Genomic DNA, 83,827 nt, shown 5'->3' with positions numbered 1-83,827 from the left:
AACTCATTTGGATTTAAAGCATCTTTAAAGTTGCTATGAAATACCCAAAAAACGCTGTCGCGTTAGCAAATTTTTTATGCTAATGCGACAGCTCCATATTTATTTATAAATTGATTTTTTCAGTAGTGTTAATAGAAGAAAACCATCCATAGCTATTAAGTGTAAATTGTACTCTATTAATTAAAATAAGTAGCCTTCTTCTTTTAAAAGTTCAGCAGTAAGCACAGAGCCACCTGCTGCTCCACGCAAAGTGTTATGGGAAAGGCATACGAACTTATAGTCAAATAAACTATCTTCTCTCAAACGGCCAACAGTTATTCCCATACCTTTTTCAATATCTCTATCAAGTTTAGTTTGAGGTCTATCAGCTTCTTCAAAATAAGTTATAAATTGTTTTGGCGCATTTGGTAAATTTAAAAGCTGAGGTTTGCTGCTATATTCCTTCCACAATTTTAATATATCATCTTTTAAAGGTTTATTTTCAAAGGATACAAAAACAGCAGCTAAGTGTCCATCAGATACAGGAACACGTATACATTGTGAAGTGATTATAGGTTCAACTGCATTAACAATTTTACCATTTTCAATATGTCCCCAAACCTTTAAAGGTTCATTTTCACTTTTTTCTTCTTCTCCAGAAATAAAAGGTATAATATTATCATTTATTTCTGGCCAATCTGAAAATATTTTACCGCTTCCTGATATGGCTTGATAAGTACAAACCAATATTTTCTTAGGTTTAAACTCCATAAGGGCATTTATAGCAGGAACATAACTTTGAATTGAACAATTTGGTTTAGCTACAATAAATCCTCTTTTAGTTCCCAATCTCTTACGTTGGCTTTCTATTAATTTTAAGTGTTCATGATTGATTTCAGGAATGACTACAGGAACATCAGGGGTCCATCTATGAGCAGAGTTATTTGAAACAACAGGTACTTCTGCTTTAGCATAAAGTTCTTCAATTTTTCTTATCTCATCTTTAGGCATATTAACTGCGCAGAATACAAAGTCTACTTTAGAACTTATTTCTTCAATTTCATATATATCTTTAATTACTATATTCTTCACATTCTCTGGTATAGGAAGATTTAGTTTCCATCTATCTTTTACAGCTTCATAATAAGTTTTACCAGCGGAATTCTTACTAGCTCCAATAACTACAACTTCAAAATAGGGATGATTTTCTAATAAAGTAACAAGTCTTTGTCCAACAAAGCCTGTACCTCCAAGTATACCAACTTTAAGTTTTTTATTCATATTTAATACCTCCAAGTAATAATTTTCGTTCTATAAAAATATGTTATATTAATATTATACGTATGTTTTTTACAATGTTTATTGCTTAAAATGCTTTAAATATTGTAAAAAGTGCTGTGATGTAGAATGAAAATATAGTAACATATAATTAAATATTAATAAAGAGGTATTATAATGGAAAAAGCAATAAATAGATATAGAAATAAAAAAGGATATTTAAAGAGAGATTTTGAAATTTTTCACATAAAAGATAAAAAGGATTTAAAGTTTCAGTTTCATTACCATGATTTTAATAAAATAATAATTTTTATTTCAGGTAAAGTAACTTATTTAATAGAAGGAAAGGCTTATAAGCTAAAGCCTTGGGATATTCTTCTTGTAAATAGTAACGAAATTCATAAAGCTATAATAGAGCAAAATGAAGTATATGAGCGTATAATAATATGGGTGAATTCAGATTTTATTATAAAACATAACCAATCTAATTGTGATTTATTTACCTGTTTTAATTTGGCTTCAAAACAGAAAATTAATTTATTAAGATTAAATCCTTATTCATTAAAAAATGTTAAATCTATATTGTATAATCTTGAATTAGCTAGGAAAGATGAAGAATTTGGAAGTCATATACTTAGTAATTCATTGTTTTTACAATTTATTGTATATTTAAATAGATTATTTTTAGATAGAAGTAATATAGAAGAATTAAGTGACATACAGTATGATAAAAGTATAGGAGAAATTTTAAATTATATAAATGAAAATCTTTCAGAGGATTTATCAATAGAAAAACTTGCTTCTATTTTCTATACCAGTAAATATTATTTAATGCATAAATTTAAAATGCAGACGGGATATACAGTTCATAATTATATAGTACAAAAGAGACTTATAATGGCTAACTCTTTGGTAAAAAAAGGTAGTAATATTACAGAAGCAGCCATAGAAAGTGGGTTTAAAGATTATTCCACTTTTCTTAGAGCATTTAAAAAAACTTTTGGAATGTCGCCAAAAAAATATTTTAAAACATAATGTAAAATATGGAAATGAAAAAATATGAAATTGTAATAAATTTGTTGTATTTTTGTAAACAAATTTAGGTAAATTTGTAGTACAATTAATTTGAAAAAGAAAATAATAAGGAACAGGTGATTTTACTATGAAAGATATGACAAATTATAAGTTTGATTCAAATTTAGAAAAGAGAAGAAAAAGAAGAAAAAAAAGAAGGTTTAAAAGAATGTTGTTATTTACTTCTGTAGTATTATTAGTTTGTTTTGTAGGAGTAAAAAATGTAATTAATAAAAAGAAAGCCTTATGGAGCAATAATATTAGTACAACATATAAAGAGCAAAAGGGAAGTAGTAACAATAACATAAAGGAAAAAGAAAATATAGTTGCTACAAATAATAATACTTCTAATGAAACTAAAAGTAATGATGCAAATGCAAAAGATAATAATGATGTAAATGCAAATAAAGATAGTAACATAAATAATAAAGATGTAAATAATAGTAGTTCTAATAAGGGAATAGTTATGACTGTTGATCAAATCTGGAGCAAGAGAGATAATAAAAAAATAGCATTTTTGACTTTTGATGATGGTCCAAGCTCTCATACTCCTAAAATATTAGATATTTTAGATAAATATAAGATAAAAGCTACATTCTTTGTTTTAGGAACCTCTGCAAAAAATTATCCTGAATATTTAAAAAGAGAAGTTGAATTAGGACATTCTATAGGAAATCACACATATAGTCATAAAATAAGTTATTTTGGAAATTATACACCTAATGCTTTTGTAGAAGATGTTAAAAGATGTGACAATAGTATAAAAGAAGTATTAGGACAAGATTTTAAAACTAATTTGGTTAGATTCCCAGGAGGATCTTTTAATCACAAAAGTTATGAAACTGCTTTGTTAAATTCTGGATTTAAACATATTGATTGGAACGTAGAAAATGGAGATGCTAAAAGATTAAATGTACCAAAAGAAGAATTAATAAATAACGTTAAATCTCAAATAGGACAACACAAACATGTGGTAATTTTAATGCATGATTCTTCAACAAAGGAAACTACTGTACAAGCATTACCAGATATTATAGAATTCTTAAAATCCCAAGGGTTTGAATTTGGAATAATAAGTCAAAACAATTAAAAATAATTAATAAATCAAGATATTTAGTATTATGATGAAAAGTGCTGTATTTAAAAACATAGCACTTTTTTTAATATATTAAATGTGGTAAAATTAACTTTGAAATATTTTAAATAGAAGTAAGTAATAGTGATAATAAAAAATAGGAAGAAGGTATAGGGTAATGTTAGAATTTCAAAATGTATCACTAAAAGTAGAAGAAAATGGTGAAGAAATTACTATATTAGATGATATAAATTTAGAATTAGGTGAGAATAAAATATATGTTATAACTGGTCCAAATGGAGGTGGAAAGACCACTTTATCAAGACTTTTAATGGGTATTAGAAAGCCCACTTCAGGAAAGATTATGTTTGATAATAAAGATATGACTAATATGGATATAACAGAAAGAGCTAAATTAGGCATAGGGTATGCTTTTCAACAGCCACCAAGATTTAAAGGATTAAAGGTCAGAGAACTTTTAGAATTAGCAGCGAAAACTGATAATAATGTGGATGTAGATTTATGTAAACTGTTATTGGATGTAGGGCTATGTCCTCAGGATTATATGGATAGAGAAATAAATAATAGTCTTTCAGGAGGAGAGCTAAAAAGAATAGAGATAGCTACTATATTGGCCAGAAAACTAAAATTAGCAGTTTTCGATGAGCCAGAAGCAGGAATTGATTTATGGAGTTTTCAAAAGTTAGTTGAAACTTTTAAAAAATTACATGAGGAAAATAAATTAACTCTAGTTATTATTTCACATCAAGAAAGAATAATTGAACTTGCTGATGAAGTAATAGTTATAGCGGATGGTAAAATAAAAGAAAAAACAACTAAAGAAAATATTTTATCTCAAGTAGTTTTAGATTCAGTCTGTAGTTGCAATGCAGTGTGTGATAGGAGGAGATAATAATGCTAGGACATGTAGAAGAAAAGATATTAAATATGATAGATAATGTAAAAGATATATTTTCAGGAGCACATAATGTGAGAAAAGATGGCGAAAAAATTGATAGAAGTATTTCTCCTAATATAAATATAATAAATAAAACTGATAAAAGTGGAATAGATGTTATAGTTAAGCCAAATACTAAAGGAGAAAGTGTACATATCCCTGTAATTCTTACACAGGAAGGCATTCATGATTTGGTATATAATACTTTTGACATAGGAGAAGGTGCAGAAGTAGATGTAATAGCAGGTTGTGGAATACATAATCCAGGACATTCTAAGACTCAACATGATGGGGTACATGAATTTTTTGTAAGAAAAGGTGCTAAATTAAAATATATTGAAAAGCACTATGCTGAAGGTGAAGGTCAAGGTAAAAAGGTATTTAACTCTAAAACCATTCTTCATGTAGAAGAAGGTGGAAAAGTGGAAATGGAACTTATTCAAATAAGAGGAGTAGACAGCACAAAAAGAGAAACAGAGATATATCTAGAAAAAGAAGCAAATTTAGTTATAACTGAAAGAATGCTTACGGATTACGATCAAGAAGCTGAATCTAGTGTAAATATAGAGATGAATGGTAAAGATGCAACAGCTCAGGTTATATCTCGTTCTGTAGCTAAGGAAAATTCAAAACAAGTGTTTTATTTTAATGTAAAAGGTAAGAATAAATGTAGAGGCCATGTACAATGTGATTCTATAATAATGGGAAATGCCAAAGTTAATTCAATTCCAGCAATTTCTGCTGAGCATAATGAAGCAGAATTAATACATGAAGCTGCTATTGGGAAAATTGCGAATGATCAATTAATGAAACTTATGTCTTTAGGACTTACTGAAAAAGAAGCAGAAGATACTATTTTAAAAGGTTTTTTAAAGTAATATAAGAAAAATTAAGCTATATAAGCTTTATTAGGAAGGAATAGAAAATGAGAAATAAGCAATCTATAATTAATATGCTATTTATACTTATAACTTTTATAACTATATTTGCAAGAAGTTTTCCAGTGAATTCTACCGAAAGAATGATATTAACAATTATTAGCATAATATTAGCTATTCCTCATATTACAATCATAGTTAAAGATAAAATGTATAATAATAAACTGAATTTATTCACTGCTATATTAGCAGTGTTTCAGATTATGAATGTACTTTATTATAGTTATATATTAAAAAAATAAAAAATTCTTCTTAAAAAAGAAGAATAAAAAAAAGCTGTGTTCCATGTAAAAATTTAAGAAGGCGGTTTCAAAAATTTTTATTTTTAATTTAAAGGCGGTTCTAAAAAGTTACAAAAGGGTTTGTCTTTAGGAAATTAAATTGAACACAGCTTTTTAAACAATTTTATTAAGTTTTAGTAAATATATTAAAATTAAAGAGAGCATGAAACTCTATGTTTTAATTTTTAAAAAAGAACTGTGCTCCATATAAATTATCTCTAGGAATTAAAAAACTATTTTTTTAGGAGTTTAGGAGTTTTTAATAGTAAGTTTTATGTATAAAACTATAAAATGAAAAAGAGCACAGTTTAAAAATTATAATAAAAAAGCAACCTAACCTCTTGGAAGGTATGGTTGCTATTATTTTACAAAACAAGTACACTATAAAAGAAATAATTCTTTTAATACACATTTCATAACACAACTTTCCCACCCGAAAGCTTCGCTATTTTCAAAATTTAGGCAGGTCTCCTGACTTATGATTCCTCCGTACTCTTTCCTTCCCCTTTTCAGAGTGGAATATTAAGAGCTTGTCATCAATTACAGTAGCGGGGGCTGTTGTGGAATTTAACCACATTCCCTTTTCACCTATACTACAAAAATTATAGGCACCTAAATTTAAAATATTTAATTTTTAATACATGCAAATTATAGCATTGAATGTTTAGAATGTCAATAAAATAATTTATTTAATATTTTTTATTTTTAAATATTAAAATATGTTGAAATATTTTAAAAAAAAGTGTAGTATAGTAAATGATCCATAAATATAAAAAATTTCTATTTATGTAATGGATAATGTAAAATTAAATAATATATGTAATGGAGTTTTCTGTAAAGTTTTGTAGAAATTAAAAGGGAATGAGGTTTGAATCCTCAACGGTCCGGCCACTGTAATTGGTGAGCTACTTCCAGTATGCCATTGAGAATATTCTTGAGAAGGCGGAAGTAAAGCTATGATCCATAAGTCAGGATATCTGCTTCATTAATTATAATTGATACAACTTCCAAGGAAAGTTAAGTATCTATGGGATTTAGAAAATTTTATTTTGAATATAAATTTTTCTATTTTTATATATGATAAAAACCTTAGTTTTCATTGGAAGCTAAGGTTTTTTATTACTTTAATGATGAGGTGTTATAAATGTTTAAGAAAAAATCATGGCTAATTATAGCTTTAATTTTAGTGTTTTTATTTGTAGGTTGTGAGAAAAAAAATAGTACAAGAGTAGTAACTAACAAAAATGTGACAAATACTGTAGAAGAGAAAAAAGATAGTAAAGATAAAAAGGAAAAAAAAGATATAAGCATATATAAAGGATATAAAGGACCTGTACAAGGAGAAATAAAATATCAAGAAGGAAGACCAGCAAAACAAAATTCACAAAATCTAAAAGCTAGTGGTGATATAGGAAGTCCTTATCATGTGGATTTAATTGTAACCAAAGATTTTGGACATAACAAAATGTTTTCCCAAAATGTAGGTTTAGTAAAAGATGAAGTTGGTATGGAAGTTCTTTTTAGAAATTTGGACATACAGACTGCTTATGGTGGAGGTTTTGTAAACGCTATAAATGGACTTGAATCCAAGTATACATTTTTTAGTGGAGCAGATAGAAAAAAAGAAGATTGGTTTTATTGGGTTAATGGAATATTAGCACCTGTTGGGGTTGCTGAATATAGACCATCAGATGGAGATGCAATATGGTGGGATTACCATGAATGGAATACAACAATGTTTATACCAGCAGTAATAGGTTCTTATCCTGAACCATTCCAACATGGATTTTGGGGGAAAAATCCTGGAACAGTAGTAATGTATACAGATGAATTTAAAGATGATGCTGAAAAGCTAAAGAAGAGCCTGAAAGAAAAAGGAGTAAAATCAATAGATGTAGTAAAGTATGATAGCACTAAGATAGACAAGCCTGATAAATATCATATATTACTTGGAAAGTGGGATGATTTACTAAAAAATAGTAAAAGACTTAAAGAGATGAACTGGAGAAATAAACTTGAAGGAACATATGTAGAATTTAAAAATGGAAAACTAAATGCATTAGATAATACAGGTAAGGTAATTAAAAGCTATGATAAAGCAGGAGCGATTTATGCAACTTCTTCTGGAATGGGTAGTACAGTACCGGTTTGGCTTGTAACAGGAACAGATTTAGAGAATGTAAGAAACGCATTAAATGTATTATTAGAAAAACCAGAAAAGATAAAAAATTATTTTGGGGCAGTTGTATCAAATGAGGACATTGTTAATGTACCATTTATACAGTAAAGTATTGAATGATTTTTATCCTAAAATAAATTATTTTTAAGGGAAAGAGTTATGCAGGGATGTGAACAGATGAAAATTAAATTAAAGAAGATAATTTTATGTTTTTTAATTACAGTTATAAATATATTGATTATAGGTGAAAGGATTTATGCACAAGATATAAATTTAAATGCTAAAACTTATTTTAATGGGAAAGTAAAAGTAGGATGTATAAATCCTATAGAAATAACGGTGGAGTCTTTAGGAAAAGATTTAAATGGTAAATTGTGTTTATATATTGAAGATGAAAAATATGAACATAATATAAATATTTCATCAAACAATATAAAATCCTATACATTTTCAGTTCCAATAAAGAAAACAATAAAAAGTATAAAAATTTCTATAATGGAAATGGACAAAATTTTAGCAGAAAAACAAATTCCTATTCAAATTTGTGATAATAAAACTTTATTTTTAGGAATTTTAAGTGACAATGTAAACAACTATAACTTACTAAAAAATATAAATATAAATCCAATAGATATTAAAAATGTAGAGATTATAGATTTGAAAAATAAAAATTTAAGTTTAGAATACATGCAAAATTTAAATTTAATAGTTATAGATGATTTTAACTCTCAAGGATTGACTAATGAGCAACAAGAGAATTTAGATAAGTGGTTAAATGTTGGGGGAATTGTATTTATTGGAAAATATAAATATGGATACAAAAATTTATCTGGAGTATTTGAAAAAATAAATGAGACAATTGCTGTAGGGAAAGGAGCTATTGTACCTATAGGGTTTGATTTAACAGATAAAAAAAATATTTTACAGTTTAATAAAGTTATAATGAAAAATATGAATAAAGATTTTTTATATAAATTAACCCAAAATATAAATTTTAAAGATGAAGGAATAAAAAGTGAAAAACTAAAGAATTCAGCTAATAATATGTTGAAGATAAACATTAACATAATTTACTTTTTAATATCAGTACTTTTTATTTATATAATTATTTTTCTTATATTAATTTTTTCAAAAAGAAGCAAAGCTTATTTATGGGGAGCGACTATTTTAGGTTTTTCTTTAATAGTATTTGTGGTTTATTTTATTGCAGATATAGGAAAGGAAAAAATAACATCAGCATCTTTAAATAGATATTCAGGACATATATGTACTACTAATTCTTTATTGAATGTATATCCATATAAAAAAGATCTAAGTATAAGTTTAAAAGATTCTTTAGTTATGTGCCAACAAGGAACAGGAAAGTATAGTTTAAATCCTATTGAGAAAAAGATAACTTATAATCCAACTCTAGAAACTAATTATTTATACAATATTTCTATGAATAATATGGAAAAGAAAATAGAAAATAAATTGGTTTTAGATAAGAATCAAATAAAAGGAGATATTGTAAATCAGTTACCATATAAGTTAAAGGATTGTTTTTTAATAGTTGGAGATACTGTTGTTAAAATAGGAGATTTGGATAGTAAAGAAAAGATTAAATTAGAATATACTTTAGATCACAATTTAAAGGATAATGGGGACTATGAATACTTAAATAATATAGAGAAAATGATTTCAGATAAATATGGGAAAGAGTTTTTAAAGTATTATTTTAATTTAAATGATATTGATGAATTAAATTGTAAACTGATAGGTTTTAGTAAGACTAAGCTAAATGCAGATGTTAATGGTAAGATGAGAAAGTTAAATGATATGGACATGGAAGTGTTACCAGTGAATATTGAATTTAGTAAAAATGAAATAAACATTTCTCATGGAATAGTACAACCTATAGTAGAAAAACAATTTGGTGATAAAGAGGGCAACATAAGGGAATATACTTTTAAAAAGGATGAGTATATTAAAATGTATTATTTAATTCCTAAAAACATAAATGCCAAAAAGATTAATTTAAGTAATACCTTTGGAGAAGGAAAGTTTTCTATACAAATTTTCAATTATAGTTTAAATAAATGGGAAAATCTAAATAGTTTGGTAATAAGTAACTTACAACATATAAATGAAAATAAATTATTATGTTTAAGGATAAAGGGCGAAGGAAGACTTATAATTCCCGAATTATCATTACAAGGAACTTTAAACTAAGGCGGTGTTTATGTGAAAACAGAGTATAAAAACATTTATATAGATGATGGTATTATAATATTTAGCTATATTATAACCATAATGTTAGTTCTTTTATCTTATTTGTTTATTGTGGTCTTTAAATGCGAACAATTTAATTTTGATGTTTATAGAAAAGTATATATGTATTTTATTATATTTCAATTTGTAATGTTTTCTTTAACTTTAATTCACTTTACAAATGAAGAAAGTTCTAATATGAAAAGTTTAATAAAGGATTTTATAAAGATTTTAATATTAGCTCTTAGCATAATACCTTTTATACTAATTATATTTATATCTGGTAATGTGAAAACTTTAAATTTATGGATACCTATTGTTTTGGAGATTATATACGGATTTTCCATAATAAGCTTTAAGAGAGTATTAAGCTTAAATAAATGGTTAAAAGAATATTCAAAATTTATAATTCATTTTATGATGTTTTTTATAAATATTTTAAGTTTAGTTTTCTTATATATATACTACAGATATTCACAAATAGTTATAACTACTGTATATGATAAGGATATTCCAAAGATATTTTTTCTTAACCCTATATTAACTGTGGCAGGATATATAAATAAGGAAATAACAGATTATACTCAAATGGGAATAAAACCTGTAATATGGGCCTTTGTATTTTGGAGTATATGTAGCTTAATTAACATTTTAACATTATATAAATTTTATAGAAGAAAATCTAAGGTACACAATAGTTCTGTCCAAACTGAAGTTTAGCATGAAATAATATAACTGAATCCAAAAGGTTATATATAAATAAAGGGATTAAGGAGGACGGAGTGGTGCAGTGGAAAACAGTTGAATATGTTTTGAAAAAGTTAAGAAAAAAATTATGGATTAACATATTACTTAAAAATTTGATAAATGGAATATTTATAACTAGTATTTTAGGACTATTTATGGTTTTGTTAAGTCATATTAAGTCCATAGTTTATGTTAAAGAAAAAATATTTTATATAAGTATAATCTTACTCATGTTTATGATAATTAAATCAATATTACAAAAGCCATCCATAGAAAAAGTTGCTAAAGTAGGCGACAAATTAGGATTTAAAGAAAGACTTATAACCTATGTAGAGCTTAAGGAAGACAATGACTTGGATGGCGTCTTCCAAATTTTTAAGGAAGATTTAGAAGATGAATTACAAAACATTGATTTGATAAAGAAATATAAAATAAATTTATGTTATAAAAAAATACTATATACACTTATGATTGTAATTATAAGCTGTGGATCTTATTTTATCCCTTCCCTTTCTAGAGAAAAGGCTTTGGAAATGGAGGATGTAAATAGAAATATAAAAAAAGAAATAGTTGAAATAGACAAAGCAAAGAAAGATATTATAAAAGACTCAAAGGATGAGAATGAGAAAAAAGAAATCTCACAAGTATTTGAAAAATTAAAAAAAGCACTTAAAAATACATATGATTATGATAAAGCGATGTCACAGATATTAAAAGCAGAAGAAAAGTTAAATAATATAAATAGCATGAAAAGTGGGAAAAATTTAAAAGCTATGGCTAGTATTTTTAAAGGAACTTCTCTTGAAAACAGTGAGCTTACTACAGCATTGCAAAGTGAAAATATAGATGAAAAGCTTTTTAATAATAATATTAAAATTTCTCAAAGTGATAAGGAAAAAATGTTAAAAAGTTTAAATAAAAATAAAGACTTGCTTAATGACAACAACATTAAGGAAAGTTTACAAAATGAACTAATGAAAAAAGATACTACTACAAAGGATTTAGTTAAATCTTTAAAAAAAGAAGATAAAAATTTTCAGCTAAATTCAAAACTAGAAAATACAAAGGATAAGTTGCTATCTAAAAATGAACAAAAAGGATTTGAAAATAAAGAAGGAAACAGAAAATCAGAGGACTTTTCATTAGGAGTAAAAGAAAATAATTACAAATATGGAGAAAATTCAAATATAAAAAATACTGAAAATACAATTGGAGGCAATGGAAATAGCAAAAGAGAAGATAATAACTCTATAGGTTCTAGCAAAGTGTCTGATAATAAAGAAATAAGAGAAAAGGCTAACAAGGGCACTATTGGAAAACATGATGAAGCTACTGCCTCAAAAAAAAGTAGTATCGTCTCTAATGTAAATTCTAAAATTAATGATAGTGGAAAGATATTTGACAAAAATGTTGAAGATATCATAGGAGAAAAGGGTAGTATACAATCTATGGAAAATAGATGGTTGGATTATAAAAAAGAAGGAATGGAGTATATATTTAAATATAGCATTCCACTAGACAAAGAAGATATAGTAATACAATATTTTAAGGCATTAAGAAAGTAGGAGGAATTAACTATGGAGGAGCTTTATATAAAAAAATTTAGTGAAAATTATGAAGATATAGAGAAAGAAATAAGAAAAGGAATTATAGGACAAGATAATGTTATAAGAAATGTTCTTATAGGAATAATTGCAGGAGGTAATGTTCTATTAGAAGGAATGCCAGGTCTTGGAAAGACTCAATTAGTAAAAACCATAGGTAAGGTTTTAGATTTGGATTTTTCTAGAATACAATTTACTCCAGATTTGATGCCATCAGATATTATAGGTACTGAAATAGTAACTAAAAAAGATAGCAATATAGATTTTGTATTCAAAAAAGGTCCTATATTTAGTTCTATAGTACTTGCGGATGAAATAAACAGAGCAACTCCTAAAACTCAAAGTGCTCTACTTGAAGCTATGGAGGAAAAAAGAGTAACTGTAGGAAATACTACTTATGTTTTACCAGAACCTTTCTTTGTACTTGCTACACAAAATCCATTAGAAACAGAAGGGACCTATCCACTTCCAGAAGCTCAACTAGATAGATTTATGTTAAAGGTAAATATAAAATTACCACAGTTTGATGATATATCTTCTATAGTAGATCTAACTACAGGAGATTGTAAGTTAGATAACAGGATAAACAAAATTCTACAAAGTACTGAAATAATGAAGATGAGAGAGACATCTAGATTAGTATTGATAGGGGAAACCGTAAAAAAACTAGCAATAAACATAGTAACAAGTACATATAGTGAAAAAAGTGATGTGAAAATTGTAAAAGATTATGTAAAATGTGGGGCAAGTTTAAGAGGAATTCAAGCAATTATACTTGCAGCTAAGGTTAGAGCTTTAATTGAAGGAAGATATAATGTAGCTTTAGAAGATATAAAAGAGATGGCATATCCTTGTTTAAGACATAGAATTATTTTAAATTTTAATGCTTTTTCAGATAGAGTAAGCGCAGATGACATAATTAAAGAAATATTGAGCAAGGTGAATTAAATGGATAGGTTTTTAGCAGAACTTGAACAAGCTTCTATTACTGTAAGAAGAAGAATATCAGGAAGTTTAACTGGAAATTATAAAAGTTATAATCTTGGAAGTTCTTATGATTTCTATGGTGTAAGGCCATATTATCAGGGAGATAATATAAAAAATATTGATTGGAAGGCATTTAGTAGAACAGAAAGAATATATACAAAGTTATTTACAGAGCAAAAACAAATTAATGTTACTGTATTAATAGATAATAGTAAATCTATGGACTTTGGACAACCTCTTAAATGGAATATGGCTAAGATGTGTGCATTAGGCATTAGCTATATAACATTAAAGGAGTTAAATAAATTAAATATATATTCTTTTAATGATTCAATTGAATTAAATTTAAACAATTTAAATAGTAAAAAGTTATTTTATGGAGTATTAAATAAGCTAGAGAAAATAACTCCTTCGGGGAAAACAAATTTCAAAGAAAGTATATCTTCAATTAATAGTCAAACAGGAATAATTTTCATAATAACGGATTTGTTAAGCACTAATATTAAAGAATTTCTACAAAAAAGTATAGGAAAATATGAAAAAGTAGTTCTAATACATATGATGTGCCAAGAAGAACTTAATCCTAAGTATAATGGGAAAATAAAATTTATTGATAGTGAAACAGGTGAAAGTAAGATAGCAAATATAGGAAATAAGGAAATAGAATTGTATAAGGAAAAAGTTAAAGAATTTACTTTACAGTGTAAAGAAGAATGTGAAAAAAGAAATATAAAATACATATTTGCTCCTAAATATACTTCTCCTGTGCAAATTATATTAAAAGCAATAGAGGTGGAGTAATATGTTTTTCTTAAATCCTCTTAGGTTGATTGGATTATTGGCATTGACTATTATAGTTTTGATTCATTTAAAAAATCGTAAATTAAAAGAAATTGAAGTTTCTAGTATAAAATTATGGGATAAGGTATTTGAAGAAATTAAAAACGTTAGTAAAAAAAGAATAAATAAATATTTGTTACTATGGTTACATCTTTTAATAGGAGCATTTATTATTTTAGCTTTTTCTAATCCTAATTTAATATTAAAAAATAAAAATAATTTATATATATTAGCTGTTGATTGCTCTATGTCTATGAATGCTATTGAAAATGGGAAAACACATATGGATATTCTTAAAGATGAAGTTAAAAAGTTTACAGATAGCTTACCTAGAAATTATAAGTATAACCTAGTTCTTATGAAAAATTATACAGAAGTTGTAAAAGAGAATGTAAATAGAGATGAAGTAATGAATGAATTATCAAAAGTAAAGACTGTAAAAAAGCCTTTAGATGTAGAAAAGGGAAGTAAAATTATAAATACTTTTGAGAAAAATGTTGTAGTATTTACGGATAAAGAAGTATTTAAGAAAAATAAAGTAATAAAAATAGGAAATAACTTAAATGATTCTGGCATAGTATATGGAAATTATGATGCTAAGTCAAATAAATGTTACTGTATAGTAAAAAATTATGGTAATGAGAAAACTAAAATAAATTTAACACTAAAAGATAATAAAGGAAGTATGTTAAGAGTTGATGATTGTATTTTAAATGGAGGAGAAGAAAAAAAAGTATCCTTTTATAATATGGAAAAAAATATAAAAACATTAAATTTTTACATAAATAATAAAGATATGATTTATGAAAATAATTATTATTCACTTCATATTGATGAGGACAATAAAAAAAAGGTAGTAATCCTTGGAGAAAACTATTTTATAGAGAAGGCTATAAGTATTTTACCCTATGTTGAATCGACAAAAAAAGAAAGTTTAGATTTTCATAAAGATAAATATGATGTTTACATAATATGCAAAAAAGATATAAAAGATGTTCCAGAAAAACACAATGTATGGTGGGTGGAGCCACCTGAAGATATATTAGATACAAAAGTAACTAAGGGAGAAATAAACATTAAAAATAGTAGATTAACTGGAGGAATAGAGGAAATTAAAAGTTATGGGGAAGCATATGAAATACTAAATAAAAATGGATTATTAAAAGAAATAATGAAAATAAATAATAAGATAGTTATGTGTAGTGATAAAAGTAATAAATTATATTCTACTATAGACTGGAATAAATGTGATATGGTTTTAACACCTGCATTTCCTGTATTAGTAGATAATATCTTAAAAAACTTTTTATATACAAATAAGAAAAACTATGAATATAAAGACTATGTGATAAACAATCATGAGGATTCAAATATAGTAAAGACATTTTCAAATAAATTCATAAATATAGATTTGAAAAATGTTTTTGTAATAATAATACTCATTATGTTGTTAGTAGAATGGCAGGTGTTTAAAAATGAGTATTAATATGAAATTAGATATAAAAATCATAATTATCTTTTTATTAATAACTTTTTATTTTATATATGAAGCTTATAGAATAAAGAATTATTGGAATAAGAAAAAGCTAATATTTTGGATTACAGTAAGAACTATGATAATAGTATTGCTATTTTTATCTATAAGTAACTTCAATGTAAGCATAAAGAATATAGATACATCAACAATATTTTTGATAGATGAATCATTAAGTACAGAGAAATATAAAAAGGATATAGAAAACTATTTAAATTGCCAAATTGGTAAAAAAAGTAAAAAGGATAAAATAGCTGTAATAGGATTTGGAAAGGAACCAGTTATAGAAGTTCCTTTGACTTATGAAAAAAACCATATAGAGTTAGGTTCTAAAATAAATAAGAACTTTACTAATTTAGAAAAAGCTATGGATTTTGCAATTTCCTATTTTCCTAAAAATAATAATAGAAGGCTAGTAATTATTACAGATAAGAGAGAAAACTGTGGTGATATATACAATATTAAAGAGAAAATTAAGAAAGAAAATATAAATTTAGTATTAAAGGAAGTTAAAAATGAAGTAGAGAATGATGTGCAAATAACCGACATTATGATTCCTGAAAATATTTATGAAAATGGAAATATACCTGTAAAAATAAAAATAGATAGTACTAGTGAAGATAGGGGAGATATATATTTATATCTTAATGATAAAAAAATATTGACTAAAAAAGTTAATGTAAAAAAAGGAAGTAATGAATTTCATTTTACTATTCCAATAAAAAATGAAAGTGAAATTATATTAAAAGGTGAAATGAATTTTTTAAAGGATATAAATAAGTTTAATAATATTTCCACTGTCTATAGAGATATAAGAAAAGATCCTAAGATACTTGTAATAAGTGAAAATACTAAAGATGCAGAAAATATAAATAAACTTATGGATAATTTAAATATAAAAAGAACCAATTATATTTCAAAAGAAGTGCCTAATGACATAAATTTTTTATGTGATTTTAGTGAAATAATATTAATAAACTCAGATTACAAAAGTTTGCCCCAAAAATTTGATGAAACTTTAGAAAAATCAGTGGATAAATTTGGAACAGGGTTACTAGTAATAGGAGGAGAAAACTCCTTTGCTCTAGGGGGATATGAAAAAACTACATTAGAAAAAATACTTCCTGTAAATTGTAAAATGAAAAATAATAGGAAGCAAGCTAATACAGGATTAGTTCTTTTATTAGATTGTTCTGGAAGTATGAATGATGAAAGTGGTGGAATTAAAAAAATTGAATTGGCAAAACAGGCTGCTATAGAAGCAATAAATGCTTTAGAACAGGAAGATTATGTGGGAGTATTGGCCTTTTCAGATACTTTGGAATGGGTAGTACCTTTTCAAAAAGTTAATGATAAGAAAAAAATAGTAGAAGATGTAGGAAAATTAAAATCAAAAGGTGGGACACTTATTATTCCAGGCTTAATAGAAAGTATGAAAACTCTAGAAAGTGCTTCTACAAAGGTTAAACATATGATTTTCTTAACAGATGGACAAGCGGAAAAAAGTGGTTTTGATAAATATATAAATGAAATGAAAAAAAATAAGATTACAGCTTCTACGGTGGCTGTTGGAAATGATTGTGATAAAGAAGTATTAGCTCATATTGCAGATTCTTCTGGAGGAAGAAAATATGTTTCAAAGGATTTTTTAAGTGTGCCTCAGATTTTATCTAAGGAAACTTATATTTCACAAAAAAAATACATAAATAATGAAAGTTTTACACCAAAGCAATTGGATGATGTATTTAATAAAAAACGTATTGCCTTACCAAAGCTTAATGGATATATGGGTACAGGAATAAAACAGGGGGCTAATTTAACTTTACAAAGTGAAAAGGGAGATCCTATATTTGCTCACTGGAGTTACGGACTTGGAAAGGTAGCAGTTTGGACATCAGATATGAATGGAAAATGGAGTGGTAATTGGATAGCTTGGGATGGGGTTACTAAATACTGGGCTTCTCCAATAAATTATTTATTAAATGATAAAGAAGGAAAAGAAATAAATTTACAGCTTAAAAGAAATGGTGGAAATGTAGAACTATTAGTAAGTACCAATAAAAATATTAAAAATGAACAAGTGGAAGTTTTAGTAGCATGTCCTGGAAATACAGAAGGGAAATTAAATATAGATAGTATATCTGAAGGACAGTTTAGCGGGACATTTGAGCTAAATGAAATTGGTAAATATAGTTTTTTAGTTATTTTGAGGGATGGAGACAAAGTTATAGACAAATCTGTAAAAAGTGTATATTTAGATTATTCTCCTGAGCATAACATTACAAATGAAAAATATAATTCATTAGATGAAATTATGATGGAGTTTGAAGGTAAGTATTTAAATTCTAATGCAAATGTATTTAAGCAAAACATAGATAATAAAAATATATCTTATATAAGTCTAGATTTTATATTATTACCTATAGTATTCTTATTATTTTTAATAGACATATTACTGAGAATTAATTAAAGGGAGGGGAAGTACCATTGAGTTTTAAAAAGAGTAGTAAAATTTTAATACCAATACTTATAGTGATTATTGCTATTGGAAGTTTTGGTTATATAAACAGTGATATTTATAGAAAAAAGACTCTTAAGAAAAAAGTTTACGATGCATCACAAAAAACCATACAGTATTATTATGATACCTATAAGCCACAAGAATTTGCAGGTATACTCGATTGGCCAGCTTTAGGACTTTATGGCTTTGGAGAAGATGTAAGTGGCGAGGTTTGGACTGTAAATGGTAAAAATGCTGTTTATTGGAGAGAACAACAAGTAAAAAATGGAGACGGTCTTTCAAAAACTAAAAATACAGATTACCAAAGAACTATAATAGGAATAACAGCAGCGAAAAAAGATCCACGCAATTTTGGTGGTGTCAATTTAGTTAAAGCTGTAAAAGAAACTATGCTTGAAAATGGTCACTTTGCAGATTCTGTAGAGGATAAAAAAACAAAGAAACCTGTGGGAAATGATCTTATAAACTCTCAATGCTTTGGAGCTATAGCATTGCATTGTGCGGGAGAGCCAATTCCAAATAGAGATAAAGCTATAAGATGGCTTGAAAAAAACCAACATCATGATGGAGGTTTTACTTGGGATGTAAAGGATTTTACAGAAAAAGAAGATTATTTAAAAACAACATCTGATGTAGATATGACTGCAGCAGTACTTATGGCTTTTAGTACATTAGGAGCAGACAAAGATTATCCACCAGTAAAAAGGGCATTAAATTTTTTAAGAAAACATCAGCTAGATAATGGAGGGTTTGAATCTTGGGGGACACAGAATCCTGAAAGTGATGTTTGGGCAATACAGGCAATGCTTATGTATGGAGAAAATCCTATGAGTAAACAGTGGGAAAAGAAAAAGGGATGTAATCCTGTAACTTTCTTATTAAAGCATCAATTGCCTAATGGAGCATTTACCCATGTATTAGATGAAAAGGATATGCTCCCTGTATATAATAACAGTTTAACAACTTATGAAGGTTTATATGGTATGGCAGATATATATAATGAAGAAACAACTTATGATAGGCTTTTTAAAGCTAATAGACCAAAGGCAGAAAAAATATTATATAGCGATTTCAAAGAAGGGGATTACGGATACAAAGAAGCTATAGAAGTAGTATATGACTACATTATGGATACTTATAAAGATGGAACATTTAAACCTAATAAAAAAATTACAAAAGGTGAACTTGCAAGATATTTAGTTAATGCTTTAAATCTTCAAACAGATTTTTATGAAAAATATAGTGGAGATGAACTGAAGTTTGTAGAAAAAAATAAGAAATCAGACGTACTAGAAATAGATAATGATAATAATTATATAGAACTTTGCATGGAAAAAGGAATATTTAAAGATATTTCTGTTTTAGATAAAAAAGGTGATAGTAATAAAGAAATTACTGGACAAGAGTTTATATCAGCATTAATCAATGGAAGTAAACTTAAGAATAAAAGTTTAAAAGGTGAAAAGCTTACTTTTGATGGGTTCAATGACAATAATACTGTTAGTAGAGCAGAATGTGCTGTAAGTTTTAGTAAATTTAAAAACTTAGTTAAATAGATTTATGGAAAATATGAATAAGATTTAATTTGTTATGGAAATATATTTGAATTTTGTTGAAAAACATTTAAAAATGGTATATAATACTAATAGATTATACTAAGAAATATTTTACACTTATGAAATATAAATGATAAAATTGAATAATGATACATAAATTTTAGTATAAAGTTTGTCATTAAGACAATAGGGAATGAGGTGTAAATCCTCAACGGTCCGGCCACTGTAATTGGTGAGCTTATTCCAAAATGCCATTGAGAATATTCTTGAGAAGGCGGAAGAAAGTGATGAACCAAAAGTCAGGATACCTGCTTTATATGTTGATACAACTTCCAAGGAAAGTTAAGTGTCTATTTAGCATGTAAGTGTTTTTTGATATGCGTTAGTTATTAAAAACACCTTGTTTTCGTTGGAAACAAGGTGTTTTTTTGTGAAAATGTCAAAAAAGTTTAAAACAACATTGGATAATATAGTAAGACTTATAAATGGTGACGCATAATAAGTCTTCTATATATCCATGTTGTTTATATAAATATATACGTATCAATTATATCAAATTTTCACTATTTGATAAAGAAGGGAGGGCAATATTAATAAAAATTATTATTTTATATTTTTAAGGGGGAAAATTAACATGTTAAAAAAGTCTAAATTCAAAAAGATAGTTTCTACTTCAATTATGGCATTAATGGTAGCAGGTACTATAGACAGCGGAATACTTGGAATAAGACAAATGTATGTACATGCTGCAACTATTGAATCTACACAATCATATCAAAGTTTAAGAATGCCTGTATCAACAAGCGTTATAGATGAAACTATAGAAAGAACTTGTAAGGCAGTTTTAAATACTCATTTTTCTATGGATTGGACTGCTATAGGTCTTGATAAAGCTGGACATAGAGAGATGATTCCATCAAATTATTTAGATAAGGTTACAAAATATTTGGAAGACAATAACCATAAAGTATTATCACCTACAGAGTATGAAAGAAGCGCATTAGGCATATTAGCAGCTGGAGGAGATCCTACTAATATAGGGAAAAGTCACATAAACATTATTAAAAAGATATATAATGCAGATCTTGAGGGACAGGGTATTAATGCCTTAGTATTTGGACTTATTGCATTAGATGCAAAAGACTATAAAATACCTGATACTGCAACATGGAACAGACAAAAAATAATAAATGAAATACTAAATAAACAACTTACTGATGGCGGTTGGGCTTTCTTTGGAAGTAATAGTGATCCAGATATGACAGGAATGACAATGACAGCATTATCTAGATATAATAATAACCAAAATCCAAAGGTAAAGAATGCAATAAATGATGCAGTAGAGTGCTTATCAAATTTACAATTAAAAGAAGGAAAAGATGCTGGTGGATTTCGATCATGGGGTACAGTAAATTCAGAAAGTTGTGCTCAAGTTATAATGGGACTTTGCACTAATGGAATAAATCCAGCAAAAGATGCTAGATTTGTAAAAAGTGGTAGAAGTGTAGTAGATGCATTGTTAGATTTTGAAGTGGGTAATACTGGAAAGTTCAAACATTCAGTAGATGGTAGTGCTAATGGAATGGCAACTGAACAGGCGTTATATGCATTAGATGAATATAAACTTTTCTTAAATACGCAAGATGAAAAAGATGAAAATGGAGTATTTAAAACTAAAAGACCAACAATATACTATTGGGGAAAATAGTTTTAAATTAAGCTAAAAAATAATAAACATACAAAAATCAAATAAATTATTTAAAATGGGAAAGCTTAACTAATGGTTTTCCCATTTTAAATGAAAATATAAAATGGATAATTTTGTATTTAATAATTAATAGGAGGTAAAATATGAGTAGGAAGAAGAGAGTTAAACGCTTTCTAAGTATATTTCTTACATTTTTAATGGTATCTTCTACTGTACATACTGGTATATTTGGTATGAGACAAGTATATGCAGAAAAATTAAATGAAAACAATACCATATCTAAAAATGGAACAATGTCTAAGGAAAATATAGTTTCTATAGATAAAGATAAAAAAGAAACTGTAAGTGAAAACATTATTAAAGATGATAACAAAAAAGTTGAGAATAAAGAAATAAAAAAGAATCCAGTAAGAGATACAGTTAATAATGAAATTTTAGAAGATAAATTAAAAAATATAATAAATGAATTAGAAAAAAGTAACAGTATAAAAATAGTAAATGATTTCACTAAAGTAAAAGTTGGAGATAGCGTTGATGTTAAAGTACAGGATCAAAATGATCATGCAGTACCTGTAGAAAATTTAACTTTTACAATAAGTAATAAAGAATTAGGAAGAATGGATAAAAAGATTCCTAATAAATTTATAGCATTAGGATCAGGTACTATTGTAATAAAAGCAGCATTAAAAGACAAACCTAATATAAGTAATGAGGCTGAATTTAAAATTCAAGAAAATTTGACTAATGTTCCCGTCACAAAAGTAAATGAAGTAGAAGATAAACCAGCAGAAGAAAAGGTTAAAGTAAAACTAAGAGTAGAAGGCTCAGAATATACAATATTACCAGAAACAGAGATAGAAGTAAAAAAAGGAGCAACAAATAAAGAAGCCTTAGAAGCAGCAGGATTAGTAGTAGAAGAATCAAGTGGAATGATTGGCAGCATAGAAGGAGTAAAAGGTGACTTTTTTTGGTCAATCAATCCATATGGAACAAATGTAACAGAAGGAAGTAGTATAGTATTTAATGGAAATGGAGCAATGGGAACAACCATTGTAGAAGGACCATCAACAGCAAATGCAGAAGAAGTCTTTGAAGTAACATATAAAGAAAGTGATGGCACAGCAATAAAAGATGGAGAAATAAAATACTATAAAGCAAGTGAATATGACTATAAGAGTATTAATAAAGGAAAAATAAAACCAGTAGCAACAGGAGTAAAGACAGATGAAAATGGAAAAGCAAGTATTAAGTTAAAAGCAGGAAAATATTTTATAACAGCAGAAGGAGAAGAAAAATCCAGGGCAAAGGCATTTGAAATAGAAGTAAAGGCAACCTCAGAAGCGAATCTAATTAAAGCAAAATTAAGAGTAGAAGGAAAAGAATATACAATATTACCGGAAACAGAAGTATCAGTAAAAAAAGGAGCAACAAATAAAGAAGCCTTAGAAGCAGCAGGATTAGTAGTAGAAGAATCAAGTGGAATGATTGGCAGCATAGAAGGAGTAAAAGGTGACTTTTTTTGGTCAATCAATCCATATGGAACAAATGTAACAGAAGGAAGTAGTATAGTATTTAATGGAAATGGAGCAATGGGAACAACCATTGTAGAAGGGCCATCAACAGCAAATGCAGAAGAAGTCTTTGAAGTAACATATAAAGAAAGTGATGGCACAGCAATAAAAGATGGAGAAATAAAATACTATAAAGCAAGTGAATATGACTATAAGAGTATTAATAAAGGAAAAATAAAACCAGTAGCAACAGGAGTAAAGACAGATGAAAATGGAAAAGCAAGTATTAAGTTAGAAGCAGGAAAATATTTTATAACAGCAGAAGGAGAAGAAAAATCCAGGGCAAAGGCATTTGAAATAGAAGTAAAAGGAACAACTCAAAAGTTGAAAGCTACTTTGAAAGAAAAAATCATATATGGATATCCATTTCAAATTACTGTAGTAGATGAATTAGGTAAGGCAATAGAGAATGTTAATGTTTCATGTCATATGAATAAAGATTGTTTAATAAATGATCCTAATAAATATATTACAGGAAAAACTGATAAGAATGGTAAAGTAACAATAAATGACATAGTATATGATAATACAAGTAGTAAAGTATATTTTATACTTGAAAAAGAAGGACTTAAAAGTGATATTCAAGAATGTGAAATTATAAAGGGAAAATATAAAATTATAATAAATCCACAAAGAGAATTAATTAATGAAGGAGATAAAATTAAATTTAATGTTAGTGTAAAAGATAATGAAAATAAGGATATAAACAATTTAAAAATTAATTGGGAAAGTGAAGATAATACAATTGCTACTGTAGATCAGGAAGGTAATGTTAAAGGCATTAAAGTTGGAAAAACATTTATAAAAGTTACATTGGCAGATGATCCTAAATATTATGCAAAACAAAGTATTGAAGTTACAAATAATATAATAAAAACACATTTAAGAGTAGAAATAGAAGAAGGAACAGATTTTTGTGATGATATAGAAATTTCAGAAACAGAAACAAGATTAGAGAATATATTAAAAGGGAAAAAAGGTAAAAAAAGTTATAAAATATACGAACCAAAATTTAATGATGAAGGAAAGTTAATTCAACTTAGCCAATGGCTAGGACTAAAAGGAGAACCATATTTTTCAGTAAAAATTAATGGAAAAGTTATAGATAATCCTAAAGCTGCAATGATTAAAATAGGGGATAGCATTATATGCTCTTATAATGGAGCTACTAAACAATTAAAATTAGAAGCACCAAAAGAAGTTATATCTGATGAAAGACTTCAGGTCATTGTAAAAGATGAGGATGGAAAAGTAATAGAAGGAGCTAATGTTTTTATAAAGTATTTCCAAGGTTGGCTTGGTGCAATACAGGGAAATACAGATGCTAATGGTATAGCAAGTTTTAAATTGAATCTTAAAGGTGATTATAGTATTTTTGTTGAAAAAGATGGATATATTAGATCAGTAGCAGAGCCTATTAAAGTGGTATTACCTAAAATAGAAATAAATCACCCTAAAGAAGTAAATAATAATGAAGATTTTAATATTACATTAACTGCTAATGGAAAACCAGCACCAGAAGTAAAAATATATTGGGAATTTTATTATGAGGATAAGGTAGGTTATTTAGATAATAATAAATTAATGGGAAAAACAGATGAATATGGAAAAACCACAGGAAAAATAGATGCACCAAAAGGACAATATACTTTAATAGCTAATTTTCATGAAAATTCAGTAAAATTAGGAGAAATAATTGTTTTAGATAAACATAAATATCAATCTTCTATAATAGCTACTATGGACGAAGAATGTAAGGCTTCTGCTGTAGTTAATTTGGAAGATAAAATCTATTTATTTGGTGGAAAATCTATTAAAATTTTTGATACAAAAACTAATAAAATAAACCATTTAGGAGATTTATCAGAAGATTTTAAAGGGGAAGCTGCAAAAGTAAAAAATAAAATTTATTTATTTGGTAATGAAAAAGTTTATGAATATGATGTGAAAAATAATAAAGTGAAACAAATAGCTAATCTTCCAGAAGGCTATAAAATAGTAGGAAGAGGGACGGCTGTTATTAACAACAAAGTATATATCTATGAGAGAAAACAAAAATTAGGTGCCATTGTGGAATTTGATGTAGATACCAAAACAGCAGATGTTGTATATAACATTGATATCAATAGATGGGTTGAGTATCGTGACGAAGGGCAACTAGATGAAGCTCAAATTATAGAAGTAAATGAAAAAGTTTATATTATAGGAGGTTATGATTCTTTAAATAAGATATATGAGTTTAATCCTATAAATAAACAAATGAGTGAAGTTGAAGGTTTTGATCATACATTCCAGAGTAATTCCCCTGTAAATATAAATGGGAAGATATATATAATAGACTATTATCACATATTAGAAATTGATCTTAGAAATAAGACAATTAATTCTATAGGATATGCACCAAAAAAAATTTTAAATGATAGTTCTATTTTGATAAATGATACTGTATATACTTTTGAAAAAAATTGGAAAAATGAAACAGAAGGAGATATTATAAAAATAACAGGATTTTCTCTAAAAGACACACAAAAACCTGAAATCACAATAAGTGGAATAAAGGACAATATAGTAGTGTCTACAAAGGAAGTAGCATTTACTGTAAGTGTAACAGATAATGTAGATAAAGGTATTATTCCAGAAGTAAGATGTAATGATAAAGTAGTATCTGAAAAAGATGGAAAATACAATATAGTTTTACAAGAAGGAAAAAATACTATTGAAATTACTGCAAAGGATAAGGCTGGAAATGTAGAAAGGAAAGAATATACATTAATATATAGCTCTAATATTGTAGTAAATAAAATAGTTATTGAAGGAAGTAAAGAAAGATTACACCCAAAAGATAAAATTACTTTAAAAGGAAAAGCTGTAGATGAACAAAATAATGTAATACCAGGGAGAGAGTTTATATTCAGTAGTAGTGATGAAAAGATAGCAAAAGTTGATTCAAAAACAGGAGAAGTAACAGCTATAGGGAATGGAACAGTTATTTTAACTGTTGCATTAAAAGATGATGGAAAGATAAAAGAAAGTGTAAAAGTTACTGTTACAGATAAATATGAAGTATATATGCGTATAGAAGCATATGATCACACAGTTTTACCAAGAACAAAATTAGAGGTAGGGTTGTTTGATTTAAATAAACATTTAGGAAAAGCATCAGGAAGTAGTGCAGGAGAGTCTAGTGGTTGGGGTACAGATAAGTTTGATAAACCAAGCAATGCTCACGCTATTGTACAAGCATTACTTAATGCTGGCTTTAGACAAAAGAAATCTGGAGATAAAGATGGTCCTAAACTATTTGATTTCCAGGATTATGGATGGAGTTTATATATTGCCATGATTGATGGAGATAGAGAATTTAAGCATGGTGGTCCATCAGGTTGGTTGTATAGAGTAAATGATACACTTCCAAATGTAGGATGTGCAGATACTTCATTAAATGATGGAGATGAAATTGTTTGGATGTATTCACCTTATGGATTTGATAATATTTATACTAAAATTTTTGCAGATGAAACAGATGTTTCAGTAGATGAGGAAGTACAAATAAAACTATCAGGATATACAGGTGGATATGAAAAAGTGTATGAAACGGTAGGCAAAGCAACTATACTTGTAAATGATAAGCCTTATAAGATTAATGGACAAGAAGTAGTAACAGGAGCAAAAGGAAATGCAACTCTTACTTTTGATAAGCCAGGAGATTATACTATTTCTGCTATTAGATTGGATGGAAGAGGGCTTATTGATATTATAAGACCAAATCCTATTGTAATTCATGTAAGAGATAAAAAGGATGATAAAAAACCTGAAATATCTGTGAAAGGAATTATAAATGGGGAAACAGTTAATAAATCAGAAATTACATTTATAGTAAAAGCAGAAGATCCTCAAGATGGAAAGCTAATTCCTATTGTTAAATGTAATGATGAAATTTTAGAAGGAAAAGATGATAATTATAAAGCAGTATTAAAAGAAGGAAAAAATATTATAAAAATTATAGTAGAGGATAAAGATAAAAATATAGTAGAAAAAACTATTCAAATTATTTGTGATACTGAAGATAAGACTTTACCAGAAATTAAGGCAGATGGTATTACAAGTGGAACAACAGATAAACAAGAATTAGTATTTTCAGTAGAAGCAAATGATAAAAAAGATGGAAAACTAACTCCAGTTGTAAAAGTAAATGGTAAAGAAATTTTACCACAAGAAGGAAAGTACAAAGTTTTATTAAAAGATGGATTAAATGTAGTTACTATAGAAGCAGTAAACAAATTAGGAAATAAAGCTAGCGATACTTATAACGTAACGTATAAAGCAAATACAACTGATCCAGAGGTTCCGGAGGTTCCAGAAACAGATAAAGAAGCGCCAAAGATAGAAGTTACAGGAATAACAAATGGACAAGAAGTATCAAATGAAGAAGCAAGTTTTAAAGTAACAGTTACAGACAATGTAGATAGCGATATAAAAGCAGTAGTTAAATTAAATGGAGAAGTTATAACAGGAACAAATGGAGATTATAAAGTTAAATTAAAAGGTGGAGAAAATACAATAACAGTAGAAGCTAAAGACTTAGCAGGAAACAAATCAGATATAACTTATAAAATAACTTATAAAAAAGGTGAGTTAACTTTGGAGGATAAAGTTAATGAAGCCATAGAAAAAGTTCATAATTATATAATTAAAAATAGCACATACAGTAGCGATTGGAAAACAGTAGCATTTAATAAATCAGGATTAAAGTTACCTGAAAATTATAATAGTAACTATTTAAATAATGTGGCAAAGTTATTACAAGAATCTAAAGGACATTTTGATAAAGTAACTGATTATGAAAGAATTACTTTAGGAGTAGTAGCAGCTGGTGGAGATCCAAGAAACATTGGAGGATACAATCTTTTAGATAAAATATATAATTTTAATGATCCTGAAAACCCAGAGAGAGAATTAAATTTCCAAGGATTAAATGGAGTTATATATGGTTTAATAGCCCTTGATAGTAAGAGATATAAAATACCAGCTAAAGCTAAGTATACAAGAGAATATATGCTAGATTATATATTAGATCATAGAAACAGCGATGGTGGATGGGATTTAAATATGAATGGAAAAAATAGTGATGTTGATATAACTTCCATGACTCTTATATCACTTGCACCATACCATGATTATGTAAGTAAAAGAGGTAAAAGCGTAAGAGATGCGGTAAATGAAGCATCAAACTGGTTATCAAAGGTTCAAAGAAGGGATGGAGGATTTAATTCTTGGTTCACAGAAAACAACAGTGAAAGTTGTTCTCAAACCATTATAGGACTTTCTGTACATGGGGTAGATCCAACATCAGCTAAATTTACAAAGGATAGAAACCTAGTAGAAAATCTATTAAAATTCCAACAGCCAAGTGGAGAATTTTATCATTTAATGGATGGTAGTGACGGAATTAATGGAATGTCTACAGAGCAGGCATATCAAGCATTATTAGCATATAGAGATTTCGTAAGATCAGGAAGAATTTACAATAAAGGGAAGAACTCTATATACTATTTTGGAGAAAGTGATAACGAAAATCCAGGTGATGATACTAATCCAGATGAGGGAAAAGATACAGAAGCACCAAAAATAGTAACAGATTTAACAGATGGTAAAGAAGTAGCAACTAAAGAATTAAGCTTTAAAGTAGAGGTTACAGACAATGTAGATAATGATATAGTACCAATAGTTAAATTAAACGGAGAATTTATAACAGGAATAGATGGTGAATATAAAGTTGAATTAAAGGATGGAGAAAATATTATAGAAATAGAGGCAGTAGATGAGGCAGGAAATAAAGTAAATGAATCTTATAAAATAATTAAAACAGAAGAGAAAGAAGATACAGAAGTACCAAAAATAGAAGTAATAGGATTAACAGATGATGTAAAAGTAACAAGCCCAGAATTAAGCTTCAAAGTAAAAGTTACAGACAATGTAGATGAAGATATAGTAGTAGTAGTTAAATTTAATGGAGAAATTATAACAGGAAATAATGGAGACTATAAAGTTAAATTAAAAGATGGAGACAACACAATAGAAATAGAGGCAGTAGATAAAGCAGGAAATAAAAGTAGTGATTCATATGGAATTAGATATAAAGTTATAGAAATGAAGCCAGCAGAAGAAATAAAGTTACAAAAAGGTGTTCCAAGTAATATAAAAGTTAATGTAGAAAATATTTCTGAAGAAGTCAAGGAAGTAACTTTAACATTAGTATTATATGATAAAGCTACAAATGAAATGAAGGGTCTTAGAAATATAAAAAAGGAAATAAAATCAGGTGAAAATGATAAGTTTGATGAAATTGTGAACATACCTCAAGAAGGAGATTATTTTGTTAAAATTATACTTTGTGATGATTTATCTCCAGAGAAAATGAATATTTTAGCTGATCCAGTATTGGTAGAAGTAAAATAAAGTTTAGGTAAATTATAAAAAGTAATGAAGTATCGAAAGCTTTGAGCTTTTGGTACTTCACATATCTTGAGGTAAGGAGGAAGAATATGAAAAAGTTTTGGAAAATATTTATGACAACAATACTCATAATAATGAGTATGGCTTGCACTGCTTTTGCAAAAGTAGATTTAAAAATTAAAACTGAGGGATCAGAAGTAATTATAAATGGAACTTCTGATCATAAGCTCCAAAATGTTATGATACAAACCTGGAATGGTGATAAAAAATATTATGTAGACGCAGATAAAACTGATAAAGATGGTAACTTTCAATTTAAATTTAAAACCGTTAAAGATATGGAATTTAACGGAAAAATCAATGTAGGTGGAGAGTTAAAGGACTTTAATTTTTCTACAAAACCTGAAACAGAAATAGAAAGTATAAAATTAAATAAATCTAATCTTGAATTAAAAGAAGGAGAAAGTGAAAAGTTAACAGTCAGTATAACACCAGAAAATGCTATAAATAAGAATTTGGTTTGGAAATCTTCAGATGAAAAAGTAGCAACAGTAGATGCAAATGGTGAAGTTAAAGCTATAAAGGAAGGAAAGGCAGAAATAGAAGTTGCAACGGAGGATGGAACTAAGAAAGATAAGTGTATAGTAGTTGTATTAAAAGGAAATGGAGGAAGCTCTGGTGGAGAAACATCTTCAGGAGATTCTGTAAGTGTTTATATAAGGGTAGAGGGATATAGAGAAACCTTTGTTCCTAGAACAAAAATAAATGTTAAATTGTTTAATCTTAATCCATATTTAGGACCAGCAACAGGCACATCAGCAGAACCTTCTACAGGATGGGATGTAAACAAGTTTAAGAGCCCATCCAATGCACATGCTATAGTACAAGTATTAAAAGATAAACATATAGATTTTGATTTACAAGACTATGGTTGGAGTGTATATATGTCTATGATAGGGGGAGATAGAGAATTTAATCAAGGTCCTATGTCTGGTTGGATGTATAGTGTAAATGGTAAACTCCCACCAGTAGGGTGTAATGCAAAACCACTTAGAGATGGAGATGAAATAGTTTGGTATTATGGAGCTTATGGATTTGATAACATATTTACTACTTTAAAAGCAGATAAAACATCAGTAAAAGCAGGAGAAGAAGTTTCACTTACTTTGTCAGGATTTAGAACAGTAGGAGCTGGTGGCTCAGGGAAAGTTGATGAATATGGACAAATAAAAGAAAATGTAAGTAACGCTACCATACTTATAGATGGAGAAGAATATAAAGTAGACGGAAAAGTTTTAAAAACAGATGAAAATGGAAAAGCAACAATAAAATTTGATAGTGATGGTTCTTATAAGTTGTCAGCTATAAGATATAAAACAACACAAGGTAAAAAGATAGATATAGTAAGACCTGAACCAGTTATAATAAAAGTTGGCAATGGAGGAGGAGCTTCAGGAGGAGCATCATCTGCTCAAATTAAGAAACAAGAAGAAAAAGCTTTAAGTGAATTACAAAAGAAACTTGATAATATAGCTATAACAGAGAATGAATTAAATATACAAAAGTTAGAAGGTAAACAAATAATTACTGTAAGCGAAAATATAGTAGCTTCAAAAGTTAGAGAAGCAGATAGAATTATTGCAGCAATAAAAGAAAAATATACAGAAGCAAAATTAAGTGATGATGTGAAATTTGTTCCAATAAAAATAAATAATGAAGATAATATAAATACTATTTTTAGATTAAGTGGATCAACTATAAATTACTTAAAAGATAAAGAATTTGGATTTAAAATTTTATTTAAAGACTCAGAAATAAAATTACCATGTAATAAAATTAAAAATGTAAATTTATATGAAAATGTAGAAGTTAGAAAGAATGTTATAAAAGAAGCTATTGCAAGTAAAGTAGTTAACAATATATCAACTGAAAATAAAGTGTCTTCATCTGTATATAATATAGAGTTATATAAGATTAGTGAAGATGGTAAAAAAGAAGAAAAATTAGACTTAAAAGGAGCAATGATTGGAGTTAAGTTTAATAGTGCAGAGTTTAAAAATATAAGCAAAAAAAGTTTAAAAATAAATTATTATGATAGCAAGGCGAAAAAATTTATAATACTTAAATCAAAATATGTTTCTGACACTAATATGGTTGTGGGTGAAATAAAATAATTTTTAATTCAAGATGTATATGATAGATATAAAAATTTATCATATACATCTAAATATTTAACATTTTATGGAGGAATGGCTATAAATGAAAAATAAAAAGAATGTAATAATAGCATGTATTGCTATATTAGCCATATTTGTTGGGGGATTATTTGTTAAAAATTATAAAACAAATAACAAAAGTATATCTAGTAATACAAGAGTAGTAAAAAGTAATAGTGACTTAGATAAAGATATAACTAATGCTGAGAAAAATAAAAAAGAGAAAATTACAAAAAAAGAAGAAAAGAAAACAGAAGAAGTTAAAAAAAAGGAACAAGAGAAGAATAATGAAGAATCTAAAAAACAGAGTAGAGCTACTTCAAATACATCTAATAAACCATCAGTTAGTAATGCTAATTCAGGAAATAAAGAAATAGGCAATAAAGTAGCAGTTAATATAAGAATAGAAGGATATGATAGAACTTTTGTACCAAGAACTCAGATAACTACAGGAAATTTTGATTTAAATCCTTATTTAGGACCTGCTAGTGGTTCTTCTGCAACATCATCTAAAGGATGGGGAGTTGATAAATTTAAAGAGGCTACTAATGCTCATGCAGTAATTAAGGCATTAGAAAGTCATGGGTTTAAAAAAGGAACTGGGTATGATTTTCAAGATTATGGTTGGGGGCTTTATATAGCCATGATAGGAGGAAATAGAGAATTTGATTATAGAAGTACTTCAGGATGGATGTATAGAGTAAATAATGTGCTTCCTAATATAGGGTGTCAAGGAAGACCCATAAAAAATGAAGATGAAATTTTATGGTATTTTGGAGCTTATGGTTTTGATACATTAGTTACAGAAATGAAAGCAAATGCTACCAATGTAAAAATAGGACAACCTGTAACCATAACTTTAAATGGAATCAAAAATGATATAAATACGTGGAAAGAATTTAGAGAACCTGCAAAAGGAGCTACTATATATGCCAACGGAAGTCCATTAGTTATAGATGGTAAGAAAGTTATTACAAATGACGGCGGAAAAGTTACTGTGAAATTCAATAAACCAGGAACTTATAAATTATCAGCAGAAAGAATTAATAATAAAAATTTAAAAGATTTAGTAAGACCACAACCTGTTACTATAACTGTAAAGTAGCTAAAATATAAGAAATAAAAGGGTGATATTATGAAAAAGAAGATAAAATCTATTTTGTCCTGTATTATGACGTTTTTGTTCATATTTACATCTATAAACATAATGCCTATGAAAGTAAGTGCATCAAATACAGATTTATTAAATAAAGTAAATACATCTATGAGTAAAGTTCATAATTTTATAATTAAAAATGGAACTTGGAGCAGTGATTGGAAAACAGTAGCATTTAATAAGTCTGGGCTTAAATTACCAACAAATTATAACAGCGATTATTTAAAAAATACTGAAAAAGTATTAAAAGATGCTAAAGCATATTTTTATAAAGTAACTGATTATGAAAGAATTACTTTAGGAGTAGTAGCGGCTGGAGGAGATCCAAGAAATATAGCAGGATATAATCTTTTAGATAAAATATATAATTTTTATGATCCTAAAAATCCAAATAGAAAAATTGATTTTCAGGGATTAAATGGAGTTATATATGGACTTATAGCTTTAGACACCAAAAACTATCAGATACCAGCAGGAGCTAAATTTACAAGAGAATATATGCTAGATTATGTATTAGAAAATAGAAACAGTGATGGTGGATGGGATTTAAATATGAATGGAAACCATAGTGATGTAGATATTACATCCATGACTTTAATAGCGTTAGCACCATATCATAATTATGTTAGTAAAAGTGGTAAAAAAGTTGTAGATGCAGTAAGAGAAGCTGTTCAGTGGCTTTCAAAGGTTCAAAGAAAAGATGGGGGATTTAATTCTTGGTTTACAGAAAATAATAGTGAAAGTTGTGCTCAAACTATTATAGGACTTTGTGCTAATGGAATAGATCCTACTAGTGCTCAATTTACAAAAGATAGAAATTTAGTAGAAAATTTATTAAGATTTCAACAATCAAATGGAGAGTTCTATCATTTAATGGATGGTAGCGAAGGTGTTAATGGAATGTCCACTGAGCAGGCATATCAGGCTTTAGTAGCTTATAAATGTTTTGCAAGTGGAAAGGGATCAATCTATTGGTTTGATGGGAAAAAACTTCCTAATACATTTAAAAATACGGATATGAGTAATTCAAATGTGAATACAGAAGTTAAAGAACAGTCTAAAACTGATAATTTAGATATTGATAAAGATGTTTTTGTAGCTACAGGAGATGGTAAAACTCAAAGAGTAGCAGGTAATGATAGATTTGATACTTCTATAAATGTAGCTAAAAAATTAAGTTCTAGAAAAGAAGAAGAAAAGTTTAAAAATATTATAATATCTTCAGGATTTGGATTTGCAGATTCTCTTTGTGGAAGTGTTTTAGCTAAACAATTAGATGCACCTATACTTCTTGTTGGAAAAGATATAAATAGTAGTGAAAAAGTATTAAATTATATAAAAAGCAATTTAAATAAAGATGGGAATGTATATGTACTTGGAGGAGAAGGTTCAGTAAGTAACATTATTGAAAACACTATTAAAAATTCAGGATATAAAGTAAAGAGATTAGCTGGAAAAGATAGATTCCAGACTTGTAATGAAGTATTCAAGCAAGTAAATGCAAAAGAGAAAACTCCATTTGTTATAGTAAATGGTCTTAATTTTGCAGATGCATTAAGTGTTAGTGCCCCAGCTAGTATAAATGGGTATCCTGTATTATTAAGTGGAAAAACTTCTTTGCCTGATTATGTTAAAAATGCAATAAATGATGTTAAACCATCAGAAGTATTTATAATTGGTGGAGAGGGAGCTATAAGCAAAAATATAGAAGGAGAATTAAATAAGATTAATTCTCAAACTAAAATAACTAGAATAGCTGGTAAGGATAGATATGATACATCTTTAAAAGTAAATCAATATTTTAAGAATAATGAATCAGTACTTTTAGCATCAGGTCAAAATTATCCAGATGCATTATCAGGAAGTGCTCTAGCATCACAAATAAATGGATCATTATTACTTGTAAATGATTCAAGTTTAAGTAAACAAATTAACTTTATAGATAAAGATAAAACAGATGAAGTTATAATACTTGGAGGTAATGCATCAGTTAGTAAGAGGGTACAGGAGACAATAGAAAAATTATTCAAATAAGTTAAAGTATGTGGGGGGCTGTCGCACTAAGAAAAAATCCTACAATATATTGTGTTAACTTTAAGCTTGTAAAACAGTATATTGTATGTAAATTCCTTAATGCCACAGCCCCGCTTTTTAATATATATTATAAGGATGGAGGAATGCCTAAAGATGAAAAATAAAAAGAATATAATGATAGCGTGCATTGTTATATTAGTAATATCTGTTGGAGGACTATTTATAAAAAACTATAAAACTAATAATAGTTCATCTGCATCTACAAGAGTAATAGAAAATGATAGTGGCAAAAATGATAATAGCTTAGACAAAGATAAGAATACAGTTAATAATACTAACAAGAAAAAAGAAAATGAAAAGAATAAAAAAGAAACTAAAAAGAAAGAGGAAGAAAAGAAAAAAGAAGAAGTCAAAAAGAAAGAACAAGAGAAGAAAAATAAAGAAGATAAAAACAATGAAAGTACATCTAGTAAATTAGTATCTAGTAATGATAATTCAGGGAACAAAGAGGTAGGTAATAAAGTAACAGTTAATATAAGGATAGAAGGATATGATAGAACTCTTGTGCCAAGAACTCAGATAACTACGGGGATTTTTGATTTAAATAAATATTCAGGACCAGCTACAGGGGCCTCTGCAACGCCATCTAAAGGATGGGGGATAGATAAATTTAAAGAACCAACTAATGCTCATGCTGTGGTTAAAGTGTTAGAAAAATACGGATTTAAACATGTTAAAGATTATGATCTTCAAGATTATGGCTGGAGTTTATATATAGCAATGATAGGAGGAGATAGAGAATTTGACCATAGAAGTACTTCAGGTTGGATGTATAGAGTAAATAATGTATTACCTAATGTGGGATGTCAAGGTAAGCCTATAAAAAATGGAGATGAAATCTTATGGTATTTTGGAGCTTATGGATTTGATACATTAGCTACTGAAATAAAGGCAAATGCTACTAATGTAAAAGTAGGACAACCTGTTACCATAACTTTAAATGGGATTAAAAATGATATAAATACATGGAAAGAGTTTAGGGAACCAGCAAAAGGAGCCACTATATATGCCGATAGTAGTCCATTAATAATAGGAGGTAAAAAATTTATTACAGATAATAATGGAAAGGCAACTATAAAATTTGATAAAGCAGGTACTTATAGGTTATCAGCAGAAAGAATTAATAATAAAGGATTAAAGGATATAGTAAGACCACAGCCTATTAGTATAAGTGTAAAATAATATTAAAATTAAAAGTCCACTTATTTTAAGTGGACTTTTAATTTTAATATTTTATCTATAAACACTAATATATTATTATAAAATCTGGTAAAATAAGATTAATATAGAATTCTGAAAGGGGATAATTTTATGGATTATATGAAGATTTATGAGGAATGGTTAAATAATGAATACTTCGATGAAGAAACAAGGAAAGAATTAAGAAGTATAAAGGATGATCCTAAGGAAATAGAAGATAGATTTTATAGAAATTTAGAATTTGGTACAGCAGGGCTTAGAGGGAAAATTGCTGCAGGAACTAACAGAATGAATAAATACATAATAGCTAAAGTTACTCAAGGACTTGCAGACTTTATAGTAGATAAAGGTGATGAAGCTATGGAAAGAGGAGTAGCTATAGCTTATGATTGTAGACATTATTCATATGAATTTGCTAAAACAGCGGCACTGGTTTTAGCAGCAAATGGAGTAAAAGCTTATCTTTTTGAAACTTTGAGACCAACACCTATTCTTTCATATACAGTAAGAAGGCTTAAAACTATTTCAGGTATAGTAGTAACTGCTAGTCATAATCCAAAAGAATACAATGGATATAAAGTTTATTGGGAAGATGGTGCGCAAATACTTTCAAGTATTGCAAATCCTATATTAGAAAAAATAGAAAATATAAAAAGTTTTACTGAAATCAAGAATATTTCTGAAGAAGAAGCAAAAGAAAAAGGTCTTCTTAAAATAATAGGTAAAGAAATAGATGATGAATATATAGAGAAAGTAAAGGAATTAAGTATTAGAGATGATATAGATAAAGATATTAAAATAGTGTATACTCCTCTAAATGGTACTGGAAATATACCTGTAAGAAGAGTTTTAAAAGAAAGAGGATTTAAGAATATCATTGTAGTACCAGAACAGGAAAATCCAGATCCAGATTTTACTACAGTAGGATATCCTAATCCAGAAGATATAAAGGCCTTTAAATATGCTGAGAATTTAGGAAAAGAGGTAGGGGCAGAGCTTTTAATAGCCACAGATCCAGATTGTGATAGATTGGCTATAATGGTTAAAGATAAAAATGGAGAATATGTAGCATTTAATGGAAATCAAACAGGTGCTATATTAATTAGATATATATTAGAAAGCAGAAAAGAAAAGGGCACATTACCTGACAATGGAGCCATAATAAAATCTTTAGTTACAGGAGATATGGGGAAAGCTATAGCAGAAAAATATGGAGTTAAAACCTTTGAAACTTTAACTGGATTTAAGAATATATGTGGAAAAGAAAATGAGCTGGAGAGGACTGAAGAATATAAATTTATATTTGGATATGAAGAAAGTATAGGATATGTGGCTGGTGATTTTGTAAGAGATAAAGATGGAGTTATATCTTCAATGCTTTTGTGTGAAGCAGCAGCTTATTATAAAACTTTAGGAAAATCTCTATTGGATATTTTAAATGAAACTTACGAAGAGTTAGGATATTACAGAGAAAAGCTTATATCATTAGTTTTAGAAGGTATAGAAGGGCAACATAGAATAGGAAGAATGATGGAAGTATATAGAAAAGAATTTCCAAAACAAATAGGAGAAGTTAAATTAGTAAAATATATAGACTTAGAAGAAGGAAAAGAATTTGATATGAAATCAGGTGAAGTTAGTGATAGTGAAATGCCAAAATCTAATGTACTTAAATTTATGTTAGATGATGAATCTTGGTATGCAGTAAGACCTTCTGGTACTGAGCCTAAAATAAAGATTTATATATATTCTAAAGGAAATACTTTAAAAGAATCAGAAAATAAATTAAAAGTAATGGAAGAAGTTATCATGACAAAACTAAATTCCGTAGAATAGACATAATAAGGATTTAAAATATATAAACAGGTAGTATACAAAAAATTGTATACTACCTGTTTTATTTTTATTAGTAATTATAAAAGAGATAAAAGAGTAATAAATATATAGAGAGATAAGTAATTAAAAAAATAAATTTGAGGAGGCGGTTTTATGAGAAATATAGTTGATTTAAATAGTGATGTTGGAGAAAGTTTTGGAAATTATACAATAGGAATGGATGAAGAAGTACTCAAATATGTTTCTTCAGCTAATATAGGATGTGGATGGCATGGTGGAGATCCAATGGTTATGGAAAAAACAATAGATGTGGCAGTTAAAAATGGATTATCAATAGGTGCTCATCCAGGATTTCCTGATTTATTGGGTTTTGGAAGAAGAAAAATGGATATAAGCCCTAATGAAGGGAGGAATTATGTAATATATCAGCTAGGAGCTATTAAGGCTTTTGCTATAAGTAAAGGGATAAAAATTCAACATGTAAAACTTCATGGAGCTTTTTATAATATGGCAGCAGTTAACTATAAATTATCATTAGAAGTAGCAAAGGGCATATATGAAGTTGATAAAAATATTATTTTACTTGCTCTTGCAGGAAGTGAAATGGTAAGAGCGGCAAAGGAAGTTGGACTTAAAGTTGCAGAAGAAGTTTTTGCAGATAGAGTTTACAATGTTGATGGTACTTTAGTTTCTAGAAAAGTTCCGGGTTCCGTAATACATGATAAAGATTTAGCTATAGAAAGAGTGAAATCTATGGTTAAACATGGAAAAGTAAAGGCTATTACAGGAGAAGAAATTGAAATAAATGCGGATTCTATATGTGTTCATGGAGACAATCCTGAAGCAGTAGCTTTTGTTAAGCTTATAAGAGAAAAGTTAGAAGAAGATGGAATTGAAATAAAAGCACTTAAAGAGTTTATATAATTAATAATTAATGTGGGGGGAAGTATGGGGAAAAAAAATTTATCCGCTCTTTTAGGAGCAGCATTTCTTATGGCAACATCTTCTATAGGACCAGGGTTTTTAACACAAACAGCAACATTTACAGAAAAGTATAAGGGTGATTTTGCTTTTGTAATATTAATATCTATTGTTTTAACAATAGGAGCTCAAGTAAATGCTTGGAGAGTTATAGGGGTATCTGGAATGAGGGCACAAGATATATCTAATAAATTATTGCCTGGATTGGGATATTTTGTAGCTTTCATTGTGGCTCTTGGTGGACTTGCTTTTAATATAGGAAATGTTGGAGGAGCTGCCATGGGGTTAAATGTGGTATTCGGGTTAAATTTAAAAATTGGAGCATTAATATCAGCTATTTTATGTATAGGAATATTTTTATCAAAAGAAATGGGAAAAGCTATGGACAAATTAACAGTAGCACTTGGAGGAATAATGATACTTTTAGTAGCTTATGTAGCTATAGTAACAAAACCACCAGTATCGTTAGCATTAGCTAGAAGTGTTATGCCAGAAAATATTGATTTTTTCCCAATTATTACATTGATAGGAGGAACTGTAGGAGGATATATAACTTTTTCTGGAGGTCACAGACTTATAGATGCAGGAATAACAGGACAGGAAAATATAGATAAAATAACTAAATCATCTTCTTTGGGAATATTGGTATCATCTATTATGAGAATATTACTTTTTTTAGCCGTACTTGGTGTGGTTTATGCTGGCAATAAGCTAGATCCAGCTAATCCACCAGCATCAGCTTTTAATATTGCTGCAGGAAATATAGGATACAAATTTTTTGGAGTAGTTATAGCAGCAGCAGCTATAACTTCTGTAGTAGGAGCAGCATATACTTCTGTATCTTTTCTAAAAACTTTATCAACATGTATTGATAAAAATTACAATAAATGGATAATAGGTTTCATATTAGTATCTACAATTATATTTATAACTGTTGGACAACCGGTTAAATTGCTTATATTAGCTGGTTCTTTAAATGGATTAATTCTTCCAATTACTTTAGCTATTATGCTAATAGCATCTGTAAATAAAAGCATAGTAGGAGATTATAAGCATCCATTATGGTTACTTATTTTAGGTATAGTAGTTGTTATAATTTCAGCTTATGCAGGAGGAAAATCCTTAATGGGAATTAAAAATTTATTTATATAAAGGTGGTGATTTTAAGTTGTATAAGGAGCCTAAATATCTAATAGCAGGTGATAAGGCTATTACTGTAGAATTCGGTGATGAAATAAAAGAGGAGATAAATAAGTTAGTAAGAAATATGTCTTTTGCAATTAATAAAGAGAAAATAAAGGGCATCACTGAAATAATTCCTACCTATAGATCAGTTTCTATTCAGTATAATCCTTTGGAAATTGGCATCAATGAACTAATAGAAAAATTAAAAGAAATATATGAAAATATAGATAGTATAAAACTACCTTTAGCTAAAATTATTGAGATACCTACAGTTTATGGTGGGGAATATGGACCAGACATAGAGTTTGTAGCTAGACATAATAATATGTCTATAGAACAAGTTATAAAGTTTCACACTTCAGTGGACTATTTAATATATATGTTGGGATTTACCCCAGGTTTTACTTACCTTGGAGGATTGCCAAAAGAAATAGAAACACCACGTTTAAAAACTCCAAGAACTAAAATACCAGCTGGATCTACAGGTATAGCAGGAAAGCAAACAGGAATATATCCTATAGAAAGTCCTGGAGGGTGGCAGCTTATAGGAAGAACTCCTTTAAAATTTTATAATCCAAAGCGTAATCCGCCTATAATTTTCAATGCAGGTGATTACTTAAGGTTTATTCCTATAAATGAAAGAGAATATAAACAAATATTAAAATTAGTAGATGAAAATAAATATGAAGTAAAATTTAGGAATAAAGAGTAGAGGTGAAAGAAGTGGGGGATATAAAAGTAATAAATGCTGGATTTTTAACTACAGTACAAGACAAAGGAAGAATAGGATATCAAGAGTTTGGGATGCCAGTAGCAGGAGCTATGGACGAATTTTCTTTGAGATTAGGAAATATTTTGCTAAAAAATGATGAGTATGAAGCTGCTTTAGAAGTTACTATGTTAGGACCAGAACTAAAATTTAATATAGATACAGTAGTTTCTATTACTGGAGCGGATATTCAACCTAAAATTAATAATATAGAAGTGCAAATGTGGAGAACTATTAAAATAAATAAAGGAGATAGATTATCTTTTGGAAAATGTAAAAATGGATTGAGATGTTATATATGTTTTTTAGGAGGAATAGATGTACCAGATATTATGAGGAGCAAGTCTACCTATATAAAGGCAAAAATAGGGGGAGTTCATGGAAGAGCATTAAAAGTAGGAGATGAAATTGATTTAATAAATAAAAAAACATATTATAAAGAAGTTTTAAACAGAAAAATAAAAGATTCTTATATTCCTAATTATACAGGTAATTATAATATAAACATAGTATTAGGTCCACAAGAGGAATCTTTTACAAAAGAAGGGTTGAATACACTTACTTCTTCTACTTATGAGGTAACAAATCAGTGTGATAGAATGGGATATAGGTTGACTGGAGAAAAAATAGAACATAAAGAAGGAGCGGATATAATATCTGATGGAATAGCTTTAGGATCTATTCAAGTACCTGGACATGGTATGCCAATTGTAATGATGGCAGATAGACAAACTACAGGAGGATATGCTAAAATTGCTACAGTAATATCTTCAGATATATCATTACTGGCTCAAGCAAAGCCTGGAGATAAGATTAAATTTATAAAATTATCCATAAAAGAGGCACATTCCATATTAAGAGAGTATGAAGAAAAAATAATTGATATAAAAAATTCTATAGAGGAAGTGAAAAATTTAGAGATAGTTAAAAGGAAAAACTATAGAGTAAGAGTGAATGGGGAAAGTTTTAGTTTAATTGTAGAGCAATGTAAATGAATTAACAAAAAACTTTTAAAAAGACGCTAAGCGTCTTTTTAAAAGTTTTTTGTTAATATTTTGTTACATATTAAGAAATAAAATAGCAGTCATTAAAAAGATGATGTATGCTTAATAAGTAAAAATTTATTTAGTTAGGAGAGATTTGGTATGGAAAATATAGGACTAGTTCTTGAAGGTGGGGGAATGAGAGGACTTTATACAGCGGGAATATTGGATTTTTTTATGGAAAAAGGTCTTTATCTACCATACGTAATAGGTGTTTCTATGGGCGCTTGCAATGCAGCTTCTTATTTATCTAGGCAAATTGGAAGAAATAAAGCTATAACCATAAATTATGTAAAGGATCCTAGATATATAAGCTATAGGAACTTCTTTAAATGCAAAAGTATTTTTGGGATAGATTTTATATATAATGAAATACCATATAAATTGGAACCTTTTGACTTTCAAAGTTTTTCAAAATGTAAGGAGAAATTTGTTATTGTAGCCACAGATTGTAATACGGGTAAAGCAGTATATTTTAATAAAGAAGAACATGAGGAAATATTAACTATTATAAGAGCATCTAGTAGTCTTCCTTTTATATCTCCTATAGTTAAATATAAGAATATGTGTTTATTAGATGGAGGTATAGCAGACTCTATTCCTATAAGAAAGTCTATAGAAGATGGGAATAAGAAAAACATAATAATACTTACAAGGCAAAAAGAATATAGAAAAGAGCCATTTAAAGCTAAAAGACTATTAAGAAGAATATACTCAAGATATGATGGATTAATAAATGCTATAGAAAATAGATATAATGGTTATAATAATACCCTAGACTATATTGATAAATTAGAAAAGGAAAATAAAGCTATAGTTATAAGACCTAAAGAAAATTTAAAAATTAGTAGAATAGAAAGAAATACGGAAAAATTAGAAGCATTATACAAAGTTGGATATGAAGATGGAAAAAGATATTATGATAAAGTTATTAATTGGATTATGGTGTAAGAAATGTATTATTTCTGCAACTTCTAAAAAATAAAATTTCAATTTTTAATTTAATATATGTACAAAATCCAAATAATCTGATAAAATTAAGAAGTGTTGAAAAAATATTGCAAGTTTAATATAACTATATTTCATAAAAGCTATATGCGTAGGAGGTAATATTATGAGTGTACAAAGTTATGTAAATGAATTATTTAATGAAGTTGTAAAAAGAAATACAAATGAACCAGAATTTCATCAAGCAGTGAAAGAAGTATTAGATTCTCTTGTACCTGTTTTAGAAAAGCATCCAGAGTATATTGAAGAAGGAATAGTAGAAAGATTAGTAGAACCTGAAAGAATGATTACTTTTAGAGTGCCATGGGTGGATGATAATGGTAAAGTTCGTGTAAATAGAGGATTTAGAGTACAGTTTAATAGTGCTATAGGTCCATATAAAGGAGGACTAAGATTTCATCCAACAGTTAATGCAAGTATAATAAAATTTTTAGGGTTTGAACAGATTCTTAAAAACTCTTTAACTGGTCTTCCAATAGGAGGAGGAAAAGGTGGCTCAGATTTTGATCCTAAAGGAAAATCAGACAGAGAAATTATGAGATTTTGTCAAAGTTTTATGACAGAATTATATAGACATGTAGGACAATTTACCGATGTACCAGCAGGCGATATTGGAGTTGGAGGAAGGGAAATAGGATATCTTTTTGGACAGTATAAAAGGATCAAAAATCAATATGCAGCAGGTGTTTTAACTGGAAAAGGATTAAATTATGGTGGAAGTTTAACAAGAAAAGAAGCAACAGGATATGGATTGGTATATTTTGTAGAAAGAATGTTACAGGCTAAAAAAATGAGTTTTGATGGAAAAACTGTAGTAGTATCTGGATCAGGTAATGTTGCTATTTATGCAATAGAAAAAGCACATACATTAGGAGGAAAAGTAGTTGCATGTAGTGATTCTAGTGGATATGTTTATGATAAAGATGGTATAGATGTAGAAATTGTAAAGAAAATAAAAGAACAGGAAAGAAAGAGAATTTCTGAGTACATAAAATATCGTCCACAAGCAGAATATCATGAAGGACATACAGGAATTTGGACAATTAAATGTGATATTGCATTACCTTGTGCAACTCAAAATGAAATAGATGAAAATTCAGCAAAAATATTAGTTCAAAATGGAGTTATAGCTGTAGCAGAAGGAGCTAATATGCCTTCAACTTTAGAAGCTACAAATATATTCCTAGATAATAATGTGTTATTTGGCCCAGCTAAAGCTGCTAATGCAGGTGGAGTTGCTACTTCAGCTCTTGAAATGTCTCAAAATAGTATGAGATTATCATGGAGTTTTGAAGAAGTTGATAAAAAACTTAAAGATATAATGATTAATATATATGAAAATATAAGTTCAGCTGCAGCAGAATATGGAGAAGAAGATAATTTAGTTTTAGGAGCAAATATAGCTGGATTTGTAAAAGTTGCAGAAGCAATGAAGGAACAAGGAATAGTTTAGAATAATTAAAAATTTATATTGACATTATAAATTTTTAATTATATAATGTAAATCAATAATTAAAAATTACTTTTATAAGACAGTGAAGAGAAGAGTAAGTATAAAAGGTAGTTATAGCGAGTCGATGGTGGTGAGAGATCGATACGAGATTTATACAGAAGAACATCTCTGAGTTTCTAACTGAAATCAATATTTTGAAAGTAGGCTTAGACGGAATCCATACCGTTAAAATTGGGAAGTATTGATTGATACTTTTACTTAAGTTGAGCTTATTTTAAGCTAATTAGGGTGGTACCGCGGAATTTCAACCTTTCGTCCCTTTATAGGGATGAAAGGTTTTTTTATTTTTAAAATTATAATAGCGCGCTATAAAAATATTTTAAATCAAGTGTTATAAAGGATAATATAAAATTTAAAAATATTTGTTTAGGAGGAAAACTATGAGTAAATATGATGAAAGATTAATAATACCAGAAGGATATAAAACAGAATTAGACTTAAAGGAAACAGAAATAGCAATAAAAGCTGTAAAAGATTTTTTTGAAAGAGCTTTAGCAAAAAAATTAAATTTAGTGAGAGTTTCAGCACCGTTATTTGTAAGATGTGATAGAGGATTAAATGACAATCTAAATGGAGTAGAAAGACCAGTAAGCTTTACCATAAAGGATGACAATGAGGCGCCAGCTGAAATAGTACATTCTTTGGCTAAATGGAAAAGAATGGCTCTTTATAGATATGGTTTTCCAATAGGAGAAGGTTTATATACAGATATGAATGCTATAAGAAGAGATGAAGATTTAGATAACATTCATTCTATATATGTTGATCAATGGGATTGGGAAAAAGTATTAACTAAAGAAGATAGAAATGAAAAATATTTAAAAGAAACTGTAAATAAAATATATAAAGCATTTAAGGAAACTGAGAATTATATATGTGGATTATATCCATTTTTAGATAAAGTGCTTCCAGAAGAAATAACTTTTATAACTTCACAAGAATTGGAGGATATGTTTCCAGGACTTACTGCTAAAGAAAGAGAAGACGCTATAACAAAAGAAAAAAGAGCAGTATTTTTAATGAAAATAGGAAAAGTTTTAGAATCAGGAGAAAAGCATGATGGAAGAGCGCCAGATTATGATGATTGGGAATTAAATGGAGATATTTTATTCTGGAATCCATTACTTAATAGAGCTTTTGAACTATCTTCCATGGGTATAAGAGTAGATGAAGAGTCTTTATTAAAACAATTAAAATTAGCTAACTGCGAAGAAAGAAAAAATTTAGAATTTCATCAAATGTTATTAGAAAAGAAATTACCATATACTATAGGTGGAGGAATAGGTCAATCTAGAATATGTATGTTTTTCTTAAAGAAGGCACATATTGGTGAAGTACAATCTTCAATATGGCCAGAAGAAATGATAGAAAAATGTGCTGAATATGGAATGAAATTATTATAATGAAAAAAATCTAAATCCTAAATGGATTTAGATTTTTTTATGCATTAATATATTTTTTTTAGAAATAATATAAATAAAGCATTTACAAAATAGAAATTGTATAGTACAATCTTATATGAAATTGATTATCAATATCATCAACAAAGGATGGTGTATATGAGCAAACTGGAAATGGCTTCAACTTTAAAAATGATAAATACGTTACAAGATAAAGAATATATGTTTTATATGACTGCATTTAATATTGCGCCTACAATTGAAGGAAGAAAACCAGCTTGTATATTAACTTTTTCTAAAAAGAATAGAAATTTATATGATATGTGGGAAAAATATAAAGAGGAATTTTTAGAACGTTTTGATATAAAGGCATTTCATATAAAAGATACAGGAGATACTCATACAGTATTATTCTATAAAGAAGCTGAGTTACATAATCAAATATTTAAAGATGAAAATATAAATTTTTTGCATAAGTTTGGATATAGAGAATATATGAAATTAGAAGAATGTTTAAACTTATTAAAGGAAAGATATGAAAATTTTTGTCCTCATGAAATAGGAATATTTTTAGGAATACCTCTAGAAGATGTTAAAGCTTTTATGGGATGTACTAAAAAGCCATGTTTGAGTTGTGGATATTGGAAAGTATATTACAATGAAGAGGAAGCATTGCAAATATTTAAATCTTATGATGAAGCAAAGATAAAAGTATTGGAAGCTGTAAGACAACAAATTGTTTTGAATAGTTTTAATAACAATATAAAGATATAAATATTTTTTTAACATTTTAATGATAATGAATATCAATATCATAAAGGAGGGGTTCTTTAATGAATAATACATTAAATGAATTGAATGTAGGTGAAAAAGGGAGGGTAGTATGTATTTTACCTGAAAGTAAAGTAAGAAGAAGGCTTATGGATATGGGCATTGTAAAAGGTGTAGATATCACTATTTCAGGAAAAGCTCCTATGGGAGATCCCATAGAGATAAACTTAAGAGGATATAATCTTACTTTAAGAAAAAGTGAGGCAAAGGATATATCTGTAGAAAAAATATAAAGCTTTAATTTATTTTTATTTTATAGAATGGGGGATAACAATGGAAAATACATTAACTTTTGCGTTAGTAGGTAACCCCAATTGCGGGAAAACTACTTTATTTAATGCAATTACAGGATCTAGGCAACATGTAGGAAATTGGCCTGGTGTTACTGTAGAAAAAAAAGAAGGAAAGGTAAAATTTGAAAATAGAGAAATCAATATTGTTGACTTACCAGGAACCTATAGCTTAGGTGCATACTCTGAAGATGAAATAGTTGCTAGGAATTTTATTTTAGAAGGAAATTCAGACGTAGTAATAAATGTAGTAGATTCAACTAATATTGAAAGAAATTTATATTTAACTACTCAACTTTTAGAAATGAATAAAAAAGTTATAATTGCTTTAAATATGGTGGATGAAGCAGAGAAAAAAAATGTTAAAATAGCTATTGATAAATTAGCAGAAAAATTAGGAGTAAGTGTAATTCCAACTGTAGCCATTAAAGGAAATGGAATAAAAGATTTATTAAATAAAGGTGTTGAAATAGCTGAAAAAGGTAAAAATAAAATTTTTAAGAGAGATTATGGTGAAGAATTAGAAAAAGAAATATCTTCATTAAAGTCTATGTTAAATGAAAGTAATATAGATCTTCCTTATCCAGAGGAATGGATAGCGTTAAAACTTTTAGAAAATGATCCACATATTCTTAATAGAATAAAGGAAAATAATGTAAATAAGAAACTTATTGAACAACTAAAAAAAAGTGTTGAAAATATAACTAATGAAGTAGGTTATGATACAGAATCATATATTGTAGATAAGAGATATGATTTTATATCTTCTATAACAAAAAATACAGTGGCAAGAAAAGATAATAAAGAGTTAACTTTTTCTGATAAGATAGATAAAGTTGTAACAAATAAATGGCTAGGAATGCCTATATTTGCTTTAATTATGTTTTTAATGTACCAAATCACCATGACTTTTGGAAATGACTTTTTGGGAGGATTTATTGATGAAGGATTTGGTAAGTTAGGAGAAATAGCTGAAGTGGCTATGGAGAATAGTCCTGAAATTATAAAATCTTTAGTAGTTGATGGAATAATTGGAGGTATGGGAGCTGTATTGGTGTTTGTGCCTTTATTATTTACTATGTACCTAATAATATCACTCTTAGAAGACAGTGGATATATGGCTAGAGCTGCTTATGTTATGGATAGATTTATGAGCAGCATAGGATTACATGGAAAAACTGCAGTATCTTTAATTATTGGTAGTGGATGTAATGTAGCAGGTATAATGTCAACTAGAACTTTGGAAAGTAAAAAAGATAGAATGGTTGGAATATTAATTAATCCATTTATATCATGTGGAGCAAGATTACCGGTATATGCATTATTTATAGGAGCTTTTTTTGCAGATAAAAAAGTAGGAATTTTTTCTGCTTCAGGAATAATTGTATTTTTACTTTATACTTTAGGAATATTAATGGCTATAATAATGGGAAAAATATTTAGTAATACTGTATTTAAAGGGGAAAATTCATATTTTATTATGGAATTACCTCCTTATCGTATACCTACATTTAAAAGTGTATTAATACACATGTGGGAAAAATCAGAAGCGTTTATTAAAAAAGCAGGAAGTATTATTTTTGTAATTGTGTTGTTAGTATGGGCATTGTCTAATTTACCAGTTGGTGTGGAACCAGGTAGTGAAAATAGCATTTTAGGAATTATAGGAGGTTTCTTTGCACCTATATTTAAACCAGCGGGATTTGGAACTTGGCAAGCAGGTGTTGCATTGATAACAGGATTAGGAGCAAAGGAAGCAGTGGTTGCTACTATGGCTACAACTTATGGGTTAGCATCAGAAGGCGCAGAACTTACTGCGGTTATACAAAATGTATTTACTCCATTGTCTGCTATGTCCTTTATGATATTCTCATTATTATACTCTCCATGTGCAGCAGCTATAGGAGCAATAAAAAGAGAAACAAATTCTGCAAAATGGGCTTGGTTTACAGTGTTTTATACAACTGCAATTGCTTGGGTAGTGTCTGTAGCATTTTATCAAATAGGAAGATTATTAGGATTTAATTAGAGAAGGAGAGGTTATATATGAGTGTGTTGGTTATTGGAGGAGACAGATTAGGCAACATAAAAGATAACCTTAAAAATGAAGGCTTTGACACAATAAAACATATAACTGGAAGAAAAAGTTCAGACAGAAAAATTCAAATACCAGAGAATATGGATGTAATTTTAGTTCTTACGGACTTTATAAATCATAAAGCTATAGAAAGTATAAAAATAAAGTCAAAAAAATGTAATGCTAAAATACTTTATTCTAAACGTTCATGGGTTCATATGGAAGAAATTATAAAAGATTATGTAAAAAAACAGAATAAATAAATTAAAATATGTAAAAATAATCACTCTCTTTAATATAGATTTTATTGCTTAGTTTTTAAATGTCTATACTAAAGGGAGTGATTTTATTATTGTTAATATTTTATAGTACATGTGTTATAATTTTTTTTCTAATACAGTTTTTACTTATAGGTATAATGTGAGGAGCTCCAGTAATAGGATTTTTAATTATATGAGTATTTATATTGTAGGCGTCCCTAATGTTTGATTCCGTAAGTACATCTTTAGGAGTACCTTTACATAATACATTACCATTTTTCAATAATATTAAAGAATCACTATATTCAGCTGCTAAATTTAAATCATGTAAAACAGCGATTACGGTAATATCTCTATTTAAATATTTTATAGTATCTAAAATATCTATTTGATGGTGCATATCTAAATTTGAAATAGGTTCATCTAAAAGTATTATTTCACTTTCTTGAGCTAAAGCTCTAGCTATAATGACTCTCTGACGCTCACCACCACTTAACTCATTTATGTTTTTATCTTTAAGGTACCAAGTATTAGTCATTTCCATAGCTTCTTTTACTATAATAAGATCAGTATCCTTTTCTTTTTCAAATCTTTTTAAATAAGGAGTTCTTCCCATAAGAACTATATCCATTGCAGAAAAATCAAAATCAATATTAGTATTTTGAGGTACGGAAGCTATTTTTTTAGCTAAATCCTTATTTTTAAAAGAATTAAGGTCTTTACCATCTATGTAAATACAATTATTTTCTATAGGTAATATTTTTTGTATATTCTTTAGAAGAGTAGTTTTACCAGAACCATTAGGGCCTATAATGCTATGAAACTTATTTTTTTCAAAATTTATATTAATATTTTTTAATATTTTTTTATCTCCATAACTACAGTGTAAGTTATTTATAACTATGGAATAGGTATTTTTATTTAACATCATATCACCTTTTTCTTATTTTGTATTAAAAGATATATAAAATAAGGTGCTCCAAATATTGATGTAATAGCACCTACTGGTATTTCAGCAGGTGGCACCAAAGTTCTTGCTAAAGTATCTGATATTATCATAAATATAGCTCCACCTAAAGTAGTGAAAGGAAGTAAGACTTTATGATTTGGGCCAACTAATATTCTTATCATATGAGGAATAATAAGTCCTACAAAGCCTATAATTCCACTTACGGATACACAGGAAGCTATAATAATTGAAGAAATAATTAATAAAAATTTTTTTACTCTGTCCACTTCTATTCCTAAGCTATTAGCAGTTTCATCTCCTGTAAGCATTACATTTAAATCTCTAGAGTAATTCATAATTACAATACTAGATATAATAACTAAAGGGAGTAGGGACAGTACTTCTTTCCAACTGGCAGAGGATAAACTTCCCATAGTCCAAAATACAATCTGTTCAACTTGTTCTCTATTAAATATCATTATAAGAGAAATTAAAGAAGAAAGTAGAAAGCTTACAGATACACCTGCCAATAACAGTATATTAGTAGGAAGCTTTGTACCAACTTTCGCTATATTGTATACAAGAAAGGTAGTTAAAATAGCAAATAAAAAAGCAAGAATTGTAACGCCGCTAATACCTATCATAGTAATTTGAAAGCCTAATACAATTGCAATAGAAGCACCAAGAGCAGAGCCTGATGAAATACCTAGTACATAAGGATCTGCCATTGGATTTTTAAAAATTGCTTGAAAGACTGTACCTACTATGGATAAGCCAGCGCCTACCAGAGCGGAAAGAATTATTCTAGGTAACCTAATATTTAATATAATTAATTTATGAGTATTTGAAATGTCATGGGTGTCTATGTTTGATCCTATTAAGGGAATTTTGGATACAAGAATTTTGATTCCTTGTATAAAGTTTATATTAGCTATACCTAAGGTACTGGATATAATGGTTAATGTAAATAGAACAACTAATAAAATAAAGAATAAACTTTTATAGTGATTTTTGTTTTTTGAAAAAGACATCAAAATTCCCCTTTTCTGTTTTATTTAAAAGCTTCTGGATGTAGTATTTTGGCTAATTGTTCTAGGCCATCTGCTAGTCTTGGACCTTGCCTATCTAACATATTATTATCTATTTCAAATAACTTACCTTTTTTTATTGCATCTAGATCTTTATAGCCATTAGCTTTCTTTAAGTCTTCTTTTACATTAAAGTATTTTGAACAAATCATTATTTCGGGATTTTTTTCTAGTAGTTTTTCAATACTATATTTCCAACCAACAGCATCTTTAGCTACGTTTTTTCCACCAGCCATAGTAATCATTTTATCAATAAAAGTATCCTTTCCAGCAGTGTAATCTCCTGATTTACCAAAGCCAATAACATAATAAACAGAAGGTGGTGTTTTGCCTGATACTTTAGTTTCTACATCAGATACTTTTTTCTTCATATTAACTACTATTTCTTTAGCTTTATTATTTGCATTTAAAACTTTTCCCATTTTTTCAATAGTATCATAGGCACCCTCAAAGTTTTCTTCACCATATAATACTAATACTTTTACACCTAAATCTTCTAATTTTTTAAGTACATCTTTTTTAAAATGAGTTGAAGCTATTACTAAATCTGGTTTCAAATCTACTATTTTTTCTATACTTGGATTTTGTAGACTTCCTATAGAAGATATATTTTTTACTTCCGCTGGATAGTTACAAAAATCAGTTCTTCCTATTAATTTGTTAGATTTATCTATAGCATAAATAGTTTCTGTTATGTTTGGTGCAATAGATATAATCTTTTCAGGTTCTTTATCTAGTGTAATTTGCCTGTTATAAGAATCTTTTATAGTTAAAGGATATTTGGTTTCTAATGAAGTTTCAGTTATATTTTTCTTTTCTTTAGTGTCTTCTACTTTATCTTTTGAACAAGCAGATAAGGAAAATATAAGTATAAAGGATAAAATTATTATTAAGAATTTTTTACTTTTAAACATTGAAGTTCCTCCTTTGTATTTTAATTAAATTTAAAATTTATAAAATAAAAACCATTACCTAATAAAGGAAATGGTTTAAAACAATTCTAAACCATTAGCCTATCCACGTAAGCCAAGTGATTAAAATTATAGGCAGGTCTCCTGGCTCAGATTCATTGTTCTTTAGCACCTTCCCCAAAATTGAGTGGTAACTTGCTAAGAACTCATCATTACAGTGGCGGGACCGCAGAAGCTTTTAACTTCTTTCCCTTTTAAACCTAATAAGGTACCTATAATAAATGTAATTTTTTCATTATTTAATTTTGCAACTTGAATTGAGTTTAACATTTATTAAATTGCATGTCAATATATGAAAAGGTCCTTTAATTTCAAGCTTTTAAGTGTATAAAAAATATAAATATATCATAGTTTAACTTTATCTATTTACATAAAACTTATCCATTGTTAAAATAAAATATAGTATTTTGAAAAAATCTTATAAGGAGATTGAACATGGAAGTTGTAGTAAATTATCCAGCAAGTTTTGGAGAAATAATTCAAGGTAAAATGTATGATAAGGATATTTTATGCTCATGTCCTATAAATATATTCACTAAAGTAAGAGTTTTTGAAAGTAAAAATCCTCAATATAAGTATAAATATTTAAAATCAGCTAAGTTTTTAAATAATGTATTAAAAGAATGGGGATATGAAGAATACATTGAGAATCTAGATATAGATATAAAATCAAATATACCTGCAGGAAAAGGTTTTGCAAGTAGTACTGCAGATTTATGTGGAGTATATTATGCTCTTTTGGGGCTTTTTAAACGACAATATGAAGAGGATGAAATTATAAGAAATTGTATAAATATTGAGCCTACTGATAGCATAATATTTAAAGAAATGACTATATTTGATTATAAAAATGGACATTATAAGCAAAATATAGGAGAATATTGTAATTTCAATATTTTAGTTTTTGAAGGTAAAAGAGTGGTAGATACGGTAGAATTTAATAAAAGAAATCTTCCACCTTTAAGTAACGTAGAAGATTTAGAAAAAAAACTAATATTAGCAGTAAAAGATAAAAATATAAGAAATATAGGCTATTGTGCTACAGAAAGTATTATAAGAAATCATAGAAGGTTAAGTTATCCTATATTACCAGTAATACTTAAGATAAAAGAAGAAATAGGAGGATATGGAGTGATAGGTGCTCATAGTGGGGATGCATTGGGTATAATATATGAACATAAATTAAATATTGATAAATTAAATAAATATATGAGTTTTATTAAAGACTATAAAACTTATAATGTAAAAACTGTAAATAGCATAGAAATTTAAATTTATAAGAAATTATTTAAATGAGCTAAATTTTTAAAGAAAAATTTGGTTTTCTATTTCCATAATAATCTTTTTGTTTTATACTTATAAGTATAAATATGGATGGGGGAGATATTTGGGAATGGATTTTGTTGAATTTAGAGAGAGTTGTGTCTTAAAAGTAAAAAACTGTTTAAAATTACTAGATTATGTGTATTGTTTTATAAACATAATTTATGTATATTTATGGATAAAAGTGACATGAACTATTATGAATAAAGAAATAAGAGTATAAAAGAGAATAAACAATATAGATTTAATAAGTGTTAAAAATCCATTTAAAATCAAGTTTGTTAAGCTTAAACTTTTAATATAGAATATTTAATAATAATTGAATATAAAAAAAATTATGAAGGAAAAAAGTAATTATGATAATTGATAAGAGAGACGACGGTTGGTGAAAGTCGTACAATGATTATAATGAAGGTTCATTCCAGAGTTGTAGGTTGAAAGTTTTCATAAATTAGTAGGCTGAACCGGGTTCCTGACGTTATTAAGGAGAGAGAGGATTTATTTATATCAAATTGGGTGGTACCGCGAATAATATTCGTCCCTTGTAAGGGACGTTTTTTTATTTTAACAAACCTATAAAAGTCAATTTCCTATTGTTTTATAAATAAATCAATTAGGGTGGTAACGCGAAGCATTCGTCCCTTTATAGGGGAATGCTTTTTTATTTTATGAAATAATGTATTCTATTAGGAAAGGTTGGATCGTAACTTTTAAAAAATATTTAGGAGGTAAATATGAGCAGGAATTCTAAAAATATAATCATAACAGGTTTTGCATTGTTTTCTATATTTTTTGGTGCGGGAAATTTAATATTTCCACCCACTTTAGGATTTATGTCTGGAGATAAATGGCTATGGACAACTTTAGGATTTTTAATTACTTGTATAGGGCTTCCTTTAATGGGTATAGTAGCAGTAGCTCTGGTAGGAGGAACAACAGAAGATTTAACAAATAAAGTTGGAAAATCTTTTGGTAAGATTCTTTGTTCTATAATAATGTTATCTATAGGACCATTATTCTGTATACCTAGAACAGGGGCAACCACATATGAATTAGGAGTTCAACCCTTATTTTCTAATGTAAATCCAATAGTTTTTTCTATAATATATTTTTTTATAACTTATATTTTTGCGGTAAATGAGTCATCTGTTGTGGATAAAATAGGTTCAATATTAACACCATTTTTATTGATTGCATTAGGAGTTATAATATTTAAAGGGATATTTGTGCCGTTAGGAACACCGTCAAATACTGGATTAGAAAATGCTTTTTCAAGGGGATTTACAGAAGGATATCAAACTATGGATGCTTTAGGATCTATAATTTTAGCTCAAATGGTTGTTGGAAATTTAATTTCAAAAGGATATAAAACTAAAAAAGAACAAATAAATTTGACTATAAAGGCAGGAATTGTTTCAGCAATATGTTTAGGATTTGTATATGGAGGACTTTCATATATAGGAGCTACTACCAATGCAATTTTTCCAAAAGATGTTACTAGAACATCTCTATTAATAAATATAACCCAAGGACTTTTAGGGGGATGGAGTAAAATTATATTTGGAGGAGCTATTTCAATAGCTTGTCTTACAACATCAGTAGGACTTACGGCTACTGCGGCAAATTACTTTAGTAAATTAAGTAATAATAAAGTAAGTTACAAGTCAATTGTAGTAATTATATGTATATTTAGTTGCATTATTTCAAATTATGGCGTAGAAACTATAATTAAGTTAGCCGTACCTGTACTTGTAACTGCATATCCTGTAGTAATAGTATTGATTATTATGAATTTATTTTCAAAATATATAATTAAGAAAGAAGTATATGTGGGAGCTGTCTATGGTGCTTTTGTAGTAAGTATATTTAATTCTTTAAACTCTTTAGGAATAGAAATACCTATTATAGGGAATGTTATAAACAATCTACCATTAACAAATGAAGGGTTTTCTTGGATATTACCAGCTATAATTGGTGGTATAATTGGAGCGGTATTTTTCAACAAAAATCATATAGAAGTAGGATATGAAAAGATTTCATGAAAATAAACTATAAAACCAAAGGGATATTTAATTATTTCTTTGGTCTTATTAGTAAAAAACAACTTTTACTTGACAATATTATGTATATATAATAAAATATAAAAGTCAAAGGAAATAAAGTATGGCCCCATGGTCAAGAGGTCAAGACGCCACCCTCTCAAGGTGGAATCAGGGGTTCAATTCCCCTTGGGGCTGCCATGAATTGAAATGAAAGAGTTTACAGAGATGTAGGCTCTTTTGGTGTTTTTCTACACTATTTTAATGTTTTAGATATTAAAAACTAAATTTATTAAAATATATAGAGTTTATAAAATAGGCTTAGGTTAATGCTTGAGTCTATTTTTATTTTTTTCTTCATATTATATATAAACTTTAGTTAATAGCAAGTAAAGTTTATTCGCATATTATGGTAGTAATAATGATAGGGGGAATGCTTTTTGAAAAGGACCTATGTATTAGATACCAATGTTATTCTGTATTCACCTGGTGCTATTTTTTCTTTTGGAGAAAATGATGTAGTTATACCAGAAGTGGTATTAGAGGAATTAGATGCATTTAAAAAGGATAAGAATGATTTAGGAGCAAATGCTAGATATGCCTCTAGATTATTAGACAAATTAAGAAAAGAAGGAAAATTAAATAAAGGAGTAGTGTTACCAGGTGGTGGAAAATTAAGAGTTGAAATGAATCACCAAGAAACTTTAATTCCTATGTCTTGGGATAAAGGAAAAGCTGATAACAGAATAATACAGGTATGCAAAGGTCTAAAAGAAGAAGGAGAAGATGTATGCCTAATAACCAAAGATATATTTGAAAGAATAAAAGCAGATACTGTAGATATAGATGTGGAAGATTTTTATGAAAAAGTAGTTCCTGAAAATGAAAGTCAGTACACGGGTAGAATAGACTTGTATGCATCTTCTGATAAAATAGATGAATTTTATCGTAATAAAATTATAGATGTTAAGGACCTATTATATTACTGTATTAAAAGAGATGAATATATAATTCCTAATCTATACAATAATCAGTTTATAATATTACATTCTTTAGATAATCCAAGAAAAACAGCATTAGGAAAATTTGATGGGAAAAAAGTAGTTAATCTATACTATAAAGATGTTTGCCCATTAGGATTGACTACAAGAAATGTAGGACAAAAATTTATGTTAGAAAGTTTATGTACTAATTCTCATGTTGCTCCATTAGTTATTATAAAGGGACCAGCAGGGACTGCTAAAACTTTATTCTCTTTAGCAGTAGGCTTAGGCAAGATACTTGAAAATAATAATAATGAATATAGAAGAATACTAGTTTGTAGGCCCAATGTGACTATGGATGAAGATATAGGTTTCTTGCCAGGAACAGAAGAAGAAAAGATATCACCTTTTATGAGACCAATTTTTGATAACTTAGAAATATTAGTGGATTCTGATGAAAAAGAAAGGTATAAAAATGAAAAGGAACTTATGGACAAAATTAGGGAATTATTTGATAGAAGAATAATAACTACAGAAGCTGTAGCTTATCTAAGAGGAAGATCTATAGTTAAGAATTGGGTTATAATCGATGAAGCACAAAATTTAACTCCTAAACAAGTAAAAGCTATTGTAACTCGTGTAGGAGTAGGAACAAAGCTAATACTCATAGGTGATCCAGATCAAATAGACCAACCATTTTTAGATTCCAGATCAAATGGATTATGTTATGCTTCGGAAAAGATGAAAGGTAGTGAACTTTGTTATCAGGTTACATTAAAATATGATGAATGTGAAAGATCACCTTTAGCATACGAGGCTTCTAAAAGATTATAATGTTTTTAAAACTAACAAGAAAAATAAACAGTTATGGATATTTTTATCTAACTGTTTATTTTTTGTTATGTATTAACCATATGTTTAAAGAATTTTAATAATTTACATATATACTTTCTAATATAAATAAAGTATAAATATAGTGATTGCTATTTAAAAATTATAATATTTATTGTAAAATAAAAATATGTATGTATATTTGAAAGGAAAGATTGAAATATGAATAAAAAGAAAAAAAATAAGAGGAAAAAGGCGTTTTCTTTAAAAATATTTGTATTATTTGTATTATTTGAATTTATATTTACAGGAATAACTGCTCCTCTCATATTATTTTATGGACCTTTTAAAAATGTAAGAAAAACTTTTGTTGGTGCAGCTATGAGTACATTAAGTCACCAATATTTTGCTACGGCTTTTTTATCTGATCAAAAAATAAAAGAAATATTAAAAGAAGATGTAGTAGAAGTAATTGATCAAAGTGAAGGATTAGATACATTAAAGTTCGAAAATAAGCATGATGATAATATTGAAAGATACGATGTAGAAGGTAAAAAATTTAAGGGATATATGCTTGTAATACATGATCCAACAAGAGTAAAAGTTGGATATAGTAGTAAATTGGGAAAATCAGGAGAACTTACAAGTCAAATTGCAAAATCAAATAATGCAGTTGCAGCTATTAACGGAGGAGGATTTACAGACAAAAATGCTGATGGTAACTGGACTGGAACAGGTGGCCAACCTGTAGGGATTTTGATGAGTGGTGGAAAAATGTATAATAGTATTAGTGATCCAGATAAGAAGGATGATGTAATGGCTCTAACATCTAGGGGAGTACTTTTAGTAGGAAAATATAGTTTAAATGAAATGAAAAGACTAGGAGTAAAGGAAGCTATTACTTTTGGACCAGCACTAGTAGTTAATGGAGAACCTACTATAAAATCTGGTGATGGTGGATGGGGAATAGCGCCAAGAACAGCTATAGGACAAAAAAGAGATGGATCTATACTCCTTTTTGTAGCAGATGGAAGACAGATTACAAATCCAGGAGCCACATTAAGAGATGTACAAGATGTTATGTTAGAATATGGAGCATATAATGCAACAAATTTAGATGGAGGGTCTTCTTCTACTATGTATTACGATGGAGAAATAATAAACAATCCTTGTGATCCATTAGGAGAAAGGGCAGTACCTTCTATTATATACGTTACACCTTAGAAGGAGAGAAAAAGATGAAAAACTTTAAGAGAATATTTGCTTGGGTAGTTCTATCACTGATTATACAGTTAATAGGATTTTATTATGTAGATAAATATTATTTGTCTACAGACACTGCAGTAAAAGTAAAAAAAATAGAGAAGAAAAATGATAAGAAACCAGAAGCAGAAGTTAAAATTCCAGAAAATGCTACTCGCGTTAATTTATCCTTTGATGGCAAATATGTGGCTTATTATGATGAAGATAAATTAAAGGTTGTAAATACAAAGGATGGAGATGTTAAGGATATCTCTTTTGAAGATGGAGTAAAGGTATCTTATTATAAATGGCTTTCAGATAGAAATAGAATGTTAATAGGAGAAAAACATAATAATGAAAATGGACATGGATTTAAATTATCCTATTATGATGTAGATAAGGATGCTAAAGAAGAAATAAAAGATTTAACTTGGGCAGATGAAAATTCAGAAGTTGAAGATATACAAGCATCCACTTTAACTAATGTAATATATGTAAAAGTAGCTAGAAGTGGTGGAAGAAGTAGTCTTTATTGGATAAACATAATGAAAGAAATGAAAAGAATATATCCTAATGCTTACTTAATAGGAGAAACAGCTATACTAAATCATGAAGATAAGCTTTTATATGAAGATGCAACCTATAATAAGATTTTTGCTACTAATAGGGAAGAGTCTATTCGTATAACTGATGTTACTAAACCAAGACTTTTAGGAGTAGATATTGATGATAATGTATATATTGGATCTATGGAAAATGATAAAATTACAAAGGTCTATTACGGAACATTAGACAAGCCTACTAGGGATTGGAATGTAATTCCTTTTATGGAGCCAGTAGATAAAGATGATGTTTATATATCTGAGGAAGGTAAAGTATTAGTAAATGATAATCTTAAGGGTATAGTTAAAGAAGTAGCTACTGGAAAAGAAACTTCATATTCAGGTAAATTTATTCAAGTTTATAGTAGTGGAGTTGCTTCAATAAAAGATGGAAAATTAGTAAAGACAAACTTTAAATAATAGAGAATAGAGGATAAAGAATAAATATGGATAAGTTTTCTCCATATCTATTCTTTATTATTTTTATCTTATTATCTGAAAAAAGTTACTATTCATTGAGAAAAAGGACTACCTTTGATATAATGATTTTACACTTAATTTAAGAGAGGATGATTTTTTTGGGAATAGATTTATTTGAGAAGATATTAATGATACCAGCAATACTTATAGCTTTTACATTTCATGAATATGCTCATGCTTGGGTTGCAGATAAATTAGGAGATAAAACTCCAAAGTTTCAAGGCAGACTTACATTTAATCCTATAGCACATATAGATCCCATAGGATTTATAATGATTTTATTAGCTGGCATTGGTTGGGCGAAACCTGTACAAGTAAATCCTAGAGCTTTCAAAAATTATTATAAAGATGATTTAAAAGTATCTATAGCAGGACCTCTAGGAAATATTTTAGCAGCAGTTGTGTTTTCAGGAATAATTGCTTTAACTTATAAATTAGTGCCAGGACCTATTTATAATGGAGGAATATTATATATTTTGATTAAAATATTTTATGTAACTGTATACTTGAATTGTATACTTGCTCTTTTTAATATTATGCCATTACCAGGTTTAGATGGATTTCATGTTTTAAGAGATTTGGCACCAGCAAAATTTTATAAGTTTTCAGATGTTATGTATAGATACCAAATGGTTATATTTATATTATTTATAATGATACCAGGAGTTTCTAATTTCTTAGTAGGGAAGCCAGCTAGTAGGCTTTATGGATTAATTTTAAACTTGTTTAACATATAGAAGAGAAATTATATGGATAAGTGGATAATATTAAATAAATTTATTATTTTGATATATTGTTCTATAAAGTACGTTAATGAACTTTATAGCAGAGATTTTCTAATAATACTAGGGTTTTTGTTATATATATCAATAAATATGATTTATTATATTATTAGTAAAAGAAGGTTTAAAGTTGTAATAGATATTTTAATGATAATAGGCTTAATTTTATTAGGAACACAAGGAAATAGTATTTTCTTATTATTTCTTCCTATAACTTTTATACAATTTGTATATAGTAATAATTTAAATAATATATATACTATAGCTTTGATATTTATATCTACTATATTAATAGACAAAAATATTATAGCAGAATATTTTCTTATTCTGCTATTTAGCTATCTAATATATGTATTGTCTTATAATAACCATTATAAAATAGAAAAATTGTTAAAAGAGAAGGATGATTTGAAATCAAAAAACTATCATTTGTATGATAGAATAAATAAAAATTTGGAATATGAAAATCAAGTAATTTACACTTCAAAATTAGAAGAGAGAAATAAAATTTCACAACAACTACATGATAAAGTAGGTCATACTATATCAGGAAGTCTCATGCAGTTAGAAGCAGTAAAATTATTAATGGATAAAGATAAGGAAAAAGCAAATATGTTTCTTGATAATACTATAGAAGTATTAAGACAAGGAATGGAAAGTATTAGGATAGTTTTGCATAGTATTAAACCTGCTTCGGAACAAATGGGTGTGAATAAAATAAAGCTTATGTTAAATAAAGTTTCCTCTAGAAGTAATGTTAAATGTAACCTAATATATAATGGAAATCTTCAAAGAATATCGTATTTGCAGTGGAAAATAATTGATGACAGTTTGAAAGAGTGCATTACTAATACTATAAAATATTCAAAAGCCACTAAAATAACAGTAAACATAGAAATTTTTAATAAGATTATTAGAGTAGAAATAAAAGATAATGGAATTGGAGCATTTAAGATAAAAAAAAGTATGGGAATAAAAGGCATAGAAGAGAGATGTGAACAGATAATGGGTAAAGTTATAATAGATGGCTCTAGCGGTTTTTCAGTAATACTTATTTTACCTATAGAGGCATAGCTAAGCTTAAATTAAGTCTATTAGTTTTAAATAAGAGGTGGATTCTATGGCTATTAAAATTGTAATTGCAGATGATGATTCCTTAATAAGAGAGAGTTTAAAAATAATATTAAATATGGATGAAGAAATAGAAATAGTAAATGTGGTTGAAAATGGATTAAAGGCATTAGAGGTGTGTTTAGAAAATGAAGTAGATGTAGCTGTTTTAGACGTAAGAATGCCTGTTTTAAATGGAGTAGAAGCTGCTAAAGAAATTTTATTAAAAACAAAAGCAAGCCCTTTAATACTTACCACTTTTGATGAAGATGAGTATATAATGGGAGCTATAAAGAATGGAGCAAAAGGATATATATTAAAAAGTAGTTCACCAGAGAAAATTAAAGATGCTATAAAAACAGTTTATTCTGGAAATATAATTTTGCAGGATGTAGTAATGGAGAAAGTAAAAGAAGAATTGATATGGGAGGAAACAACTAAGTGTCATAAAGATATCTTCTCTCAAAGGGAAATTGATATTATAGAAGCTATAGCAGAGGGACTTTCAAATAAAGAAATAAGTAGTAAACTATATATATCTGAAGGAACTGTTAAAAACTATATAACTTCTATATTAAACAAAACAGGATTACAGCATAGAACTCAAATAGCTATTAATTATTTAAAAGGGAATATATAAATATGACTTTTGTCATAACAAAGAGTGACTTCTTGTACTAAAAGGGAAGTCCTTTTTTTTATATAATAATTAATAAGATTTGATGTAATAAGGGTGGGAGAGTAGTATGAAAATAATTAAAATAGAAAACTTAGTTAAAAAATTTGGTGATTTTGCAGCGGTAGATAACATTGATTTAGATATAGAAGAAGGTGAAATATATGGTCTTTTAGGGCCTAATGGAGCAGGTAAAAGTACTATGATAAATATAATATGTGGGCTATTAACCATGAATAATGGAAAAGTATTTATTCTAGATAAAGATATAAAAAAAGAATGTGATTATGTAAAGAGTAATATAGGTATTGTGCCTCAGGATATAGCTATATATGAGGATTTAAATGCCTACGAAAATGTGAAGTTTTTTGCAAGTTTATATGGTTTGAAGGGAGAAAAATTAAAACAGAGCGCAAATGAAGCACTGGACTTTGTAGGACTAGGAGATAAGTATAAAAACTTTCCTAATGAATTTTCAGGAGGAATGAAAAGAAGGCTAAATATTGCTTGTGCTATAGCTCATAAACCAAAGCTTATAATAATGGATGAGCCAACTGTAGGCATTGATCCTCAATCAAGAAATCATGTTCTTCAGTCTGTAAAGAGATTAAATAGTTTAGGTTCTACTATAATTTATACTAGTCACTATATGGAAGAAGTAGAAGAGATTTGTACAAGAATAGGTATAATAGATCATGGTAAGCTTATAGGAGAGGGAACTAAAGAAGAATTAAAATCAATAGTATGGGATAAGCAGAGAGTGTTAATTACAGTGGATTCTATTGAAAAAATTAAGGAAGAAGATATAAAAAGAATAAAGGGAGTTGTATCTGTGCAGATAAACAATAAGTTAGTAGATATAAGTAGTAATAAGGATATAAATAATTTAGATGAAATAATACTATATTTTATGAAAAATAATATTTCTATAGATAATATTGAGTCTAAAAAGCCAAATTTAGAAACTGTATTTTTAACTCTTACTGGAAGAAAGTTGAGAGACTAGGGGTGGGAATATGAAATGGATTATTATAGCTGTTAAAGAAATAAAACAAAGTTTAAGGGATAGAAAATCCATGGTTATGATGGTGCTTTATCCAATACTTTTAATGCTAATACTTGGTTCAGCATTAGCTGGTGCTTTTAACTATTCTATAAGTTTTAAGGATACTAAAGTAGTATATAAAATAGAGACAAAGGAAAGTGGAAGTCATAATTTTAAAGAGTTTACAAAGACCTTAAATAATCTGGGAATAGAAACCATAGAGACCAAAGATGAAAAGCAGGCTATAGAAAAGGTAAAAGATAGTACCTATATGTGTTATATAAAGATAGGAGAAAAGGACAAAAAAATAAATTTTTATAAAAATGAAAGATACAGCTTTAAATCAGATTTAATTCAAACTATATTAAATATCTATATAGATAGATATAACACGATAACGGAAATTTATAAGGAAAATCCTAGAGTATCAAGAGATTTATTGGATGAAAAAGAAGTTAATTATGTAAATGAAGTAAATGTACAAAAAAATAGATCTCCTAGGTCTATAGATTATTATGCTGTTACTATGCTAACAATGATAATACTTTATTCAGCATTATCTGGTGCTTTTGCTATAGGAGGAGAATATATTAGAAATACTTTTAACAGAATAATGTGTGCACCAATTAAAAAGGCTGAAATATTAGGAGGAAAGATTTTAGGAAATATAATAGTTAATTTGATCCAGAGTATTATAGTTATTTTTATTAGTAAATATATATTAAAGGCTTACTTTGGAAATAATATGATGCCAATATATTTAGTAATATTATCCGAGGTAACAATGGCTATATCTATAGGAGTAGGGGTAGCCTTTATGACAAAAAAGGATACTTTGTCTAGTGCGTTGCTACATATAATAGTACCATGTATAACTTTCTTTGGAGGAGGATTTGTTCCAATAGGTGACTTAAAAAATAATACTATAAATCTTATTTCTAATTTATCGCCTTTAAAATGGACTAATGATGCTTTATTTACTTTTATTTATTCCAATAATATTCATAATATAAAAATTGCTATAATTATTAACATGACAATAGCTATAGTATTTCTAAGTATTTCATTATTGATTTACAAAAGGCAGGTGGTTTAATTGAGAAATACTTTTATTTTATTTTTAAATACTATAAAAATAATTTTTAGAAAAAAGAGAAATATAATAGTATACTTTTTACTTCCTATGATAAGTTTTATAATTACTATAAATGTATACAGCAATAAAGCTTCTCAAAATGAAGCTATGCTAATAGGGATAGATAATAAAGACGAAAAAATACTATCAAAGGATATGATAGAGTATTTAAGGTCTACTAAGAAATTTAAATTTATTAAGGTAGAAGATGGAGATATAAAAGATGTTGTAGCTAAAAGGGATGTGGATTGTGCAATTGTATTTCCAGAAGACTTTACTCAAAGTATCTATGATGGAAATTTTAAAGAAATATATATGTTTTCTATAAAAGGAGAAGAGGCAACTGCACTTATAAAAAAGTATTCAAATTATTATATGAAGAACCTTTTAGATATTAGCAAAGCTTCCGAAGGAGATTTGGATAAATTTAATAAGATATATAATAGATATAAATATGGAGAAGTAAAGCTTGTTGAAAAAAATATAGAGGATACTGCTTTAAACAAAGGAGTTACTTATTCTGGCATTGGTCTTTTAATAATGTTTATTATGTTTACTACAGGAAACATATCAAGAATTATGATAAAAGAAAGAAGAAATAGAACTTACTACAGAATATGCGCCTCTCCTGTAAACTCAAAAACTTATGTAAGTGGAAATGTGATGGCAAATTTCTTTATAGTGTGTATTCAGGTAATTGCTATAATTATTTTAGTAACTAAAGTTTTAGGTATATCCACTTATATCCCAAATACTCAATTGATTTTTATATTGTTAAGTTTTGGCGTAGCTGCCATAGGTATGAATATGGTTATAATGGCTTTTTCTGAATCTTTTGCTCAGGCTATTAATTTAAATACTATAGTTACTATTCCTACTTGTATGTTGGGAGGGTGCTTTTGGGATTTATCTTTAATGCCTAAACATATACAAAAAATATCTAATTTTGTTCCTCAAAAATGGACTATAGATGCCATATATAAATTGCAAAGTGGAACTTCATTCTCAGATATAAAAATGCATATAATAATAATATGGACATTTGCAATTACACTATTTTTAATATCAATTTACAAAATGAGCATAAGTGAGAAAGTTGAAAATTTTGTTTAATATATTACAAATTAAACAGACATGATATAATAAATTACGATGCAATTTTTTTAGAAAACGGAGGATAAATATGAGACTTAGAAAGAAATGGTGGGCAAGACCTGAAATGGAGGAAGCTCAACTTTGCATAACAAATCCAAGAGATTTCAAAGGAAGATGGAAAGAGGAATTCAAAAATAATAATCCTATACATTTGGAACTAGGGTGTGGAAGAGGAGGATTTATATCTAAAAAAGCTGATGCAAATAGAAATGTAAACTATGTAGCAATAGATTTAAAAGATGAAGTTTTAATATATGCATTAAGAAAAGTACAGGAGTTAGAACTAACAAATGTTAGAATTGCTCCTTTAAATATTACTTTTATTGCTGAACTATTTGAGAAGGACGAAGTAGAAAAAATATATATAAATTTCTGTAATCCATGGCCAAAGGATAGACATAATAAAAGGAGACTTACTCATACTAAATTTCTAACAGAGTATAAGAAGTTTTTAAAACCAGAAAGTGAAATTTGGTTCAAAACAGATGATATAGATCTATTTGAAGATTCCCAGGAATACTTTAAGCAATGTGGATTTTCTATAGAGTATTTAACTTATGATCTTCACAATTCAGGCTTTGATAAAAATATAGTTACTGAATATGAAGCAAAGTTTACATCAATGGGAATGAAAACTATGTTTTTGATAGCGAAGCTTTTGTAGCCCTGCAAAATAGTTCTGATGGTAAAAAAAGTCCTGACAAAAAACGGAATAAATATAGTAACAGAGTCCACATTTCTAGAGTAAATTAGGCAAGGAATGTGGATTTTTTATTGAAGTATATAAATTTTATTTATACTAAAGATATATTGTAAGAGTTTATATTTTTAGGAGGATATAATTTGAATAAGAAGATATATATAAAATTTTCTCATATCAATAGATAAATTTTTTAGTAAGCAAGATAACAAGAGGATATATTTTGGAGATAATAATTTAGAAAAAGCAATAAGAGATAAGATAAATAAGCCTAAAGGAGAAATTTATGAGGGTGATGTTAATAATATTCAAGAGTTAACCATTCATCATCAAAAAATCTCCAATTTAGAAGGAATACAATATTTAACTGGTCTAAAAAAATTAGATTTATGGTTTGATGAGATAACAAATATTAAACAGTTAAGTAGTTTAACTAATCTTGAGTATTTACGATTAGGATATAATAAGATAGTTGATATTAGTCCGTTGAGTAAATTAACTAAATTAACGGAATTAAACTTAGAAAGCAATAAAATTACTGATATAAGTATATTAAGTAATTTAACTAAGTTAAAATCTTTAAGTTTATATAGTAATAAAGTAAATGATTTGAGGCCTCTAAGTGAGTTGAAGAATTTAGAAAGCTTAGATTTATATATTAATGAAATTGAGAACATAGAGCCTTTAGGAAATCTAACTAATTTAATAGATTTATCATTAGGAATGAACAAGATCTCTAATATTGATTCTTTAAAAAACTTAACTAAGCTGACAATATTAGAGATAGCTGAAAATTCTGTTGGAGATATTAAAGCTTTAGGTTGCTTAATTAACTTAAAGTATTTAAATGTATATGAAAATCAAATAACAGATATTAATCCTTTGAAGTCTTTGAAAAATTTACAATACTTACAACTATCTAGCAATAAGATATCTAATATAAGAAAATTAAGTCCACTTACTAATTTAAAACATTTAAGTTTAGATTATAATAAAATAAATAATATTAAAGGATTAGGAAATCTTAAAGAGTTAGAAACACTAATTTTATCTCATAATGAAATTAGAGATATAAGCGAATTAGGTTTATTATCTAAGTTGATTAGTTTATCTATAGATAATAATAAAATTATTAATGTTGAAGGATTAGATAAGTTAGAGAATTTAAGAACTTTAGATATATCTCAAAATAAAATTACAAATATTAGTTTATTAAGAGAACTGAAAAATTTGCCACTAACATCTATACATTTTGAGGAAAACCCTTTACCGGAGTATGTATTTAAAGATAAACTAAATCAACAGTTAATTTTGTCTATATTATATCCATATATTGATGAGGCTGTTAAGAATTATTATGGAGAGTTTAGACAGTATATGGATGCAGGAATTTTAGATATTACAGAAACTAAAGAGGGATATAGATTAAAGGTTAGAATAGAAACATTTGTTGGACCACATAATCCTCCATATGGATTAGATACATTAACTATAACTAAAAATAATAATGAGATAAAAGTTGAAGAATTTAAACATGAGGATGTAGATTAAAGCTAAAATTTTTAATAACTAGGAGAAGTCTTCATTTTCACCGCCCGCAAAACATCAAAGAATATTGGATTGTAAATCCAATAATTAATACAATTCAGATTTATAGCCTTAATGATAGTGGGTTATATGATTTAATTGATGTTGCTAAAAATAATGGTTTTATTAGTTCAAAAGCTATGAGGGAATTTACTGTAGATGTAGAGGAAATGTTTAAATAAAGGTAATAATAAGAGTTATAGTTATTTTATAATAAAAATTTACTATGACTCTTATTATTTAACAGTTTCATTTAATTTCTCAAAAAAGTATTTTACACCTTTCCACCAATTTTTATCTTCTGCATATTTTCTGTTTATCCATTGGAAGGGATCTTCCTTTGGAGGCCGATCTTTACATAGATTTATTACAGTTCTTGCAGCTATTCTTGAAGAATCCTTTATATCTGTGTTATACTCTTTCCAACTATGGAATACATTAAAGGGATTATTTCCTATTTTTTTGGCGCTTTTTTGTGATTTTGGCACAAAAGATTGTTCTTGGCCAGTTATAGAAAATAAAATAAGTGGATTCAAATTAAATTCTTTTGAAGAATTTATTATAGTTGAAAAATAGGGGTCTTCTGCTAAAAGAGAATTTTGCTCTTTTAAAAAAGATTTTAACTTTACTAAGTTTATGTCTTTATAATCAAAGTATTCTGGTATACCGGAAGCAGCATTATACTCATCAAAGGATAACTCTTTAAGTTTTGTTTCTAGCTTTATATTTTTTTTATTAAAAGATAAGTTTTTTAATAGAACTATTTTTTTAAAATTAAAACCTACTACTAACAATATCAAAGATGAAATAATAGCAATTCTACAAAATTTATAATTTTTAATGATATTTCTACCTATAGAAATGTCATTATTACAATGAACTATTTCTTCAGATTCTTTTATACTATCAATATTGGCAACATCAGAAGATATATCTGTTAATGGTTCGTTGTCAATATCTACTATATTATTGCAAGTGGCAGATTCTTTATTGAAAGCTTCTATTTTATTATCATAAGATTCTATTCCTAAATAAGAGTGTAACTCTTGTGTGGTAATTTCTATATTTAGATTTGAATTTATCCAATTACTTAAATCTTGTATTTTTATTTTGTTTTTAAATTCTACAGAAGTTAATACTAATAAAATATCATATAAGGATATAATATTCTTGTTATTAAAAAAAGTATTTTTTAATATGGCTACTTTTAAATCTGATTTTAAATCATCTTCAAAGCATTTTAAAGAATTTGTAAGTACATTATGTATTGTATTAGACAATATGGATGCTTGTTCTTTTTTTGTAGAATTTTTAAATTTAATGTCTATATACTTCTTTAACTTTAACACATCATATTTAGTTATTATTTTTACATTACTTAATTCATATTTTAAATTAACTGTCATTGAAATCACCTAATAAAGAAATTATTGCATCCAGATGAATCTAACGGAAAGCCTTATTATTAAATAGTCGTTTTATTTTAAAATTACTTTAAATATTTATATTTTTTTATGATGAGGTCATACTATATGTATATCTATAAATTGAAATTTAGCCTATGTTAAATTTATGTTATATAGGAGGTGCTTTAGCATGTATATAGATCAGACTTTTGCTCACACTATAGTGGGAGTTCTTAGAGATGAATTGGGACAAATAGAAGCTTATAGATTAGAAAATGGAGATACGATTTCTAAGGAACAGGCAGTTATTATGGCGAAACAAGGTGCTATGAAAGGTATTAATGAAGAAGTTGCAGACATAGGAGAAGAATTTTTAAATAGTATGCTAGAGAAAGACACAAATAATAATTTATTAAATTTACCTGTTATGAATAAAAAAGATATTGAATAAAGTATACAAATAGCATTTCTGAGTGGCAGAAATGCTATTTGTATATATTTAAAGTTTTTAGGGAGGGTTAGGTGAACCTTATATAATAAAAAACTATTTTGCTTCATTAGCTGCTTTAAGTATAGCTTCAAAATTAGGTTGATTTGCAATTTCCTCTAGATATTCTACATATACTATTTTATTATTGCCATCTATAACGAAAGCAGCTCTAGTAAGTAAACCTAATTCTTGTACATAAGTTCCATAGTTTTTACCAACTAATCTATCTTTATAGTCAGAAAGAGTAGTTACATTATCAACTCCATGAGCTCCACACCATCTAGCTTGTGCAAAAGGTAAATCCATGGATATAGTATATATAGATACTTCTCCTATATCATTAGCTTTATCATTAAAGGTTCTTACTTCTAAATCGCATACAGGTGTATCTATGGATGGAACTGTAAGTATTATTCTAACACCTTTAGTATCTTTTAAACATACTTCTTTTAGGTTAATATCTATAGCTTTAAAATCTGGAGCTGTATCTCCTACCTTTAATTCGTTACCAACTAACGTTACTGGATTATTTTTAAATTTAACATTCATTATTTATGACCTCCTCAAAAATCTATATTAATTAATAATTACTATTTGATAATAATATAATAACACAGGTTTAATATAAAAGTCAAATAAATTTTTCATTTATATTCCAAAAACTTTAAAACTATGGTTATGTAATATATAATTAAATTTGATATTTTAGATTAAGAAGTAATATATTTTTTAAATATAGGAGTGTATAATATGGAAAAAGGTTTATTGTATGGAAAGGTTGCTTTGGTTACAGGTGCATCAAGAGGTATTGGAAGAGGCATAGCTTTAGAACTTGCTAAAGAAGGTTGTACCATAGCTATAAATTATAGAAAAGATAAGAAAGGTGGAGAAGAGACCTTAGAATTAATTAGAAAAATAGGGGGATATGCTGAATGTTTTCAAGGAGATGTAGGTTGCTATAATGATAGCAAAGAAATAATAGAAAATGTAATAAATAAATTTGGTAAAATAGATGTTTTAGTAAATAATGCGGGTATTTCTAAAATTGGATTGTTTATAGATACTAAAGAGGAAGATTGGGATAAAATTATAAATACCAATTTAAAAGGAGTATTTAATTGTTGTCATAATGTTGTACCTCATATGTTGTCAAGAGGAAAAGGAACTATAGTAAATATTTCATCTATGTGGGGAAATGTAGGGGCATCCTGTGAAGTTATATATTCAGCTTCAAAAGGAGGAATAAATTCTTTTACAAAAGCTTTAGCCAAAGAATTGGGACCTTCAAATATAAGGGTAAATGCTATTTCGCCTGGTGTAATAAATACAGAAATGAATAGTTGCTTATCCTTTGAAGAAAAGAAGGAGCTTCGAGAAGAAATTCCTTTATGTAAATTTGGAGAATGTGAAGATATAGGAAAAACTGTAGCATTTTTAGCTAGTGATAATTCAAAATATATAACAGGGCAAATTATTACTGTAGATGGGGGAATGATATAAATTTAGAGGGCTGTGGCATTAAGAAATTTACATACAATATACTGTTTTGCAAGTTTAAAGTTTAAAGTTAACACAATATATTGTAAGATTTATGTTTAGTGCTATAGCCCGTTATTATTTTATAAAAATGAAATAATAAAAATTAAAAGATATTTACATATTAATGAATTTTATAGTATAATTAAAATAAGAATTAAAATTTATAATATGCGAGTGGTGAAGTATGGAAACGGTTATAATTTTAGAAAATTTAGCTTATTCTAGATATAGGCTAAAAGAACTGCTTATAGAAAATGAAATAAAAGTAATTGAAGCTTCTAATTCTTTTGATTTTTTCAACAGATTATACGAAAATAAGGGCTCTATAGATTTGATAATTTTAGAAGTCAATTTATATGGAGAAGATGGATTTGGAGTTATAAAAAAAATTAAAGATAAAAATATAGACATCCCTGTTATGGTGCTCACCACAGAAAATAAGAGAAAATCTTTTATTAAATGTGTAAAAAATGGTGCAGTGGATTATATATTAAAACCTTATAATAGTGATATGTTAGTAAATAGAATAGTAAAATGTATTAGAAGCGGAGGAAAGTGGGGAGGAGCACAAGAAGAAACTATATTTGTTCACTTTAGGGATTATTTAGACGAAGAGATGAAAAAAGCGAAAAAAGGAAAATATGAAATATCTATATTAATAGCAGCTTTAGTAAAAACTAAAAAAGAAGATGAAAAGGTAGAAGTAAGTGAAGAGTATCTAATACTAAATGATTTAATTTATAGAGAGGTTGAAAAATTATTTCCTAAACCTCAGTTATTTGCTAAATTAGGTTTTACTACTTTTATAGGAGTTATGCCTAAATCTAGTAAAGAAGAAGCAGAATTAGTAAAAGAAAATATATTAAAAATATATGACGAACTGAAAATGATAGATGAGAGATTGAAGAAATATAGTATAGAACAAGTAATAGTTAGTTATCCTGAAGATGGTGAGCAAAGAGAGATGTTATTAAATAGAGGAGAAGAATTACTAAAAGAAAAGTTAGATGAAATAGAGTAAAATCTATTTAAAACCTATGCCAATTTATTATGATATTAAAAAATTATAAATGGACTAAGTTGAAATTGATTTTTTAAATCATTTAGCTTAGTCCATTTAACTATTTAATTTAAAGATCTTTATTTTTGTATATGGATATAGAAATATATAAAGAAATACTAAAAATAGTTAAAGTAAATATAAATATTATAAATAGTGTTTTATTTAGATTTATTAAAATATATTGAATAAATTTATTAAAACTACTATTATTATTCATAAGTTTTTTTAAAAAGCTAGGTGCAATAAAGGATAAAAAATAAAAAGCAAAAGAAAAATTTTTCATAGAGTTATACCCGTATTTAAAATATAGTGGATAATATAATGAAAATGCTATAAGAATAAATGAAAAACAATACAAAAGCTATAATAATTAAGGTAACTTTCTTTTGAAGTAGGAAGTCTTTTAAAACTAAGTTAAACATACAATCACTCTTTCCTCACATTTTTAATTTAGCTCTTTGCTTTCGTATATTCTTATTGAAAGATACATAGACAAAAGATAGATTAAAAATACGGTAGCTAAGAATATAAGGTTATTATTAGAAAGAGCTTTTAAAAATCTACCAGTTAAACCTATAGAACTTTCTCTTGAAATGGAACCTAGTGAGTTTGTGAATGTAAAGAATAAAAAGTAAGTAATAAATGTTATGAGTCTGCTTTTTCCAAAACTAAATTTTGAATATATAGGAAACATAATAGAACCTAAAATTAATGATATAGTAAAAATATTAATTACATCATTTAATGTGAAAAATTGAGCATTTAAAGGTAGATTAAGAAGTTTTACTAAAAGAATAAATAGGGTTACTGTACATAAAGATATTATATTATAAACTACTATAGAAATATATTTTGATATTATGATTTCGGTTCTAGTAATAGGAAGACTACTTATCATTAAATGGCTTTTATTTTTTTCATCATAGGAATAGGAACCAGTAATAAAGAAGAAGATGTAAGTTAAAGTCACCACATATAAAATCGCTCCACCAGACATACTCTTAAATGCAAATGTGCATATAATAAGATAAAGTAACATAAACAGCAAATTTCTTTTTTGAACTATCATATCTTTAAAAATAAGATTTAACATAACTTAACACCCCTTTTATTTATTTACAGTATAGACCATAATGTCTTCTAAAGAAGCTTTATCTATAACCACGTCTTTTTGAAAAATTCTTTTTATTTTATCTACATTATCTGTTAAAGCTTCAAAACCAAATGAATTTTTTCTAACTTTTATAAATTCTTTTTCTGTATAACTATCTAAAAGTTCTTTAGAACCTTTAATTATGGCATATTTGTCTAAAATTTTATCTTTGCTTTCTGAAAAAACTATTTCACCATTATTGATGAATGTAATATAATCAGCTATCTTCTCTAAGTCTGTAGTTATATGTGTAGAAAAAAACACGCTTTTATTTTCATCTTGAATTAGTTCGTATAATATATCTAATATTTCACATCTAAATACGGGATCTAGTCCTGAAGTGGGTTCATCCATAATTATTAAATCAGCATTATGAGATAATGCAATAGCTAATGAAAACTTCATCTTCATTCCTTTAGATAGAGCTTTTACTTTTTTTCCTGGATTTAAATTAAATTGTTTTAAATATTTGTTAAAAGCTGCTTCATCCCAGTATTTATAAAAGGGAGCTACTATTTTTTTTATATCGCTTATAGTTAAATCCTCATAATAATAGTTTTCATCATATACAAAACCTATCTTTTCCTTAATCTCTTTTTCATGTTTTACATTATCCTTACCGAAGATATTTATTTCACCAGATTGCTTTTTTATAAGATTCATTATAAGTTTTATAGTTGTGCTTTTTCCTGCACCATTAGGTCCTATAAATCCCATGATATAGCCTCTTTCTAAATTAAAGTTAATGTCTTTTAATGTAAAATCATCATATTCTTTTCTTAAATTTTTTATTTCTAATATATTGTTCATGATACATTCCCCCTAAATTTCTTCATATAATATTTTAAGCATTTCTATAAGTTCATCTAAACTAAGATTTATTAATTTGCTTTCATCTACAACTTGTGATAACTTCTCTTCAATAAGTCTCATTCTTTTTTCTTTTAGTAATTCTTTATTTTGACTTGCTACAAAGGAACCCTTTCCGGGGACAGTTTCTATAAAACTTTCTTTTTCTAATTCCTCATAAGCTCTTTTAGTTGTAATAACACTTATTCTTAGCTCTTGAGCTAGGTTTCGTATAGAAGGTAAGGAATCACCTTCTGTAAGATCCCCTGTAAGTATTAAGCTTTTTATTTGTTTTACTATCTGTTCATAAATTGGTTCCCCAGAAGAGTTAGATATAATTATATTCATTTTAATTCTCCTCTACTTTGCGTATATATCGTACATACTGTACATATTGTATATATACAGTATATATATGATTTTATATATTGTCAATATCTGCGCTCTATAATTTTTAATCTGTACTCTAAAAAAGTGTGTCATACTTTTTTTAAGTAGTTTATAAAATTAAGAAATTATTAAGAATATAAGTAACTATTTTATAATGTGTTTATGTTAATATGTAGGGACAGATTTGGTACAATGTTAATAGGGAGGATGATATCTATGGAGAAGGAAACTATTATAATTGTAGATGATGAAAAAGAAATTAGAGATTTAATAGGTATATATTTAGGAAATGAGGGATTTAAAGTTTTAAAAGCAGAAAATGGGGAAGAAGCACTACAAATATTAGAACAACAAAAAGTTGATTTAATAATATTAGATATAATGATGCCTAAAATGGATGGAATAGAAGCTTGCATGAAAATAAGAGAAGAGAAAAATATGCCTATAATAATGTTGTCAGCTAAAACTGAGGATATGGATAAAATTTGGGGACTTACGGCAGGAGCAGATGATTATGTGACAAAACCATTTAATCCATTAGAACTGATAGCTAGAGTGAAATCTCAGCTTAGAAGATATAAAAAATTTAATGTCCCTGTGGAATTAAAAGATGAAAATATTATAGAAATAGATGAATTAATTATTAATACTGCAACTCATGAGGTAAGTATAGGAGATAAGGAAGTAAAATTAACTCCAAGAGAGTTTGATATATTAGAATTATTGGCTAGAAATAAAGGAATTGTATTTAGTATAGAAAAGATTTATGAAAGAGTATGGAAAGAAGAATTTTTTAAATCTGACAATACAGTAATGGTTCATATAAGAAAACTTCGTGAAAAGGTAGAGGATAATCCAAGAAAGCCTAAGTACATTAAGACTGTATGGGGAGTAGGATATAAAGTAGATAATTTATAGAATATAAAATAGAATACGAGGTGAATTATGAAAATAAGACCTTTTAGATGGATATGGAGACTTTTTACTAAGCCTTTTAGAATGTTATGGAAACTTTTAACTAAACCTTTTAGGGCTGTTATAGCTAGATTTAAAAGATTATATTTTAATTTAGAGGATAGAGTTAATAAGAATATTAGGCTAGAGCTTATTGTATGTTTTGGAATATGTTTACTAGCATCATTTATAGTTTTTACTTTTACTAATTCATATTTTTCCAGAACTAATACCTATTCTATAATAAATTATTCAAATAGTATTAGGAATATGGCAGAAAGAACATCTAATATTGGAAATCAGTTAGAGCAAGATAAGATAAGCTATGCTGATAAAATAAGAATAGAAGATATAATAAATTCAAATGCAGAAAATAAATACAAAATTTTAATTACAGATTTATCAGGAAAAGTATTATATAAAAGTAAAAATGCAGATGAAACACAGGTGGATATACACACTATAATTAAAAATGCGGCTACATTTAAATATGATTTTTATGAATACAGAAATTATAATAGTAATAATAAAAATTTAGGAGAATTTATAAATTTTTATCCTGTGGATTTTAGTGATAGTAGAGCCTATATTATAGTTAAAGGTATACCAGAAGGACAAATAGAAACTAAATTTAATAAACAAGAAAAATCATTTTTTGCGTTATTATTATCTGTAGTATCTTTTATATTTTCATTTTATTTTATAGCAGGAAGAAAAGTAAAATATATACAAGAAATTGCTTTAGGAGTTATGTATATGGCTAAGGGAGAATTAAATTATAAAATTAAAAAAAATGGAGAGGATGAATTAGCTCATTTAGCAGACAATATAAATTTTATGGCTGAAGAATTAAATAATAAAATAGAAAGAGAAAGGGAGATAGAAAAAACAAAGGCAGAATTAATTACAAATGTTTCCCATGATCTAAGAACTCCACTTACATCTATACTTGGATATCTAAATTTGATAAAAGATGAGAAATTTAAGGATGAAGAACAGATGATGGAGTATATAAATATTGCTTATAATAAATCAGAGAAGCTTAAAGTTTTAATTGATGAGCTTTTTGAGTATACTAAGCTTTCAGGGGAAGGAATAAAGTTAAATACTAGTCAAATAGCTTTAAATGAATTAATAGCTCAGCTTATAGAAGAATTTGTACCAATTTTTGAAGAAAATAATATTTCCATTATAAAAGATATCATTATGGAAGATATTATTGTAGAAGCTGATGGAGATAAATTGGTTAGGGTTTTTGAAAATTTAATTATGAATGCTATTAGATATAGTTATAAACCGGGAAATATAAAGATAGGACTTTATAAAAAAGATAATGAAGCTATATTTTATATAAAAAATAGAGGAGATAATATAAGTAAAGAAGATTTGAATAAATTATTTGACAGATTTTATAGAGTGGAGAAGTCTAGATCAGAATCAACAGGTGGAAGTGGATTAGGTCTTGCTATCTCTAAAAATATAGTGAAGTTACATGGGGGAGATATTTGGGCAGAATGTGAAAAAAATGAAATAACTTTTTATGTAAAGTTAATAAGCTAGTAAATGAAAGAACTCTAAATAATAAGGAGTTCTTTTGCTTATTTCTATGGAAAAATAAAGTAAACAAAGATGATACAAAATAGTATTTATTTGTTATAATTATCAATGTGTGTATTGTTTGAACTTTAGCTTTTATATTAAATATTCTTGCAATTGTTAAAATACTGTTGCATATAAGGAGGATTATAAAAGATATGCTTGTTCATAGTATGAACAAAATTATAGAAGAAGAATTTATCAAACAGACCTTCAATATTGAAAAAATGAAATTAGACAATGTATGTACTCAGTTACTTAAGCTTTCTATTATAAATTCTGAAGCGGAAAAAGGATATATAATAAAAGTAGGAAATAATAATATTGCATTAGGAGCAGTAGATGAGGTATGCAAAGATAGTTGTTACATAGATGATATAGAAAAAAATTATGATGTACCAAAAAGTATTATACATTATGTATCTAGCACATTAGATACAGTAGTAATAGGAGATAGCAAAAAAGATTATAGATTTAAGGAAGATGAGTATATAAAAAAGAATAGCATAAAATCAGTATTGTGTATGCCTATACTATTTAGGGGAATCCTAAAAGCTATATTGTATTTAGAAAATAATATTAAGGAAGATGCTTTTAATTTAGATAAGATTAAAATGATGCAGTTGCTATGGGCATATGGAGTTGTATCGGTAGAAAACAGTATTATATATAATAAAATTAAAGAAGTAAATGGAGAACTAGAAAAAAAGGTTGAAGAGAATATGAAGAGTTTAAGGGAAACTGTAATTCAACTAAAGAAAGAGATAATGCAAAAAAAACAGGCAGAAGAGGCACTAAAAGAAAGTGAAGAGAAATTAAGAACATTAATTAATGCCATGCCAGATTGTATATGTTTTAAAGATGGAGGTGGTAAATGGATAGAGGCTAATAATGCTCAGTTACAACTTTTAGATTTGAAGGGAAAAGATTATATTGGGAAAAGTAATAAAGAATTAGGAGAAATAAGCGATTTCTATAAAACTACTCTTATGAATTGTGAAAAAAATGACATAGAAGTATGGAAGAATAAAAAAATAAATAGACAAGAAGATTATATTCCTAGAAAAGATGGAAATATTAAAATATTTGATACTATAAGGGTTCCATTATTTTGTGAAAATGGAAATAGAAAAGGATTAGTAGTAATAGGCAGAGATATCACAAAGCATAAACAATCTGAAATAGCGTTATATGAGAGCGAAAAAAAACATCGACGCTTAATGAAGTATTTGCCAGATGCAGTATACTTAATTTGCGAAGATGAAATAATATTTTGTAACACTGCTGGTATAAAGCTATTAGGTTTGAAAAATATCAATGATGTTAAAGGGAAAAATATAAAAAAATATTTAATTTCTAGTTATTATGAAAAAACTAAGGAAAAGTTAAGTGAAAAGTTGATTATGCCTTTAATGGAACAAAAATTGAAAAGAGCTGATGGAAGAATTATATATGTAGAAATAATGTCTACTACATATACTTATGAAGGGAAAAAAGTAATATTAAGTGTGCTCAGAGATATAACTGAAAGAAAACGAAATGAAGAACTTAATAAGAGAATAAAGGAAAAAAGTAAACAGTTAAGAGAAGTAGAGGAATATGATAAAGTAAAGACGGAATTTTTTGCAAATGTGTCTCATGAATTAAAGACTCCAATAAATGTAATATTTAGTGCTTTGCAAATGTGTAGTATACTTGTAAGAGATATTAAAGATGAAAAAATAATTAAATTAAATAGGTACATGAATATGATGATGCAAAACTGTTATAGACTAATAAGATTAAGTAATAATATTATAGATATAACAAAAATAGATACTGGATATGTTAAACTTAATTTGGAAAATGCAGATATAGTGAGTATAATAGAAAATATAACCATGTCTGTTGTTAAATATGCTAAAATTAAAGGAATACAAATAACTTTTGATACTGATGTAGAAGAGAAAGTAATAGCTTGTGATGTGGAGAAACTTCAGCGAATACTACTTAACTTACTTTCAAATGCTATAAAGTTTACAGATTACGGAGGGGATATTTTTGTAAATATAAGAGACAAAACGAATTATATAGAGATATCCGTTAAAGATAATGGAGTAGGAATACCTAAAGAAAAACAAGAATCTATTTTTCATAGATTTATACAAGTGGATAAGTCTTTATCAAGAAATAATGAAGGTAGTGGCATAGGACTTTCTTTGGCTAAGGCTTTAATAGAAATGCATAATGGAACAATATATGTAAACAGCGAACTTGGATGTGGAAGTGAATTTATAGTAAATCTCCCTGTTAGGTACATTAATAATACTAGAAAAAGTAGGTATATTTCTGGACAAACTAATATAGAAAAAATGAAAATAGAATTTTCGGATATATATTTGTAATTTATATTTTAGGAGGGATTGTTTTGAGTTATAAGTATAAAATAGGGCAAGAAATAGAATTTACTAATGATTTTTTTATAGAAACTGCAAAGGGTGAAAAACTAGAAATAAAAAAAGGTGACAGAGCTATGGTAGTAAAAAAAATAGATGATAATACAGGGGAAATAGTATATATTAATGGAAACGCAAAGGGACTAAGCCAAAATATTAATATACAAGTTGATGATAAAGTAGATGAAGAAGAGATAGCAAAAAAAATATTAGAATCATTATAGGAGGAATTTTTATTGAATTATTTAAGTAATAAGGGGAAGGCAGTATTATATATGCTTTTGTCTTCGCTTTGTTTTGCAGTAATGGCTGCTTTAGTAAAGTTATCGGGAGATGTTCCTACAGGAGAAAAAGCCTTTTTTAGAAATTTTATTAGTTTTATTGTAGCTACAATAATGATTATAAAAAACAAGCAAAGTTTTTGGGGGAATAAAGAAAATAGAAAGCATTTAATTTTAAGAGGAATTTTTGGAACCATAGGAATGTTGTTTTACTTTTATTGCATAGATAGGATGATTTTGGCGGATTCTTCTATGTTAAATAAAATACATCCATTTTTTATAACAATTTTTGCAGTATGGTTTTTGGAAGAAAAATTGTCTAAAGTTCAAGTGCCTTCACTTATATTAGCTTTTTTAGGAGTTATTCTTATAATAAAGCCAAAGTTTGATATGAGTGTATTACCAGCTATAATTGGGGTTTTATCAGCTATATTTGCAGCAGCAGCATATACTATAGTTAGATATTTAGGAAATAAAGAAAGTTCTTATACAGTAGTATTTTACTTCTCTTTTATATCTACATTAATTTGTTTGCCTTTAATGATGGTGAATTTTCAACCATTATCTTTTAAACAACTTGTATTTTTAATTCTGTCTGGTGTATTTGCTGCAATAGCTCAATTTGCTTTAACTATATCCTACAGATACGCACCAGCTTCCGAAGTTTCTATATATAACTATACTAATATAATTTTTTCTCAAATTATTGCATTTATGCTATGGAGGGAGATGCCAGATATATTTAGTTTTATCGGTTATATATTAATAATTGGTTCATCTTTATTAGTGTTTATATATAACAAAAAGGATGATAATATAGCATCGAACAATTAAGAGAAAAAAAGGAGGGGAATTATATGAAACAAAATAAAAAACTTATTATAATAGGTGCAGTTGCTGGGGGAACTACTGCAGGAACTCAAGCTAGGAGAAATGATTCTAACTTAGAAATAACAATATATGAAAAAGATAAAGATATATCCTATTCTGGTTGTGGACTTCCTTATTATATAGGAGGGATAATTAAAGATAGGAAAGAAATTGTTCCACGAGATAATGAGTATTTTAAAGAGAAATATAACATAGATATAAAGACACAGCATGAAGTATTAGTTATAGATAGCATAAACAAAAAAGTATTAATTAAAAATTTAATTAATAATGAAATATTTGAAGATACCTATGATAATTTAGTAATTTCTACTGGAGCAGTGCCTTTTGTTCCAAATAAGCAATGGCTAGGAAAAGAAAATGTATTTACTTTGAGAAATGTATCTAGTGGAGATAAAATTTTAGATTATATAAATACTAATAAACCTAAAAGTGCAGTGATAATTGGTACTGGATTCATTGGGCTAGAGCTTTGTGAAAATCTTTGTAAGAGGAACATTGAAGTTATTTTAGTAGAACTCAAAGATCAAATAATGCCTCCTTTAGATAAGGACATGGCAGATTTATTAGAAGAATATATAATAGCAAATGGTGTAAAAGTATACAAAGATGAGACTGTCTTAGAACTTAAAGGGGATAATGAAATAAAAGAAGTGGTGACAAATAAAAGAACATTAGAAACGGACATGGTAATTTTATCAATAGGCATAAGACCTAATACAGAATTAGCAGAAAAAGCTGGAGTGGAATTAGGAAAAACAAAGGCTATAAAAGTAAATGAAAAGATGCAAACTAATATAAATAATATATATGCAGTGGGAGATTGCGCAGAAGTATTTTCTATAATTCATAAAGATTATGTATATAGGCCTTTAGGAAGTACAGCTAACAAAATGGGAAGAATAGCAGGTAAAAATATAACAGGAGAAAATAAGTTATTTAAAGGTATTTTATCTACAGGAATATTTAAAATGTTTGATAAAACTGTAGCTTTTTTAGGCATGAATGAAAATGAATTAGAACATGGGGGGATAAAAAGAAAAATATTAAAAGTTAAGACATTTAATAAGCCGTCCTATATGGAAGGGGCAACTAAAATGGATATCAAATTAATATGTGAAGAAAATAGTGATAGAATATTAGGGGTTCAAATTATAGGAGGAGAAGGAGTAGATAAAGCTATTGATACATTTGCAGCAATAGTGTCTTTAGGAGGAACCGGCAAAGATCTTGCAAATATTGATTTAGCTTATTCACCACCTTATTCTACTGTAAATAGTCCTGTAATCCAATGTGGAATAGTTGCGGAAGGCAATTTAAACAATTAATACAGTAAGCATATAGTGTGTTAGAATTTAAGTATTTCTACACTATATGCTTTTTATATGAACTTAAACTATTTTTCTATGATTACATCAGTTCTTACTAATTTAACTGTATTTGCTAAAGTATCTCCTACAGGGCAAGTTTTTTCTATAAAATCTGCAAATCTTTTGATATCTTCTTCTGAAGAGTTGCTCTTTATATGCATTTTAAATCTTATTTCTGAATAACCAGGTCTTACATCGGAAATGCCTAAGAAGCCTTCAGGATCAAAATCTCCCTCCAATTCAATCCAAAAATCTTGAAGATCTATACCTTGTTGTTCAGCAAAGGCTGAAGCCACTATTGATTGACAGGCACCTAATCCGCATAAAACAAGCTCCATAGGATTCATTGCTTTATTGGTTCCACCTAAATCTTCAGGCTCGTCCAATGATATTTTAAATCCTCTTGAATCAGTTTCTACCTGTAAGCCTTCAGGTAATTTCTTTGCAGTAGCTTTTAATGTACTTAACATTATAAATCACTCCTTTAAATTTATAAAGATTATTCCAAAGTGACTATTAGTTATACTTCACATGTTTATAAATTGGCTTTAGCTATGTGAAATGAGGAATAACTTTATAATAAATAATTGCTATACTAATCATTAGTATAGCAATCATTTATAAAAAACTCAACAGTATTTATAGAGTTAACTATTATTTTTATGACAATTTCCACATTTTTTTGAGCATAAGGAGCAATTACTATTATTATGACTGCAAGGTGAATTATTATTTTTAGGTAATGCTTTTATAAAAAAACCATTGTTTTTATAAATTAGTTGAATTTCATTTATATTATTTATTAATTCCTCATCATAGATTATATTGATTTCATCTATTTTATCTATTAATTTAGTAGTATCCATATTATCTAATAATATGGATACTCTAGGTGATTTACAACATCCAGGTGAATAAGCAAATCTTATACAATCGTATTCATTATGAATATTTAACATTTTTATAATTTCATCATAAGCTTTTTCAGATATTTTTATCTTAATTTTTTTATTCAAATAGTATCACTCCTACAGTTACTTTATTTAATATAATTTTATTTTACAATTTTTAACCACTGAGAAGAAGAATATCCAACAATACCGTTATAATTTATTTTATACCATGCGCCAAAATTACCGATAATGTGAATTTTTAATCCATTATTTAAGGAACCAATAACTTTTCCTTTTTCAGAAGGTAAAGTTCTAATATTTAATCTTGAATTTTTAGAGTTTAAGGATACTATAGCATAATTTTTTTTAGTTACAGTATTAATATTATTAGTAGTTTGTTTTAAAGTTGTTTTTTCAGTAGAGG

Annotated in this window: 67 protein-coding genes, 1 tRNA gene, 4 riboswitches and 2 other annotated features (1 of these 74 running past the window's edge); of the genes, 55 read left to right on the top strand and 13 right to left on the bottom strand. The window is 27.4% G+C overall.

Going from position 1 to position 83,827, the window contains the following annotated elements; translation table 11 throughout:
• Nucleotides 1-180: 180 nt before the first annotated feature.
• Nucleotides 181-1,260, bottom strand: a complete 1,080-nt coding sequence (gene asd, locus J2Z24_RS13440; protein WP_035152657.1) for an aspartate-semialdehyde dehydrogenase — start codon at nucleotides 1,258-1,260, stop codon at nucleotides 181-183.
• 174 nt (nucleotides 1,261-1,434) lie between these two features.
• On the opposite strand from asd, the gene J2Z24_RS13435 reads away from it, so the two are divergent.
• The 32 genes from J2Z24_RS13435 to J2Z24_RS13280 all read left to right on the top strand — a co-directional run bounded on the left by J2Z24_RS13435 (nucleotide 1,435) and on the right by J2Z24_RS13280 (nucleotide 49,398).
• Complete coding sequence (locus tag J2Z24_RS13435; protein ID WP_035152660.1) at nucleotides 1,435-2,292, top strand: AraC family transcriptional regulator; 858 nt, start codon at nucleotides 1,435-1,437, stop codon at nucleotides 2,290-2,292.
• 127 nt (nucleotides 2,293-2,419) lie between these two features.
• Complete coding sequence (locus tag J2Z24_RS13430) at nucleotides 2,420-3,421, top strand: polysaccharide deacetylase family protein (protein ID WP_051593458.1); 1,002 nt, start codon at nucleotides 2,420-2,422, stop codon at nucleotides 3,419-3,421.
• Between the two features lie 163 nt (nucleotides 3,422-3,584).
• A complete protein-coding gene (locus J2Z24_RS13425) occupies nucleotides 3,585-4,319 on the top strand; it encodes an ABC transporter ATP-binding protein (RefSeq protein ID WP_035152662.1) in 735 nt (244 codons plus the stop codon).
• Nucleotides 4,320-4,321: 2 nt separating this feature from the next.
• Nucleotides 4,322-5,242, top strand: coding sequence for a SufB/SufD family protein (locus J2Z24_RS13420; RefSeq protein ID WP_035152665.1), 921 nt, complete (start codon nucleotides 4,322-4,324; stop codon nucleotides 5,240-5,242).
• Nucleotides 5,243-5,289: 47 nt separating this feature from the next.
• A complete protein-coding gene (locus J2Z24_RS13415) occupies nucleotides 5,290-5,544 on the top strand; it encodes a hypothetical protein (RefSeq protein ID WP_035152668.1) in 255 nt (84 codons plus the stop codon).
• 483 nt (nucleotides 5,545-6,027) lie between these two features.
• Nucleotides 6,028-6,214: riboswitch (cobalamin riboswitch) on the bottom strand.
• A gap of 177 nt (nucleotides 6,215-6,391) precedes the next feature.
• Nucleotides 6,392-6,582: riboswitch (cobalamin riboswitch) on the top strand.
• Between the two features lie 145 nt (nucleotides 6,583-6,727).
• Entirely contained in the window at nucleotides 6,728-7,870 is a 1,143-nt protein-coding gene (locus J2Z24_RS13410) for a DUF4430 domain-containing protein (RefSeq protein WP_035152671.1), read from the top strand.
• A gap of 69 nt (nucleotides 7,871-7,939) precedes the next feature.
• A complete protein-coding gene (locus tag J2Z24_RS13405; RefSeq protein ID WP_035152674.1) occupies nucleotides 7,940-9,973 on the top strand; it encodes a DUF8725 domain-containing protein in 2,034 nt (677 codons plus the stop codon).
• Between the two features lie 12 nt (nucleotides 9,974-9,985).
• The gene (locus J2Z24_RS13400) at nucleotides 9,986-10,732 is read left to right on the top strand and encodes a hypothetical protein (protein WP_035152677.1); all 747 of its coding nucleotides are present in this window, start codon (nucleotides 9,986-9,988) and stop codon (nucleotides 10,730-10,732) included.
• A 65-nt stretch (nucleotides 10,733-10,797) separates the two neighbouring features.
• The gene (locus J2Z24_RS13395; RefSeq protein ID WP_035152680.1) at nucleotides 10,798-12,324 is read left to right on the top strand and encodes a synaptonemal complex protein 1; all 1,527 of its coding nucleotides are present in this window, start codon (nucleotides 10,798-10,800) and stop codon (nucleotides 12,322-12,324) included.
• Between the two features lie 12 nt (nucleotides 12,325-12,336).
• Nucleotides 12,337-13,311, top strand: coding sequence for an AAA family ATPase (locus J2Z24_RS13390; protein WP_051593459.1), 975 nt, complete (start codon nucleotides 12,337-12,339; stop codon nucleotides 13,309-13,311).
• Nucleotides 13,312-14,151: a DUF58 domain-containing protein gene (locus tag J2Z24_RS13385; protein WP_035152683.1), complete on the top strand. Its 840-nt coding sequence runs from the start codon at nucleotides 13,312-13,314 to the stop codon at nucleotides 14,149-14,151.
• Nucleotide 14,152: 1 nt separating this feature from the next.
• Entirely contained in the window at nucleotides 14,153-15,676 is a 1,524-nt protein-coding gene (locus tag J2Z24_RS13380; protein WP_035152685.1) for a vWA domain-containing protein, read from the top strand.
• Complete coding sequence (locus tag J2Z24_RS13375; protein WP_035152688.1) at nucleotides 15,666-18,194, top strand: VWA domain-containing protein; 2,529 nt, start codon at nucleotides 15,666-15,668, stop codon at nucleotides 18,192-18,194. Before J2Z24_RS13380 ends, J2Z24_RS13375 begins: the two co-directional genes overlap by 11 nt.
• A 17-nt stretch (nucleotides 18,195-18,211) precedes the next feature.
• The gene (locus J2Z24_RS13370; protein WP_035152691.1) at nucleotides 18,212-19,801 is read left to right on the top strand and encodes a prenyltransferase/squalene oxidase repeat-containing protein; all 1,590 of its coding nucleotides are present in this window, start codon (nucleotides 18,212-18,214) and stop codon (nucleotides 19,799-19,801) included.
• 151 nt (nucleotides 19,802-19,952) lie between these two features.
• Nucleotides 19,953-20,131: riboswitch (cobalamin riboswitch) on the top strand.
• Between the two features lie 304 nt (nucleotides 20,132-20,435).
• Nucleotides 20,436-21,509 carry a prenyltransferase/squalene oxidase repeat-containing protein gene (locus J2Z24_RS13365; protein WP_051593460.1) on the top strand — a complete coding sequence of 358 codons (1,074 nt, stop codon included), beginning with the start codon at nucleotides 20,436-20,438 and terminating at the stop codon, nucleotides 21,507-21,509.
• A 143-nt stretch (nucleotides 21,510-21,652) separates the two neighbouring features.
• The gene (locus tag J2Z24_RS13360; protein ID WP_111947693.1) at nucleotides 21,653-29,539 is read left to right on the top strand and encodes an Ig-like domain-containing protein; all 7,887 of its coding nucleotides are present in this window, start codon (nucleotides 21,653-21,655) and stop codon (nucleotides 29,537-29,539) included.
• 86 nt (nucleotides 29,540-29,625) lie between these two features.
• Nucleotides 29,626-31,710 carry a DUF4430 domain-containing protein gene (locus J2Z24_RS13355; RefSeq protein WP_051593286.1) on the top strand — a complete coding sequence of 695 codons (2,085 nt, stop codon included), beginning with the start codon at nucleotides 29,626-29,628 and terminating at the stop codon, nucleotides 31,708-31,710.
• 85 nt (nucleotides 31,711-31,795) lie between these two features.
• The gene (locus J2Z24_RS13350) at nucleotides 31,796-32,857 is read left to right on the top strand and encodes a DUF4430 domain-containing protein (RefSeq protein ID WP_035148278.1); all 1,062 of its coding nucleotides are present in this window, start codon (nucleotides 31,796-31,798) and stop codon (nucleotides 32,855-32,857) included.
• A 30-nt stretch (nucleotides 32,858-32,887) separates the two neighbouring features.
• Nucleotides 32,888-34,942 (top strand): cell wall-binding repeat-containing protein, encoded by a 2,055-nt coding sequence (locus J2Z24_RS13345; protein WP_051593285.1) that lies wholly within the window; start codon nucleotides 32,888-32,890, stop codon nucleotides 34,940-34,942.
• A gap of 153 nt (nucleotides 34,943-35,095) precedes the next feature.
• On the top strand, nucleotides 35,096-36,184 hold the full coding sequence (locus J2Z24_RS13340) for a DUF4430 domain-containing protein (protein ID WP_035148276.1): 1,089 nt from the start codon (nucleotides 35,096-35,098) through the stop codon (nucleotides 36,182-36,184).
• Nucleotides 36,185-36,313: 129 nt separating this feature from the next.
• Nucleotides 36,314-38,038, top strand: coding sequence for a phospho-sugar mutase (locus J2Z24_RS13335; protein ID WP_035148275.1), 1,725 nt, complete (start codon nucleotides 36,314-36,316; stop codon nucleotides 38,036-38,038).
• 153 nt (nucleotides 38,039-38,191) lie between these two features.
• Nucleotides 38,192-38,962, top strand: coding sequence for a LamB/YcsF family protein (locus J2Z24_RS13330; RefSeq protein WP_035148274.1), 771 nt, complete (start codon nucleotides 38,192-38,194; stop codon nucleotides 38,960-38,962).
• A 24-nt stretch (nucleotides 38,963-38,986) separates the two neighbouring features.
• Nucleotides 38,987-40,171, top strand: a complete 1,185-nt coding sequence (locus J2Z24_RS13325; RefSeq protein WP_035148273.1) for an NRAMP family divalent metal transporter — start codon at nucleotides 38,987-38,989, stop codon at nucleotides 40,169-40,171.
• A gap of 16 nt (nucleotides 40,172-40,187) precedes the next feature.
• Nucleotides 40,188-40,916: a 5-oxoprolinase subunit PxpB gene (gene pxpB / locus J2Z24_RS13320; RefSeq protein ID WP_035148271.1), complete on the top strand. Its 729-nt coding sequence runs from the start codon at nucleotides 40,188-40,190 to the stop codon at nucleotides 40,914-40,916.
• An 11-nt stretch (nucleotides 40,917-40,927) separates the two neighbouring features.
• Nucleotides 40,928-41,968, top strand: a complete 1,041-nt coding sequence (locus J2Z24_RS13315) for a 5-oxoprolinase subunit C family protein (RefSeq protein ID WP_035148295.1) — start codon at nucleotides 40,928-40,930, stop codon at nucleotides 41,966-41,968.
• Nucleotides 41,969-42,118: 150 nt separating this feature from the next.
• A complete protein-coding gene (locus J2Z24_RS13310; RefSeq protein WP_035148270.1) occupies nucleotides 42,119-42,967 on the top strand; it encodes a patatin-like phospholipase family protein in 849 nt (282 codons plus the stop codon).
• 163 nt (nucleotides 42,968-43,130) lie between these two features.
• The gene (gene gdhA / locus J2Z24_RS13305) at nucleotides 43,131-44,477 is read left to right on the top strand and encodes an NADP-specific glutamate dehydrogenase (RefSeq protein ID WP_035148268.1); all 1,347 of its coding nucleotides are present in this window, start codon (nucleotides 43,131-43,133) and stop codon (nucleotides 44,475-44,477) included.
• Nucleotides 44,478-44,550: 73 nt separating this feature from the next.
• Nucleotides 44,551-44,800, top strand: a binding site (T-box leader).
• 117 nt (nucleotides 44,801-44,917) lie between these two features.
• A complete protein-coding gene (gene asnA, locus J2Z24_RS13300) occupies nucleotides 44,918-45,940 on the top strand; it encodes an aspartate--ammonia ligase (protein WP_035148266.1) in 1,023 nt (340 codons plus the stop codon).
• A 156-nt stretch (nucleotides 45,941-46,096) separates the two neighbouring features.
• The gene (locus J2Z24_RS13295) at nucleotides 46,097-46,711 is read left to right on the top strand and encodes a DUF3793 family protein (protein ID WP_051593284.1); all 615 of its coding nucleotides are present in this window, start codon (nucleotides 46,097-46,099) and stop codon (nucleotides 46,709-46,711) included.
• Between the two features lie 59 nt (nucleotides 46,712-46,770).
• On the top strand, nucleotides 46,771-47,001 hold the full coding sequence (locus J2Z24_RS13290; RefSeq protein WP_035148265.1) for a FeoA family protein: 231 nt from the start codon (nucleotides 46,771-46,773) through the stop codon (nucleotides 46,999-47,001).
• 40 nt (nucleotides 47,002-47,041) lie between these two features.
• The gene (gene feoB, locus J2Z24_RS13285) at nucleotides 47,042-49,087 is read left to right on the top strand and encodes a ferrous iron transport protein B (RefSeq protein WP_035148263.1); all 2,046 of its coding nucleotides are present in this window, start codon (nucleotides 47,042-47,044) and stop codon (nucleotides 49,085-49,087) included.
• 17 nt (nucleotides 49,088-49,104) lie between these two features.
• Nucleotides 49,105-49,398, top strand: a complete 294-nt coding sequence (locus tag J2Z24_RS13280) for a DUF2325 domain-containing protein (protein ID WP_035148262.1) — start codon at nucleotides 49,105-49,107, stop codon at nucleotides 49,396-49,398.
• Between the two features lie 100 nt (nucleotides 49,399-49,498).
• Here J2Z24_RS13280 and J2Z24_RS13275 read toward each other — a convergent pair whose 3' ends face one another.
• From J2Z24_RS13275 to J2Z24_RS13265, 3 genes are read right to left on the bottom strand one after another with little or no spacing between them, the layout of a single operon-like run.
• Nucleotides 49,499-50,323 (bottom strand): ABC transporter ATP-binding protein, encoded by an 825-nt coding sequence (locus J2Z24_RS13275; RefSeq protein ID WP_035148261.1) that lies wholly within the window; start codon nucleotides 50,321-50,323, stop codon nucleotides 49,499-49,501.
• Nucleotides 50,323-51,375 (bottom strand): FecCD family ABC transporter permease, encoded by a 1,053-nt coding sequence (locus tag J2Z24_RS13270; protein ID WP_035148260.1) that lies wholly within the window; start codon nucleotides 51,373-51,375, stop codon nucleotides 50,323-50,325. The genes J2Z24_RS13275 and J2Z24_RS13270 overlap by 1 nt, the downstream gene beginning before the upstream one ends.
• Nucleotides 51,376-51,395: 20 nt before the next feature.
• On the bottom strand, nucleotides 51,396-52,346 hold the full coding sequence (locus tag J2Z24_RS13265) for an ABC transporter substrate-binding protein (protein ID WP_035148258.1): 951 nt from the start codon (nucleotides 52,344-52,346) through the stop codon (nucleotides 51,396-51,398).
• Nucleotides 52,347-52,460: 114 nt separating this feature from the next.
• A riboswitch (cobalamin riboswitch) is annotated at nucleotides 52,461-52,634 on the bottom strand.
• 204 nt (nucleotides 52,635-52,838) lie between these two features.
• Here J2Z24_RS13265 and J2Z24_RS13260 point away from each other — a divergent pair.
• From J2Z24_RS13260 to J2Z24_RS21790, 14 genes are all read left to right on the top strand, one after another.
• Complete coding sequence (locus tag J2Z24_RS13260; protein WP_035148257.1) at nucleotides 52,839-53,675, top strand: GHMP family kinase ATP-binding protein; 837 nt, start codon at nucleotides 52,839-52,841, stop codon at nucleotides 53,673-53,675.
• Between the two features lie 379 nt (nucleotides 53,676-54,054).
• Nucleotides 54,055-54,272, top strand: a binding site (T-box leader).
• Nucleotides 54,273-54,460: 188 nt separating this feature from the next.
• Entirely contained in the window at nucleotides 54,461-55,768 is a 1,308-nt protein-coding gene (brnQ, locus tag J2Z24_RS13255) for a branched-chain amino acid transport system II carrier protein (RefSeq protein ID WP_035148255.1), read from the top strand.
• A 123-nt stretch (nucleotides 55,769-55,891) separates the two neighbouring features.
• Nucleotides 55,892-55,966: transfer RNA gene (locus J2Z24_RS13250), tRNA-Glu, on the top strand.
• 239 nt (nucleotides 55,967-56,205) lie between these two features.
• A complete protein-coding gene (locus J2Z24_RS13245; RefSeq protein ID WP_035148253.1) occupies nucleotides 56,206-57,582 on the top strand; it encodes a PhoH family protein in 1,377 nt (458 codons plus the stop codon).
• A 219-nt stretch (nucleotides 57,583-57,801) separates the two neighbouring features.
• Nucleotides 57,802-58,803, top strand: a complete 1,002-nt coding sequence (locus J2Z24_RS13240) for a phosphodiester glycosidase family protein (protein WP_035148252.1) — start codon at nucleotides 57,802-57,804, stop codon at nucleotides 58,801-58,803.
• 14 nt (nucleotides 58,804-58,817) lie between these two features.
• Entirely contained in the window at nucleotides 58,818-59,843 is a 1,026-nt protein-coding gene (locus tag J2Z24_RS13235; RefSeq protein ID WP_035148251.1) for a hypothetical protein, read from the top strand.
• 149 nt (nucleotides 59,844-59,992) lie between these two features.
• On the top strand, nucleotides 59,993-60,640 hold the full coding sequence (locus J2Z24_RS13230) for a site-2 protease family protein (RefSeq protein ID WP_035148249.1): 648 nt from the start codon (nucleotides 59,993-59,995) through the stop codon (nucleotides 60,638-60,640).
• A 12-nt stretch (nucleotides 60,641-60,652) separates the two neighbouring features.
• Nucleotides 60,653-61,759 carry a sensor histidine kinase gene (locus J2Z24_RS13225; RefSeq protein ID WP_035148247.1) on the top strand — a complete coding sequence of 369 codons (1,107 nt, stop codon included), beginning with the start codon at nucleotides 60,653-60,655 and terminating at the stop codon, nucleotides 61,757-61,759.
• A 46-nt stretch (nucleotides 61,760-61,805) separates the two neighbouring features.
• The gene (locus tag J2Z24_RS13220; RefSeq protein WP_035148244.1) at nucleotides 61,806-62,435 is read left to right on the top strand and encodes a response regulator transcription factor; all 630 of its coding nucleotides are present in this window, start codon (nucleotides 61,806-61,808) and stop codon (nucleotides 62,433-62,435) included.
• A gap of 106 nt (nucleotides 62,436-62,541) precedes the next feature.
• A complete protein-coding gene (locus J2Z24_RS13215; protein WP_035148243.1) occupies nucleotides 62,542-63,477 on the top strand; it encodes an ABC transporter ATP-binding protein in 936 nt (311 codons plus the stop codon).
• Nucleotides 63,478-63,487: 10 nt separating this feature from the next.
• Nucleotides 63,488-64,612, top strand: a complete 1,125-nt coding sequence (gene sagH, locus J2Z24_RS13210) for a SagH family ABC transporter permease subunit (RefSeq protein WP_035148242.1) — start codon at nucleotides 63,488-63,490, stop codon at nucleotides 64,610-64,612.
• Nucleotides 64,613-65,764 carry an ABC transporter permease gene (locus tag J2Z24_RS13205; protein ID WP_035148240.1) on the top strand — a complete coding sequence of 384 codons (1,152 nt, stop codon included), beginning with the start codon at nucleotides 64,613-64,615 and terminating at the stop codon, nucleotides 65,762-65,764.
• A gap of 70 nt (nucleotides 65,765-65,834) precedes the next feature.
• A complete protein-coding gene (gene trmB, locus J2Z24_RS13200; protein ID WP_035148239.1) occupies nucleotides 65,835-66,470 on the top strand; it encodes a tRNA (guanosine(46)-N7)-methyltransferase TrmB in 636 nt (211 codons plus the stop codon).
• A 210-nt stretch (nucleotides 66,471-66,680) separates the two neighbouring features.
• Entirely contained in the window at nucleotides 66,681-68,057 is a 1,377-nt protein-coding gene (locus J2Z24_RS21790) for a leucine-rich repeat domain-containing protein (protein WP_307861367.1), read from the top strand.
• Nucleotides 68,058-68,329: 272 nt separating this feature from the next.
• Here J2Z24_RS21790 and J2Z24_RS13185 read toward each other — a convergent pair whose 3' ends face one another.
• Nucleotides 68,330-69,499 carry a hypothetical protein gene (locus J2Z24_RS13185; RefSeq protein ID WP_035148237.1) on the bottom strand — a complete coding sequence of 390 codons (1,170 nt, stop codon included), beginning with the start codon at nucleotides 69,497-69,499 and terminating at the stop codon, nucleotides 68,330-68,332.
• Between the two features lie 190 nt (nucleotides 69,500-69,689).
• On the opposite strand from J2Z24_RS13185, the gene J2Z24_RS13180 reads away from it, so the two are divergent.
• Complete coding sequence (locus tag J2Z24_RS13180) at nucleotides 69,690-69,950, top strand: DUF3892 domain-containing protein (protein WP_035148236.1); 261 nt, start codon at nucleotides 69,690-69,692, stop codon at nucleotides 69,948-69,950.
• 93 nt (nucleotides 69,951-70,043) lie between these two features.
• Here J2Z24_RS13180 and tpx read toward each other — a convergent pair whose 3' ends face one another.
• Entirely contained in the window at nucleotides 70,044-70,538 is a 495-nt protein-coding gene (gene tpx / locus J2Z24_RS13175) for a thiol peroxidase (RefSeq protein WP_035148235.1), read from the bottom strand.
• A 201-nt stretch (nucleotides 70,539-70,739) separates the two neighbouring features.
• Between tpx and ymfI the strand changes: the two genes are divergently transcribed.
• Both ymfI and J2Z24_RS13165 read left to right on the top strand, forming a co-directional pair.
• The gene (gene ymfI, locus J2Z24_RS13170) at nucleotides 70,740-71,489 is read left to right on the top strand and encodes an elongation factor P 5-aminopentanone reductase (protein ID WP_035148234.1); all 750 of its coding nucleotides are present in this window, start codon (nucleotides 70,740-70,742) and stop codon (nucleotides 71,487-71,489) included.
• 223 nt (nucleotides 71,490-71,712) lie between these two features.
• Complete coding sequence (locus J2Z24_RS13165; RefSeq protein ID WP_111947696.1) at nucleotides 71,713-72,549, top strand: response regulator; 837 nt, start codon at nucleotides 71,713-71,715, stop codon at nucleotides 72,547-72,549.
• Between the two features lie 109 nt (nucleotides 72,550-72,658).
• On the opposite strand, the gene J2Z24_RS21955 is transcribed toward J2Z24_RS13165, so the two are convergent.
• From J2Z24_RS21955 to J2Z24_RS13145, 4 genes are all read right to left on the bottom strand, one after another.
• A complete protein-coding gene (locus J2Z24_RS21955) occupies nucleotides 72,659-72,949 on the bottom strand; it encodes an ABC-2 transporter permease (RefSeq protein WP_085059064.1) in 291 nt (96 codons plus the stop codon).
• A gap of 87 nt (nucleotides 72,950-73,036) precedes the next feature.
• On the bottom strand, nucleotides 73,037-73,684 hold the full coding sequence (locus tag J2Z24_RS13155) for an ABC-2 transporter permease (protein ID WP_035148231.1): 648 nt from the start codon (nucleotides 73,682-73,684) through the stop codon (nucleotides 73,037-73,039).
• A gap of 15 nt (nucleotides 73,685-73,699) precedes the next feature.
• Complete coding sequence (locus tag J2Z24_RS13150; RefSeq protein ID WP_035148229.1) at nucleotides 73,700-74,554, bottom strand: ABC transporter ATP-binding protein; 855 nt, start codon at nucleotides 74,552-74,554, stop codon at nucleotides 73,700-73,702.
• A gap of 12 nt (nucleotides 74,555-74,566) precedes the next feature.
• Complete coding sequence (locus tag J2Z24_RS13145) at nucleotides 74,567-74,941, bottom strand: GntR family transcriptional regulator (RefSeq protein ID WP_035148228.1); 375 nt, start codon at nucleotides 74,939-74,941, stop codon at nucleotides 74,567-74,569.
• Between the two features lie 258 nt (nucleotides 74,942-75,199).
• Between J2Z24_RS13145 and J2Z24_RS13140 the strand changes: the two genes are divergently transcribed.
• The 6 genes from J2Z24_RS13140 (at nucleotide 75,200) to J2Z24_RS13115 (ending at nucleotide 82,468) form a co-directional block, all read left to right on the top strand.
• The gene (locus J2Z24_RS13140; protein ID WP_035148227.1) at nucleotides 75,200-75,901 is read left to right on the top strand and encodes a response regulator transcription factor; all 702 of its coding nucleotides are present in this window, start codon (nucleotides 75,200-75,202) and stop codon (nucleotides 75,899-75,901) included.
• 27 nt (nucleotides 75,902-75,928) lie between these two features.
• Nucleotides 75,929-77,497: a sensor histidine kinase gene (locus tag J2Z24_RS13135; RefSeq protein ID WP_035148226.1), complete on the top strand. Its 1,569-nt coding sequence runs from the start codon at nucleotides 75,929-75,931 to the stop codon at nucleotides 77,495-77,497.
• 194 nt (nucleotides 77,498-77,691) lie between these two features.
• Nucleotides 77,692-79,917 carry a sensor histidine kinase gene (locus tag J2Z24_RS13130; RefSeq protein WP_051593282.1) on the top strand — a complete coding sequence of 742 codons (2,226 nt, stop codon included), beginning with the start codon at nucleotides 77,692-77,694 and terminating at the stop codon, nucleotides 79,915-79,917.
• A gap of 23 nt (nucleotides 79,918-79,940) precedes the next feature.
• On the top strand, nucleotides 79,941-80,192 hold the full coding sequence (locus J2Z24_RS13125) for a hypothetical protein (RefSeq protein WP_035148225.1): 252 nt from the start codon (nucleotides 79,941-79,943) through the stop codon (nucleotides 80,190-80,192).
• A 12-nt stretch (nucleotides 80,193-80,204) separates the two neighbouring features.
• Nucleotides 80,205-81,083: a DMT family transporter gene (locus J2Z24_RS13120; protein WP_035148224.1), complete on the top strand. Its 879-nt coding sequence runs from the start codon at nucleotides 80,205-80,207 to the stop codon at nucleotides 81,081-81,083.
• A 23-nt stretch (nucleotides 81,084-81,106) separates the two neighbouring features.
• The gene (locus J2Z24_RS13115; protein ID WP_051593281.1) at nucleotides 81,107-82,468 is read left to right on the top strand and encodes an FAD-dependent oxidoreductase; all 1,362 of its coding nucleotides are present in this window, start codon (nucleotides 81,107-81,109) and stop codon (nucleotides 82,466-82,468) included.
• A gap of 68 nt (nucleotides 82,469-82,536) precedes the next feature.
• Here the strand turns inward: J2Z24_RS13115 and J2Z24_RS13110 are convergent, their stop codons facing one another.
• From J2Z24_RS13110 to J2Z24_RS13100, 3 genes are all read right to left on the bottom strand, one after another.
• The gene (locus J2Z24_RS13110; protein ID WP_206538605.1) at nucleotides 82,537-82,980 is read right to left on the bottom strand and encodes an OsmC family protein; all 444 of its coding nucleotides are present in this window, start codon (nucleotides 82,978-82,980) and stop codon (nucleotides 82,537-82,539) included.
• 177 nt (nucleotides 82,981-83,157) lie between these two features.
• Nucleotides 83,158-83,526 (bottom strand): hypothetical protein, encoded by a 369-nt coding sequence (locus J2Z24_RS13105; protein ID WP_035148222.1) that lies wholly within the window; start codon nucleotides 83,524-83,526, stop codon nucleotides 83,158-83,160.
• A gap of 38 nt (nucleotides 83,527-83,564) precedes the next feature.
• Nucleotides 83,565-83,827, bottom strand: partial view of an SH3 domain-containing protein gene (locus J2Z24_RS13100; RefSeq protein WP_051593280.1) — the end only. It continues 796 nt past the right edge of the window; only the last 263 of its 1,059 coding nucleotides appear in the window; its start codon lies off the right edge, out of view — the gene reads right to left on this strand; it ends in the stop codon at nucleotides 83,565-83,567.

Source organism: Clostridium tetanomorphum (assembly GCF_017873215.1).
Classification (GTDB): domain Bacteria; phylum Bacillota; class Clostridia; order Clostridiales; family Clostridiaceae; genus Clostridium_AO; species Clostridium_AO tetanomorphum.
This window is presented reverse-complemented; position numbering and strand designations above follow the sequence as displayed.

What these genes read in the sequence shown, in the direction of transcription:
- asd (WP_035152657.1), bottom strand. Translation starts at nt 1,260, where the DNA reads ATGAATAAAAAACTTAAAGTTGGTATACTTGGAGGTACAGGCTTTGTT.
- J2Z24_RS13435 (WP_035152660.1), top strand. Translation starts at nt 1,435, where the DNA reads ATGGAAAAAGCAATAAATAGATATAGAAATAAAAAAGGATATTTAAAG.
- J2Z24_RS13430 (WP_051593458.1), top strand. Translation starts at nt 2,420, where the DNA reads ATGAAAGATATGACAAATTATAAGTTTGATTCAAATTTAGAAAAGAGA.
- J2Z24_RS13425 (WP_035152662.1), top strand. Translation starts at nt 3,585, where the DNA reads ATGTTAGAATTTCAAAATGTATCACTAAAAGTAGAAGAAAATGGTGAA.
- J2Z24_RS13420 (WP_035152665.1), top strand. Translation starts at nt 4,322, where the DNA reads ATGCTAGGACATGTAGAAGAAAAGATATTAAATATGATAGATAATGTA.
- J2Z24_RS13415 (WP_035152668.1), top strand. Translation starts at nt 5,290, where the DNA reads ATGAGAAATAAGCAATCTATAATTAATATGCTATTTATACTTATAACT.
- J2Z24_RS13410 (WP_035152671.1), top strand. Translation starts at nt 6,728, where the DNA reads ATGTTTAAGAAAAAATCATGGCTAATTATAGCTTTAATTTTAGTGTTT.
- J2Z24_RS13405 (WP_035152674.1), top strand. Translation starts at nt 7,940, where the DNA reads ATGAAAATTAAATTAAAGAAGATAATTTTATGTTTTTTAATTACAGTT.
- J2Z24_RS13390 (WP_051593459.1), top strand. Translation starts at nt 12,337, where the DNA reads ATGGAGGAGCTTTATATAAAAAAATTTAGTGAAAATTATGAAGATATA.
- J2Z24_RS13385 (WP_035152683.1), top strand. Translation starts at nt 13,312, where the DNA reads ATGGATAGGTTTTTAGCAGAACTTGAACAAGCTTCTATTACTGTAAGA.
- J2Z24_RS13380 (WP_035152685.1), top strand. Translation starts at nt 14,153, where the DNA reads ATGTTTTTCTTAAATCCTCTTAGGTTGATTGGATTATTGGCATTGACT.
- J2Z24_RS13375 (WP_035152688.1), top strand. Translation starts at nt 15,666, where the DNA reads ATGAGTATTAATATGAAATTAGATATAAAAATCATAATTATCTTTTTA.
- J2Z24_RS13365 (WP_051593460.1), top strand. Translation starts at nt 20,436, where the DNA reads ATGTTAAAAAAGTCTAAATTCAAAAAGATAGTTTCTACTTCAATTATG.
- J2Z24_RS13360 (WP_111947693.1), top strand. Translation starts at nt 21,653, where the DNA reads ATGAGTAGGAAGAAGAGAGTTAAACGCTTTCTAAGTATATTTCTTACA.
- J2Z24_RS13355 (WP_051593286.1), top strand. Translation starts at nt 29,626, where the DNA reads ATGAAAAAGTTTTGGAAAATATTTATGACAACAATACTCATAATAATG.
- J2Z24_RS13350 (WP_035148278.1), top strand. Translation starts at nt 31,796, where the DNA reads ATGAAAAATAAAAAGAATGTAATAATAGCATGTATTGCTATATTAGCC.
- J2Z24_RS13345 (WP_051593285.1), top strand. Translation starts at nt 32,888, where the DNA reads ATGAAAAAGAAGATAAAATCTATTTTGTCCTGTATTATGACGTTTTTG.
- J2Z24_RS13340 (WP_035148276.1), top strand. Translation starts at nt 35,096, where the DNA reads ATGAAAAATAAAAAGAATATAATGATAGCGTGCATTGTTATATTAGTA.
- J2Z24_RS13335 (WP_035148275.1), top strand. Translation starts at nt 36,314, where the DNA reads ATGGATTATATGAAGATTTATGAGGAATGGTTAAATAATGAATACTTC.
- J2Z24_RS13330 (WP_035148274.1), top strand. Translation starts at nt 38,192, where the DNA reads ATGAGAAATATAGTTGATTTAAATAGTGATGTTGGAGAAAGTTTTGGA.
- J2Z24_RS13325 (WP_035148273.1), top strand. Translation starts at nt 38,987, where the DNA reads ATGGGGAAAAAAAATTTATCCGCTCTTTTAGGAGCAGCATTTCTTATG.
- J2Z24_RS13310 (WP_035148270.1), top strand. Translation starts at nt 42,119, where the DNA reads ATGGAAAATATAGGACTAGTTCTTGAAGGTGGGGGAATGAGAGGACTT.
- gdhA (WP_035148268.1), top strand. Translation starts at nt 43,131, where the DNA reads ATGAGTGTACAAAGTTATGTAAATGAATTATTTAATGAAGTTGTAAAA.
- asnA (WP_035148266.1), top strand. Translation starts at nt 44,918, where the DNA reads ATGAGTAAATATGATGAAAGATTAATAATACCAGAAGGATATAAAACA.
- J2Z24_RS13295 (WP_051593284.1), top strand. Translation starts at nt 46,097, where the DNA reads ATGAGCAAACTGGAAATGGCTTCAACTTTAAAAATGATAAATACGTTA.
- J2Z24_RS13290 (WP_035148265.1), top strand. Translation starts at nt 46,771, where the DNA reads ATGAATAATACATTAAATGAATTGAATGTAGGTGAAAAAGGGAGGGTA.
- feoB (WP_035148263.1), top strand. Translation starts at nt 47,042, where the DNA reads ATGGAAAATACATTAACTTTTGCGTTAGTAGGTAACCCCAATTGCGGG.
- J2Z24_RS13280 (WP_035148262.1), top strand. Translation starts at nt 49,105, where the DNA reads ATGAGTGTGTTGGTTATTGGAGGAGACAGATTAGGCAACATAAAAGAT.
- J2Z24_RS13275 (WP_035148261.1), bottom strand. Translation starts at nt 50,323, where the DNA reads ATGTTAAATAAAAATACCTATTCCATAGTTATAAATAACTTACACTGT.
- J2Z24_RS13270 (WP_035148260.1), bottom strand. Translation starts at nt 51,375, where the DNA reads ATGTCTTTTTCAAAAAACAAAAATCACTATAAAAGTTTATTCTTTATT.
- J2Z24_RS13265 (WP_035148258.1), bottom strand. Translation starts at nt 52,346, where the DNA reads ATGTTTAAAAGTAAAAAATTCTTAATAATAATTTTATCCTTTATACTT.
- J2Z24_RS13260 (WP_035148257.1), top strand. Translation starts at nt 52,839, where the DNA reads ATGGAAGTTGTAGTAAATTATCCAGCAAGTTTTGGAGAAATAATTCAA.
- brnQ (WP_035148255.1), top strand. Translation starts at nt 54,461, where the DNA reads ATGAGCAGGAATTCTAAAAATATAATCATAACAGGTTTTGCATTGTTT.
- J2Z24_RS13240 (WP_035148252.1), top strand. Translation starts at nt 57,802, where the DNA reads ATGAATAAAAAGAAAAAAAATAAGAGGAAAAAGGCGTTTTCTTTAAAA.
- J2Z24_RS13235 (WP_035148251.1), top strand. Translation starts at nt 58,818, where the DNA reads ATGAAAAACTTTAAGAGAATATTTGCTTGGGTAGTTCTATCACTGATT.
- J2Z24_RS13230 (WP_035148249.1), top strand. Translation starts at nt 59,993, where the DNA reads ATGATTTTTTTGGGAATAGATTTATTTGAGAAGATATTAATGATACCA.
- J2Z24_RS13225 (WP_035148247.1), top strand. Translation starts at nt 60,653, where the DNA reads ATGGATAAGTGGATAATATTAAATAAATTTATTATTTTGATATATTGT.
- J2Z24_RS13220 (WP_035148244.1), top strand. Translation starts at nt 61,806, where the DNA reads ATGGCTATTAAAATTGTAATTGCAGATGATGATTCCTTAATAAGAGAG.
- J2Z24_RS13215 (WP_035148243.1), top strand. Translation starts at nt 62,542, where the DNA reads ATGAAAATAATTAAAATAGAAAACTTAGTTAAAAAATTTGGTGATTTT.
- sagH (WP_035148242.1), top strand. Translation starts at nt 63,488, where the DNA reads ATGAAATGGATTATTATAGCTGTTAAAGAAATAAAACAAAGTTTAAGG.
- trmB (WP_035148239.1), top strand. Translation starts at nt 65,835, where the DNA reads ATGAGACTTAGAAAGAAATGGTGGGCAAGACCTGAAATGGAGGAAGCT.
- J2Z24_RS13185 (WP_035148237.1), bottom strand. Translation starts at nt 69,499, where the DNA reads ATGACAGTTAATTTAAAATATGAATTAAGTAATGTAAAAATAATAACT.
- J2Z24_RS13180 (WP_035148236.1), top strand. Translation starts at nt 69,690, where the DNA reads ATGTATATAGATCAGACTTTTGCTCACACTATAGTGGGAGTTCTTAGA.
- tpx (WP_035148235.1), bottom strand. Translation starts at nt 70,538, where the DNA reads ATGAATGTTAAATTTAAAAATAATCCAGTAACGTTAGTTGGTAACGAA.
- ymfI (WP_035148234.1), top strand. Translation starts at nt 70,740, where the DNA reads ATGGAAAAAGGTTTATTGTATGGAAAGGTTGCTTTGGTTACAGGTGCA.
- J2Z24_RS13165 (WP_111947696.1), top strand. Translation starts at nt 71,713, where the DNA reads ATGGAAACGGTTATAATTTTAGAAAATTTAGCTTATTCTAGATATAGG.
- J2Z24_RS13155 (WP_035148231.1), bottom strand. Translation starts at nt 73,684, where the DNA reads ATGTTAAATCTTATTTTTAAAGATATGATAGTTCAAAAAAGAAATTTG.
- J2Z24_RS13150 (WP_035148229.1), bottom strand. Translation starts at nt 74,554, where the DNA reads ATGAACAATATATTAGAAATAAAAAATTTAAGAAAAGAATATGATGAT.
- J2Z24_RS13145 (WP_035148228.1), bottom strand. Translation starts at nt 74,941, where the DNA reads ATGAATATAATTATATCTAACTCTTCTGGGGAACCAATTTATGAACAG.
- J2Z24_RS13140 (WP_035148227.1), top strand. Translation starts at nt 75,200, where the DNA reads ATGGAGAAGGAAACTATTATAATTGTAGATGATGAAAAAGAAATTAGA.
- J2Z24_RS13135 (WP_035148226.1), top strand. Translation starts at nt 75,929, where the DNA reads ATGAAAATAAGACCTTTTAGATGGATATGGAGACTTTTTACTAAGCCT.
- J2Z24_RS13130 (WP_051593282.1), top strand. Translation starts at nt 77,692, where the DNA reads ATGCTTGTTCATAGTATGAACAAAATTATAGAAGAAGAATTTATCAAA.
- J2Z24_RS13115 (WP_051593281.1), top strand. Translation starts at nt 81,107, where the DNA reads ATGAAACAAAATAAAAAACTTATTATAATAGGTGCAGTTGCTGGGGGA.
- J2Z24_RS13110 (WP_206538605.1), bottom strand. Translation starts at nt 82,980, where the DNA reads ATGTTAAGTACATTAAAAGCTACTGCAAAGAAATTACCTGAAGGCTTA.